The organism is Prevotella sp. FD3004 (assembly GCF_000746155.1).
In the GTDB taxonomy this organism is placed as follows: Bacteria; Bacteroidota; Bacteroidia; order Bacteroidales; family Bacteroidaceae; genus Prevotella.
On sequence record NZ_KN050819.1, the window covers coordinates 1 to 115343 of the forward strand.

96 protein-coding genes, 2 rRNA genes and 1 pseudogene (1 of these 99 running past the window's edge) are annotated in these 115343 nt (G+C 47.9%); 48 read left to right on the forward strand and 51 right to left on the reverse strand.

The annotated features are described in order from the left end of the window. The 7 genes from T325_RS06975 to T325_RS07005 all read left to right on the forward strand — a co-directional run. Positions 1–125, forward strand: a 23S ribosomal RNA gene (locus tag T325_RS06975); the annotation flags it as partial. 80 nt (positions 126–205) lie between these two features. Next, positions 206–318 (forward strand): 5S ribosomal RNA (gene rrf, locus T325_RS06980). A 155-nt stretch (positions 319–473) separates the two neighbouring features. Further along, positions 474–1838, forward strand: coding sequence for an oxygen-independent coproporphyrinogen III oxidase (gene hemN, locus T325_RS06985; protein WP_036911843.1), 1365 nt, complete (start codon positions 474–476; stop codon positions 1836–1838). A gap of 15 nt (positions 1839–1853) precedes the next feature. Continuing rightward, positions 1854–3203, forward strand: a complete 1350-nt coding sequence (gene hemG / locus T325_RS06990) for a protoporphyrinogen oxidase (protein WP_036911845.1) — start codon at positions 1854–1856, stop codon at positions 3201–3203. 56 nt (positions 3204–3259) lie between these two features. Further along, a complete protein-coding gene (locus tag T325_RS06995) occupies positions 3260–4072 on the forward strand; it encodes an alpha/beta hydrolase (protein ID WP_036911847.1) in 813 nt (270 codons plus the stop codon). 556 nt (positions 4073–4628) lie between these two features. Then, a complete protein-coding gene (locus tag T325_RS07000) occupies positions 4629–4853 on the forward strand; it encodes a hypothetical protein (RefSeq protein WP_036911850.1) in 225 nt (74 codons plus the stop codon). Between the two features lie 377 nt (positions 4854–5230). Continuing rightward, positions 5231–5809, forward strand: a complete 579-nt coding sequence (locus T325_RS07005; protein ID WP_051949768.1) for a M48 family metallopeptidase — start codon at positions 5231–5233, stop codon at positions 5807–5809. Here T325_RS07005 and T325_RS07010 read toward each other — a convergent pair. After that, positions 5796–6215 carry a hypothetical protein gene (locus T325_RS07010; protein WP_036911851.1) on the reverse strand — a complete coding sequence of 140 codons (420 nt, stop codon included), beginning with the start codon at positions 6213–6215 and terminating at the stop codon, positions 5796–5798. The genes T325_RS07005 and T325_RS07010 overlap by 14 nt on opposite strands. Positions 6216–6353: 138 nt before the next feature. On the opposite strand from T325_RS07010, the gene T325_RS07015 reads away from it, so the two are divergent. Beyond that, complete coding sequence (locus tag T325_RS07015) at positions 6354–8015, forward strand: glycogen/starch synthase (RefSeq protein WP_036911853.1); 1662 nt, start codon at positions 6354–6356, stop codon at positions 8013–8015. A 50-nt stretch (positions 8016–8065) separates the two neighbouring features. Then, entirely contained in the window at positions 8066–10639 is a 2574-nt protein-coding gene (gene glgP, locus T325_RS07020) for an alpha-glucan family phosphorylase (protein WP_036911854.1), read from the forward strand. A 39-nt stretch (positions 10640–10678) separates the two neighbouring features. Here the strand turns inward: glgP and T325_RS07025 are convergent, their stop codons facing one another. Genes T325_RS07025 through T325_RS07035 form a run of 3 tightly spaced genes read right to left on the reverse strand, consistent with a single transcriptional unit; the run spans position 10679 to position 12841 of the window. Then, a complete protein-coding gene (locus T325_RS07025) occupies positions 10679–11245 on the reverse strand; it encodes a DUF4369 domain-containing protein (RefSeq protein ID WP_036911856.1) in 567 nt (188 codons plus the stop codon). Positions 11246–11252: 7 nt separating this feature from the next. After that, positions 11253–12191 (reverse strand): ribose-phosphate pyrophosphokinase, encoded by a 939-nt coding sequence (locus tag T325_RS07030; RefSeq protein ID WP_036911857.1) that lies wholly within the window; start codon positions 12189–12191, stop codon positions 11253–11255. A gap of 41 nt (positions 12192–12232) precedes the next feature. Beyond that, positions 12233–12841 carry a thiamine phosphate synthase gene (locus tag T325_RS07035; protein WP_036911858.1) on the reverse strand — a complete coding sequence of 203 codons (609 nt, stop codon included), beginning with the start codon at positions 12839–12841 and terminating at the stop codon, positions 12233–12235. 216 nt (positions 12842–13057) lie between these two features. Here T325_RS07035 and fabD point away from each other — a divergent pair, with 216 nt between their 5' ends. From fabD to T325_RS07055, 3 genes and pseudogenes are all read left to right on the forward strand, one after another. Beyond that, complete coding sequence (gene fabD, locus T325_RS07040; RefSeq protein WP_036911859.1) at positions 13058–13948, forward strand: ACP S-malonyltransferase; 891 nt, start codon at positions 13058–13060, stop codon at positions 13946–13948. Next, positions 13935–16063: pseudogene (locus T325_RS07045) on the forward strand (alpha-amylase family glycosyl hydrolase). The gene fabD and the pseudogene T325_RS07045 overlap by 14 nt, the downstream one beginning before the upstream one ends. Positions 16064–16166: 103 nt before the next feature. Then, the gene (locus tag T325_RS07055) at positions 16167–16640 is read left to right on the forward strand and encodes a helix-turn-helix domain-containing protein (RefSeq protein WP_036911866.1); all 474 of its coding nucleotides are present in this window, start codon (positions 16167–16169) and stop codon (positions 16638–16640) included. A gap of 78 nt (positions 16641–16718) precedes the next feature. Here the strand turns inward: T325_RS07055 and T325_RS07060 are convergent, their stop codons facing one another. From T325_RS07060 to T325_RS07080, 5 genes are all read right to left on the reverse strand, one after another. After that, positions 16719–17792: an endonuclease/exonuclease/phosphatase family protein gene (locus T325_RS07060; RefSeq protein WP_036911869.1), complete on the reverse strand. Its 1074-nt coding sequence runs from the start codon at positions 17790–17792 to the stop codon at positions 16719–16721. A gap of 36 nt (positions 17793–17828) precedes the next feature. Next, the gene (locus tag T325_RS07065; RefSeq protein WP_051949769.1) at positions 17829–19085 is read right to left on the reverse strand and encodes an ATP-binding response regulator; all 1257 of its coding nucleotides are present in this window, start codon (positions 19083–19085) and stop codon (positions 17829–17831) included. A gap of 74 nt (positions 19086–19159) precedes the next feature. Beyond that, on the reverse strand, positions 19160–20344 hold the full coding sequence (locus T325_RS07070; RefSeq protein WP_036911872.1) for a glycosyltransferase family 2 protein: 1185 nt from the start codon (positions 20342–20344) through the stop codon (positions 19160–19162). Between the two features lie 21 nt (positions 20345–20365). Further along, entirely contained in the window at positions 20366–21940 is a 1575-nt protein-coding gene (locus T325_RS07075) for an Rne/Rng family ribonuclease (protein WP_036911874.1), read from the reverse strand. 264 nt (positions 21941–22204) lie between these two features. Further along, positions 22205–22498 carry an HU family DNA-binding protein gene (locus T325_RS07080; RefSeq protein ID WP_255327777.1) on the reverse strand — a complete coding sequence of 98 codons (294 nt, stop codon included), beginning with the start codon at positions 22496–22498 and terminating at the stop codon, positions 22205–22207. Positions 22499–22662: 164 nt separating this feature from the next. On the opposite strand from T325_RS07080, the gene pyk reads away from it, so the two are divergent. From pyk to T325_RS07105, 5 genes are all read left to right on the forward strand, one after another. After that, complete coding sequence (gene pyk / locus T325_RS07085; protein WP_036911880.1) at positions 22663–24102, forward strand: pyruvate kinase; 1440 nt, start codon at positions 22663–22665, stop codon at positions 24100–24102. Between the two features lie 24 nt (positions 24103–24126). Beyond that, complete coding sequence (locus tag T325_RS07090) at positions 24127–26265, forward strand: M3 family metallopeptidase (protein ID WP_036911884.1); 2139 nt, start codon at positions 24127–24129, stop codon at positions 26263–26265. Between the two features lie 125 nt (positions 26266–26390). Continuing rightward, positions 26391–27092 (forward strand): iron-sulfur cluster assembly scaffold protein, encoded by a 702-nt coding sequence (locus tag T325_RS07095; RefSeq protein WP_036911886.1) that lies wholly within the window; start codon positions 26391–26393, stop codon positions 27090–27092. A 15-nt stretch (positions 27093–27107) separates the two neighbouring features. Then, a complete protein-coding gene (locus T325_RS07100; protein ID WP_036911888.1) occupies positions 27108–28124 on the forward strand; it encodes a GGGtGRT protein in 1017 nt (338 codons plus the stop codon). Positions 28125–28240: 116 nt separating this feature from the next. Then, positions 28241–29068: a sensor histidine kinase gene (locus tag T325_RS07105; protein ID WP_036911891.1), complete on the forward strand. Its 828-nt coding sequence runs from the start codon at positions 28241–28243 to the stop codon at positions 29066–29068. A gap of 38 nt (positions 29069–29106) precedes the next feature. On the opposite strand, the gene T325_RS07110 is transcribed toward T325_RS07105, so the two are convergent. Beyond that, positions 29107–29412: a Dabb family protein gene (locus tag T325_RS07110; protein WP_036911893.1), complete on the reverse strand. Its 306-nt coding sequence runs from the start codon at positions 29410–29412 to the stop codon at positions 29107–29109. Between the two features lie 139 nt (positions 29413–29551). On the opposite strand from T325_RS07110, the gene deoD reads away from it, so the two are divergent. Genes deoD through axeA1 form a run of 4 tightly spaced genes read left to right on the forward strand, consistent with a single transcriptional unit; the run spans position 29552 to position 34893 of the window. Beyond that, positions 29552–30259, forward strand: coding sequence for a purine-nucleoside phosphorylase (gene deoD / locus T325_RS07115; protein ID WP_036911896.1), 708 nt, complete (start codon positions 29552–29554; stop codon positions 30257–30259). Positions 30260–30278: 19 nt separating this feature from the next. After that, positions 30279–31976, forward strand: a complete 1698-nt coding sequence (ettA, locus tag T325_RS07120; RefSeq protein WP_036911898.1) for an energy-dependent translational throttle protein EttA — start codon at positions 30279–30281, stop codon at positions 31974–31976. 19 nt (positions 31977–31995) lie between these two features. Then, complete coding sequence (locus T325_RS07125) at positions 31996–33426, forward strand: L,D-transpeptidase family protein (RefSeq protein ID WP_051949770.1); 1431 nt, start codon at positions 31996–31998, stop codon at positions 33424–33426. A 27-nt stretch (positions 33427–33453) separates the two neighbouring features. Further along, entirely contained in the window at positions 33454–34893 is a 1440-nt protein-coding gene (gene axeA1, locus T325_RS07130; RefSeq protein WP_036911901.1) for an acetylxylan esterase AxeA1, read from the forward strand. A gap of 66 nt (positions 34894–34959) precedes the next feature. On the opposite strand, the gene T325_RS07135 is transcribed toward axeA1, so the two are convergent. After that, positions 34960–35640, reverse strand: a complete 681-nt coding sequence (locus T325_RS07135; protein WP_036913456.1) for an alpha/beta fold hydrolase — start codon at positions 35638–35640, stop codon at positions 34960–34962. A 161-nt stretch (positions 35641–35801) separates the two neighbouring features. On the opposite strand from T325_RS07135, the gene T325_RS07140 reads away from it, so the two are divergent. Beyond that, entirely contained in the window at positions 35802–37334 is a 1533-nt protein-coding gene (locus T325_RS07140; protein ID WP_036911904.1) for a phosphatase PAP2 family protein, read from the forward strand. An 82-nt stretch (positions 37335–37416) separates the two neighbouring features. Here T325_RS07140 and T325_RS07145 read toward each other — a convergent pair whose 3' ends face one another. From T325_RS07145 to T325_RS07160, 4 genes are all read right to left on the reverse strand, one after another. Beyond that, on the reverse strand, positions 37417–39570 hold the full coding sequence (locus tag T325_RS07145) for a glycoside hydrolase family 97 protein (RefSeq protein ID WP_369794040.1): 2154 nt from the start codon (positions 39568–39570) through the stop codon (positions 37417–37419). A 67-nt stretch (positions 39571–39637) separates the two neighbouring features. After that, the gene (locus T325_RS07150) at positions 39638–40060 is read right to left on the reverse strand and encodes a SusF/SusE family carbohydrate-binding protein (protein ID WP_051949771.1); all 423 of its coding nucleotides are present in this window, start codon (positions 40058–40060) and stop codon (positions 39638–39640) included. A gap of 57 nt (positions 40061–40117) precedes the next feature. Beyond that, positions 40118–41857 (reverse strand): RagB/SusD family nutrient uptake outer membrane protein, encoded by a 1740-nt coding sequence (locus T325_RS07155; protein WP_036911907.1) that lies wholly within the window; start codon positions 41855–41857, stop codon positions 40118–40120. Between the two features lie 59 nt (positions 41858–41916). Continuing rightward, positions 41917–44871: a SusC/RagA family TonB-linked outer membrane protein gene (locus T325_RS07160; RefSeq protein ID WP_051949844.1), complete on the reverse strand. Its 2955-nt coding sequence runs from the start codon at positions 44869–44871 to the stop codon at positions 41917–41919. A gap of 296 nt (positions 44872–45167) precedes the next feature. Here T325_RS07160 and T325_RS07165 point away from each other — a divergent pair, with 296 nt between their 5' ends. Beyond that, positions 45168–46826: a DUF6377 domain-containing protein gene (locus tag T325_RS07165; protein WP_036911910.1), complete on the forward strand. Its 1659-nt coding sequence runs from the start codon at positions 45168–45170 to the stop codon at positions 46824–46826. A 74-nt stretch (positions 46827–46900) separates the two neighbouring features. Here T325_RS07165 and T325_RS07170 read toward each other — a convergent pair whose 3' ends face one another. After that, positions 46901–47560, reverse strand: coding sequence for an SGNH/GDSL hydrolase family protein (locus T325_RS07170; protein WP_036911912.1), 660 nt, complete (start codon positions 47558–47560; stop codon positions 46901–46903). 116 nt (positions 47561–47676) lie between these two features. On the opposite strand from T325_RS07170, the gene T325_RS13020 reads away from it, so the two are divergent. After that, complete coding sequence (locus tag T325_RS13020) at positions 47677–47880, forward strand: Rossmann-fold NAD(P)-binding domain-containing protein (protein ID WP_317039568.1); 204 nt, start codon at positions 47677–47679, stop codon at positions 47878–47880. Positions 47881–47932: 52 nt separating this feature from the next. Here the strand turns inward: T325_RS13020 and T325_RS07175 are convergent, their stop codons facing one another. Continuing rightward, positions 47933–48673: a class I SAM-dependent methyltransferase gene (locus T325_RS07175; protein WP_036913467.1), complete on the reverse strand. Its 741-nt coding sequence runs from the start codon at positions 48671–48673 to the stop codon at positions 47933–47935. Positions 48674–48751: 78 nt separating this feature from the next. Then, positions 48752–48880: a hypothetical protein gene (locus T325_RS12975; RefSeq protein ID WP_255327772.1), complete on the reverse strand. Its 129-nt coding sequence runs from the start codon at positions 48878–48880 to the stop codon at positions 48752–48754. Between the two features lie 10 nt (positions 48881–48890). On the opposite strand from T325_RS12975, the gene T325_RS07180 reads away from it, so the two are divergent. Beyond that, complete coding sequence (locus T325_RS07180) at positions 48891–49073, forward strand: hypothetical protein (protein WP_051949772.1); 183 nt, start codon at positions 48891–48893, stop codon at positions 49071–49073. 96 nt (positions 49074–49169) lie between these two features. Here T325_RS07180 and T325_RS07185 read toward each other — a convergent pair whose 3' ends face one another. The 4 genes from T325_RS07185 to T325_RS07200 form a co-directional block, all read right to left on the reverse strand. Then, on the reverse strand, positions 49170–49916 hold the full coding sequence (locus T325_RS07185) for an MBL fold metallo-hydrolase (protein WP_036913471.1): 747 nt from the start codon (positions 49914–49916) through the stop codon (positions 49170–49172). 202 nt (positions 49917–50118) lie between these two features. Beyond that, positions 50119–50325, reverse strand: coding sequence for an MmcQ/YjbR family DNA-binding protein (locus T325_RS07190; protein WP_036911915.1), 207 nt, complete (start codon positions 50323–50325; stop codon positions 50119–50121). 10 nt (positions 50326–50335) lie between these two features. After that, positions 50336–52660, reverse strand: a complete 2325-nt coding sequence (locus T325_RS07195; RefSeq protein WP_231622208.1) for a glycoside hydrolase family 2 TIM barrel-domain containing protein — start codon at positions 52658–52660, stop codon at positions 50336–50338. Between the two features lie 38 nt (positions 52661–52698). Further along, on the reverse strand, positions 52699–53577 hold the full coding sequence (locus tag T325_RS07200; protein ID WP_036911921.1) for a helix-turn-helix domain-containing protein: 879 nt from the start codon (positions 53575–53577) through the stop codon (positions 52699–52701). A gap of 174 nt (positions 53578–53751) precedes the next feature. Between T325_RS07200 and T325_RS07205 the strand changes: the two genes are divergently transcribed. From T325_RS07205 to T325_RS07215, 3 genes are all read left to right on the forward strand, one after another. After that, positions 53752–54768, forward strand: a complete 1017-nt coding sequence (locus tag T325_RS07205) for an efflux RND transporter periplasmic adaptor subunit (protein ID WP_036911924.1) — start codon at positions 53752–53754, stop codon at positions 54766–54768. A 1-nt stretch (position 54769) separates the two neighbouring features. Next, complete coding sequence (locus T325_RS07210) at positions 54770–57880, forward strand: efflux RND transporter permease subunit (protein WP_036911927.1); 3111 nt, start codon at positions 54770–54772, stop codon at positions 57878–57880. A gap of 103 nt (positions 57881–57983) precedes the next feature. Then, the gene (locus tag T325_RS07215) at positions 57984–59324 is read left to right on the forward strand and encodes a TolC family protein (protein WP_036911930.1); all 1341 of its coding nucleotides are present in this window, start codon (positions 57984–57986) and stop codon (positions 59322–59324) included. 25 nt (positions 59325–59349) lie between these two features. On the opposite strand, the gene T325_RS07220 is transcribed toward T325_RS07215, so the two are convergent. From T325_RS07220 to T325_RS07240, 5 genes are all read right to left on the reverse strand, one after another. Further along, positions 59350–60507 (reverse strand): efflux RND transporter periplasmic adaptor subunit, encoded by a 1158-nt coding sequence (locus T325_RS07220; RefSeq protein ID WP_036911933.1) that lies wholly within the window; start codon positions 60505–60507, stop codon positions 59350–59352. A gap of 1 nt (position 60508) precedes the next feature. Next, positions 60509–64837 carry a CusA/CzcA family heavy metal efflux RND transporter gene (locus T325_RS07225; RefSeq protein WP_036911935.1) on the reverse strand — a complete coding sequence of 1443 codons (4329 nt, stop codon included), beginning with the start codon at positions 64835–64837 and terminating at the stop codon, positions 60509–60511. 90 nt (positions 64838–64927) lie between these two features. After that, positions 64928–65344 carry an HU family DNA-binding protein gene (locus T325_RS07230; RefSeq protein WP_036911938.1) on the reverse strand — a complete coding sequence of 139 codons (417 nt, stop codon included), beginning with the start codon at positions 65342–65344 and terminating at the stop codon, positions 64928–64930. Between the two features lie 205 nt (positions 65345–65549). Next, a complete protein-coding gene (locus tag T325_RS07235; protein ID WP_036911941.1) occupies positions 65550–67568 on the reverse strand; it encodes a VapE domain-containing protein in 2019 nt (672 codons plus the stop codon). 189 nt (positions 67569–67757) lie between these two features. After that, positions 67758–68726 (reverse strand): hypothetical protein, encoded by a 969-nt coding sequence (locus tag T325_RS07240; protein WP_036911943.1) that lies wholly within the window; start codon positions 68724–68726, stop codon positions 67758–67760. Between the two features lie 402 nt (positions 68727–69128). Between T325_RS07240 and T325_RS07245 the strand changes: the two genes are divergently transcribed. The 10 genes from T325_RS07245 to T325_RS07290 all read left to right on the forward strand — a co-directional run bounded on the left by T325_RS07245 (position 69129) and on the right by T325_RS07290 (position 79425). Next, complete coding sequence (locus T325_RS07245; protein ID WP_036911946.1) at positions 69129–69758, forward strand: GIY-YIG nuclease family protein; 630 nt, start codon at positions 69129–69131, stop codon at positions 69756–69758. Between the two features lie 172 nt (positions 69759–69930). Continuing rightward, entirely contained in the window at positions 69931–71376 is a 1446-nt protein-coding gene (locus T325_RS07250) for a P-loop NTPase fold protein (protein WP_051949774.1), read from the forward strand. After that, positions 71373–72830, forward strand: a complete 1458-nt coding sequence (locus tag T325_RS07255; protein ID WP_036911949.1) for a class I SAM-dependent DNA methyltransferase — start codon at positions 71373–71375, stop codon at positions 72828–72830. Before T325_RS07250 ends, T325_RS07255 begins: the two co-directional genes overlap by 4 nt. Next, the gene (locus T325_RS12390; RefSeq protein ID WP_051949775.1) at positions 72827–73915 is read left to right on the forward strand and encodes a restriction endonuclease subunit S; all 1089 of its coding nucleotides are present in this window, start codon (positions 72827–72829) and stop codon (positions 73913–73915) included. Before T325_RS07255 ends, T325_RS12390 begins: the two co-directional genes overlap by 4 nt. A gap of 11 nt (positions 73916–73926) precedes the next feature. After that, positions 73927–74238, forward strand: coding sequence for a hypothetical protein (locus T325_RS07265; RefSeq protein ID WP_036911951.1), 312 nt, complete (start codon positions 73927–73929; stop codon positions 74236–74238). Positions 74239–74335: 97 nt separating this feature from the next. Next, a complete protein-coding gene (locus tag T325_RS07270; protein WP_036911954.1) occupies positions 74336–74794 on the forward strand; it encodes a hypothetical protein in 459 nt (152 codons plus the stop codon). Positions 74795–74885: 91 nt separating this feature from the next. After that, a complete protein-coding gene (locus T325_RS07275) occupies positions 74886–75683 on the forward strand; it encodes a phage exclusion protein Lit family protein (RefSeq protein ID WP_156097655.1) in 798 nt (265 codons plus the stop codon). 51 nt (positions 75684–75734) lie between these two features. Then, positions 75735–78185, forward strand: a complete 2451-nt coding sequence (gene hsdR / locus T325_RS07280) for an EcoAI/FtnUII family type I restriction enzme subunit R (protein ID WP_036911961.1) — start codon at positions 75735–75737, stop codon at positions 78183–78185. 179 nt (positions 78186–78364) lie between these two features. Continuing rightward, positions 78365–78838, forward strand: coding sequence for a GNAT family N-acetyltransferase (locus T325_RS07285; RefSeq protein WP_197051327.1), 474 nt, complete (start codon positions 78365–78367; stop codon positions 78836–78838). Next, positions 78835–79425 carry a YqiA/YcfP family alpha/beta fold hydrolase gene (locus T325_RS07290; protein ID WP_036911964.1) on the forward strand — a complete coding sequence of 197 codons (591 nt, stop codon included), beginning with the start codon at positions 78835–78837 and terminating at the stop codon, positions 79423–79425. Before T325_RS07285 ends, T325_RS07290 begins: the two co-directional genes overlap by 4 nt. A 24-nt stretch (positions 79426–79449) precedes the next feature. Here the strand turns inward: T325_RS07290 and T325_RS12980 are convergent, their stop codons facing one another. The 8 genes from T325_RS12980 to T325_RS07330 all read right to left on the reverse strand — a co-directional run bounded on the left by T325_RS12980 (position 79450) and on the right by T325_RS07330 (position 86376). Continuing rightward, a complete protein-coding gene (locus tag T325_RS12980; RefSeq protein ID WP_255327773.1) occupies positions 79450–79578 on the reverse strand; it encodes a hypothetical protein in 129 nt (42 codons plus the stop codon). Between the two features lie 398 nt (positions 79579–79976). Then, on the reverse strand, positions 79977–81146 hold the full coding sequence (locus T325_RS07295) for an alpha/beta hydrolase (protein ID WP_197051328.1): 1170 nt from the start codon (positions 81144–81146) through the stop codon (positions 79977–79979). A gap of 11 nt (positions 81147–81157) precedes the next feature. Continuing rightward, a complete protein-coding gene (locus T325_RS07300) occupies positions 81158–82201 on the reverse strand; it encodes a carboxymuconolactone decarboxylase family protein (protein ID WP_197051329.1) in 1044 nt (347 codons plus the stop codon). Between the two features lie 38 nt (positions 82202–82239). Next, positions 82240–83313: a cyclophilin-like fold protein gene (locus T325_RS12395; RefSeq protein ID WP_081911102.1), complete on the reverse strand. Its 1074-nt coding sequence runs from the start codon at positions 83311–83313 to the stop codon at positions 82240–82242. 2 nt (positions 83314–83315) lie between these two features. Further along, positions 83316–83684: a putative quinol monooxygenase gene (locus T325_RS07315; RefSeq protein WP_051949778.1), complete on the reverse strand. Its 369-nt coding sequence runs from the start codon at positions 83682–83684 to the stop codon at positions 83316–83318. A gap of 51 nt (positions 83685–83735) precedes the next feature. After that, positions 83736–84908: an iron-containing alcohol dehydrogenase gene (locus tag T325_RS07320; RefSeq protein ID WP_036911967.1), complete on the reverse strand. Its 1173-nt coding sequence runs from the start codon at positions 84906–84908 to the stop codon at positions 83736–83738. Between the two features lie 18 nt (positions 84909–84926). Next, positions 84927–85772 carry an aldo/keto reductase gene (locus tag T325_RS07325; RefSeq protein WP_036911970.1) on the reverse strand — a complete coding sequence of 282 codons (846 nt, stop codon included), beginning with the start codon at positions 85770–85772 and terminating at the stop codon, positions 84927–84929. A 1-nt stretch (position 85773) separates the two neighbouring features. Beyond that, complete coding sequence (locus tag T325_RS07330) at positions 85774–86376, reverse strand: flavodoxin (protein WP_051949779.1); 603 nt, start codon at positions 86374–86376, stop codon at positions 85774–85776. A 237-nt stretch (positions 86377–86613) separates the two neighbouring features. Here T325_RS07330 and T325_RS07335 point away from each other — a divergent pair, with 237 nt between their 5' ends. Next, the gene (locus tag T325_RS07335) at positions 86614–87429 is read left to right on the forward strand and encodes a helix-turn-helix domain-containing protein (protein WP_036911973.1); all 816 of its coding nucleotides are present in this window, start codon (positions 86614–86616) and stop codon (positions 87427–87429) included. 6 nt (positions 87430–87435) lie between these two features. On the opposite strand, the gene T325_RS07340 is transcribed toward T325_RS07335, so the two are convergent. Next, positions 87436–88338 (reverse strand): helix-turn-helix domain-containing protein, encoded by a 903-nt coding sequence (locus T325_RS07340; protein WP_181020832.1) that lies wholly within the window; start codon positions 88336–88338, stop codon positions 87436–87438. 161 nt (positions 88339–88499) lie between these two features. Here T325_RS07340 and T325_RS07345 point away from each other — a divergent pair, with 161 nt between their 5' ends. The 5 genes from T325_RS07345 to T325_RS07365 are packed head-to-tail and all read left to right on the forward strand — an operon-like array spanning position 88500 to position 94284. Further along, positions 88500–89774 carry a TolC family protein gene (locus T325_RS07345; protein ID WP_036913499.1) on the forward strand — a complete coding sequence of 425 codons (1275 nt, stop codon included), beginning with the start codon at positions 88500–88502 and terminating at the stop codon, positions 89772–89774. Positions 89775–89778: 4 nt separating this feature from the next. Continuing rightward, positions 89779–90669, forward strand: coding sequence for an HlyD family secretion protein (locus T325_RS07350; RefSeq protein ID WP_036911979.1), 891 nt, complete (start codon positions 89779–89781; stop codon positions 90667–90669). Positions 90670–90699: 30 nt separating this feature from the next. Further along, positions 90700–92169, forward strand: coding sequence for an ATP-binding cassette domain-containing protein (locus T325_RS07355; protein WP_036911982.1), 1470 nt, complete (start codon positions 90700–90702; stop codon positions 92167–92169). A gap of 4 nt (positions 92170–92173) precedes the next feature. After that, positions 92174–93217 carry an ABC transporter permease gene (locus T325_RS07360; protein ID WP_036911985.1) on the forward strand — a complete coding sequence of 348 codons (1044 nt, stop codon included), beginning with the start codon at positions 92174–92176 and terminating at the stop codon, positions 93215–93217. A gap of 5 nt (positions 93218–93222) precedes the next feature. After that, on the forward strand, positions 93223–94284 hold the full coding sequence (locus tag T325_RS07365; RefSeq protein ID WP_036911988.1) for an ABC transporter permease: 1062 nt from the start codon (positions 93223–93225) through the stop codon (positions 94282–94284). 20 nt (positions 94285–94304) lie between these two features. On the opposite strand, the gene mnmE is transcribed toward T325_RS07365, so the two are convergent. The 8 genes from mnmE to rplU form a co-directional block, all read right to left on the reverse strand. After that, positions 94305–95669, reverse strand: coding sequence for a tRNA uridine-5-carboxymethylaminomethyl(34) synthesis GTPase MnmE (gene mnmE / locus T325_RS07370; protein ID WP_036911990.1), 1365 nt, complete (start codon positions 95667–95669; stop codon positions 94305–94307). Then, positions 95666–96541, reverse strand: coding sequence for a nucleoside phosphorylase (locus T325_RS07375; RefSeq protein WP_036911994.1), 876 nt, complete (start codon positions 96539–96541; stop codon positions 95666–95668). Before T325_RS07375 ends, mnmE begins: the two co-directional genes overlap by 4 nt. Before the next feature lie 13 nt (positions 96542–96554). Continuing rightward, positions 96555–97718 carry a hypothetical protein gene (locus T325_RS07380; protein WP_051949780.1) on the reverse strand — a complete coding sequence of 388 codons (1164 nt, stop codon included), beginning with the start codon at positions 97716–97718 and terminating at the stop codon, positions 96555–96557. 11 nt (positions 97719–97729) lie between these two features. Beyond that, positions 97730–98512 carry a PP-loop family protein gene (locus T325_RS07385; RefSeq protein ID WP_036911997.1) on the reverse strand — a complete coding sequence of 261 codons (783 nt, stop codon included), beginning with the start codon at positions 98510–98512 and terminating at the stop codon, positions 97730–97732. Further along, positions 98499–100859 (reverse strand): bifunctional dihydroorotate dehydrogenase B NAD binding subunit/NADPH-dependent glutamate synthase, encoded by a 2361-nt coding sequence (locus T325_RS07390; RefSeq protein ID WP_036912000.1) that lies wholly within the window; start codon positions 100857–100859, stop codon positions 98499–98501. Before T325_RS07390 ends, T325_RS07385 begins: the two co-directional genes overlap by 14 nt. Before the next feature lie 22 nt (positions 100860–100881). Continuing rightward, positions 100882–102201 carry a serine--tRNA ligase gene (gene serS / locus T325_RS07395; RefSeq protein WP_036912002.1) on the reverse strand — a complete coding sequence of 440 codons (1320 nt, stop codon included), beginning with the start codon at positions 102199–102201 and terminating at the stop codon, positions 100882–100884. 180 nt (positions 102202–102381) lie between these two features. After that, positions 102382–102645, reverse strand: a complete 264-nt coding sequence (rpmA, locus tag T325_RS07400; protein WP_013064241.1) for a 50S ribosomal protein L27 — start codon at positions 102643–102645, stop codon at positions 102382–102384. Between the two features lie 20 nt (positions 102646–102665). Further along, positions 102666–102983, reverse strand: a complete 318-nt coding sequence (gene rplU, locus T325_RS07405; protein ID WP_036912004.1) for a 50S ribosomal protein L21 — start codon at positions 102981–102983, stop codon at positions 102666–102668. A gap of 800 nt (positions 102984–103783) precedes the next feature. Here rplU and T325_RS07410 point away from each other — a divergent pair. The 3 genes from T325_RS07410 to T325_RS07420 all read left to right on the forward strand — a co-directional run bounded on the left by T325_RS07410 (position 103784) and on the right by T325_RS07420 (position 105248). Beyond that, a complete protein-coding gene (locus T325_RS07410; protein WP_036912006.1) occupies positions 103784–104281 on the forward strand; it encodes a hypothetical protein in 498 nt (165 codons plus the stop codon). A 6-nt stretch (positions 104282–104287) separates the two neighbouring features. Further along, positions 104288–104497 carry a helix-turn-helix domain-containing protein gene (locus T325_RS07415; protein ID WP_036912007.1) on the forward strand — a complete coding sequence of 70 codons (210 nt, stop codon included), beginning with the start codon at positions 104288–104290 and terminating at the stop codon, positions 104495–104497. A gap of 229 nt (positions 104498–104726) precedes the next feature. Next, positions 104727–105248, forward strand: a complete 522-nt coding sequence (locus T325_RS07420; protein WP_036912009.1) for an STM3941 family protein — start codon at positions 104727–104729, stop codon at positions 105246–105248. A 41-nt stretch (positions 105249–105289) separates the two neighbouring features. Here T325_RS07420 and T325_RS07425 read toward each other — a convergent pair whose 3' ends face one another. Genes T325_RS07425 through T325_RS07455 form a run of 7 tightly spaced genes read right to left on the reverse strand, consistent with a single transcriptional unit; the run spans position 105290 to position 114952 of the window. Further along, positions 105290–107047 carry an AAA family ATPase gene (locus T325_RS07425; RefSeq protein WP_231622209.1) on the reverse strand — a complete coding sequence of 586 codons (1758 nt, stop codon included), beginning with the start codon at positions 107045–107047 and terminating at the stop codon, positions 105290–105292. A 21-nt stretch (positions 107048–107068) separates the two neighbouring features. Next, positions 107069–109570, reverse strand: a complete 2502-nt coding sequence (locus T325_RS07430) for a transglycosylase domain-containing protein (protein ID WP_036912013.1) — start codon at positions 109568–109570, stop codon at positions 107069–107071. Then, positions 109551–110468, reverse strand: a complete 918-nt coding sequence (miaA, locus tag T325_RS07435; protein ID WP_156097657.1) for a tRNA (adenosine(37)-N6)-dimethylallyltransferase MiaA — start codon at positions 110466–110468, stop codon at positions 109551–109553. The genes T325_RS07430 and miaA overlap by 20 nt, the downstream gene beginning before the upstream one ends. A 3-nt stretch (positions 110469–110471) precedes the next feature. Continuing rightward, entirely contained in the window at positions 110472–111245 is a 774-nt protein-coding gene (lpxA, locus tag T325_RS07440) for an acyl-ACP--UDP-N-acetylglucosamine O-acyltransferase (RefSeq protein WP_036912017.1), read from the reverse strand. 9 nt (positions 111246–111254) lie between these two features. Then, the gene (locus T325_RS07445) at positions 111255–112637 is read right to left on the reverse strand and encodes a bifunctional UDP-3-O-[3-hydroxymyristoyl] N-acetylglucosamine deacetylase/3-hydroxyacyl-ACP dehydratase (RefSeq protein WP_036912021.1); all 1383 of its coding nucleotides are present in this window, start codon (positions 112635–112637) and stop codon (positions 111255–111257) included. Between the two features lie 5 nt (positions 112638–112642). Beyond that, complete coding sequence (gene lpxD, locus T325_RS07450; protein ID WP_036912023.1) at positions 112643–113680, reverse strand: UDP-3-O-(3-hydroxymyristoyl)glucosamine N-acyltransferase; 1038 nt, start codon at positions 113678–113680, stop codon at positions 112643–112645. A gap of 48 nt (positions 113681–113728) precedes the next feature. After that, positions 113729–114952 carry an HD domain-containing protein gene (locus T325_RS07455; RefSeq protein ID WP_036912027.1) on the reverse strand — a complete coding sequence of 408 codons (1224 nt, stop codon included), beginning with the start codon at positions 114950–114952 and terminating at the stop codon, positions 113729–113731. Positions 114953–115054: 102 nt separating this feature from the next. Between T325_RS07455 and T325_RS07460 the strand changes: the two genes are divergently transcribed. After that, positions 115055–115343: the 5' portion of a glycoside hydrolase family 43 protein gene (locus tag T325_RS07460; protein ID WP_369794047.1), read on the forward strand. The gene runs 773 nt beyond the window's last position; 289 of the gene's 1062 nt are visible here — the first part of the coding sequence; it begins with the start codon at positions 115055–115057; its stop codon lies beyond the right edge, outside the window.

The following is a 115343-nucleotide window of genomic DNA, read 5'->3' on the forward strand; positions in this document are numbered from 1 at the left end:
CGAAGCCAGCCGCAAGATGAGGACTCCATTGAGGGTCGTCATAGACGATGACGTTGATAGGGTGCAGGTGTAAAGACGGTGACGTCAAAGCCGAGCACTACTAATTGCCCGAGATCTTTCGCTGTATGCTGATATTATCAGATGTAGTTGTTTCTGAAACGGGCTTCTACTGAGGTTTCTTGTGTCGACAGTGTCAATACCCATATCAGGTGGTTATTGCAGCGGGGTCCCACCTCTTCCCATTCCGAACAGAGAAGTTAAGCCCGCCTGCGCCGATGGTACTGCAATGCAATGCGGGAGAGTAGGAAGCCGCCACTTTTATTAGAGAGCCCTGAATCCGAAAAGGTTCAGGGCTCTTTCATTTGTATTAATGTATCCAAGACTTGTTTTTTGTTTGATAAAATCCATATAAATGTGGATTGCGTAAACAGAATGAAAATGTTACCTTTGCACACGCAAAAACAAAAAGCAGTATGCATTCAGATATTATCCAGAAATATAATCGTCCTGTGCCACGATACACCAGTTATCCGCCAGCCAACTATTTCGGTGCTTTTTCCGAAACAGACTATCTCTCTATGGTAGATTGTTCAAACGAGGCCCGTCAGAATCAGATATCTTTCTATCTCCACATCCCTTTTTGTCGCCATTTGTGCCATTATTGTGGGTGTAATTCTTATCCGATGGGAAAGCCGGAACTGGTGCAGGCTTATGTGGATGCCCTACATCGCGAGATAGACATGGTAGCACCGCATATTCATCGTGACCGCTTGATTTCTCAGATACACTATGGTGGTGGTAGTCCAACGGCATTACCCGTGAGGATGATACGTGAACTGAACGAGCATCTGCTTTCTATTGCGCCAACCATCGAGCGCCCAGAGATTGCCATTGAGTGCCATCCGGGCTATTTGTCAGATGACGATTGGCACCAGCTCACAGAATGTGGTTTTACCCGTTATAGCCTTGGTATTCAGGATTTTAACACTGAAGTGTTGAAGACGGTTAATCGTCGAAACTCTTTGCTGCCCGTAGATGATATCTTGCAGATTCTACGCGATTCAGGTGCTACTGTCAATTTCGATTTCATCTACGGACTGCCGTTGCAGACGGCTGAGAATTTCCGCCAAACCATTATTGAGGCTGCACGTTTACGCCCCGATCGTCTTGTCACCTTCTCATACGCACATCTGCCCCGTTTGTTCCCACGCCAGCAGATTCTCGACAGAGTAGGGTTGCCCTCAGATTCAGAAAAGAACCGGATGTATGAGATTGCTGCGGAGGTCTTGAAATCTGCTGGCTATCAGCCTGTTGGACTCGACCACTTCGTGTTACCTACTGACGAACTGGCTGTAGCTCTCTCTCAGGGACAGTTGCATCGCAATTTTCAAGGCTATTGCACACGCCGCACCACCGCTCAGGTCTATGCTTTTGGCGTAACAGGCATCAGCCAGCTCGACGATGCCTATACACAGAATGGTCGCGACCTCCGTGAGTATATTGATCTGATAGGTCAGGGGCATCTGTATACCCAGCGAGGTTACCGCTTGTCGGCTCAGGAGAAACTGGTGCGTGAGGTGATTGAAGCCCTGATGTGTAATTATGTTCTCTACTGGAATGATGTGGCTGGTCGCCTCGGTGTTAGCGTCGAGTCGCTTCAAGAAGCCTGTCTGTTCGACAAGACACAATTTGCTGAAATGGCCGCTGATGGACTGCTTAGCTTCGATGCCGATCATATTGAAGTGCATACCGACGGACGCCCGTTCGTGCGCTGTGTGGCTGCAGCTCTTGACCCGCTGATGCGTAATACTGATAAACAATTTTCAAAACCAATATAATAGAAAAAGAAATATATGCAAGAACGTGATATAGTTGTTGTTGGCGCAGGTCTGACAGGACTCAGTACAGCCTTTAATCTTAGACAGAAAGGACGAGATGTGCTTGTTCTGGAAAAAGAGAACCGCATTGGCGGACAGATACGGACACATCGTGAAGACGGCTTCACCTTCGAGAGCGGTCCTAATACAGGTGTCGTATCTTTTCCTGAAGTTACAGAACTGTTTCAGAACTTGGAAGGTCGATGCGAGATGGAGACAGCACGCGAGTCGTCCAAGCGCCGACTTATCTGGAAAGGCAACAAGTTTCACGCCCTGCCTTCAGGTCCGCTGAGTGCCATCACGACACCGCTGTTCACGTTGAGTGATAAGTTCCGCATTCTCGGTGAACCTTGGCGCAAGAAAGGTACCGACCCCGACGAGCCTGTGGGCTCACTCGCTCAGCGCCGTCTGGGCCGTTCATTCTACGAATATGCCGTCGATCCCTTTGTCTCAGGTGTCTATGCTGGTGACCCGATGAAGCTCACCACCCGCTATGCTCTGCCTAAGCTCTACAACCTCGAAGCTCGCTATGGTAGTTTTATACGTGGTGCAATGGCAAAGGCAAAAGAGCCTAAGACCGACCGCGATCGCCTGGTAACAAAGAAAGTGTTCTCAGCTAGAGGCGGGCTTGAGAACTTGGTCGAAGCCTTGGCTGAAAATATTGATATCATACTGAATGCCAGAGATATACGAATCAATCCCGAGTCGCAAGGCTGGTGGAAGGTTACGTTTGATAATGGTGCCCATGAAGTTCGCTGTCGCCACGTCATCACGACTGTCGGTGCCTACGAACTGCCCCAGATGCTCCCCTTTGTCCCGGACCACGACCTTCGTCCTATCAGTCAGCTCTACTATGCGCCCGTTATTCAGGTTTGCGTAGGCATCCGCCATGCATTCGGTCTTGTTTATCCCGCTTTTGGCGGTCTTGTTCCCAGCAAGGAGCAACAGCGCGTGTTGGGTATCCTGTTCCCCTCAGAGTGTTTCGTAGAGCGAGCTCCCGAGGGTGGGGCGCTCTATTCCTACTTCATGGGAGGTGCTCGTCATGCCGACTATCTCAGTAAGAGCGATGAAGAAATTCGTGCCATTGTGGTCGACGCTTTCCATTCTATGCTGAAATATCCCATTGGTGTCGAGCCCGACATGATACGTATCTTCCGCCACGAGCATGCCATTCCCCAGTACGGTGTCGACAGTGGCGCCCGCTTCGAGGCCGTCGACCGTCTGCAGCAGCAGTATCCCGGTCTTATTCTGGCAGGTAACTTGCGCGATGGCATAGGCATGGGCAATCGTATCCACCAAGGTGCAGAAATTGCCGCCCTTTTTTAGGTTATGTCGCGGAAAAATCCTATCTTTGCAGTCGAAACTAAAACTAATAAGGTAAAATGAAAAAACTAACTATTTGTATCGTGCAGCTGATGATGGTGCTCACCGTTACTGCACAGACCTATAAGAGTGTGAGCAATGTCAGTTTCACGTCGAAGAGCGATGCCTATGCCAAGGAGCGCCTGAAGCTCGATGTGTATTATCCAGAAGACCTGACCGACTGCCCCGTCATCGTGTGGTTTCATGGAGGCGGACTCGAGGGCGGCCAGAAGGAAATTCCCCAGAGACTGAAGGAGAAAGGCTATGTCGTGGTAGGCGCCAACTATCGCCTGCTTCCTAATGTCACCGTTGACAAGACACTCGACGATGCTGCCGAGGCCGTGGCCTGGGCGTTCCGCCATGCGAAGGACTATGGTGGCGATCCTCGCAAGATTGTGGTCACGGGCCACTCTGCTGGCGGCTATCTGTCTATGATGCTCTGTCTTAATAAAGCCTGGTTGAAGGGCTATGGTATCGATGCCGACAGCGTGTGGCAGTATATCCCTTTCAGTGGTCAAGCAATCACTCATTATAATGTACGTAAGATGCAGGGCGTCAATCCATTACAGCCGACAATCGACGAGTATGCGCCCCTCTATTGGGTGCGCCCCGACTGCCCCCCTCTGGTGCTCATCTGTGGCGATAGAGAGCTGGAACTCTATGGACGTTACGACGAGAACCAGTATCTGGCTCGCATGATGAAACTCGTGGGACATAAGCAGACCTATCTTTATGAGATCGACGGACATGGGCATGGCGGTATGGTAGATCCCTCGTTCCACATCCTCGACACCCACATCAAGCAGATGCTTGGTGAACCCGTTAATCCCTAATCTGATAAATTTAAAAATATCAGAATAGTAGGGTTAGGAGTAGGTTAGGTGTTGGGTTAGGTGTTGGAATACCTTCTCAAAACGTAAGTTCTTGTTTTTTCAGCATATTGCCTCTCTGCCGGGTTAGGTGGTTAGGTGTTTCTTAAAAACCAGGAGTTTCTAGTAAGCAAACTCCTGGTTTGGTTCGTCCAAACTCCCACTTTGGACTATCCTAACTCCTAGTTTATAAGCATTCAAAAGACAGACATGTCATCTATTCCTTGTTCGGATAGTCTCTATGGGTCGTTCAGATTATCTTTACGACTCATGGAGATAACTGATTAAGGCACAAAAAAGCGATTGAGACCGCATCGCTCAACCTGAAGGAAGGCTCACCAGCCGACATCTCAACCGCTTGACGATGCAAAGATACTAAAAAAACTTGACAATCTTACAAAAGATCTCAAAAATCTTTCAAATCGGCTTAAAATTTTTTATAAGAAAAGCCTCGCTGAAAAGCGTTGTGATTTGCTAAACAATAGTATCTTTGCAGAGTCACAGACATCACGGTACTTGATTGGATGAAGGAACACACAAAAACTACTATGAGGTGGTTTCCTGTTATCCAGAAGCCAACAGGAACCGTGAAGCTGTTGCATACTTTACAGAGTACATGATTAAAAAATACGGTGCAGATAAATTCCTGCCTGCAAATTTTGAAGGTAACGAAAAGATTGCTATATTTGCAGCAAAACTACAAAAAGGATTTGTTTATGGAAGACAAGAAGAAACTTACGATTAACTTCGACAAGGCGCCGACAGAAGAAGAAATGAAGATGAAACCGTCAGCCGTGCGCATCTCGGTAATCGAGGGAACGAAGAAGAAAAAATAGACAGACGCACTACTCCTGTAGGATATGCGCAGAACCTCTACAATTGGTTCTGATCCATCGTCCTTTAACGGTGGATTTTTTATTTAGGTCGCTTTTTTCTTCAAATGCTTTCCTATTTGGGAAATAAAGACTACCTTTGTAATTTGAAATAAAGAATAAACCGATAAAAGGATATAATATGGATTTATTACATGTGATAGCTGTCATTGTGTTAGTGGCCATAGGTGGCTATATCTATTGGAACAAACGACACGGATAGATTGGCGTTTGGAACTTGGAATGGGGTATGGCAATAGAGGTGACATACAGGAGGACGAGCAGGCTGTCGATGCGTATCGTGAAGAATGGCGATGTGCACGTGTCGGCGCCTGTAGGATTGCCAAGAAGGATGGTGGAGGCTTTCATTGAACAGCATCGTGACTGGATAGACAAGGCCAGAAAGAGAACCTGTGAGAAACGTCAGAAGCGGGCGGAGTTCTATAGTCAGTTGCCGTTGGCAACGAAGGCTCAGAAGGTCGAGGCTATGACGAGGCTGAAAACCTTGGTGGAGCCGATGGTGGAGAGACATTCTAAGGAGATGGGTGTCAGTCCTTCTATGGTTTGCTACAAACCTACCATCTCCCGTTGGGGACAGTGTAATGTGAGGACACGCGAAATTTGTTTCTCGCTCTATCTGCTGCTGTTGCCGGAATGGTGTGTGGAGCACGTCGTGGTGCACGAGCTTTGCCATCTGCTGGAACCGAGTCATAATGGGCGTTTCCATGCGTTGATGGATAGGTTTTACCCCCGCTGGAAAGAGGCACGCAAGGAAATGCGATTAAGAACCAAAGTGCCAAGAGAAGGGGCTGACACTATTGACGCTTGAACTCTAGTTTCTTGGGATATTTCTGCCACTTGCCGTTGTTAGGCATCTTGAATGTGCTGCCGTCTGTGTATTGAAAAATATAGACGGAATCGTTTTTCTGTGTAAGGGTGGCGGTGAAGTCTTCGCTGCCGTAATCGTTGATGAGCGACAGGTGGGCTGTCTTGTCCTTGACCTCGGCTGAGGTGATGATCCAACAGTAGGAGTTGTTCTTCTTGCCCACATAGCCAGGCACTTGTCCGTAAAGGTCTTGTCCGGGAATGGTAATGCTCTCATCGCAGAAGTCGATGTGCAGAAGCAGCTGATAGTCGCTGTTATAAAGGTTTGCACGGAAATCGTCGCAGTTGGTTTGTGCCCTGAGTGCAAGGCTGGAGAGGCCGAGGAGGGCTATAGCTATTAACTTATTCATATTCAACGCATTTTCTAAATTGATGACAAAGTTAATAATCTATATCAATATTTCTCTTATTTCATTAAAATAAATTGCGATATCTTTGCCGATTTTAGAAATATTTAAGTATCTTTGCTGCGAATTAGTTAGTATTACATGACAAGAAAGCAGTTAGTGCCAGACTACATCTTTGAGTCAAGTTGGGAAGTCTGCAATAAGGTTGGTGGAATATATACGGTCCTTTCGACACGTGCCAAGACTCTACAGGAGGCACTCCAGGATAAGATCATATTCATTGGTCCTGACTTTTGGAAAGAACAGGAAAGTCCTTATTTCAGAGAGGACAAGTCTCTCTTTGCTGATTGGCAATCGGAGGCCGGACTGCAAGGACTCAAGGTAAGGGTAGGCCGTTGGACGGTGCCTGGCGAACCAATCGCGATTTTGGTTGATTTCAATCCGTACTTCGAAAAGAAGAACGAAATATACGGTTGGCTGTGGGAGAACTACGGCGTAGACTCGTTGCATGCCTATGGCGACTACGACGAGGCCTCGATGTTCTCGTATGCAGCCGCTCTGGTTGTGGAGAGTTTCTATAACCAATATCTCGACAGTTCACAGAAGGTGGTCTATCATGCCAACGAGTGGATGTGTGGCCTCGGAGCGCTGTATATCAACAACAAGTTGCCTCAGGTAGGCACTGTATTCACGACCCATGCCACAAGTATAGGCCGCTCGATAGCTGGTAACATGAAGCCTCTCTACGACTATCTGTTTGCCTATAATGGCGACCAGATGGCGGGCGAGCTGAACATGCAGTCGAAACACTCGATAGAGAAGCAGACGGCTCAATACGTGGACTGTTTCACAACGGTGAGCGACATTACCGCCAAGGAGTGTGTAGAACTGCTTGATAAACCCGTCGATGTGGTGCTGCCCAATGGCTTTGATAATAGTTTCGTGCCCAGTGCCCAGAAGTTCACCCGTAAGCGCAACGCGGCCCGCAGAAAGATGCTCGAGGTAGCTAATGCGCTGCTGGGCGAGGATCTTGACGACGACACGCTGCTCATCTCGACATCAGGGCGCTATGAGTTCCGCAATAAGGGTATCGATGTTTTTGTAGAGGCGATGAACCGACTGCTGCGCGATCGCGACCTGAAGAAGAAGGTGGTGGCTTTCATTGAGGTACCCGGATGGGTAGGGGAGCCCCGCAAGGATTTGCAGGAGCGACTGAAGAGCGGCAGGAAATACGACACGCCGCTGGACGTGCCCCAGGTGACGCACTGGCTTCACAACATGAGCCACGACAACGTGCTGGGTATGCTGAAATACTACGATATGCACAACCGTAAGGAGGATAACGTGAAGGTGATTTTCCTGCCTTGCTATCTCGACGGGAATGACGGTATCGTAGACCTTACTTATTATGATGTGGTGCTGGGCAACGACCTCTGCATCTATCCCTCGTACTACGAGCCTTGGGGATATACCCCACTTGAGGCTGTGGCCTTCAAGGTGCCTTGTATCACGACCGACCTGGCAGGTTTCGGCCTCTGGGCTAACAGCGTGTTTGGCAAGGACGGCCAGATAACCGACGGCGTGAAGGTGATTCATCGCACAGACTATAACTATTCTGAGGTGGCTGATATCATCAAGGACACGGTAGCGGAGTTCTCGGCTATGACCAGGAAAGAGGTCGACGCGTGCCGCAAGAATGCCGACGCGCTTTCGAAGAAGGCGCTGTGGAGTGAGTTTATCAAGTACTACTATGAGGCTTACGACATCGCGCTCAGCAAGGCTGAGGAGAGAAAGAGCAAATAACAGTGAAATATTTACAGAAAAGGTTTTGAATATATTAATTTGAGAGAATTATGAAAATAAAAGCAGACTATGCAAATGCCCCTCTTTGGAAGGAGTTGACCGTGAAGTCAAGTCTTCCTGAGGAACTAAAGTGTTTGGACGAGATTGCCCACAACATGTGGTGGGTATGGAATTTTGAGGCGCGCGACTTGTTCCGCGACCTGGATCCCGAGCTTTATCATGAAGTTAAGCACAACCCCGTGATGCTGTTAGAGCGTCTGAGTTTTGTCCGCAAGGAGGAAATCATGAATGATAAGGCGCTGATGAAGCGTATTAAGAACGTTTATAGCTTGTTCCGCAAGTATATGGACGTGGAGCCCGACTCAAAGCGCCCCTCTGTGGCTTATTTCTGTATGGAGTATGGTATCCACTCTGCCCTGAAGATCTACAGCGGCGGTCTTGGTATGCTGGCTGGCGACTACGTGAAGGAGGCTTCTGACTCTAACGTAGATATGTGTGCCGTTGGCTTCCTCTATCGTTTCGGCTACTTTACACAGAGCCTTTCGATGGACGGACAGCAGATTGCCAACTACGAGACTCAGAACTTCGGCAGCCTGCCTATTGAGCGTCAGCTCGACAAGGACGGCAATCCGATGGTTATCGACGTCCCCTATACCAACTATCAGGTTCATGCCTATGTGTGGCGTGTCAATGTGGGTCGTGTGAAACTCTATCTGCTTGATACCGACAACGAGATGAACTCTGACTTCGACAAGCCCATCACTCACGCCCTCTATGGCGGTGACTGGGAGAACCGCCTGAAGCAGGAGATCCTGCTGGGTATCGGCGGTATGCTGCTGCTGAAGAAGCTGGGCATCAAGAAGGATATCTATCATTGCAACGAGGGCCACGCTGCACTCTGCAACCTGCAGCGCCTGTGCGACTATATCGAGGAAGACGGCATGACCTTCAACCAGGCTATGGAGCTGGTTCGCGCCAGCGGTCTTTACACCGTTCATACGCCAGTGCCTGCTGGCCACGACTATTTCGACGAAGGCCTCTTCGGCAAGTATATGGGTGGTTATCCTCAGAAGCTGGGCATCACATGGGACGAGTTTATCGGCATGGGCCGTACCAACCCCGATGATCACAGTGAGCGATTCTGCATGTCGACCTTCGCATGCAATACCTGTCAGGAGGTAAACGGTGTGTCAAAGCTTCACGGATGGGTGTCTCAGAAGATGTTTGCTCCTATCTGGAACGGCTACTATCCTGAGGAGAACCACGTTGGCTATGTGACCAATGGTGTGCACTTCCCCACATGGTGTGCTGCCGAGTGGCGTGCACTCTATGCCAAGTACTTCGACGAGAAGCACATGAGCGACCAGTCGAACGAAGAGATCTGGCATGGTATCTATAACTGTCCTGACGAGGAGATCTGGGCCACTCGTATGGCTTTGAAGAAGAAACTGTTCGACTACATCAAGGAGCAGTTCCGTGAGACTTGGCTGAAGAATCAGGGCGACCCCTCACGTGTGGTTAGCCTGCTGAGCCTCTTCAACTCAAACGCTCTGGTAATCGGCTTCTGCCGTCGTTTTGCTACCTACAAGCGTGCTCACCTGTTGTTTACCGATCTCGACCGTCTGAGCAAGATCGTTAACGATCCTGAGCGTCCAGTCGTATTCCTTTTCGCTGGTAAGGCTCACCCCGCTGACGGCGCAGGTCAGGGACTTATCAAGAAGATTTATGAAATCAGTCAGCGTTCTGAGTTCCTGGGTAAGGTTATCTTCCTTGAGGACTACGACTTCCTGTTGGCTCGTCGTCTGGTATCGGGTGTCGATATCTGGATGAATACTCCAACACGTCCTCTTGAGGCTTCTGGTACATCTGGCGAGAAAGCCGAGATGAACGGTGTTGTAAACCTCAGCGTAAAAGACGGTTGGTGGCTTGAGGGCTATCGTGAGGGTGCCGGATGGGCTCTTACCGAGAAGCGTACTTATCAGAACCAGGGCTACCAGGACCGTCTGGATGCAGCAACTATCTACAGCTTGCTTGAGAATGAGATTATCCCTCTCTACTATGATAAGGACAAGAAGGGTCTCTCTAAGGGCTGGATTAAGGTGATTAAGAACTCTATCGCTCAGATTGCTCCTCACTATACGATGAAGCGTCAGCTCGACGACTATTATGAGAAGTTCTACAACAAGCAGGCTAAGCGTTTCCACGAGATTTCTAAGGACAACTATAAGCTGGCTAAGGATATCGCTCTGTGGAAGGAGGCTGTTGCTGAGCGTTGGGATGCTATCGATGTGGTATCGGCTGAGTGGAACTTCCCCGCAGAAGGCTGCGAGGCTGGTAGAAACTATCACCTGAAGTATGTCATCAACGAGCAGGGACTTGAGGATGCCGTTGCTTTGGAGAAGGTTAACCTCTATACTAATAAAGAGGGTGAGGAGTGTGTATTCAATGTTGAGCCTCTGCCAATGACTGGTCATGATGGCAACAACTACACATTCGAAGCTGATTTGACACCGAAGCAGTTTGGCTCTTACAAGAGTGCTGTTCGTATGTATCCTAAGAACAAGAACCTGCCTCACCGTCAGGACTTCTGCTACGTGAAGTGGCTGGAGCTTCCTAACTTCTAAGATGGCGAAGGTGTTGATATAAAAGAAGAGCCCGGGTTCTTATTTGAACTCGGGCTCTTTATAGTTTTCAAGGATGTATTTCCCTAACGGATTGTCTTTATTCGCTTGTGCCGTATTACGGATGCAGGCAGACATGGCGCGATGCAGACTGTCTATTGTTGCAAGGCGGGAAAGGTGGGTTGCAGAGTCGCCGTCTTGCTTCTCGGCTATGCTGATGAGCCTCATGCCCAGTCGCTGGATGGAGTCGTTGAGCTGTTGCCACTCGTTGTTCAGCTTTGTGCCTGAGACAACAGAAGGAGTAGGGGGCAGATTGAGATCTATCGTCACCGTACCCTGATCTGGAAAGAAAAAGGCAGAACACTCTGGCTGTTGTTTCGCATAGACTCTGCAAGGGGCACAGTTGTCGAGCTGCCGCTCGAACCAGAACTTTCCTTCGCTCACCGTCGTTGAGGCCAGCACATGCTCTGGTTGATCGTCAAGTGCCAGGATGATGGTGTCGCCCTCGTGCAGCTGTCGGGCATAGCCGTTTATCTGATAAGAGTTGGGCTGGCAGGAAGCAAGCACAAAGCCTGCTACTGCCAGCCCAACTATAGACTTCAGTTCCATTATATTATTAAATAATGTAGAGGTCGCTGATGCTCTTGTTGTCGATGACACGACGGATGGCCTCGGCAAACATGTCGGCTACCGACAGCTGCTTAACCTTAGCGCAGCGCTGTGTGTAGGGGATAGAGTCTGTGAAGACAATCTCCTCGAGAGCCGACTCCTGCACACGGTCGCTGGCAGGACCACTCATTACACAGTGTGAAGCACAAGCACGGACGGTCTTGGCACCAGCCTCTTTCATCAGATCGGCGGCCTTGGTGATGGTGCCTGCGGTATCTACCATATCATCGATGATTACCACGTTCTTGCCTTCTACCTCACCGATAATCTGCATGGTGGCTACTACGTTGGCACGTGCTCTGGTCTTGTTGCAGAGTACGAGCGGACAGCCCAGATACTTAGCATAGGTGTTGGCACGTTTCGAACCACCAACGTCGGGTGATGCGATGACCAGGTCTTCGAGTTTCAGGCTCTTCAGGTAGGGCATGATGACACCCGAACCGTAAAGATGGTCTACAGGTACGTCGAAGAATCCCTGAATCTGGTCGGCATGCAAGTCCATTGTAATAACGCGGTTCACTCCTGCCACGCTCAGCAAATCGGCTACGAGCTTGGCACCGATGCTTACACGGGGTTTGTCTTTACGATCCTGACGAGCCCATCCGAAGTAGGGGATAACGGCGTTGATGGTTCGAGCCGAGGCACGCTTGGCTGCGTCGATCATCAGCAACAGCTCCATCAGGTTGTCTGAATTGGGGAATGTGCTCTGCACAAGGAATACGTCGCGACCACGGATGCTCTCCTCGTAACTCACAGCAAACTCTCCATCGGAGAATTTAGTAATTTGTAGTTGTCCCAACGGGCAGCCAAGACTTTGACAGATTCTTTCTGCCAGGTATTTCGTGGCTGTTCCCGAGAATACCATATAAGAGTTTTTTTCTGGCATAATATTTATTTAAGTTGTCTTATATATTCTAGCTACAATACCTATTCAATCGCCTTTCTCAGCTTGCCGAAATGGCTCAGCAGGGCCTTGTAGTCGATCTCGTTGTGTATGTTGAATCTGTTCCATAAGTCGCCACAGATGACGATACCACCGAATCCCAGATCCTTAACAGCCTTGATGGTGTCGAGGTTCATACCTCCCAGCGCATACACCTTTTTATCTATAAGCCCCTCTTTGGTGGCTTGTCTCAGCTCGTCCATCGTAAACGAAGCCTTCTCGTCGGCATTGGTCTGACTGTCGAAAATGGAGTGCAGGAAGACGTAATTGGCGTTTTTCTTTGCTTCTTTCAGCTCGTCAATCTGGTGGCAGGTGCGCGACATGTTTCCTTTGTATCCCGTAGGTGGTTCGGTACGGGCGTCGTCTATATGAATGCCCTTCAGGCGGTATTCCTCTTTTAAGTAGAAGTGGCCATGCACTGTGATTCTGTTGCGATAACTGTCGCCCAGCAGTGTAAGCAGTCGTTCCGAGTATAGCGGCGATGCTCCTGGCTTATAGAGATGCAGGCTTTCTAACCCTTCGTCGAAAAGGTCGGCCAAGATCTTGTCTTCTTCCACGAAGAAGGTGGGTTTTGTCATTACAATAAGCTTCATTTCGGCATTTATTCTCTTTCTGACGTGCAAACTTACACATTTTTTTCGATATTCGACCTACTTTCATCAAAAAAATGGCATACTAGGTGCATTTTTCAGAAAAATATCGTAATTTTGCATCTCGAAACGACCCAATTACACAACAAAAGGATGAAAGTAAGCAGGGTGCTATGTGAATCGATAATGTAAATCATAACTCAAAAATAAAAAGAAAAAATGAAAGCATTTGTATTTCCCGGACAGGGAGCACAGTTCGTAGGAATGGGTAAGGATCTGTATGATAACAATCCCCTTGCCAAGGAACTTTTCGAGAAAGCCAACGACATTCTTGGATATCGCATTACCGATATCATGTTCGCAGGTACTGATGATGAGCTGAAGCAGACTAAGGTTACTCAGCCTGCAGTCTTCCTTCACAGCGTTATCTCAGCCCTTTGCATGGGTGATGCCTTTGATCCCAAGATGACTGCCGGTCACTCTCTTGGCGAGTTCTCTGCTCTGACTGCTGCTGGTGCCCTCTCTTTCGAGGATGGTCTTAAGCTTGTATATGCTCGTGCTATGGCTATGCAGAAGGCGTGTGAGGCTCAGCCCTCAACGATGGCTGCCATTATCGCCCTGCCTGATGAGAAGGTAGAGGAGGTTTGTGCCGAGGTTAGCAAGATGGGTAAGGGTGTTGTCGTTCCCGCTAACTATAACTGCCCTGGACAGCTGGTTATCTCTGGTAATGTTGATGCCATCAACGAGGCTTGTGAGCTGCTTAAGGCCGCTGGTGCTAAGCGTGCCCTCGTGCTTAAGGTCGGTGGTGCTTTCCATTCTCCTCTGATGCAGCCTGCTAAGGATGAGCTTCAGGCTGCCATCGAAGCTACCGAGATTAAGACTCCAAAGTGCCCTGTTTATCAGAATGTAGATGCTAAGCCTCATACTGATCCCGCTGAAATCAAGGCAAATCTTATTGCTCAGCTCACTTCTTCTGTACGCTGGACTCAGAGTGTTCAGAATATGATTGCCGATGGTGCTGACGACTTTACTGAATGTGGTCCTGGTAAGGCTCTTCAAGGTATGATCGTTAAGATTAACAAGGAAGTGGCTGCCCATGGCATCGAATAAGATTATTATCTATCAGGTTTTTACGCGACTTTACGGAAATAGGAACATCACTCGGAAAGAGAATGGTACATTAACCGAGAACGGTTGCGGAAAACTGAACGACTTCACGCCCAGTGCCCTGAAAAAAATCAGGGAAATGGGCGTGAGCCATATTTGGTATACAGGTGTCATTCGACATGCCACCCAAACCGACTATTCCTCTTTTGACATTCCACGCCAGCACCCTGCCGTTGTGAAGGGTAAGGCGGGGTCTCCCTATGCGATTACCGACTATTACGATATCGACCCTGATCTGGCTGTCGACGTTGACAAACGTATGCGGGAGTTCGAACAGTTGGTTGAGCGCACTCATAAGGCTGGCATGAAGGTGATAATCGATTTTGTGCCTAATCACGTCGCACGTCAATATCATTCGATTTGTAAGCCTGAAGGAGTGAGGGATCTTGGCGAGGACGATGACCCTCAGCAGGGCTTTTCGCCTCAGAACAATTTCTATTATTGTCCGGGACAGCGCTTTACACCATATTTTGATCTTTATCATGGTGAAAAGGAACCCTATGATGAAGAGCCCGCCAAGGCTACGGGCAACGACTGTTTCCACAATGCCCCTGGCGTGAATGATTGGTATGAGACCGTGAAGCTGAACTATGGACTTGACTACTACGCAGGTCGTGTCGGTCACTTTAAACCCATTCCTGATACATGGGACAAGATGACTGAGATTCTGCTTTTCTGGGCGTCAAAGGGTATCGACGGCTTCCGTTGTGATATGGCCGAGATGGTGCCTGCCGATTTTTGGCGGTGGGCAACTGATAAGGTGAAATTCCGCTATCCGGATATCGTCTTCATCGGCGAAGTCTATAATCCTGGTGAATATCGCAACTATATAGGCGCAGGCTTCGATTATCTATATGACAAGGTGGGGATGTATGATACAGTCCGAGAGGTTATTTGTGGACAGCGGCCTGTTCAGGCTATAACATCTGCCTGGCAACAGACGGATGATATCCGTCAGCACATGCTTTATTTCCTGGAAAATCATGACGAACAGCGCATTGCCAGTGATTTCTTTGCGGGCAGTGGACAGAAGGGCGTTCCCGGACTTGTGGTCTCAGCTCTGCTTCAGCAGAATCCGCTTATGATTTACGCTGGTCAGGAATATGGCGAACGAGCGATGGATAAAGAAGGCTTTAGCGGGTTAGATGGCCGTACTACGATATTTGATTATTGGAGTATCGATACTCTGGTACGTGCCGCTGGTCGAAAACTTACCAAGGAAGAACGTGCCCTTAAGGACGTATATGATAAGGTGATGAACATTGCCGCTACAGAGAAAGCCGTAGCCGAAGGGGCTTCTTTTGATCTCATGTATGTCAATGGACAGTATCAGCGTCAGTATGCTTTCCTGAGAAAGGCTGCGGGCGAAGTGCTACTTGTGGTGGCTAATTTCGATGCTCTGCCTACAACGATGGATGTCACCATACCAGCCCATGCTTTCGACTTCCTGAAACTGAAAGAAAAAAAGAGTGTCAGTATGACCGATTTGATTAGTGGCAGGGAACTTAAACGACAACTTTATCGAGACTGCTACATTTCTGTCGATCTTGAACCGCATGGTGTCATAGTCTTGAAATTCAAATCTTAAAAACAATGGCCGACTATATCTTAAACGAACATCATAAAGAAGAGTTCCCACCCGCACACACGGCTGAGCACCTGCTGAACCAAACCATGATTCGTCTTTTTGGTTGCGAGCGCTCTTTCAATGCTCATATTGAGCGTAAGAAAAGTAAGATGAGTTTTCATCTTGATCACAAACCGACGCGTCAGGAAGAGAGGGAGATTGAACAGAAAATGAACGAACTGATTGATGAAGATCTGCCTGTAACCTTCGAATTCGTTTCGATTGACGATTTACCCGAGGAAATCGACCCAGCTCGTTTGCCAGAAGATGTGTCTGACACCATTCGTTTGGTACGTATCGGGAATTACGATGTATGTCCCTGTATTGGCAGACATGTACGCTCAACATCTCAGATAGGTCGTTTTGAAATGTTGGGTACAAACTGGGACGAACAGGAACGCTCTTTCCGCGTTCGGTTTAAGATTGTTTAAAAGTCACATAAAAATACTGTTAATTTAGATAACTTTCTTCTGATTTATGGGCGTTTCTCGCAGAATTTGTGTAATTTTGCGCTCTAATTGATATAACTAGATTATGGCAAAGTATAATATTATAGAAAAAAAGGAAAAGGTGGCTGCTTACAGAGGCCTTGTAAGTCCAAGTATGATGGACGAGATGCAGGAGAAAATTATGAACATTATCGTGATGCAGAAGAAGTATCGTGACAAAGATTATTCAGCTAAGGAACTGGCTACGGATATCGGAACCAACACCCGTTATATTTCTGCTGTTGTCAATGTTCGTTTCCACATGAACTACACATCGTTCGTAAACAAGTATCGTATTGACGAAGCTATGTCAATCCTTGTTGACAAACGCTATCAGAATCTTCGTATGGAGGAAGTGAGCGATATGGTGGGTTTTGCTAATCGCCAGTCGTTCTATGCTTCTTTCTTCCGTTTTATGGGTTGTACACCTCGCGAGTATCGCTTACAGCACCTTCGTCAGCATCCGTTAATGGTAAAGCCAAAGACCAAGAAAAAGAAGGTGACAAAGAAAGAATCATAATATTACATGTATATGTAAGAGAATCCCCATCCGGCAAAGAGACGGATGGGGATTCTTGTATTTATAATCCTTTGTTATTTACTCGTTTTTTGAGGGTGTGGCTATCTTCATGAATATTGGGTAGTGGTCGGAATAGGTGAGATCTCTGCGATAGTAGGTCAGTCCTTCGAGGGCTTTATCGTGGAAGATATAGTCGATACGCACCTTCTTATTACCACCGCGGAAAGTGTACATCCAGCCGTTACCACACTCTTTGAAACCGTCGATTTTATCGCCCAGCATCGTGTTGTACACATAAGAGTAGGGAACATCGTTAAAGTCGCCGCATACGATGATGGGGACCTCGGCCTCTCTCATGTCCATGGCTAGTACATTTGCCTGGCCTGCGCGAGCTATCATGCCGATGGTGTAGTTGCCATAGATAGCCTTCAGAACAGCGTTGCTTTCTATCTCAATGCCTTGAGCTGCCATTTTGGCTGCGCCATGCAACGTACGGTTTAAGCCTGTGGTTTCCAGATGGGCATTGTATACACGGTAAACCTCATTATCCACCTTTATTTCAGCCCACATGGCACTGTTGTTGGTCATCTCAAAGTTCAGGTTCTTATGGTTCACGATAGGGTAGCGGCTGTATATTACCATGTCGCTCTCGCCAATAGCCATGTACGGGAAATACTCTTTGTAGGAATCGGAGTTCTTGCGATCACCGCTCTGGTCGTTGTATTCTTGCATACAGGCAATGTCTACCTTCTGTTTTTTCATCTCAGCCAGAATGTCCTGTGCCATGAATCCGGAAGTCTCTCGCCCGAACATGGCTACATTGTACGTCGCAATCTTGATTCCCTTTTTAACTTCCGCATCTTCTGCTGATTTTCCAAACTGGTAGAGTGTGCCTATATAAGGAATACAGCATAGTATGGTAATCAGTGGAATCAGTGCCCAGTGCCAACGGCGCATAATACACCAATAGATTAGCAATATCACATTGGCCACGATCAGTATCGGCAGAGCGTAGACTAACATTGCCCGGGCCGTATTGCCTGCAGGATTAACTTCACCGCCATATAAACCTGTGATCGTAAAGATCATCAGCATTACGGTGATAATGAGAATCGTGAACGAAAAGTACTTTTGTACGGCAAGTTTTCCCATAATCAGAAAAATGTTGTAAAATGTGTGTAATTCCTTTTATTCGTCGAGATACTTCTTTACTAACTCAATTAGGCTTTCAACCTTGAAGGGCTTGGGCATAAATTCGTCGCAGCCGGCATTTTTCGCATCACGGATATTTTCTTCAAATGCATAGGCACTCAGTGCAACAACGGGTACTGATGGGTTCACCTCTTTGATAATCCGTGTGGCGTCAAGGCCATTCATCTCTGGCATTCGTATGTCCATCAGAATCAAATCGGGTTTCTCGTCCTCGTTGATAGTTACTGCCTCAATACCATTATGCGCACGCAACAGCCTGTAACGCTTCTGTAAAACAATGCGAACCAATTCATAGTTGCTGTCTTCGTCTTCTGCCACCAGGATGGTCTTCTTTGTCAGGTCGTCTGGACGCCCGCTCACTCTGATGGTGCGCACATTGGTTGATGTTGTTGTCCTGTTACGATCCACACCTCCGATAGCACCTTCAAACGGGAATTTGAACTTGAACGTAGCGCCTTCGCCCAATTTTGATTCTACGCTGATAGTACCACCCAGTTTCTCTACGATAATCTTACATAATGGCAGTCCCAGTCCGTAACCGTTGTTCGTTGTTTCTGCATCGCGCGAAACATAGGTCTCGAAGATGTGCTCCAAGTCTTTTTGGTCGATACCCGTACCAGTGTCTTTTACATAGAATTCGATATCCTTAGCATCATCGAGTAATTGATAGCCGTAGGTGATGCTACCGCTTGAAGTATGCTTCAGCGAATTACTGATGAGATTGGAGAATACCTGTGTCAGGCGATTAGGGTCGGTATGGAACGATACCGTCATTGAAGGTTTCTTGAATGAGAGCTTTACGGTGTCTGGGCAACGGAACCTGAATATATTCTTTATGCTGTCACCCAAATCGTTCAGGTCTGTTCTTGTCTTTTTCATCACAATTTCGCCAGACTCCACACGCGAGAGGTCAAGAATCTCATTGACGAGGCTCATCAATCTGTTGTTATTGCTCTCGATGATTTCGAAGAATTTCATTCTATCTTCTTGTGAGTCGGTTTCTGCAATCACACGTGAGAAACCTTCTATGGCGTTAAGTGGTGTACGGATCTCATGACTCATATTGGCGAGGAAAAGCGACTTCATCTTGCTGGCTTTCTCAGCCTTCTGCGCTTTTTCCTCGTATTCCTTCAGTTTATGATTGGCTACTGCCAATTGTTCTTGTGCCAGCATTAGGCGTCTGTTAGCATCTGCGAATTTCTGAAGTAATATTTCCTTTTCGTCTTTATCCATTGGCCGTATTAGTATCTAACTTGCTGCAAAGATAATGCATTTTTTTTATATTCCAAAATTCTTTTAAACTTTTTTCAACTTCTTTTCGCTTTTTCCCATGTTCCACTCTTTCCATGTGTTCTCAGATAGGCCATTCCGCGAAAAACGTTGATGTTCATAAAGACAAAATAGTAGATGATACGAGGTAGTTTATTTTCCTTTCCATAATAATCTAATATCCAGCCAATTATAGATGTGGTATAGAATATAAACTGCAAGCAAAGCGCGATAGTGTAGAATGTACACGGTTCCATAGCTACAAGAGCAATGTTTACAAGTAGTAGAATGACGAGTGCCACAGGGGTCACACTCCAGCGCAAAACACGATGACTGACGTACTGAAATGTTACCAATGGCTGACGCAGCGGATTCAGCATTCTGCGCAACCACCAGATACTCTGAAGCCCTCCCGCGGCTATTCTGCGTTTGCGCTTCGACTCCTCAAAAATATTGGCCGAACCATACTCTTGAGCATAGGCATCAGGGGTATATGCTATGCGATATCCTTCGTCGACGACATACATCGACATCATGAAATCATCGAGTAATGCCTCGTCGGGCACTTCGCAAATCAGTGTCGGATCGATGGCGTATAATTCGCCAGCAGCCCCCATCGCTGAGTAGAGTTCACTATCCCAGCGTTTCAGTGTGCTCTCATAACGCCAATACAGGCCTTCTCCTTCTGCAGCAGCTTCGCCCGCTTTTCTTGCGGTAACGCGTTTTTCACCTGCCACACAACCAACAGTAGGATCCTTGAATTGACGGGCAATCTCCCGTAGGGCTCCTGAATTAATCATCGTATTAGCGTCTGTGAAAGTGACATAGCGGGTCTGCAGCTCCCTCAGTCCGTGTTTTAATGCAGCGGTTTTGCCTCGACGCTCAGGACTGAATACTATGTCCACCTCGGGATAGGCCTTTAATAATTCGTTTGTACGGTCGTTGCTGCCGTCTGTCACCCACATGATTCTGAATTTGTCTTTCGGATAGTCTATCTCTAAGGTGTTCTTCATTTTTTCTTCCACCACATCTTCCTCGTTGTAGGCACAAATCATAAGTGTCATTGTGGGAAGTTCTTCATCACTTGGCATTGCGGCCTTCTGGGGAGTTCCCCTGAAGAGCCGTTTCAGCCTAATGATAATATATAATAGTATTCCATATCCTATATAGGTGTAGAATACAATGAGCAGCATGGCCCAGAATAGGATTTTAAGTGTTAGCATAGTGGCTTTTTTAGAGGATTCTTACTTCGTTTCGATTTCTTCCTGCATATCGATATACTGCCGGTTGTTGTCGTAGAACTCGTATTGTAGGAAGGCTAGCTTCTGCGATGGAACTACCCTCACGCCCATTCCGTACTTCAATTGCCATTGTCGTTTTAAGCTGAACAGGCCCTTGTTGATGTAGGCGTCTACGTAGGGGTGTACATGCAGATAGAACTTGCGGATACCGATCTTGTTCACCAGTGTGTCAATCTTACTCTCCAATGTATCCGTAAAGAGGATACTTGACTTGATCGTTCCTTTTCCGAAGCAGGTAGGGCAGGTCTCTTCGACATTCACGCTCATAGCGGGGCGTACTCTCTGTCGGGTAATCTGCATCAGTCCGAATTTTGACAGTGGCAGAATATTGTGCTTGGCGCGATCCTTCTGCATGTTCTTACACATACGCTCGTAGAGTAGCTGACGGTCTTCTGGTAGTTTCATATCGATGAAATCCACGATAATGATACCGCCCATATCCCTCAGTCTCAATTGACGTGCCAACTCATCGGCAGCGCCTAGATTTGTTTCCAGAGCGTTGGTCTCCTGACTGTTTTCTTTCTTGATTCTGGTGCCGCTGTTCACGTCGACCACGTGCATAGCCTCCGTACTCTCTATGATAAGGTAGGCACCATGCTTGTAGTTTACCGTTTTGCCGAAGCCCGACTTAAGCTGCTTGGTTACATCGTAATTATCGAAGATAGGTACCGTACCGTTGTACAGTTTCACAATCTCCTTCTTTTCGGGAGCAATCAGTCCCAAGTAGCTTTTTATTTCTTCATATATGCCGCTGTCGTTTACGTGGATACCGTCATACGTTGGGTTGAATAAATCACGGAGCAATGCTACGGCGCGGCTTTCCTCCTCAAAGCACAATTGTGGGCGCTCTGTAGTTTTCTGTACTTTCGTGATGGCATCTTCCCATCGCTTGAGCAGTATCTTCATTTCTGCGTCAAGTTCTGCGGCTCTTTTGCCTTCGGCTACCGTACGTACGATAACACCGAAGTTCTTGGGTTTAATACTCTGTATCAGCTGTTTCAGTCGGGTTCTCTCTTCGCCACGCTTGATCTTTGTTGATACGGAAACGCTGTCTTCAAAAGGTATCAGCACCAGATAGCGTCCTGCGAAACTCAGTTCGCATGTCAATCGGGGACCCTTGGTGTTGATAGGCTCTTTTACAATCTGTACCAGCAGTTCCTGTCCAACCTTCAACTTGTTGGCAATGCTCCCTTCTTTTTCCAGTTTCGGCTGCAGAGTAGCTTTTTGGATAGGGTAGAGCTTCTTGCGGTCACTAACTACCTGTTTCAGGTATTTCTCATAAGAGTTGAATTGACTTCCCAGATCGAGATAATGCAGAAAGGCCACTCGTTCAGAGCCGACGTCGACGAAGCATGCGTTCAGTCCGGGCATCAGTTTTTTTACTTTTGCCACATAGATGTTGCCTACCGAGTATGATACCGTGCGCTGCTCTTTCTGGTATTCCACCAGTTGCTTGTCTTCGAGCAGTGCTATTGATATGTCTTTCGGTTGAACATCAATGATTACTTCACTTGTCATGGTCTTTGTCTTTCTAAATTAACGTCTAATAGAGGTTGTCGTTAAAACTCAAGAAAGGAGTGCTGCCTTCCGTATTTGAGGGATAGACTGTTACACTCCTTCCATTTCTTTTCTCTGCATCACAGAGGGGCAAGCTTGTGTTTTTACTTGCTCTTGTGACGATTCTTGCGCAGTCTCTTCTTACGCTTGTGAGTAGCCATCTTGTGGCCCTTCTTTTTCTTTCCGTTTGGCATAATCTTAATTGTTTTTTATTGATGTTTGTAATTACTTCATTTTCTCGATAAAACTCTTAGAGGGCTTGAAAGCGGGGAAGTCGTGAGCCTCAATAACGAGCGTTGTGTTTTTCGAGATGTTGCGAGCCGTCTTTCTGGCACGGCGCTTTACAACGAATGTGCCGAAGCCGCGCAGGTAGACATTCTCCTTGTCTTCTGCGAGCGATTGACGGATAACCTCCATGAAGGCCTCCACAGATGTCGCAACATCTCTTTTCGCCACGCCAGTCTCCTCAGCAATTTTGTTGATGATTTCTGCCTTTGTCATATTTCTATACTTATATATATTAATAATGTGAAAATCCGAATCTCTTGGATTTCGGACTGCAAAGTTACTAATTTTCAGTAGATTACCGAAATATTTCCCGTTTTTTTTTCAAAAATTGATGAAAATCGCCTCTCTTTGCCCCTTTTTTTGTATCTTTGCACCATAAAATCGAGCATATATTTATGAAACAGACAAAGATTGTTGCTAGCATCAGTGACCGCCGATGTGATGCGGAGTTTATCCGTAAGTTGTTTATGGCGGGTATGAATGTTGTCAGGATGAACACAGCCCATGCCGACGAGCAGGGTATCAAGCAGATTATTAAGAATGTAAGGAGCGTGAGTAAGCATATTGGCATTCTCATCGACACAAAAGGACCTGAGGTGCGCACCACAGGATGTGACGCTCCCATCACTTACAAGACGGGTGACGTTGTGAAAATCTTCGGTCGTCCAGAGATGGACACTACTCACGACATCATAAACCTTTCTTACTCAAACTTTGCGGCCGACGTGCATGAGGGCTGTCATGTGCTTTTCGACGATGGCGCCCTCGACATGGAGGTTATCGGTGTCAATGGTCCTGCCGTCATCGCTCAAGTTAAGAATGATGGTGTGCTGGGAGCTCACAAAAGTGTCAATGTACCAGGTGTACATATCGATCTGCCCACACTTACAGAGAAAGACCGTAAAAACATTATGCTTGCTATACACGAGGATATTGATTTTATTGCCCATTCATTTGTACGCTCAGCTGCTGATGTCCGTGCCGTACAGGCCATTCTTGATGCCTACAATTCGGACATCAAGATTATCTCGAAAATTGAGAATCAGGAGGGTGTTGACAATATCGATGAGATTATCGAGGCTTCTTATGGCATCATGATTGCTCGTGGCGACTTGGGTATAGAAGTACCCATTGAGCGCATTCCAGGTATTCAGCGTCAGATTATCCGTAAGTGTGTACATGCTAAGAAACCTGTGATTGTGGCTACTCAGATGCTTCACACCATGATTAATAATCCTCGTCCTACGCGTGCAGAAGTTACTGATATAGCCAATGCCATCTACTATCGTACCGACGCTCTGATGCTCTCAGGCGAGACGGCCAGCGGTAAGTATCCTGTTGAGGCTGTACAGACGATGTCGGCTATTGCCGAACAGGCAGAGAAGGATAAAATGCGTGAAAATGATATTGAAGTGCCATTGTCGGCTAATTGTGATATCCGTGAGTTCATGGCTCACTCAGCGATAGAGGCTACAGAGAAACTTGGTGTGAAGGGTATCATTACCGATTCCAATACAGGTGATACAGCTCGTAATCTGGCTGCTTTCCGAGGTCCCAACCCGGTGTTGGCCATTTGTTATCACGACAAACTCCAGCGCTTACTCAACCTTTCTTATGGCGTGATTCCCGTCTACCAGAAAGAACATATCGCTCCCGATGCACTGTTTCAGGCTGCAGTACGCATGCTCCGTCAGAAAGGCTATGTAGAGGAGAATGATAAGATTGCCTACCTGAGTGGTAACGTGGGAGAGGGCGGAGGTACCAAACTTCTTGAAATTAACACAGTGCGCGAGATGTTTACTAACAACTATCGCTTCCATACCCCTAAGAAATAGCTATCTAACAATGTAATATAATTTATGAAACTTTCTACCTTTATTTTAACTTTTGGCTTGGGCGCATTGTCGCTTCAGGCCTCTGCCGTTTTACCATTAGAGATGAGTAATCAGACAATACGTCGTAACCCCTTGCTTGAGCCTAGTAAACTGGCTTTCGGGGCACCAGACTTCAAACAGATAAAAGAGAGCGACTATCTTCCTGCAATTCAAGAGGCTATCAGTCGGCAACGTGAAGAAATACAACAAATAGTAGATAATCCGGACGCTCCTACATTCCAGAATACTATTCTCGCTTTTGAACAGAGCGGTCAACTTTACGAACGTGTTACCCGCATTTTCGATGCCCTCGTTGATGCTCACAAGACACCTGTCATTGCCGAGACAGAAGCTAAGGTGACGCCTCTGCGTACAGAGCTCGCTAATGAGATTAACTTTAATAAGGCTTTGTTCCAGCGTATCAAAACCGTCTACGACCGCGAGTTCTCTAAACTCTCGGGAGAAGACCAACGCCTAACTGAAGTTGTATATAAACGTTTCGTACGTGCAGGAGCTCTTTTGCCTGATGATAAGATGGAACGTATGAAGCAGATTAATATGCGTATAGCAGAATTGCAGCAGCAATGGGGTACTGTGCTCCCGGATGCCACCAACGACGCTGTGGTATGGGTTGACAACAAGGCAGATCTCGCAGGTCTTAGCGAGGCGGATATTGCTCAGTGTGCCAAGGATGCACAAAGTCGTGGCGGTAAGGCTCCTTATGCCATTGTTATCGTTAATACCACACAGCAGGCTATTCTGACTAATCTTGACAATCGAGATCTTAGAAAGCGTGTCTACGAGGCCTCCCGTCATCGTGCTGATGGGTCTGGTAAATATAACACATATCCTATTGTCGTTGAGATTGCTAAATTGCGTGCTGAGATGGGCGAGATTATGGGGTATAATAATTATGCCTCATATTCATTGGAACGTACAATGGCAAAGAATTCAGATAATGTGTATGCTTTTTTGAGGAATCTCATTAGTGAATATAGCCCCAAGGCTGATGCTGAGACTCAGGCCATCGAGGCTTATGCTCGTAAAACCCAAGGAGCAGATTTCGAGCTTCAGCCCTACGACCGCTTTTATTATTCGGCCAAGATGAAACAGGAACAATTCAGTATCTCTGATGATGAGGTGAAGCCATATTTCAACATCGACAGTGTACAGGTGAACGGCGTATTTTATGCCGCCAGTCTGGTCTATGGGCTTTCGTTTATTCCTCGTACCGATCTGCCTACCTATCATCCCGATATGAAGGTGTTTGAGGTGCGCGATAAGAGTGGTAAACCCATCGCCTTGTTCTATAGCGATCTCTATCGTCGCCCCACTAAGCGTGGCGGTGCATGGATGGATGGTTTCGCCAAGCAGAGTATTGAACGTGGACAGTTGCCTATCATCTTCAATGTTACCAATTCAGCCAAGGCTCCTGAAGGACAGCCCACGCTGATTAGCTGGGACGAAGTAACCACACTTTTCCACGAGTTCGGTCATGCGCTTCATGGCATACTATCCAACTGTCAGTATAACACGCTTAGCGGTACATCTGTAGCCCGTGATTTCGTAGAGATGCCTTCACAGTTCAACGAGTCGTTTGCCTCTATCCCAGAGGTGTTCGATCATTATGCCAAACATGCCATTACTGGTGAGCCGATGCCTTCCGATTTGAAAGAGAAGATGCTGGGTAGTATTAATTTCCACGCAGCCTATGCTCTAGGAGAGAATCTTGCAGCAACTTGTCTTGATCTGGCCTGGCATCATCTGTCATCGTGCGAAATTCCTGCAGCCGACGAGGCTGATGCCTTTGAGACTAAGGCGTTGGATCGTATTGGTCTGCTTAATGCTCAGATACCTCCTCGTTACAGCACCTCATATTTTAACCATGTATGGGGTGGAGGGTATGCCGCAGGTTACTATAGTTATCTGTGGACTGAAGTGCTTGCTGTGAATGTAGCTGACACATTCCAGAAACTAGGTGCCCTGAACCCTGCTACAGGTCAGGCGTTCCGTGAAAAAGTGCTTAGTCGTGGCAATACTAAGGATCAGATGGAAATGTTTACCGACTTCACAGGCATGAAGCAGCCAGACGCCTCAGGCTTTCTGAAGTATCGTGGTCTCTGATGTGTGTATCGTTAATTATTCCTAAATGATATGTGCCTAAGTCGGGATAATCAAAAAATTGAAGTAATTTTGTCCGTCAAAATAGGAAATATTAAGTTGTTTAACATTTAAATGTTTTATTATCAATGATTTATTCAAAAGAAGTGGAGAACATGTGTAGCGTTTGTAAGGGCGCTTACCATGGACCTGCACCTATCCCCGAGGAGGGCAAGTGGGTTGCAGTAAAAGAAATCAAGGAAATTTCTGGTTACACCCACGGTATCGGCTGGTGCGCACCTCAGCAGGGCGCTTGTAAGCTGAGCCTGAACGTTAAGGACGGTGTTATTCAGGAGGCTTTGGTAGAGACCATCGGATGTACAGGTATGACACACTCAGCTGCTATGGCTTCTGAGATTCTGCCTGGTAAGACTATCCTCGAGGCTCTGAACACTGACCTGGTTTGCGATGCTATCAACACTGCTATGCGTGAGCTCTTCCTGCAGATTGTCTACGGTCGTACACAGAGTGCTTTCTCTGAGGGCGGTCTGGCTATCGGCGCTGGTCTTGAGGACCTGGGTAAGGGTCTTCGCTCACAGACTGGTACTCTCTACGGTACAGTAGCTAAGGGTACACGTTATCTGGAGCTGACTGAGGGTTACATCACAAAGCAGTACCTCGACGCTAACAACGAGGTTTGCGGTTACGAGTATGTTCACCTCGGCAAGATGATGGAGGCTGTTAAGAACGGCATGGACGCTAACGAGGCTCTGAAGAAGTTCACTGGCTCTTACGGTCGTACAACCGAGGAGCAGGGTGCAGTTAAGGCAATTGATCCACGTAAAGAATAATAGGAGGATACGACAATGATTAGAAAAGTACAGTTTGAGAGTCAGGAGCGCCGTATCAACCAGGTTCTTGCTGCTCTGAAGGAGAATGGCATCAACTCTATCGAGGAAGCCAATGAGATTTGTGAAAAGGCAGGTGTAGATCCATATCAGATGTGTGAGGACACACAGCTGATCTGTTTCGAGAACGCTAAATGGGCATATGTTTGTGGTGCTGCTATCGCCATCAAGAAGGGCGTAAAGACAGCTGCCGAGGCTGCTGAGGCCATCGGTATCGGTCTGCAGAGCTTCTGTATCCCCGGATCAGTAGCCGACGATCGTAAGGTAGGTATCGGTCACGGTAACCTCGCCGCTCGTCTGCTCCGCGAGGAGACTGAGTGCTTCGCATTCCTGGCTGGTCACGAGAGTTTCGCTGCTGCCGAGGGTGCTATCAAGATTGCTGAGATGGCTAACAAGGTTCGCCAGAAGCCTCTCCGCGTTATCCTGAACGGTCTTGGTAAGGACGCTGCCCAGATCATCAGCCGTATCAACGGTTTCACATACGTACAGACCAAGTTCGACTACTTCACTGGTGATCTGAACGTTGTTAAGGAGGTTCCTTATGGCAACAACCCCAGCCGTCTGAAGGTTAAGTGCTACGGTGCCGACGATGTTCGTGAGGGTGTAGCTATCCTGTGGAAGGAGAACGTAGACGTATCAATCACTGGTAACTCTACCAACCCAACACGTTTCCAGCACCCCGTAGCTGGTACTTACAAGAAGGAGCGCGTACTCGCTGGTAAGCCTTACTTCTCAGTAGCTTCTGGTGGTGGTACTGGTCGTACCCTGCACCCAGATAACATGGCCGCAGGTCCTGCTTCTTACGGTATGACTGATACGCTGGGTCGTATGCACTCAGACGCTCAGTTCGCAGGTTCTTCTTCTGTTCCTGCTCACGTAGAGATGATGGGCTTCCTTGGCATGGGTAACAACCCAATGGTAGGTGCTACCGTATCTGTAGCAGTAGCTATCGATCTTGCTATCAACAAGAAGTAAGTATCATGTTAAAATAAAGAATCCCTGCCTGTTGGTGGGGATTTTTTGTTTATTTATCTATATCATTCTTTTATTTTTTATTTTTTTACTATCTTTGCAGCCAATATTAATTAACTATGGACTGCAAACTTATTATCGTGATAGCACTATTTGTGCTTTTGGGAGTATGTTTTTTGATAGTACGTCATTTCTACGTAAAGAAATTACGTCGTGAGATTAAACGAGCTCAGACGAGTGAGCGCATTAAGTCGGTTTTCCTGGCTAATGTGAGTCATGCTTTGCGTACACCTCTGAATGCCATTATAGGCTTTAGCGACGTGATACTGATGGATAAGCAGGGCGATATGAATCGCGAAGAGATAAAAGAGGTAGCTACGCATATTAACGAAAATGGTCAGCAGCTTTTTTATTTTATTTCGCAATTGCTTGAACTGTCGAACTTTGAAAGCAGTGTGCTTTCATTCACTATGATAGAGGTGAATCTGGCAGAGATGATGGCGTCGTATCGCAGAGAGGTGCTGCATGTGGTGAATTCGGGGGTGAGTGTGCTTGTAAGGTCGGATCTGTCGCCTCATTGTAAGGCAAGGCTTGATACAAACTTAATGCATCAGCTGATGATGAACCTGCTGAATAATGCCGCCCATCGTACCAAAAAAGGTTGCATAACCCTTAATTACGGGTATGAGCGTAGAGGACTCAGAGTCGTTATTACAGATACGGGTGAGTGTATGCCTAAGGAAGTCCTTGATGGCTCGTATTCAGTGTTGCAGAATGAGGACTCGCTCACTTTGTCGAATCGTACTAACGAACTTGGACTTTCTATCTGCAAATCAATTGTTGAAGCGTTGGGTGGAGAGATGTCAATCACATCAGAACCAGATAAAGGAACTACAGCCTCTATATGGTTCGGCTGTAGAATGCGCCACAAGTATCAGGATTTATAAAAGAAGAATAATCCCCGCCAAGCTGGCGGGGATTTATTTTAAATTTCAAAATCCAGACAGGCACGCTGAACAGTGTAAGGACGAACTTTGTTGTTGGCCACAGCCACGTGGTCGGGATGAATAGCGTACCCCTTCAAGGCCTCTGGTGATTCGAGGGTGCTGTCAAGCATCACGTCAGCATTTGATGAGGCCAAACGGCCGTCAATATGAACTTTGACGTCGAGCAGACCGGGAACCTTGCCTACGAGCCCTTCGAGGCCAGCTTTGATGCCAGCCTTAACGCTGGCTTTTTCTTCTTCAGAAAGTTCTGGATTGAGCGTCCAGAGAATGATGTGCTTAACCATAATTATTTTATTGTTTGATATATATAATGGTGCAAAAATAGGTAAAATAATTGGGCTAACAAAGATTTTATGGCAAAAACAGCCCCAATTAGCAAAAAAAAACGTAACTTTGCCCCGAATAACCCCAAACCAATAAAAGATGGCAACAACACCAACTCCCCATATAGGGGCTAAGTTCGGCGAGATAGCCGAAACGGTAATTATGGCTGGCGATCCGCTAAGAGCCAAGTTCATGGCAGAAAGATATCTCGACACTCCTGTGGAGTTTAACCACGTCAGAGGCATGTTGGGATATACAGGCACATACAAGGGTAAGCGTGTGAGTGTGATGGGGCATGGTATGGGTATGCCTTCTATTGGCATCTATACCTACGAACTCTACAATTTTTACGGCGTGAAGACTATCATTCGTGTTGGTTCTGCAGGTTCTATCTCATATGATCTGCATATAGGCGACATAGCTATTGCCATGGGCGCTTGTACCAACTCGAACTATGTGAACCAGTACGGACTGCCTGGGTTATATGCCCCGATAGCTACGTTTGAACTGGTGAGAGACGCTGCTGAGGCCTGTGAGCGCTTTGGTTATAACTATAAAGTAGGAAATGTGTTCTCTTCAGATAACTTTTATGGCGAAAATCCGCAGAATGAGAAATGGATGAATATGGGCGTGCTGGCCGTAGAGATGGAGATTGCTGCCCTTTATATGAATGCAGCCCGTTCGGGCAACAGGGCGCTGGGAATCTGCACCATATCAGACCATATACTGACGGGTGAGGCAACTACGGCTGAGGAGCGACAGACCACATTTACCCACATGATGGATGTGGCATTTTCATTGATATAAATAAAACAACTATTATTGAATGGCAACAGTTGATGATAAGAAAGTAATCTTCTCGATGGTCGGTGTAAGCAAGACCATCCAGCAGAATCAGAAACAAGTATTAAAGAACATCTACCTGAGTTTCTTCTATGGCGCGAAAATCGGTATCATCGGATTGAATGGTGCTGGTAAGTCTACGCTTATGAAGATTATAGCCGGACTTGACGATAAGTTTCAGGGACAGGTGGTGTGGAGTCCCGGCTACTCGGTGGGCTATCTGCCACAGGATCCGCCTCTGAACGAGGAGAAGACTGTAAAGGAGAACGTGATGGAAGGTGTTCAGCACGTATACGACGCATTAGCCGAATATGACGAGATTAATGTGAAATTCGGATTGCCAGAGTATTACGAGGATGCCGACAAGATGGATAAGCTGATGCAGCGGCAGGCTGAACTTCAGGACATTATTGATGCTACCGATGCTTGGAATATGGACTCAAAGTTGGATCGTGCGATGGCCGCTCTGAACTGTCCGCCAGGTGATTGGAGCGTGAAGACGCTCTCAGGTGGTGAACGCCGTCGTGTGGCCTTATGCCGTCTGTTGTTGCAGAAACCCGACGTGCTGCTGCTCGACGAGCCTACCAACCATCTTGACGCTGAGAGCATAGACTGGCTGGAGCAGCATTTGCAGCAATATGAAGGAACAGTGATTGCCGTAACTCACGACCGTTATTTCCTCGATGATGTAGCTGAATGGATTTTAGAGCTGGATCGCGGCGAGGGCATTCCCTGGAAAGGCAATTACTCAAGTTGGTTGGAACAAAAGAGTCAGCGATTGGCTCAGGAAGAAAAACAGGCATCTAAGCGCCGTAAGACGCTGGAGCGTGAGTTAGAGTGGGTACGTATGGCTCCGAAAGCCCGCCAGGCTAAGGGTAAGGCTCGTTTGAACTCATACGATAAGATGTTGAATGAGGAGCAGAAACAAAAAGAAGAGAAGCTGGAGATTTTCATACCCAATGGTCCACGTTTGGGTAATAAGGTGATTGTTGCAGAACATGTAGCGAAGTCATTCCCTGAAAAAGAACTGTTCAAGGATCTGAATTTCGTATTACCTCCTAATGGAATTGTGGGTGTGATAGGTCCTAATGGCGCTGGTAAGACAACATTGTTCCGACTGATAATGGGTTTAGACAAAGCTGATGCGGGAACCTTCGATGTGGGCGAGACAGTGAAGTTGTCATACGTAGACCAACAGCACAAGGATATCGATCCGAACAAGTCGGTATATGAGGTGGTAAGCGGTGGAAACGAGAGCATCCGCATGGGTGGCAAAGATGTGAATGTACGTGCCTACCTGTCGCGCTTCAACTTCAGCGGAGCCGACCAAGAGAAAAAGTGCGGTGTACTCTCTGGTGGTGAACGTAACCGCCTGCATCTGGCTATTGCACTAAAACAGGAAGGTAATGTTCTGCTTTTAGATGAGCCGACTAACGACATTGACGTCAACACGTTACGAGCTTTAGAGGAAGGTCTTGAGGCTTTTGCTGGCTGTGCTGTTGTCATTAGTCACGACCGTTGGTTCTTGGATCGTATCTGTACACATATACTGGCCTTTGAGGGTGAAGGAAAAGTATTTTACTTTGAAGGAAACTACAGCGATTATGAGAGTAATAAGGCTCAGCGCCTTGGACTTGAAGAGCCTAAGCGTGCCCGTTATCGCAAGTTGATGGAAGAATAAGAACTAAATTAATGAGAGCATGAAACGGAGATGGGGTGTGGTGCTCTTGAGTGGCTTGCTTGTGGCCTCCTGTGGTGATGGAAACAGGCAGTTGTCTGAGGCAGAGAAATCGGCCTTTGGTACTTATGTGGATAGTTTGGACAGCGATGTGCAGGGAACATGGTTCACCCGTATGGGTATGGCAGATGAGGCCGACTCGATGTTGATATACCTGCGCCGCGAACTGCCTCAGAACGGACTTGATACTACTGCTTTCTTCGTGCCCCAGATAACTGAGGATATGGCTATCGTCAAGACGCTGGCATTCGATTCGATAGGACAGAGCATCAACGAGGTATTAAAACGGCTCGATGATCATCTGACCCAGGCATACGTTAGCTATACAACGGGATTGAGGTATGGATTCATGCAACCAGACAAAGTGTTGAACCGACTGGATAACAAGGTGGGGGGTGAAGGCTTTGCCAGACTGTTTGATTACGAAGTGAAGGCTGCAGATGATACTGAGGCACGGCAGAAACTGGCCACAGGTGAACGTATGGCATACCTGAAGGCTTCGCAGAGCGATAACTACGTCTATCTGGCGTTGAAGAATCAGTTGGCAAAGACAACAGACAAGCTTGAGCGCAGGAAGATAGCCATCAACATGGAACGATGCCGCTGGCAGATGAAACACCCTGAGAGGCAGGAGAAATGTGTGTTAGTAAATATTGCAGCGCAGCATTTGTGGGCTGTTGGTGGCGATTCGGTTCTTGATATGAAGATATGTTGTGGCGCATTTGCTACGAAGACACCATTGCTGCATAGTGCCATTAGTCATATACAGGTGAACCCCGAATGGGTAATACCTTTCAATATCATCAAGACCGACGTGGCTCATCATAGCGGCGACTCGGTGTATTTCGCCCGTAACAAATACACGATTGTTGAACGTGAGTCGAATGATACGCTGAATGCTGCCAACGTCAGTAAGGAGAAACTATTGTCTGGCAATGTGAGAGTGGTGCAGAAGGGGGGCGCAGGCAACTCGCTTGGAAGGATCGTGTTCCGTTTCCCCAATAACTTCTCAGTGTATCTTCACGACACAAATAACCGTGGTGCATTCCAGCGCGACAAACGAACGCTGTCGCATGGCTGTGTAAGAATACAGAAGCCATTTGATATGGCATGTTTCCTGTTGCCTGAGCTCGACGAGTGGACGAAAGACAAGTTGAGGCTGTCAATGGATCTCAGACCAGAGACAGAGCAGGGTAGGACTTATCTGAGTGCTCATGCCGGTGAGCCTGTCAGACTTGTCAAGTATCTGGATGTGAGTCCGAAAGTGCCTGTATATATTGTATATTATACAGCCTATCCCAACCCCGCCACGGGTAAGGTAGAATTGTGGCCGGATATTTATAAATATGATGAGGCGATAGAAAAAGAGATAGGAACATTCTTAATAAAATAAAACTTAAATTATTATTAACTTACCAACATGAAGAAATTTTTTGTTATTGGTATGCTGTTCTCGGCTGTGATGGTTCAAGCCCAGACAGCAAGGAAGTTTACGCTCGACCTGACAGAAGACGGAAAGGCGCAGATGGTGTGTTTCTTGCCTGAGACGTCTTGTGGCAAAGCTATAGTAGGTGTGCCAGGTGGTGGCTATTCGGTACTTTCAAATACCCATGAGGGCACGATGGCATCGGATTGGCTGAACCAACAGGGTATTGCCTATTTCGTGGTGAACTATCGTTTGCCGGAGGGCGATCGCATGAAGCCTATGAGCGATGTGATGAATGGTATCCGCACTGTTCGCGACTCAGCCAAGGTGTGGGGCATTAATCCAAATGATGTGGGTATCATGGGCTTCTCGGCTGGCGGTCATCTGGCCTCGGTTGTCTCTACGCATGCCGACTTCGATGCTCGTCCAAACTTCTCAATTCTGTTCTATCCGGTTATTTCTATGGATCAGAGGGTGAGCCATAAGTGGTCGTGCATCAATTTCTTGGGCGAGGAGGGGCTGAAGGATCCCGCGTTAGTACGTGATTTCTCGACCATGAACGCTGTACGTCGCCACCTGACTCCTCCTGCATTGATTATCTCAGCCAGCGATGACCGTCTGGTACCGTTTGTTACCAATGGCTTGGAGTATTATAAGGCGATGCGTCTGGCTGGTAACGATTGCGCCATGTATGTATATCCTACAGGCGATCATGGTTTCGGCTTTGGACCTTGGTTCAAATATCACGACCAGTTACTGACGGATATCGGTAATTGGCTGAAAGCTCATCAGGCCCCGAAGGAGGATGCTGTCCGTGTGGCTTGTATTGGTAATAGCATTACCGACGGCCATGGTATTGATATGGCCACGGCTTACGGATATCCCGCTTTGTTGCAGAAGAAACTGGGTAGCGACTACTGGGTGAAGAATTTCGGTGTGAGCGCCCGTACTATGCTGAATAAGGGTGACTATCCCTATATGAATGAGTTGGCATGGAAAGATGCGCTTGCCTTTAAGCCTGATATCGTGGTGATAAAGTTGGGAACCAATGATTCGAAAGGCCGTAACTGGCTGTTTGGCGCTGAGTTCCGTCAGGATTTGGAGCAAATGATTACTACCTTACGTCCAGACCTGTTGCAACCTGCCAAGAAGAAAGGTAAGAAAGCAGCTGCCACAGTTCCTGCAAAGCCTCAGATATTCCTCTGTACACCCATCAAGGCAGAGAAGACAACCTGGGATATCAACGACTCCATTATTGTTAATGGCGTGATTCCTGTTCAGCAGGAGGTTGCCAAAAAGTATGGATTGAATGTCATCGACCTGCACACGCTGTTTGAAGGTGGCGAGAAGCTGATGATGACAGATGGTATTCATCCTAATGGTCAGGGTGCTGATAAGATGGCTCAGATTATTGCTGATGCTTTGAAACAGTAAAATCAAAGAAGGTATGAATAAATTAAAGCCGCTGACCTCTCAGCGGCTTTTTGTTTCTATGGGATGCTAATCTTGTAAGAATTTCATAATTGCTTGGTTGAATTCCTGAGGATGTTGGTTTGCAATGAAATGACTGCCTTTAAGGATTACCAGCGTGGCGTCAGGAATGTTTTCTGCTATCAGTCTTGTGTGCTCATCTTTTATCATGTCGTTAGTGCCCGCAATGACCAATGTTCTGGCTTGTATTCCTTTCAGTTCCTGAGGCGATATGTTCGGATCATTCACCATCAGCCCTAATAATTCGGCTTTTAGTTTTGCAGAACGGCGCCAACGGGCGAACACTCGGGCAATTCTATATCCTATCTCAATGGGGATTTGTATGCTTCTTTTTACGCCGTTAGTATTCAGATTGGCACCATTGAGTATCAGTCGGCTGATACGGTCGGGATGTTGTATAGCAAATACCATGGCGATATTGCCACCATCAGAGAATCCGAGCAGATGGGCTTTCTCAATCTGGTGTTTGTCCATAAATCCCAGCAGGTCTTCTGCGAATTGCCGAATGGTAAAAGGTTTGTCTCCTCTTGGCGTTTGACCGTGCCCTCTGGTGTCTATTGCATACACATGATATGATTTGGCAAACTCATCTATCTGCCCTTGGAAATAATCGCAGTTCTCTCCATTCCCGTGAAGAAGAATCAAAGGAACCCCTTCACCTTTCTCTATATAGAAATGTTCAATGTCCATTATCATGGTGGCAAAGTTAAGTATTAATTCGGAATATTCAGCAATATCTGTGTAGAATTGAAGAAAAAAATTGTTATTTGTTGCTGAATTAAAATAAAAACATTAATTTTGCCCACGCAATTTCCTCAATAAGGGGGATTGTGGTGTAAAGAATTGTATATATGAAAAAAATACTTTTGTTTGTATTGCCTTTCTTCTTTGTGTCATGCGACAAGGATAGTAACAATAATAACGGCAATAATAATGATGAAGAACGGGTTGTAAATGCCGACGAGCTCCTTGATGAAGTGCTTCACAACAGTTTCGATGGTATCGTCAATGTACATAAGGACAGCAAGACCTATACATATCTGCTTGAGTTGGCAGAAGAGGCTATAGCCCAGTCGAAGGGGAAAAGTAGTTGCGGTTTGCCCCTGCTTTATAAGGAAGAGAATTTCCCGACAGCATATAACTACTATACAGACAAGCAAGCAGACAAGATAGATGTATATAAGACGATGATTGGCTGGCTCGCTGCCATGCAGTTGTCGGAAATCAATCCGTCCAAGCGCAATCTGCTATATCAGACAGGATATGAGGCTGGCGACTTTACCATGGATAGTAATATTTATGGCTATAGCTTCAATTCAGATCCTAATGTGGCGCGCCTTGTGGCAAGTGCCATCTATGCAGCTATGCACACCACAGAGAAACCTGATATCGAAGCCATGAGGGCTGAGGTAGGTGGCAGCAAGTATCAGAAGACGCTGGCAGAGACGCTCAAGGAAGAGTCGCGCGACCACGTTACCGACGATGCTTTTTACGTAGAGCTCCGCAAGTTTATGGCGAGTGCGCCTGGCCCTTATGCCCCTCAGTTCGCTGATCGTAATAGGATAAATCCGGAAATTGCCGATGAGAAAGCCTCCAATGGCTGTCTGAAGGTTGATATGGAAATCTATAACAACATTGTGAGCAAGTTCAACTTGCCAGACCAGAGAGCTGTACAGGCTATTGCTGACGAAGATAATGATGTTCACCATATCTTCGGAGCAGATAAGAAGAATGTTGGCGGTAAGTATAGCTTCAATGCAGTATTCGGAGCTTCAACCATAGGTGAGACCATCAGTCCCGAAGGAAAGATAGCCGCACTCATTCTGCTATTACAAAAGGCAGGCAACACGGCAAGAGGCATACTTCAACATGCGACAGCCTCACTTGGTCATTATGAATATGGCAGATTAAGGCCTGGCTGTTCTGAGGCGCAGCAGGGACTGCGCAAGTCGTATACTGACGACAGATATAACGTGCTGACGAGTTTTGTCATTGAGGATAATGATGGTCATAAGGCATCGTATGATGTAGGTGACATAGAGGTCTGCTATTATGATGAGAATGGCAAATGGACGAATGCTGATGTGCAGTCGCCAGAGCAATATGAGGATATGTCCAAGGACCTGTTGTATGCAAACTCCTATCCCAGTGGTCATGCTGCAGGAATATGGTCAGCTGCTATGACCATGATAGAACTCTATCCACAGAAAGCCGATCTGATTATGAGGGCAGCCAATGATTTTGCTGTGTCAAGAACCATTGCTCGATATCATTGGAACAGCGATATCATTCAAGGCAGAATCATTGGCAGTGTTATGAATCCTGTATGTCATGCAACGTCCGACTACAGCACTCTGCTCGAAGCTGCCAGAGCAGAACGGTAAACTATCATAGTGCAGCCATTACAATTAAAAAGGGAGCAGTATAGCAAAGTGTATACTGCTCTCTTCTTTTATGTCAGCTGATCTACTGTACTACAGAGGGGAGGCTTTTAAGACCTTTTAAATTGGTCGGAGTGGCCTCTGTGATGCTGATGGCGTAGCCGCCACCGGGAACAGCTGTCAAACGTAGTGCCGACTTAGCTGTTACAACACCTTTCTTGATGATATATGCTTGAGGATTGGTCTTGTAGTTGGCATCCTTCTTATCTGCATAGACTGTGGCGATATACTTCTTACCAGCATCGAGGAAGTTGAATTTCAGGTTCGATGTGTGTGCCTTCTCACCTGCAACGCATCCTACGAACCAGTTACCAGTACCCTTGGCACGGCGGGCTGCAGTGATGTACTCCATGGGCTCTGCCTCGAGGTATATACTTTCGTCCCAATCAGTAGCTACGTCTTTGATGAACTGGAAAGCATCCATGTGCTTCTGGTAGTTCTCGGGGAAGTCGGCAGCCATCTGTAGCGGACTATACATGGTGACGTAGAGGGCGAGCTGTCCGCAAATGGTGGAATTGCAGTGTGAACCGCTGGTTACGTCCATCTCGAAGATACCTGGTGTGTAGTCCATCGGGCCTCCTTGTAGACGGGTGAAGGGCAGAATGGCTGTATGACCGGGCTTCGTTCCTCCGAAGGCCTGATATTCTGTGCCTCGTGCACTCTCATTACCAATCAGGTTTGGCCATGTGCGGCAGAGTCCTGTTGGACGTACGGCCTCATGGGCGTTCACCATCACGTGGAAGTCGGCAGCGCGCTCAATGGCGTGTTGGTAGTGGTTAATTTCCAACTGGCTATAGTGATGCTCACCGCGTGGGATGATGTCGCCTACATAGCCACTTTTCACGGCGTCGTAACCATATTTGTTCATCAGTTTGTAGGCCTCATCCATGTGTTTTTCGTAGTTCATCACTGACGATGATGTCTCGTGGTGCATGATGAGGCGAATGCCTTTCGAATGAGCATAGTCGTTGAGTGCCTTGATGTCGAAGTCGGGGTATGGGGTTACGAAGTCGAACACCATCTCTTTCGAGTTGCCGCTCCAGTCTTCCCATCCGATGTTCCATCCCTCAACCAGCACGGCATCGAAACCATGTTCGGCTGCAAAGTCGATATAGCGGCGCACATTGGCGTTATTTGCAGAGTGACGTCCTGAGGGACGGGCTTTGCTATAGTCGGTCTGACCGAGTTTCACTGAGGGATACTGTTTGGTGTAAGCCCAGTCGCCCTTGCCAGAAATCATCTCCCACCATACGCCCATGTATTTTGTCGTGTGAATCCAGCTGGTATCCTTGATTTTGCAAGGCTCATTGAGGTTCAAAATGAGGTTAGATGCAAGAATTTTACGGGCATCGTCGGTGATCTGGATAGTTCTCCAAGGTGTGTTGAAGGGTGTCTGCAGAAATCCTTTGGCACCTATGGCATCGGGTGTCAGCCACGACTCGAACGTCATTGTTTTGTCATCTAAGTTGAGATGCATGGCGGGATAATTAATGAGCGCAGCCTCATGGAGATTCAGGTAGAGTCCATCGTCGGTCTTCAGTTGAAGCGAGGTCTGCACGCCCGTCTCTGAGAATACAGTTTGTGAGAGGTTTCCGCTAACAGCACCGCGCAGGTGGCTTCGTATTTCGCTCAGTCGTGAGCGGGTGTACTCGTACTCCTGAGTGTCATAGTCGCCGGGAATCCACCATGCAGTGTGATTACCTGTCATGGCAAACTGCGTGTGTTCCTCTTTTACCACGAAATAGTTCAGACGTCCTTCCTGTGGAAACTCATAGCGCAGCCCCACACCATCGTCGTATACGCGGAAACGGATGTTCATACGACGATCGGTCTTTGTCTGGTCTAGTTTCACCAGCAGTTCGTTGTAATGATTGCGTATGTCACGGCTCTCGCCCCATACAGGCTGCCAGGTTTCATCGAAAGAGTCTGTTTCAGTGGAGATGATCGAGAATCCATCCATCAGATTCTCGGCGTCGCGCAGTTCAAAGCCTAAATGGCTCGTCTTCACGACAGGTTGACTTTTGTAACTGATTTTGTACGCTGGTACGCCGTCATTCTCTAACTGGAAGTCCAGTTTGATATTGCCGTCGGGCGAAAAGATGGTCTGCGCCTGAGCCGTTACTGCGCTGAGTAGATATATACAGGCGCTTACCATGTTGTTCTTAAAGATTTGTATCATAATAGAATTATGTTTGTTGATTTAATTATATTTAAGTCTTGTTGCCAATGCCGTTGTCGTCATCTTTTCAATCACCTAAGAATGTGGTCGACATGGTCCAGTTGCGCAAGTCGAAAGTCAGACGGTATTTACCCGCCTCAACAATCTTCCATTTGTCATCAGGATCCCCGGCATGCATGGCAAAGCCTGCTGCGTTGATAGCTGTCCGACTAATCTCCGTTCCATTCACGGTAGGACGGATAAAAGGAGCCCCCCAGTCACCGGTGCTGAGACACAGTTTCATTTCACCAGTGTTAAGTTGTCCTTCCCATTGGAATACGAGGGGATCGTCAGCAGTCGCCTCCAAAGCCGTGGGGTTCCCGATATCCCAACCTGCGGGCGTAGCATCTCCAACCATATATAATGTTGATGTTTTGATGGGCAGATTGCCATCGATAATGATGAGATCCTTCTCACCGTCGCAGCTGGTCATACCGATTGTCAGTACCATTAAGACCAGTGCGGAAAATAAACGATTCAGTTTCATATAACTCTACTTTATTTACTCTTACTTATTATAGCCTGGATTCTGAACCAGATTGAGATTAGCGTTCAGAATAGTACGCATAATGGGGAATATCTCCGTATGTTTGTCTGCATCGGCGCTCTTATCCCACCATGTACTATTAGAGAATTTCCCATAGCGTATGAGATCCACTCGGCGACGGCTCTCTGCGAAGAATTCACGTCCCCATTCGTCGAGCATCTCATTCATGTCGAGTATAGCAGATCCCTCCGGTGCGTAAAGTGCCTGTGCCTGTTTGTCGGCAGGGTAGTTGCGTCTGCGTACGCTGTTGAGCAGTCGTGCGGCTTCTGCCGTCTGACCTTGGCGCAACTTACATTCTGCCAGTGAGTAGATGATTTCTGGCAAACGAATCTCCGTATAGTCGCTCTCCATCTGGTGGGTATCCTCATCGCTGTAGAATGGGTATTTGGCGAAATGCCAGCCCGAGTTATGGTCGCCGTCGCGTAGCGTGCTGCTGCTCTCTGTCAGCCATTGGTTGGGGGCCATGCCTTGGAACTTGCCTACTGCATCGCGGATGTAGAGTTCATAATCCACCTCTGGTGCCTTGACACGCTTGGTTGCTCCCGACTCGTCGGTATATTCCAGAGAGCCGAAGAAGAACATACCCTCACGTCGACTGTCTCCAAGGTTCTTGTATAGCTTCAGACGCAGGTCACCGTCATATTTACGGAACTTCTGGATAGGCATGCCCAGTTCAAAGTTCAGCAGTTTCCCATTGGGCGCATAGCTGGGTGAGGCAGCATACTTCGTATTGTGTAATCCACCCTTGCTTCTTGAGTCGTTCAAATAGTGATGAACCTGCGATGGCGTTGTCCACCAATAGGTGTCTCCCTGATAGTGCCAGTAGCTATAGCCAGGTGCTGCAGGGAAGCCGAAGATGACCTCGTCGCACTCGTCGTTGTTCCAGTCGAAGGCAGCATCCCAACGGTCGGCCACCTGATACTTGCCATATTTCCCGTCAAGAACCTCTTGGGCTATTTGGGCACACTCCGTATAGTGTTCCTCGCCGATATATACCTGTGCGTTCAGATAGAGTCGTACCAGCAGGGCTGCTGCACCGGCCTTGGTCCATTGTCCCTGTATGGTGCCGTTACCACCGCCCAGTGATGTCTTCTCGGCCAGTAGTGGCAGGCATTCTTTCAGTTCACTCTCGATGAAGTCGTAGATGACACGGGGCTCCACTTGTGTCTCGGTGTTCTTGCTAATGTCGTTAAAACTGACGGCCAGAGGAACATGACGGAATGCGTCGAGCAGACGTATGTAGAACCATGCTCTCAGTACACGGCACTGTGCCTTTAGGTTATCGAACTCTGCTGTAGAGAATCCGAATTTTGAGGCATCGAGCTTTTCGAGGTCTTCTATCACATAGTTACACTGCATGATGCCTTGAAAACAGCCGTTCCATTCTGTTTCTGCGTCGCCAGCATCTTCTACGTCCCACTGATGGTAGTGCAGACGGCGCCATCTGCCACCGTCGTCCCACCAACCGTCTCGGGTGGGGGTGATAAGCTGGTCGGCACTCAGTTCATTAAGCACATGCCGGCTCTGTATGCTCCAGAAAGCATGTTCGAAAGGACGGAATGTTGCACGTACCACGTCGTTTTTCGTGTTGTAGTAGTTCTGTGTTCCCACCTGGTCGTAGAGTGTCTCGTCCAGATTGGTGCAGCCTGTCAATGCGGTCATACCGATGGCTGCGGCAAATATATAATGTATGGGTTTCATTGTATTCTTAGTTTACAAGTTATTCATCACTTTTCACTATTTATTGTTCGCTCTTCGTTTTAGAAATCCACCTGTAAGCCAACGATAAGCTGACGTGTTGAGGGGAAGTAAGTACGCGAGCCGTTGGCACCGGGGGTGAGGCCGTTAACCTGATAGGTCGATGGATCTACACCGCTGAACTTGGTAAGTGTGATAAGGTTCTTACCCGTAGCGTAGAGACGGATACGATCTAAGAATCTCCAATTCTTCGGGTAGAATGTGTAGCCTATGGTTGCCATGTCGAGTTTCAGGTAGTCGCCACGCTCCAGGAAGTAGTCACAAACCACGGGGTTGACTGTTGGGGCTATTGCAAAGTTCTTATCGTATGCCTTTTTCAGGTGATTGCCGGTGAAGTTTCGGGTACCATAGTAGAAATCATGAATGTTGAAAATGTCGTAGAAGAATGCACCGCGGAAGAACAGCGTGAGATCGAAGTTGCGATAGCGGAAGCTGTGGGTCATCGACATGGTGAACTTAGGCATACCGTTGCCTACATTCTGGCGGTCACCATCGTTAGCCTGTGAGGCGCGGATAATGTCACCATCCTTGTCGTATACCAGCCACTCGCCATCCGAGTTATGACCGGCATATTTCCACATATAGAAGTTTCCCAGCGACTTTCCCTTTTCAATGCGTTGCAGATTATAATATGGATAGGGGGCTTCTGTGCCACACACGTCATAGTAGTCCTGTCCCACAAACTCGGAATTGCTGAAGTCAACAAACTTGTTGTTCATAGTGCTGCCGATGACGTTGATGTCGTAGTTGAAGTTCTTGGTCTTGACTGCCTGGAAATTCAGGTCGAGCTCGAAACCGGTATTCTTCATCGTACCCACATTTACAAACGTCTCTGCATGCAGATAGGGTGGTACTGATACTCTATAATTACCCAGCAGATCTTGCTGACGTCGGCTGAAATAGTTGAACGAGCCATATACACGGCCGTTCAGCAGCGTAAAGTCGATACCGATGTTCCAGTTCTTACCTTTCTCCCATTTCAGGTCGGGGTTTACATTCTTCGATGGGCCCCATACCTGGAAGTACTTACCGTTGTAATAGTAGTAGCCGAAACCCGCCATCGTGTTCAATGACAGATAACTGCCGAAATCCTGATTACCTGTCACACCAAAGTCTGCGCGCAGTTTCAGATCGTCAATCCATGTCATATTCTCCATGAACTTCTCTGAAGAGATTCGCCAGCCGGCAGATACTGCGGGGAAGTTACCCCATTTGTTGTCGGCACCGAACTTTGAAGACCCCTCATGACGCAGCGATGCAGTGAAGAGGTATTTTCCGTCGTAATCATAGCTCACGCGTCCCAGGAATGCTATCAGTTTCGAGTCGTTTTTGTAACTTCCCATCAGCACTTCACCTTCTTCCTTTGCGTATTCACCCGAGCCAAGGTTGTCGGGACCGAGACCGTCGTTGGGGAAGTCTTTGTTTTCTGCATTGAAGCCAGAATACCGTGAGTACTGATAACTGTAGCCAGCCATTCCTTTTACGTGGTGTTTGCCAAAGCTGCCTGTATAGTTGGTCAGCCACTCTAACACATACTGGCTTTCCTTCTTGTAAGAGCGATTTGCTTCGCCCTCGCGACCATTGTTGATGGCTTGCGTACTGGTTGACGGACGGAACCAGCTGTTATTATTGTCATATTGGTGGTCGGCAAACATCAGCTGCGTGGTCAGTGTTTGGTTGCCCTGATTGTTCTTGAGGAAGAGCGGCAGGATATTCAGTTTCACGGTGGCATCCCAGTCAAGAAGCTTGGTATCGCCGTGATCCGTCTCTAAGCGTTGACGCTCTATGGGGTTACTGCCCACCACCTGTCCTTGGAAATTATAATAGCGTATAGGGTCATTAGGATCCATAATTGGTGTGGTGGGGTTGGCCTCGATGGCATCTTTGAATACACCCCAGTCGGCCTGGTCACGATAGATGATGCGTGGTGCGATGTTTGCCGTGAAGGTCAGCAGTCCGCCCTTTGAGGTGTGCATGATAGCTGCTCGTGCACCATATTCCTCACGACCGGAACGCAGGTCAATACCATGTGCTTTACGGTAGTCGGCGCTCACACGATAGTTACTCTTGTCGTTGCCACCGCTCAGGGTCAGCGTGTGTTGCTGCGTAAAACCGGTACGACTCACCTCATCCAGCCAGTCTACGTTACCGCCTAAGTCAACGCCAGTATCGCCATTTTCGAGGCGTACCTTGCGGTAGTCCTCTGCGTTCATCATATCCAGTTCCTTATTGATAAAGTCCCACGACAACTGGGAAGAGTAGGTGGCATGTGCCTGTCCGTCCTTGCTGCCCTTCTTGGTAGTCACAACGATAACACCGTTAGAACCGCGTGTACCATAAATGGCAGATGCGGCACCGTCTTTCAAGATGTCGAACGACGCGATGTCGTTGGGGTTAATGTTGGTCAGGTTGCCGCCAGGCACACCATCGATAACGATGAGTGGCCCCAGGCCTGCCGAACGCGAGCTGACACCGCGAATCTGGATGCTTGCCTGATTGTTGGGGTCGCCGGCACCAGTGTTTGTAATAGACACACCAGGCACTTTGCCTTGAATCATCATCGAAGGGTCGAGCGAACTCACTGTGAGGAAGTTTTCTTCGCCCACATGCGAGATGGCCGATGTCAGCTCCTTCTTGTCCATTGTTCCATAACCGACAACCACCACTTCGCTAAGCACCTGATGGTCGTCTGCCAACACGATTTCCATGTTGCTTTTACCATTTACCGCTACCTCCTGTGTGACGTAGCCGATATAAGAGAAAACAAGAGTGGCTTTAGAGGAAACGTTTAGTGAGAACTTACCGTCAAAGTCGGTAACGGTTCCGTTGTTCGTTCCCTTTTGCATGACTGTGGCACCAATCACGGACTCACCCGTTTGGTCCTTTACGACACCCTGCACCATGATGTCCTGGGCAAGGATGCTTAATGGCATCAGCAGCGCAAGCAGACTGATCATCAAGCGTCTGTTCAGAGGCTCTTTGCATACAGAGCGGCTTCTGTTGTCGTCGAATGTATTCATTTTGCTCATAATTAAAATTGTTTTAAGTTTAGAATGATTATTAAATTTTGCGGCAAAGGTACATATATAATTCTATGATTGTTCCTTTCAGTAAACCAGTAGTAAACATCTGGAAAAATGTCTTTTGATTATTGTTCTGATAATCTGACACTTATAATAAATATTAAAAATGTCTAGGTAAAATTGGCCTATTTGATTTATATTCGTACTTTTGCCGCCAAAACCAAAAGAGTATGCTCAGATTCTATATAGTCTCACTATTTCTGTCGCTGTCTCTGACATCGATGGCAGGCACAGAACTGTTACTTCATGAGCTTGATGCAACAATAGCTCAGAGAGCCCAGTATATCCGCGAAAAAGAAGGGCGCATCAACAACCTGAAAGATAAGTTAGCGAAGGAGCGTGACAACACAGCCGTCTTGAAGATAATCGACGACCTGTATAATGAGTATCATGTGTTCAAATTCGATTCGGCCATGTACTATGCCGATTGGGGACTGACACTTGCCAACATGCACGGCAATGCTTATTATACCAAGCTGTTCACAATCTATCGGGCAGAGATCCTTGCTATCGGTGGATTGTATTCTGAGGCAACTGAGTGCTTGGCTCCTCTTGACACACGCGACATGGAGCGTCAGATGCTTTTCAAGTTCTATATGGTGATTTCTAAGGTCTACTCCTATTGGTCGTCCTACAGTCAGAACACTCCTTTTGCTGAGGTGTATTGGCAAAAGACTATGGACTATTTTGAAAAAGGTTTGGCGTATCTTGATAAGGATAATCCACTTTACGATTATTATCAGGGAGAGTACTATTCCTATCTTAATCATGATGCCATGAAAGCCCGCCAATACTATCAGACAGTCATAAAGAAGGAAAGTGACAGCTCACGCATCTATGCCATGACCAGCTATGCGCTGGCAAATAATTATTTGAATTACGAGCATGATGAGGATAAATACGAAGAGCACCTTATTCGCGCAGCCCTGGCTGATCTGCGCAGTTGTACCATGGAGGCCGTAGCTCTGCAGATACTGGCCACACGGCTGTTTGAAAAGGGAGAGAGCGAGGTGGAACGGGCTGAGCGCTATATCAGTGTGTCGATGGAGGATGCTAAGTTCTATAACAACCGCCTGCGCATTCTGGAGATTTCGCGCATCCTGCCTCAGATCACTACCACCTATCAGGCAAGGGTAGAGAAACAGAACCACCGCCTGCGTTATAGCATCATCTTCATCTCATTGTTGGTCGTGGCCATCTTGTTTACCACCTATCTTATTCTGCGTCAGAATCGCAAACTGAAAGTTCATCGTCGTCAGTTAGCCGACAGCAATGAACGACAGGCGGAGCTAAACACTCAACTGCATGAACTCAACCAGCGACTCGTCGATACCAACAAGCGGCGCGAGGGACTGGCAAGTATCTATATTGACCTCTGCGCCAAGTACATCGACAAACTGGGTAAATATCAGACGCTTGTGAAACGCAAGATTAAGGCCAATCAGACTCAGGAGCTCTTGCAGATTATCTCATCGACCCGCATCTCAGAGGAGGACGCCGCCACATTCCTCACGCGCTTCGACAAGGCATTTCTGGAACTCTATCCAACATTCGTTGATGAGTTCAATGCCTTGCTACATGTGTCCGGCCGTATTCAGCAAAAGTCGCCCCACACATTGACTACAGAATTGCGTACCTTCGCCCTTATTCGTCTTGGTGTAAAGAACACAGCCGACATTGCCGGTCTGCTTTTCCTCTCAAATCAGACCATTTACAACTGCCGCTCCGTCATAAAGAACAAAGCTATCAATAAGGAATCTTTCGACGATGATGTGATGCACCTTTGCACCGTCATCAAGGAAAATCAGAGAGATTCGAAAGAAAGATAGCCCAGACTCATTCTCAGTGTCTGGAATACAGCCGTACCGCCACCACGACGACACACGGCAACAGCTGCAGCAGGTCATTGGATAGCTTCAAGCAATTGATCGCAGATGCTTTTCATGCCACTGATAGAGGGGTGACCATTCTGCTTGTCAATATCGTGGAGTTCAATGAGCTGAACGTTATAGTGCTTGCAGATTTCGCGCATCGACTCGTTAATTGGCTCCCGCAGTTCAGAATTAAGCAACGAGTAAATAGCGGCCTCTGGATAGCGCTTCTGTAGCTTATCAAGCAGGCAGGCGAGTGCGGGACGGAAGTTCTTGCAGTCCTCCTTAGTCCAATCTGCATATTGATATTCGCCAACGGGCGAGTTTGCCCAAGCGTCGTTTGTGCCGCCAAACACAAAAATGATGTCAGGACTACCCAAGCTGTCAACACGTGCAATAAAGTTGTTACGCGAGAAGTCCATTCCGCCGTAACCTGTACCGCAGATGGTGGTTCCGCCCCATGAATTGTTTTTCTCTAACTGATAGCCTTTGGCTTTGATGTAAAGGCTCCACCAGGTCTGTTCAACTTCCACGACATCGTTTCTGTCGTTGGGGTAGAACGATGAGTAATTGGCAGGGATGATGCCTTGGAAGGTGGAATACGAGTCGCCCAGAATGGACACTTTCTTGTTTTGTGCTGAAGCGGCAATCATCGTGGCTGCCATCATTGAAAGAATGAATAGTTTCTTCATGTTAGTCTTAATATTATAATTGTGAATCACGGGTGCAAAATTACTAAATCTTTTGAAATAATGAGCATGAGTGTCTAGTTAAATAATACAAAAAAGGTTGTGGCTTTATAACCTTTTTGAGAACTTTCTGTATCTTTGCCGTCAAATTGCAGATATCCATAGAGCGACGGACCATTGACACCAATGTCGTAGGATGGACGTTTGTTGTCGATATGTTCTACCGTATTTTTGAACAACAGGGCAGAGGCCATCTTGTCGCTATCACCTCAGTTGGCGGTCTGCGGGGTGAATCGCTGGCACATCCTGGCGATATTATATAAAGCCCTTCCTTATTGCCTCTATAAAAGAATGTGATTTCTTAAGATAAGGGAATTACGGTCTCTTCCTAGCCCTGAAATATAGCATGGCCCCCTCTACGTGGAAGTCGAGAATGTCGTAATAAGGCTCCAGCCGCTTACGTACATCGTTGACTGTGTCGAAGGGTGGGGTAAACCAGCCCATGCGGGTCATGACGGTTTTAGCAAGCCAGTCGGCAGCCTTCTGTTCTCCGGCGACGTAGAAGCAGGCTAACAGTTCGCCGCCTGGCTTCAAGGTTCTCAGGATCTCCGAGTATGCCTTATCCTTGTTGGGAAACACATGCAAACCGTTCATGCAGAGCACATAATCGAACGTCTCGTCTTCGAAAGGCAGTGCGCCGACATCACCCTGCATCGTCTTGATGTTGGTGATACCAGCTCCACGGAATCTGTACTCAGCCTGCTCCAGCATATCGCGGCTATAGTCCAGACAGGTGATGTCGGCCTGTTTCATCCGTCTGTATTTCTCTGTAGTGAACACAGCAGTACCCACGGGTACGTCGAGCAACTTGATCTTCGATCGAGCCTGCTCACGCTCTGCAGAGTCGATGCGAGCACCGCTCTGCTCTCGCTCAATCGCAGCCTTGACCTTGAAATCATCGGGAATCCAATCCAGAACCCTACGGGCAATCTCGTTGTCATCCACGCCGCCCCAAAGCAACTTGAAATAAAGTTTACTCCACCACTTGCCCTGCGTGATTGCATCGTCATAGAAACTCTTACTAAACTTGTATGAGCTCTTAATCTTGTCTGCCATAATCTTTTTCATTTGTTTACAGGGTACAAAGGTACGTCACTGGTCTCGCAACTCGGTTGCAAAAATGATGGCTGACCATCACAGCCAGCCACCTCGTTCTCTCGGGGCAATCTTCACGCCCTCGTTCAGTTTCTCCAGCGTGGGGTTGGTCATCACGCTTGGGTTCTCTACAATGGTCTTACCAGCCTCGCGCAGAATGACCACCACCTGGTCGTAGATACCTTTCTATATCCTTTCCTTCGCCCAGATGCTGCTACCGATAAGTGTGGCTGCAAAGGGAATCTTATGGACTGTCCTGTTCGGATTGGCAAAAACCTGTCAGTATGGAGGTCTTACGATTCTTGGTGTGGAGGGCTACAAACGTTTGAAGAATAAGTTCAAGAAGAATGATGACCGATGAAAGGACTGCCATGGAATTTGCATGCCACTCACATCTACAAAAAAATCCCAAGGCAAATCGATATTGCCTTGGGATTTTATGATTTATTAGTGGTACTTATAGCTTCATCATGCGTTTCATCTCCAGGTTCTCATAGCCCTCTGGGCAGTGGGTAGAGAGGTAAACGGTGGGGTTCTGCTGGATGAACTCGCGAACACGGTCGAGGGTCACGCGGGCTGCCTCGATATCCTCAAATACGATGCTGAGCTTATTGGCCTTCAGGGCGGCATCGCAATAAGTCACGTCACCATGGAACATATAGAAGAGACCGTCGCTTTCAGCAATGATGATACTGTTGCCCTTGGTGTGTCCCTTTGCCTCGATATACCAAATGCCGTCAGTCACCTTCTCTGCACGTGGAAAGTTCTTATACGATTCCTTGTATTCGGCACGGATAATGTTTTCTCCTTCGAGTTTCATTGCGTCGGCATCCTCGGGTGAGATATAGACCTTGGCGTTTGGGAACTCGCTGATGCAGTCAGAGTGGTCGGGGTGCTTGTGAGTGATGAGAATCTTTGTCACCTGCTCGGGTTTGTAGCCCAGCTCGGCAAGCCCGTCCATATAGTCCTTCACCTTTTCGCCCATGTAGAGCGGAGCACCCAGCTTCTTGGCAGGAACTGACATGCCGGTCTTGAAGCCTGTGTCAACCAGTATCACTTCGTTACCTGTGTCGATGAGAAAGTTCTGCAGACTGCTGCGGTAGATGATCTGCTCGTCGAACATGTCCTTGCCTTCTTCACCGCCAAAGGCAAACGGCTGGTTCATGAAACCGCCGTCGAACATCCGGATTGCTTTGATTTCCATAATCATTTTTGTTTTGGTTAATATTTGTTCTGTGCAAATATAAAAAAAAATCCCAAAGCAATGTTATTTCGCCTTGGGATTTTATGATTTATTAGAGTTTAAGCGGGTTGAACTTCTTTCGACCTCAGTCGAGACTCGGCAGAGTTCTTGCTGAGCAAGTGGCAAAGCCGAGCGCAAGCGAATTTGGCTCTGCGCTCACTTCTTATTGCGCCAGACTTCGATGAGCATCACCCAGGTCTCCGAACAACTCCATTTCGCCGAAGTCACCACTTTCGCCCGTTTCTTCACACGTATGAAGGGTATATATCTTCCCTTCCAATCGGAAGGTCAAGATGTCATCGCCAAACGGCTGGTCTTCTGTCACGCCGTAGAGTGACAACGTGTAGTCTCGAACTTGTTCGATGTTCATAACGTCATAGTTATTTGCTCTTCAGCGATAGGCTGGCGGTGGGCAATGGGCTCTTGATACTCACGTTGACGGAGCCTTTCTTCTGCGTGCTGCGGACGACGAGGAGGGCGCGGCCTTTCCACGTCTTAGTGCGTGGTGAGGTGTAAGGCTCTGTATCCTTCAAATCGGCAGAAGCAAAGGCTAACAGGTTGCCTGCTCCCTTGACGACAGCCTCACAGTCTATTGCGGCTTCTGGTACAGGCGTTCCATCCTTGTCAACCACCTCGATGGTGATAAAGGTAAGCGACTGACCATCGGCAGCCATCACGGTGCGGTCGGGGGTAAGACACAGACGGGCTGGTTCGCCAGCAGTCTTCAGCGTCACGCTCTCGCCACCGGCCTCGGCGCGGAGAGTTCCGGCCTTATAGGGTACGGGGAATACAGCCTTGAACTCAGTTTCGCGGCTTACCCGCTTCGTGCCGATGAGTTGGTCGTTAAGATACAATTTTACTTCGGGTTGACGGGTGTAGACTTCTACTTCGACGGTTTTACCTTCCCAACCGGGCCATGTCCACGACTCCCATGTGGGCCAGACGCTCCACATCGTGGTGTGAATCTCGCCGTGGTAGCCATTGGGCTCTTTCACAGCCATGTAGAGTGGCGTGTCCTTCAGCCACAGCATCTCGCGATAGTGGCTAATGGGTTTGCGCCAACCGGTGATATCTACATCACCGCAGGGAGCGCCGTGCCATTCTGGCTGTCCGCCTTCAATCCACGACTCGCCCTCGCGCTCACCTTTATAATAGTTGCGACCGATGCCACTCTCGCCCAGATAGTCGAGGCCAGTCCACACGATATCCCCCACGACGTAGGGGAAATCGTTCACCACGGCCCAGTTACGGAAGGCATCACGCGGATAGCTCTCTGTCTGCCAGATGACACGCTTGGGGTCACGCTTATGATCAGAGGCGTGTTTGAAGATCATGTAGTTGTAGCCTGCCACGTCGAGCACCTCGGCATGCGGGTCGTAGATTTCCCAGTCGCGGTCCCAGGCGCAGAGTGCCTCGGTAACGGGGCGTGTCTTGTCATGTTCGTGAATAGCCTGTTTCATCTGTCGGGCGGTATAGACCACGCGGATGTCCTTACGCTCGATCACCTCGTTGCCTATGCTCCACGAGATGACACTCGGGTGGTTGCGGTCGCGCAGCACCATAGCGTGGATATCTTGGCGGAAGCAGGAGTCTATGACGGTCGAGTAGTCGTATGGATTCTTCTGTGTGCGCCAGCCGTCGAAGGCCTCGTCGATAACGAGCATCCCTATCGAGTCGCAAGCGTCGAGAAAGGCACGCGTCGTGGGATTGTGCGAGGTGCGGATAAGGTTGAAGCCTGCCTTCTTCATCTGACGTACTTTACGGATTTCTGCATCGTCGAAGGCCATAGCACCTAGCACACCGTCGTCGTGGTGTACGCAGGCACCATTGATGAGCATTTTTTTACCATTGAGCATAAAGCCGTTCTTTGCATCAAACGAGAAAGAGCGGATGCCGTAGCTGATATTTTTTTCGTCAATGATTTGTCTGTTCTCCTCAATAGCCACATGGGCCTGATACAGGTATGGTGTGTCGGGAGACCACAATTTAGGATTGTCCACCATGTAAAAGGCATGAAAATCTACTGCTTCTCCAGCTGCCAGTGTGATATGATTTCTTTTGCCGTTAACTATCAGTGATAATTTGCGCTGGTGGTCTGACTCGTTCACTATAGCCACATTCACATTCACCTTGGCCGAGGTTTCCGTTATCTCGTCGGTAGTGACAAAGACACCGTTCTTGGCAATGTGCAGTGTGGGCATGGTCTCCAACCACACGTGGCGGTAGATACCAGAGCCGCTATACCAGCGGCAGTTGGGCTGCTCGGAGTTATCCACCTTCACGACAACCTCGTTAGCCTGTTTTTTGTTCTTATTAATATATGGTGTCACATCCACGGTGAACGGTGTGTAGCCATAATGGTGCTGTCCTGCCTTCTGTCCGTTCACAAAGACCTCTGCCTTCTGATAGACACCTTCGAAGTGTAGCTTTACAAGTTCAGCATCAGGTGTGGCAAACGTTTTGCGGTACTCGCCTTTACCGGCCTCGAACCATCCGCCGCCGGTTCCTGTAGCACCTTTACCCGCATTGGGACCTTCGAAGATGTCCCAGTCATGCGGTAAGTCCACGGTCTGCGTTTTTCCGTTTTTGGACAAGCCAAGCGGTGAAGCCGAGCGGTGAGTAAACTGCCAGCCGAAGTCAAACAACTGTCTTTTTGTTTGTGCCGATGCCGTCATCGTCGCAACGACTAGCATCCATGTAATCATAATTTTTTTCATTTATTTATAATGCATTATTTTATGGTTTAGCTATTTCTGAATTCTATAGGTGTCATGCCGAAGTGATCCTTTACGTATTTGCCGAAGAACGAGGGATTGGGGAAACCAAGACGGTCGCATATCTGCTTCATGCTCAGGTCGGTCTGTTTCAGGTAGTAACGGATGTCCTCTAAAACATGTTCTGTAATCCACTCGTTGGCTGTCTTGCCTGAATTCTTCTTGCAGATGGTGGTCAGGTATTTGGGCGAAATGCAAAGGTCGTTAGCATAGGCCTCAACCGTGCGATGCTTCACATCGGTAGAGTGCAGCAGGTCGAGAAAACGCTGGAAGTGGCTGTCAGTCGTATGCGTTTCTTGATTGTTTGACGCCAGCATCCACTTCATGGCGCCGCAAAGACCGAGGATGGCCGAACGGAGTAGAGCCTGGATGATTTCTGTGTGATACGGATTCTCCTTGCCTCGTTCGATAGCCTGTGTGAGCATGTCGTAGAAGTGGGTGTAGAAGAGAATCTCATCTTCGTCCATCGTTACGATATGCTGGCGATGGATATACATCATGTCGTTCCAAATGCTGATTTTCTCGTTCAGGAAACTGCGCAGGATACTATTGGTAAGGAACAGACCTTTCAGGTCGAAGTCGGGACTTACCATCACATCGGTAATCATCACGTTCTGCGGGATAATGGCCACCTGATTCTTGTGAAACTCCATGTGCAAGCCATTCATCTGGGCCTGCGCCTTGCCACTGGTACAGATAACCACGGCATTCATGGCTACGTGAGCGTTACATGTTTCAGTGAACTGCTGAATACTGTCCACAATCACTATTTCGTTATCCGAATAGCCAATCTGGACGTCTTCATTGTTGGCCAATGACTGAATGGTAATCTCTTCTTGCTGTTTCATGTGGCAAAATTAATCATTATTTTGCATATTTGGTGTTTTGTATCGAGTTTTTTATGTTCTATTTCGGAACATGTGGTTTGTTTGATAATATTTGCGGTGAAATCGAACATAGATGATGACCGATATTGCATTACCTTTGCAAAAAAATGCGAAAACAGAAATTTACATTTAGTTATGAATAAGAGTATTTTAATGTTGCTTTTGGTTATTTTGGTGAGTAGCTGCACAAGTAAGAAGGAGCAGAATGCAAAGGCTCCTACGAGAGTAAAGACAGAAGTCGTATCGACAGCCATGAATGCGAGTGGTCAGACGTATGTAGGTATGGTAGAGGAGTGTGAGGCTACTGCTGTAAGCTTTACAGGCATGGGTGTTGTAAAACGCATGCTGGTAAACGAAGGACAGGCAGTGGGTCGTGGTCAGCTGATAGCCGAGATGGACGATACGCAGGCGCGTAACCTGTTAAGTGGTGCCGAGGCCCAGATGACGCAGACCAACGATGCTTTAGCACGATACAAGATGCTACATGATAACGGATCGCTCCCAGAGGTCCAATGGGTGGAGATTCAGAGCAAGGTGGCTCAGGCCAAGTCGCAGTTAGAGGTGGCTAAGAAAAATCTGGCCGATTGCCGATTGGTAGCCCCCGTAAGTGGTATCGTAGGCAAACGCTTGGTAAGTGCAGGCGAAACAGCCATGCCCTCGCAGGCAGTAGTCAGCATCCTCGATATTTCAACCGTCAAGGTAAAAGTGGCTATTCCCGAGGCCGAAATCAGTGGTATTGGTGCCAACACCTCGTCAACCATAAAGGTAGATGCTGTAAATGGCAGTTTTACGGGAGGTAGGATAGAGAAGGGGGTGCAGGCTGACGCGCTCACCCATACTTACGATATCCGCATCCATGTGGCCAATGGTGAGCGAAAGCTGCTGCCTGGTATGGTGGCCAGCGTGCAGTTTGGTAATTTTGAGAAACCCACCAAGGATATGAGTCTGCCTATAACGGCAGTTCAGCGTAAGGCCGATGGTTCGCTGTTTGTATGGACGATTGCCAACGACAGCACCGCTCACCGTGCCACCGTACGTACGGGTGAGACAATGGGCAACCGAATTGTCATCACAGATGGCATCGCTGAGGGTGGCCGCATAGTTACCGAGGGATATCAGAAACTGAGTGAAAACACCAAAGTGGTTTATTAAAATGAAGAATGTTAATTGGCTCCGATGGCCATTGGAGCATTACTCGATATCATTGCTCATCGTGGGCATATTGTTTGTAATGGGCATCTACGGCATGTATGTGATGCCGAAGGACGAATTCCCCCATGCTACCATCCGTCAGGGTGTGGTAGTGGCAGTATATCCTGGTGCCACCAGCGAGGAGGTTGAACAACAAGTGGCCCGTCCGCTGGAGCGTTATCTCTTTACTTTTGGCGAGGTGAACCGTGTAAAAACCACCACACAGAGTCAGAACGGCATGTGTATCGTGATGGTAAAACTGAATGATGACGTGAACAATAAGGACGAGGTGTGGAGCAAAATCAAACACGGACTGAACGGCTTTAAGGCCCAGTTGCCTAGTGGTGTGCTGGCTATTGTGGTGAACGATGACTTTGGCAACACTTCGGCCCTGCTCATCGCCATCGAGAGTGACCAGCGCAGTTACCGCGAACTGAAACAGTACAGCGACGACCTGAGTGACCGCTTGCGCCGCATCTCCTCTGTGGCCAACGTCAAACTGTTTGGCGAACAGAAAGAGCAGATATCGCTCTATGTCGATCGCCAGCGCCTGCAGGCCTATGGCATTGGTCAGCAGATGCTCTTCTCACGCCTACAGGCACAGGGTATCACCACCATGAGTGGTGCTATCAGTGACGACGACCAGCAGATTCCTATCCACGTTGAGGCTCAGGAGAATAGCGAAGAGGAGATTGCCAACCAGATTATCTTTTCCGACCCAGTGACGGGTAAGGTGGCCCGTGTTCGCGATGTGGCCCGTGTGGTGCGCGAGTACGAGCCTAATTCGAGTCGTATCGAGCAGGATGGACATCCCTGTGTGTTGCTCTCGATGGAGATGACACCGGGCAACAACGTGGTGCAGTATGGTCAGCAGGTTGACAAGGTGTTGAACGACTTCCGCCAGAACGAACTGCCTGAGGATGTAAAGGTTACCCGCATTGCCGACAAGCCTAAAGTGGTGGCTATGAGTGTGAGCGATTTTCTACGCGACCTACTTATCTCGATGGCTATCATCATCCTGGTGATGATGGTGCTGTTTCCCCTGCGTTCGGCCATTGTGTCGGCCATCACCATCCCTTTAAGTACCTTCGTCAGCGTGGCTATCATGTATATGATGGGCATCGAACTGAACATCGTGACGCTGGCGGCACTTATTGTGGTGTTAGGAATGATTGTCGACAACTCGATTGTGGTCATCGATGGCTATCTGGAGTACTTAGGTAAAGGCTTTAAGCCGCACGATGCAGCTATCGAGTCGGCCCGCCAGTACTTTATGCCCATGCTGCTGGCCACCATCTGTATCTGCGCCATCTTCTATCCGTTCCTCATTACGATGAAAGGCATGTTCCACGACTGTCTGGAGGATTTCCCCGTTACCATTACCATCAACCTCATGGTGTCGCTGGTACTGGCCGTTACGGTAATTCCGTTCTTAGAGACGCGTATCATTAAACCTGATAAAGTGAGCGTTAATGGAAATGTGATAACAAATTGGGTTCAAAGAACTTACGATAAGGTGCTGGATTGGACTTTTGCCCATCCATGGTTAACGATTGGTAGTGGTGTTGGCGTTATTCTGCTCTCTACGTTGATAGCTCCAACGCTGAAGATACGTCTGTTCCCATACGCCGATCGCGACCAGTTTGCGGTTGAGATTTTCTTGCCTGAGGGTAAGGGACTGGCCGAGACCGAGGTGATTGCCGACTCTGTACAACACGTGCTTGAGAAGGATGAACGCATTACAGGCATCACTGGTTTTATCGGCTGTTCATCACCCCGATTCATGGATGCCTATGCCCCCCAGATGGCTGGTAATAACTATGCCCAGTTTATCGTAAACACCAAGAGCGATAAGGCTACACTCGACCTCTTGGCCCAGTATCAGCCACAGCTTAGTGAGGCGTTCCCCAATGCCTATGTCAAGTTCAAACGCTTGGATTATCTGGAAGTATCCGAACTGGAGTATCGCTTCTATGGCGACAACCTCGACTCGCTGCATGTTGTGGCCGAACGACTGATGGAACGCATGCGAAAGATGCCCGAACTGGAGTGGGTACATACCGACTATCTGCAGCCGTACCCCATCATCAATGTCGAACTCGATCCTGTAACATCGGCTCAGTTGGGCATCACCCGTACCACCGCCCAGTTGGCCCTCAGTGCCACATCTTCCGACCTGCGTGTAGGTCAGGTGTGGGAAAAGGATTACGAACTGCCTGTGGTGGTAAAGGACGATACCGATATGACCTTCTCGGACGTAGCCAACTTAGGCATTGCATCGCCAGCGTCGATGGTATCTGGAGGTCTGCGAAGCACCAATTCCACAGTGCCTCTTCGTCAGATTGCCAAGGTGCAGCCTCAGTGGAGTGAGAGTCGCATCATGCATCGTGGTGGCGAGCGTTGTATCACCGTTACCGCCCAGTTTGCGCAGGGTGTGTTTACGGCACCTGTTGAGAAGGAAATAGCCCGAATGATGAACGAGGATATTAAGCTACCCGAGGGTGTTCGCACCGAGGTGGGCGGCGAGATAGAGTATGGCGACGAAGCCCTGCCACAGATCTTCGGTGGCATCATCATCGCAGAGGTTATCGTATTCTTCTTCCTGTTGTTCAACTTCAAGAAATACGGTGTCACAACCGTATGTATGGTGGCTTTGGCGCTGATGGTTCCCGGTGCGCTTATTGGTCTCGGACTGATGAATCGCGCCCTCGGCCTGACTTCTATCTTCGGACTCATCACCCTGATGGGAATGATTATGCGTAACGAGATACTTATTTTCGAGCATGCCATCGATTTGATTAAACAGCATGTGGCAGTGAATGGCGACTGGACGGTTGATCGCAAGGCTTATAATCTGGCTGTGCGTCAGGCGGCCTATGATGCCGGTAAGCGCCGTATGGTGCCCATCTTCTTGACTACAGCTACAACAGCTGTTGGTGTGGTACCGATGATTATCGCCCAGAGTTCGTTCTGGATGCCCGTGGGTGTTACCATCTTCGCTGGTGGTATCGGCTCGCTCATCATGGTAGTCACCATGCTCCCCGTCATTTATTGGAAGGTTTCGACTAAGTGAGAGAAGTAAGAGCATGCTCTCACTTCCGAACGTGAGAAAGCTCAATGTAGTTAAGGTTTCGACTAAATAAGAGAAGTATCAACTTAATAAAAAGAAACAGACGATGAAAAGATTCTGCATAAGTTTATCATTTATCATTTGTCATTTATCATTTAGCGTAGCGCAGACCTATACTTTGCAGCAGATTAAGGATTCTGCCTTGCACAATAACTTTGCCATCCGTAGCGCCAGATATGGTGTTGAGGCTGCCCAACAGCAGCGCAAGGAGGCATTTACCAAATATTTCCCTAGTGTGAGTGGTACTGGTTTGTGGTTTAATGCCAACAAGGGAATGGCGCAGACCACCATCAACCCTTCAGCGAGTATTTCGCCTGAGTTGGGTGCTGCCTTGGCTCAGTCGCTGCCCCAAGAGGCATTGGCAGCCTTGGCTAACCCCATCAGCATCTCGATGATGAAGAATGGTGCCATTGGCTCGCTCATGGCTGTGCAGCCCGTGTTTGCTGGCGGACAGATTATCAACGGCAACAAACTCGCTAAGGTTGGCGAGGAGGTGAGTCGCTTGCAGTTACAACTGTCGGAAAACGAGGTAGAGAAGACTGCCGAGCAATACTTCTGGCAGTTAGCCTCGTTGCAGGAGAAGATGAACACCGTCAATGCTGTAGATACCCTGCTGCGCGATATCTATAAAGATGTGGATGTGGCCGTGCGCGCTGGTGTGGCCATGCGTAACGATCTGCTGCAGGTACAACTGCGTCAGAACGATATCCAGAGTCAGCGTCTGAAGTTGCAGAACGGCATATCTATTGTCCGTCTGCTGTTGTCGCAATACTGCGGCCTCCGCGACACGTCGTTTGTCATCACTTATCAGTCGGATGCTCCTTCTGCACTTCTTTCCCGTCAAGATCATCATCAGGCGCTCTTTGGAACAGCTGAGTATCAGTTGTTGGATAAACAGGTTGAGGCTGCCAATCTGCAGAAGAAACTGGCCGTTGGTCAGAACCTGCCAACAGTAGCTGTTGGTGCAGGCTATAACTACCATAACCTGTTGGAAAACAACCACTCGTTTGGGATGATGTTTGCCACCGTGAATGTACCTATCAGCGATTGGTGGGGCGGCTCATACACCATCAAACGTAAAAAGATAGAGCACCAGAAAGCCGTTGAGCAGCTCGAGGATAATGCCCAACTGCTCAAGATTCGCATGCAGAATGCCTGGAATGGGGTAGAGGAGAGCTATCAGCAGTTGCAACTGGCTCAGCGTAGTATCGAACAGGCCAGTGAGAACCTTCGCCTCAACCGCAACTACTATCGTGCCGGCACCTCGAAAATGAGCGACCTGCTCGAGGCACAGCTACTCTACCAGCAAGCACTCGACAAGCATACCGATGCCTTTGCCGACTATCAGAACAAACTTCTGGAGTACAAACAAGCTACAGGCCAGTAAATATACAAGAATCCCCAAGCATTGATTAATCCTCCTCGCCCGTTTCTGCCTTTTTCATCTCGGAGAGGATATAGTAGGCGCCGCTGAGGGCAAACTGAGTGCCGGACTGGGGCGTGTGTGCGGGCTGGATCTCCACGAAGCCCTTTTCCTCGCGAATGCGGGTCACCTCGACAGGATGGAACGTCCATTGACCGGTGGCGTGGGTTGCGGTGAAGGCGTAGGTCTTGCCGGCAAAGTCCACCACGCCCTCGGTGCTGAGTGCAGATGCTTGTTGGGTGTCGGTGGCTATCTTGCCGCAGAGGTAGAGCCCCTCGGCAAACTCGTGGTCGGGCCCCTCGATGGTGGCACGCACATGGGTGGCCTTGGGGTTGTTGTCGAAGATGCGGCCGATGGAGGTAATCTTACCCGTAAACTTGTCGCCGCACGATGACTTCAGTTCGAAGTTCACTGCCTGTCCCACACGGATGCGAGGCAGGTCCTTCTCGAATACCAGCAGGTCGGCATAGATGTCGTTGAAGTTGACGATGTGGAACACCTCCTGCTGACTGTCCACATACTGTCCCGTCTGGGCGCTGATCAGCTCCACGATGCCGCTGATAGGTGCGCGCAGGGCGATGGCGGTCACCGTCTTTCCCTCTGCCACGCTCTCAGGACTGATGCCCATCATGCGCAGCTGGGCGGCGGTGGTGCGCAGCTGTCCCTGTAACTGGCGATACTCCGACGTCACCTGCTGATACTCCCGACCCGAGCCCACATGCTCGTTGTAGAGCTTCTTCTGTCGTTCGTACTCGGCGCCGACATATATCAGTCGGTTGTGGGCATCCAGATAACGGCTCTGCACGTCGAGCATATCGGGGTGCGACAGCGTGGCCAGCACCTGCCCCTTGGCAACTTTCTGTCCTTCGTGCACCAGTATCTGTCGGATATTTCCGCCCACCACGGGCGATACTGATGCCTGACTCTGTGGCGCTACGGCCAGTTTGCCGTTGGCCTCCACCTCGCCCGCAAACTCGTGCATGGGCAGCGGGCCGAACGCAATCTCCAGTTTTTTCACCTGTGCGTCGGTCAGGGTCACATCCGTTACCTCAACCTCTGCCTCTTCCGCTTCGTTCTCTGCTTCGTTCTTGCTGCCGCACGCTGTCATCAGCAACAGCAGCGCTAATATCATCGTGTTCTGTCTCATATCAATAATATATCATGTTCATTCTGTTAGTCATATATTCGCCGTAAACCGTCCAGTAGTCCAGCTGCACCTTGGCCGCCTCCTTCATGTTCTGGATGAAGTCTATATAGCCGATGGCACCCTCCTTGTACGATGCGATTGCCACGCGCTGCTGTTCGTCGGCTAGCGGCAGTTCCGTCTCGCGATAGTAGCGCAGTTGGTCGCTCCATTTCTCGTCGGTGGCAGTCAGGCGGCGCAGGTCGTTGTTCAGTTGCTGTTGGGTATGCTCCTGCCGGGCTATCTCTGCCTCGTGCTGCAACCGGCCCGACTTCGACTTGGCGCTGCGGGCCGCGCTGAACAGCGGCATACTCACGCCCACCTCGTAGGTCCAGTAGCCCGACTTGTCGCCAATCTTCTGTGTACCTCCCTGTACGTAGAGTTTCGGCAGCAATTCCGCTTTCTCGGCCTTCACCTGCGTCTCAGCGAGTCTCACCTTTTCTTGGGCGAGCACGAGCGATGGATGATTATCCATTACCCATTCTTCATTCTCAATCATCAGTTGATTCTCTGGCCGATAGTCGGCACCTTCGCCCAGCCAGCGGTTCAGGTCCTGCAGGGCGATGCGCTCGTCCAGTTGCGCCTCGCTCAGGGCCAGCTGCGTCTGTCGCGCCTGCTGTTGGGCGCTGATATACTCCAGTTTCGCGGTGGTCTCCGTTTCGTAGCGCAACTGGGCCGCGCGCTCAAAATCGCGATAGATGGAGTCCAGATGCTGATATACCCGTGTGCGCTCCCTTGCCACGATGGCCGCAGCATAGTCGATGCCCACCTCGCGCCTCAGTTCGCGCTCAGCCACCCGTGCCTCCGCCTCGGCCACTCGTGCCTGCTGACTCAGATAGCCCCTCCTGGCATCGATGCTCAGGATGTCCAGGTTCTGACGTACGGCAATGAGCGTGTAGGTGGCCTCGTTGCCGTGACCTATCTCCTCGCCACCTGTCGATATCTCAGTCTCGCCCAGGTCCAGCGCCGACTTCTTCAGCGCCTCTGCACTCTGCGTGTTCAGTCTTGCCGCGCGCATCGCCGGATAGCGGTCGACGGCCATCCGCTGCGCCTCCTCCAGACTGATGGTCTGCTGCGCCTTAAGTGTCGAAGGACTCACCAGCAGACAGGCCAGTGCAATGCCTGTCGCGATATGCTTGTTCATTTTCATTCTGATGGTTTTTTCTTCCAATGCATATAAAATAGGTACTACGATAAGTGTCAATACGGTGGCCGAGAACAGGCCGCCGATGACGACGGTAGCTAGCGGACGCTGCACCTCTGCACCTGCTGAACTGCTGATGGCCATGGGCAGGAAGCCGAGCATGGCAGCGGTGGCGGTGAGTAGGATGGGGCGCAGACGCTCGCGGGTGCCCGTCATGATGCGTTTGCGGAGGTCAGATACGCCTTCGGCCTGCAACGTGTTGAAGCGGTTGATAAGTACCAGACCGTTGAGCACGGCGACGCCGAAGAGCACGATGAAGCCCACGCCTGCGGATATGCTGAACGGCATGCCGCGCAGGGCCAATGCCAGAATACCACCGATGGTGGCCAGTGGCACGGCTATATAGATCATGAGAGCCTGTCGCACGGAGCGCAGAGCGAAATAGAGCAGCACGAAGATGAGCAGCAGGGCGATGGGCATCACGACGGTGAGACGCTGTCGTGCATCCTCCAGATTCTGGAACTCGCCGCCATAGGTGATGTGATAGCCTACAGGCAACTGCAGCTGTGCATCAAGGCGCTCCTGTATCTCATCGACCAGTGACTGCACGTCGCGGCCTCGCACGTTTACACCCACATAGATACGGCGCGAGGCACGGTCGCGACTTATCTGCATCGGTCCTGGCTCGTAGCTCACACGGGCCACCTCCTTCAGGGGGATGAGTTCGCCGTTGGGCAGGTCGATATAGAGATTCTGTATGTCGTCGATGCTCTGACGCTCTTTCTGGTCCAGACGTATCACCATGTCGAAGCGCTTCTCGCCCTCGAAGATGACACCCGCCTTGGCACCGGCGAAAGCCGCCGATACATAGCTGTTCAGCTTCTGGATGTCGAGGCCGTAACGGGCGATGCGTTCGCGGTCGTAGCGCACGGTGATCTGCGGCAGTCCGGCGGTACGCTCCAGTGCCACGTCCTCGGCACCGTCTATGCGACTGATAATGGCCGCCATCTTCTCGCCGATGACATTCAGCGTGTCGAGATCTTCGCCATATACCTTCACGGCGATGTCCTCGCGTACACCCGTCAGCAGTTCGTTGAAGCGCAGGGCCACGGGCTGCGAGAACGAGAAATTAAGTCCTGGCAGCGTGTTCAGCACTTCGAGCATACGCTCAATGAGTTCCTCCTTCGTTGAGGCCTTCTTCCACTTCGACTTGTCTTTCTCCAGAATGATGAACGAGTCGGTATAGTCGAAACCCATGGGGTCGGTGGGGATGTCGGCCACACCGATGCGGGCGCATACGGTCTTAATCTCGTCGGGGAAGTTCTGCAGCAGCAGACGCTCCACCTCCTGCTCGCGTTTGACGGTCTCCTGCAGCGACGAACCCGGTCGCAGGAAGGTCTGCATGGCGATGTCGCCCTCGTCGAGTTCCGGGATGAATTCACCGCCCATACGACTGAAGATGAGTCCTGCTATGAGGAAGAGGCCTACGGCGATGCCGAGCACCAGTCGCTTACGACTGAGAGAATAGACTAGCAGTGGGGCGTACCAGCCCTGTATGCGCTGCATGATGCGTTCGCTGAGTCCCTTCAGCCATGCCTCCATACGTGCCAGCAGACTCTGCCCGCTTTTCATGGGGCGCAGCATCAGTTCACTGGCCACAGGCACGTAGGTCAGACAGAGTATCAGTGCGCCTAGTATGGCAAAGGCGAAGGTGTAGGCCATCGGCTGGAACATCTTGCCGCTCACGCCCGTAAGGAATAAGATAGGTGTGAAGACGATGAGGATAATCAGCTGTCCGAAGAAGGCAGACCCCATCATCGTCGAGGCGCTCTCGTAGCTGATATGGGCCATAGAGCCCGCTGTCGTCTGCCCGTCGGGTTTCTCGTCGAGAAGCCGTTCCACCCTCGCCACGATACCCTCTACGATAATCACGGCGCCATCCACGATGATGCCGAAGTCTATGGCACCCAGACTCATCAGGTTGGCCGACACACTGAAGAGGTGCATCATGATGAAGGCGAAGAGCAGGGCCAGGGGTATGACCGATGCCGTGATGATGCCGCCGCGCATGCTGCCCATCAGCAGCACCAGTACGAAGATGACTATCAGCGCCCCCTCTATCAGGTTCTGCGCTATCGTGCCCGTGGTGCGGGCTATGAGGTTGCTGCGGTCCAGAAACGGCACTATGCGCACGTCGGCAGGCAGACTTTTCTGTACCTCCTCCATGCGCTCCTTCACAGCCGTCACCACCTTGTCAGAGTTGGCACCTTTCAGCATCAGTATCATGCCGCCCACGGCCTCATGGCCGTCCTGCGTAAAAGCTCCGTAGCGCACCTGATGGCCGAAGCGCACGTCCTCGGCAACATCGCTGATGAGCACAGGCACACCGCCCTCATGCTTCACCACTATCTGCTTGATGTCGTCGATACTCTTCACCAGTCCCTCTCCACGGATGAAACTGGCCATATGGTCCTTCTCGATATAGGCGCCGCCCGTGTTCACGTTGTTCTTGCTCAGCGCGTCAAACACCTCCTGCATCGTCACGCGGCGGGCGTTCAGCTGCTCGCTGCTCAGCGCTATCTCATACTGCTTGATGCTGCCGCCGAAGGAGTTCACCTCCACCACGCCGGGTATCATCGACAGCTGTCGCTTCACCACCCAGTCCTGCATCGTGCGCAGTTCCTGCGGCGTATATCCCGACGTGTCGCGTGGTTGCAGCGTATATTGGAAAATCTCGCCCAGACCCGTCGTGATAGGACCCATCTCCGGCTTACCGAAACCCTCAGGAATCTGTTCCTCCACCTCGTCCAGCTTCTCCTTCACCAGCTGTCTCGGCAGGTAGGTGCCCATGTCCTCGCGAAACACCACCGTCACCACCGACAGCCCGAATCGCGATACCGAGCGTATATCCTCCACGCCCGGCAGGTTGGCCATTGCCAGTTCTACGGGGTAGGTCACAAACTGCTCGATGTCGAGCGTCGATAGGTTGGGCGCCGACGTAATCACCTGCACCTGATTGTCGGTGATGTCAGGTGTCGAGTCCACGTTGATATTCCTCATGCTGTACAGGCCGCCACCCACAATTGCCGCCAGCAGCAACAGCACCACAAATTTGTGGTGAATAGAATAGTAAATGATTCTGTTGATCATACCTTTGTTTCAATTTTGGGTGCAAAGGTACGTCATAGGTTTCGCAACTCAGTTGCAATGATTGTGTTATCTGTAGGAATTGCAGTTTGATTATGGTTTATAACCAGTCTGCCACACGGCTTTGACGCCCTCGCAGAAGTCGTAGAGGATATGTCGGCCCTGGATGCGGCGTCCTGCTGGGAGGAAACCACAGACGATGCGGGTGATGTGTCGGCGGATGTTGAAATCCTTCGGATCATCCACACCGATGCTTTCTACACGCAGACTGAAACGACCTATGCCAGGAAGAATAACAGTCTGTCCCTCGGTAAGTCTCTGTTTCAAGATGTCCTGTAGCTCGGTTACTACGCCCACAACAGCACCTTCGGAAAAACCGCTGTTACGACAAGCCTCAGCAGCTATCTCATCGAGCGTTACCTCGCCCTGACTTACAGTTTTTGCAAAATATTTCCCATAAGAATTGCTGCTCTTAATATTGTTCTTGATAAGTTTAATGTGTACTGCCATTTTTTTTATCTGTTTTTTTAGTTATCTATCACTTTTGTTTCTAATGTGTTTAATATCAGTCCTTTATATGAGGTGATAGATGTTTGTTATCTATCACTACTATCACTCACAGTAAAACAAGTTGTTTTACTTTCTAAAGTGCCGTCTTTTACCATTATAAAGGCTATCTGCGACATAGTAAAACAAGTTGTTTTGCTTTTTGCGATTATATCTCTTCAACTCTGAAGACCGACCCTTTGTTTAAGCGTTTATGCTGATAACCCATTTTAGTCAACCTTCTTCCGAGTTCGACGTCAGTTCCTTTCGTAATTGTAAAAGTAGGGAATAGCTTTTCAAGTCGCTTCATCATCGCCTGGAGTGAGACATATTTCGCATCATCCGGCGTCTCTTCGGGCGCCAGGTAGGTGAGTGCTATCATCTGCTCGTAGTTGTTTACCTGCTGAAACTGCTCGTTCTGCTGCATGATATGTGCATTCTCCTCGTCCTCAAACCAGTAGTGACGCCCCTGCTGCAGCTCGGCATAAAGCTGGGCGTAGAGTTGGTCGTATGGGATAATGCCCGAGTTGTCAATCTCATCGGCATAGATGCAGATGAAACGGCGCGAACCAGTAGGGTCGGTCAGCGGACGTCGGTTGTTGGTGGTGGCGATGAACGAGGCGAAGCGCTGGCGCTCCTCCATCGTCTTGCCATACGGCGGACGGAACTTCACGTCGTGCTTCGAGATAAGGTACTTCAGGATGGGCTGCTGCGACTTCGACATGGCATCGAACTCGTCGATGTTGATGAGCGCGTAGCCCGACATGGCGAGGAAGATGTCGTTGTCGTTCTTCATCGACAGACGGTCGTTATAGTACATCTGCAAGTATTCTGGCAGCAGGCGTCTGCAGAAAGTGGACTTTCCAGACCCCTGCGGACCGATGAGCATGGGCACGATGGCATTGCCGTGCTGGCGGTCCTTACCCAGCCACTGGGCCACCATCGAGAGCATCCATGTATGGAAGTCGCTCTCCCAATGTTTATTGTCGGTCTTCACCCGTCGGGCCAGCTCACCTACATAGTCGTGCTTGCCGTTCCATTTAGGCAGGTGGCGCAGATAATCCTCCATCGGGTAGTATCTGGGTATGAGGTTTGAGTCGATATAGCGGTTCAGATCCTTGTCCCACGACTCAACACCCGCTTTCAGTGCCTGGATGGCCATGGTGTTGCGGGCAGCCTGGTCGAGCGGCTGGAAACCGTAGCCCACGGCGTTCTTGCGGTATTCGGGTGTGCCCGTCATCACGTTGAGGCGCAGGGTGTAGTGCTCCTTCATATAGGCCTCGGTCTTAAAAGTCAGCAGTGCTGATGGACGTGTAAACCTCATCGGGATGGTCTTCAGGGTTTTACGGAGATAGGCTGTCTTGAATACGCTCTCGATGGCCTCTCGGCTGAGGCTGTCGGTGAGTAGGGGGATGAACGATGCTACGCGGGCGCACCATGCCTGGGGCAGTCCCATGATGCGACAACCGTCGGCCAACTGTTCGAGAACGGCGCTGGCGAAAAGCTCATCACCCTTCAAGTCGTAATATTTCTCGATGGCAGCATCCAGACAGTCGTGGAATCGGCGCATCCGACTGTCGCGCAGACTGAGCCCGGGAATCTCCTCCGGATAGTTGTAGTCGCTGATGTCCTCCTGTATTGGGCGGAACTCAGGTGTCGTTTCAGGTTCTGACGAAACGGTGATGGCGATGGCCGATGGGCTGTAGAATGGCTGCGGGTCGTAGCTGACCTTGCATGCCGTCGCGAAACTGGGCTCATGCTCTGCAAGTAGTGTGCCGAGCTGCGACGAATAGATGTAATGCAGTTTGCGGAAGGCGTTGAGCAATGCTGTCTCCGACGGATTGCCATCCGAAACCGTGTAAGGACATACGATGTGGAGCGAATGACCGTCGTGCCCCATGAAGCAGAGTAGGGTATAGGGCTGCATGGCGGCCATGCGCTTATACTCTTCTACGGTACTCATGTCACGCAGGTTCTCCAGAGATAGCAGCATCAGGCAGTTGTGATTTTTCACCTTCAACTCGCCGTTCTGTTTCACCCATTCCGCTGCAAAACAGACCTCCTTCTTGAAGTCGCGGACATACTGCTGGCGGTAGGTGCCATTCCTCAAATTAGCTACAAACTCATCGAATTCCTCACGCGTAAAACTCTTTTCTTTTTTGTTTGTGTTGATTATAGTTATTTTCATTTTTATGTTGATTAATTTGATGCTACAAAGGTACAAAATTTTTTGGTAAAATACAAGCGTTTTACAATAAATTTTGCATCAAATTCTAAAAAAGTGATAGATAAATATAATCTATCACTCAAGTTATCTTATTGATTATAATGTGGTTATGCTGAAAAGTGATAGATACGTCTTTTTTTTCTTTTATTATTAGAATCTGTCTAACTCTACAACAGGCCAGCCATAGTCCTGATAATAGCGCACTGCTAAGCCCTTGCGCTTCACATATTCGCTCAGCTGTTCGCGTCTGACGGCTTCGCGTACCTTCTGATTAGAGTGCATCTGCTGGTACAAATCAAAGTGCCTGCCGAAGATGCGCTTGGCACTTGGCAGATAGCCAGCCCCATCAACAGTTTGTTCGAAAGCTGTCACGCAGTAGTCTGTACCTTGCTTTTTCAGCAGTATGAGTCCAGAGTGGTTGCCACCCGATACCGTCTTGAGCGTATCGCCGGCTATGTTGTACCAATCCACCCAGAAGTCGCCCCACACGCTGTCGCCCTCCTCGGCCACCATCATCAGCGTGGGTATACATATCTTCCCATGACGATAGTGCTGTCCTATTTCCTTCGCCAGATAGTCGCTAATGGCCTGTCGCCTTGCCTGCTCGTCGCGGTTTTGGGCAATATGACGTATGCAGTCTGCTTTGTGATTGTCAAAGTCGGCTAACAGCCACTTGCCATCCACTTGTTCCATCGTCAGCTGGTGCTCCTCAATATCAGTCGTTTCATCGAACGAGCCATCCTCCCATTTCTGTCTTACTTTGATGGTGGCTGTAGCATGATTGTCATCGATTATCTCTACGCCAACCACTTCATAGTCGGCTATCGTACCGCCATTGCCTGTTACGAAGTAGTACAGCCACTCATGATCCATCGCCTCATGCTCAGGCAGGTGATTGAATATCGTGTCGAGCACGGTGTAGAAATCATTTGTGAGATACTCGTGCGAACCCTCCCGCAGTTCGTGGTCGGGGATATACTTGCACAATTCGGCAGCCCGTTCTTTTAACTGCTCCTCACTTATTTCTGTTGAGGCACCTCCATGTTGCCTTACGTTGCATGACAACGGCATCATCATTGCCATTATCACTGTTACAGCCAAAGATATAATCTTCTTCATCGTATTATTTTATAGTTTTGCGCAAAGTTACTTTTACCACCATAACAACACAAAAGATATGTTTCCGTTTGCAAATATAGAAAATGTTTTCTTCTCATCAAAGCAATCTAAACAAAACTTTCATAAATAACATGTCTTTTTAATTGTTAAAAATGTCTTGTAAAGCGGATGTTTCCCGCATTAACGAGAATGAAAACTTCAAGGTGTGGGGTATGGTGGTCTATACCATCAAACAGTGGAAGAAATAGCGCATGTACGGCATCATTGACTGCGATAACTGCTATGTCTCTTGTGAGTTTGAAATAACTTTTTTAACCAAGAAGTTTGGTGGAGTGGATAAAATCCCCTATCTTTGCAGATTAGAAACTAAAACCCACTAAAGACGATACCAATAGAAGATATATGGAATACGGAATAGTTTACTTACTGACCAATCCTTATATGCCTGGTCTTGTGAAGATAGGCATGACAAAACAAGAGGATTTAGAAAAGCGGATGAAAGAACTCTATACTACTGGTGTTCCTGTCGCTTTTGAATGTCAGTTTGCATGTAGAGTCAATAATAAGGACTGTGCCAAGATTGAGCGTGCGCTTCATACGGCTTTCGAACCTCAACGAGTGAATAAGAACCGTGAGTTCTTCCGAATTAATGTCGAGCAGGCAAAGGCTATTCTTGAATTATTTCATCACACAGATGTGACCGAAGATGTGAGTGAGGAGATTCAGAATGACCTTACCGACGAAGATAAGGCTGCCAGCTCAAAGGCACAAGCCAAGCGCCCAGCACTTAACTTCTACGAGATGGGGTTGCAGAAAGGCGATGTGCTTGTGTGGAAGGATGACCCTCAGATAACTGTAACCGTCATGTCTGATCGTAAGGTGTGCTATGATGGAGAAGAAACATCTATTAGTGCATTATCAGCTAAGCTGAAAGGTTACAAGGTTAAGCATATACAGCCAACTCCGCATTGGTTATATAAAGACCGCTTGCTGAGTGATATTTATGATGAAACATATCCTTTCGAGGAATAAAGAATAATATGCAATACGAGAATACATTTAAAGCAATAGACCAAATCCTGTGGAAGAATATGAGAGTTACAGAGTAGTCTATTTGCTTCTTTAAACCAATTGTAAAAGAAACAAAGTAATAACGAGGTATTGACAATTATGGCTTAGTGCCAGTGAGTTTATAGAATATTATATGGAATATTTCGCAGAAGAATATATAGATTATAAAATTGAAGAGTTTGAACGTCATCTTAAAAATGCAGATAGAATGATTCTTTCTGCAAAATTTGGTGATGGGAAATCATTTTTTCTTCAAAAAATTAGAAATGACGAAAAATTAAAATCAGAATACGAATTTATAACGTTGTATCCAGTAAATTACGTGGTGTCTCAGAATGAGGACATTTTTGAGTATATAAAGAGAGATATTCTAGTTCAGTTAGTTAAACTCGGTATGCTGAACAAAATTGATCTGACGAAACTTATTACGTCAGTTGGCTCTTATGAGAATTTGAAAGAAGTCTTGTTTTTTCTAGTCTCTTGTATTCCAACCTATGGCCCAATAATCAAAAAGATGCTAGAAAAGGGCATGGACATAGCTAAGAAGTATAATGACGAGAAGGCTACTTACCAAAAATATTTTGGAGCGTTTAAAGCTCAAAAGGGAGGCCTTTATGAGGATGATGCTTACACTCAGATGATAAAAGAGGCTCTTAATCTATATAAAGTGGGATATTTGAATGATAAGGGCGAAGTAATAGAGAAGAAAACTGTATTGATTATTGAAGATCTTGATAGATTAGATCCCGCTCATCTTTTTAGAATATTAAACGTGATTAGTGCTCATATAGACGATACGACTCAACCAGATAAAGTAGGGAACAAATTTGGTTTTAGTAATATAGTCTTAGTTATGGATTATGATTCGACTCAACATATTTTTGAGCATTTCTATGGGAAGAATGCTTCATATAATGGTTATATGAGTAAATTCATTGCTGAGGAACCGTTCAGATATAGTATTACAGGAACTGCTTTGATGAAGTTAAAAGATAAAATTGTAAGGGAGGTTGGCATTCGAATGGAGTTCTTAAATGCCTTTACGATTCTGAATAAGATTTTTAACAATTTGTCTATAAGAGATATTGTAAGATTATATGATCTGGATTTATCTACAAGGTTATATAAGGACGTTTTTGCTGTTTCTCATAATCTAAAGCTTTCAATGCAAATGCCAATATTTAAGTTACTTATATATATGACAGAGTTGGGTATGACTTATGCTGATATTGATGAAGATTTAAGGCTTAATCCAAAATATAATAAACAGGATTATTTAAAACTAATATATCCGCTTGCTCTAATAAATAAAACTCCGCCTTCAAAAATTTTTGATATCGGTAGCACAAGAGTAAAAGTTGATTATAAGGTTGAGGAATCTATTGTTAAAGATATATCAATTGAAGAGTATTATGGTGAACCGATAAATGCACAGATTGTAGAATCATTAGATACCAATTATGCCTGGCGTTGTGAAATTTTAGCAGGTTATATTGATATAGCAGGTTTTAATAGAAGTAGAAGTCGTTCTTTGGATTTCTATCTACCAAGTAATATTAGCAAAAGTGTCAAATTATGAAATACGAAAATACATTTAAAGCAATAGACCAAATACTCTGGAAGGAACAGGGTTGTGGTAGTGAGTTAGACTACTTGGAACAGAAATCGTGGATGCTGTTCCTGAAATACCTTGATGACCTTGAAACGGAGCGAGAGGATGAAGCAGAACTGGAAGGCAAGACCTACAAGCGACTGGTATCAGGCTTCTATCGTTGGAGCCAGTGGGCAACACCCAAGAAGAAAGACCCACAGACGGGTAAGATGGTGTTGGATACCGTCAATGCCATGAGTGGCGACGACCTTGTGGAGTTTGTTGACCAGAAGCTCTTTCCATACCTCAAAGAATTCCAGAATACTGCTACCAGTACGGATAGCCTTGAATACAAGATAGGCGAAATCTTTGGCGAGCTGCATAATAAGATACGCTCTGGATTCAACATGCGTGAGATTATCAACATGATTGATGAACTCCATTTCCAGAGTGCCGAGGATAAGCACGAAATGACTGTGCTTTATGAGAGTAATATCCAGCGAATGGGTAATGCTGGTCGTAATGGTGGTGAGTATTACACACCACGTCCATTAATTCGTAGCATCATCAAGGTGGTTGACCCCAAGATAGGTGAAACTGTATATGACCCAGCTTGTGGCTCTGCAGGTTTCCTCTGTGAGGCATTTCTCTATATGAAGGATAAGATTAAGAGTGTGAAAGACCACGAAACTTTGCAGAAAGATACCTTCTTTGGCAAGGAGAAGAAAGGCCTGCCTTATATCATCGCTACCATGAATATGATATTCCACGGTGTATCAGCGCCTAATATCACTCATGGTAACACTCTTGCCATGAATCTCAGTCAGATTCAGGAAAGCGATCGTAAGAACGTTATTCTTGCAAATCCTCCCTTTGGTGGCAATGAGCGTGGCGAGGTGTTGCAGAACTTCGAGATTCGCACTTCTGAGACAGCCTATATGTTTATGCAGCACTTCATTAAGATGCTGAAGGCTGGAGGTCGTGCAGGTATCGTTATCAAGAACACTTTCCTGAGCAATGGCGATGCAAGTGCCATCCGAAAGATGCTCCTGGAGAATTGCAACCTTCATACCATCCTCGATTTGCCTTCTGGTGTGTTCACAGGTGCAGGTGTGAAGACGGTTGTTCTGTTCTTCACTAAGGGTGAACCAACGGAGAAGATTTGGTATTACCAGGTTGACAAGCACTTTACCAAGACGCAACCCCTTACCGAGGCTGATATGGAAGAGTTCCTCACCTTGCAGAAAACACAGGGTGAAAGCGAACATTCGTGGACGCTGGATGTCAGCACTCTTGATGATGCTTGCGACCTTAGTGTGAAGAATCCTAATAAGGTGGAGGAAGTTGACGAGCGTACACCCAGCGAGATTGCAGAAAGCATCTATGCCCTTGGGCAGGAGAATCAGACTCTTATTGACGAAATAATGGAGATGGTGAAATGAAGGAAGGGTGGACATATAAAACAATAAAAGAATGCTGCACAGAACTCTTTGCTGGTGGTGATGTACCAAAACCAGATGTGTCCAAAAATAAAACTCAATATTTCACAGTTCCCATTTACACTAATGGCGCGGAAAATGAGGGTTTATATGGATATACAAATAACGCAAGGGTATATGAACCTGCAGTTACAATTTCAGCAAGAGGCACAATTGGTGCAACTTTTAGGCGATATACACCATTTTATCCTGCAATTCGGTTAATTACTGCTGTCCCCAAAAGGGACTTATTAAGTATAGACTATCTTTATTATGCCCTAAAGACTCTATCAGTTGGAGATAGTGGAACTTCTATTCCTCAATTAACTATTCCGAAGATAAAAAATTTAGTTCTCCCCGTCCCACCCCTCTCGGAGCAGCAATCCATCGTTGATTATCTTGACTCTGCTTTTGCTAAGATAGATACGATGAAGACTAATGCAGAAAAAGCCCTCAATGAAGCCAAATCCCTCTTCCAAGCAACCCTCAAAGAAATGCTTGAACCAAAAGAAGGGTGGGAAGAGAAGACTCTACCTGAAATATCAGAAAATCTTGACAGCATTCGCAAACCCGTTACAAAGAATAAAAGAACAGCTGGCATATATCCATATTATGGTGCTTCTGGCATAGTAGATTATGTGGATGATTATCTTTTCGATGAAGATCTGTTATGTGTTTCTGAAGATGGTGCAAACCTTTTGATGAGAACATATCCTATCGCATTCCCTATCTCAGGAAAGGTATGGGTAAACAATCATGCTCATGTTTTGAGATTCAAAAGTAAGATAACTCAAAAGTTTGTTGAATACTACTTCTCAGAAATGAAACTTGATGAGTATATTACTGGCGCTGCACAACCCAAGTTAACACAGAAAGCTTTAAATAGCATTATTATCAATATGCCTATTTCATTGGAGAAGCAGCAATCCATCGTCGAAACTCTCGACTCTCTCAAATCCAAGGTAGACCGCCTCCAAGAGAACTACGACAAGATTTCTCAGGAGTGCGACGCTTTGAAACAAGCTATATTAAGACAAGTATTTGAATAAAAAATAAATATATGGAAAAAGCTGAAATTATAGGAAAGAGAATAGAATGCATTATTGGAATAATATTACTTGTTCCTGTTTTTATTGGTGTAGTAGCGTTTGTGTTATGTTTATTCAACGGTTCAAATGATTTTTGTACTTTGGATAATTTGTCTTCAACATGGTCATTTTGTTTGAAACCATTTAGAAGTACTCCTTATAGTGGGTTTTCTGCAGCTGCAGGAGCAATGTCATCTGCTCCAATCTACTTGGGTTTGATGGCTATTGCAGGAGTTTTGCTTATAAAGGATAGCTTTAAGTACTTTTTTATGAAATCTAAATAGTCTATGAACGAAGCGCAGACACGGGAAAAAAGATTCCTTTGGAGTGCGACGCATTGAAACAATCTATATTAAGACATGTATTTAAATAATAGAAACAATGGATAAACATAAAATTAAGAATCATAAGTTAGATATTGAGGCAATGCTTAATTGCCTTGATAAAGCCATTGAAAAGAAAGCCAAGGAAGTAGAACATTATTCAGCTTCCAATGGATTGACAAGACAGATGTTTCTTGATAAATATAAGGAACTATTATCAATAGCAACTCAATGCAAGGAAAATATGTCTTTTATATATGACGTCTTGGATAATCAATTGTTAGACTCCGAAATTATTCCAAGTAATTATGCTAACCCCTTTTATTCTCCAAGAAAAATAGTTTTTCTTTCTGAAATAGGTAAATATCGGACAGAAACCATCAGAATCAAAAAAGACTTTGAATCGTTAGTGTGGCTTTCTAAAATAAAGGGCTCTACAGAGAGAAAAACTTTATTTGAGGAATGTGTAAGTAAATTGAATTATGTATATTCAAATATTGCAAAACTTGCAAAATAGATATGAATGAGGTTCGACAAGATATAATAGCTTTCTCTGGAGTGCGACGCATTAAAACAAGCAATATTAAAACAAGTATTTGAATAAAAATTTGGAAGAAATGGAAATACGCTTATTGGAATTGATAGATGAGTTTAATAAAAAGTTGGATTTAATTTCAAGATATTTAAATAAGAATGAATTCCAATTTGATATTAAAGAGATTACTAATGAAGATGAATTTATTCCGATACCTAGACAATTAGAAGAAGACCCAAATAAGAGAAGATTGGGAAGAGTTGCTCATTATAGTAACGGCATAATATCTTTTTCTTATGTATCTAGCCAAATGATATGGTATATTGCTTGGTTGGCGTTTCTAATAAAGAGTGGTCAGGAAGATCGTTTTAATGAAAATGACTTCATTGAAAGACTAATTAGAGTAGACAAAGTTGTAGATGCAGAAGATATGACATGCAAGAATCTCCATGAATGGGATAATGAAGATTTGAATTCAATATTTCTTTATGCTATGAGCTTTCTTTTATGTCATGAACTTGGGCATCATGTATATCAACATCCTGGCTATAGGGATAATAATTTTAAAATGAGAGATCCTGAACTTTTAAAACGTAACGAATTACAAGCAGACTCTTTTGCAGCAGATTGCGTTAAGGATATTTCAAATATTGATGAAAATGAATCTGAATTGGGCACTTATGGTATAATTGTGGCTCAAATTGCGATAATGTTTATTAGAAATAAAGAGGAGCATGATATCACTCATCCAGATCCTGACACAAGATTATTGAATAGTCTAAATGGCATCGATAGGACTCCTATGATGGATAGATTCATAGAAAATGCAAGAGATTTATCGGAAATCTATTTAGAAAGAAGATTTGTATAATGGCTTATTTCTATTCCGAAAATATATTATTTCGTATCAAAATTTACAATTATGAACGAAGCGCAGACACGATTCAACAAGATAGACCCTAAGCTAAGAGAGGCAGGCTGGGGGATAGTTCCAGGAAGTCATATACTGGTGGAACAAAGTGCTTATATTGCACCTGGTCGTATCACAACTACTGGTAACAAGAATCCGAAAAAGGCTGATTATATCCTTGAATACAAGGGTATAAAACTGGCTGTAATTGAAGCTAAGAGCGATGAGAAAGACGTGTCGGAAGGTGTAGGGCAGGCCAAGCTCTATGCTGATGCCCTGAAGATTCGTTATACCTATAGCACCAATGGCGATGAGATTTGGTTCATCGACATGGGTATCAAGGATAGCAAGGGAGAATACATCATCCCCAGCAAGGAATTTGATATCGACAAGTTCCCAACACCACAGGACTTGTGGCAGATGACCTTCCCAGAGGAGAATCCTTGGCGAGATAAGTTTAATTTGTGTGCGCTTAATCGTAGTGGCGGTCGTTCGCCTCGTTACTATCAGGAAATAGCCATTAAGAATGTGCTTGAAGCTGTTGCTAAGCAGAAAAATCGTATCTTGTTGACAATGGCTACAGGTACAGGAAAGACCTACACGGCATTTCAGATTTGTTGGAAGTTGACGCAGACAAAGTGGAATACCAAGGGTGTAGAACGTGCGCCGAGAATCCTGTTTATTTCGGATAGAAACATCCTTGCCAATCAGGCTATCAACGACTTCGATCAGTTCCCAGAGGATGCGATGTGCCGAGTAACACCAAAGGATCTGAAAAAGAACAATTATAAGGTGCCAACGGCTCGCAATCTTTATTTCACCATCTTCCAGACGATGATGACATCGCCTAATGCTCAAAAGGCTGAGGAACAAGGCATTAAGATTCCTGAAGGTTCAGATGACCAGCCCTACTATATGCAGTATGAACGCAACTTCTTCGACTTTATCATCATCGACGAGTGTCACCGTGGTGGTGCTAATGATGAGAGTGAGTGGCGAAAACTGATGGAGTATTTCGACAGCGCTTATCAGCTTGGTATGACAGCCACACCAAGAAGAAAAGATAATGCCAATACCTATGCTTATTTCGGTGAGCCTGTATATACTTATTCGCTGAAACAAGGTATCGAGGATGGATTCCTGGTTCCTTTCCGTGTTGACATCTCTACGAGCAATATTGATGACTATAAGTATCAAGAGGGCGACATTGTGAAGAGTGGAGAGATAGACTATGAAAAGGTTTACTCGGAGTCGGATTTCTATAATGGCAGAATACAGATTAAGGAGCGTGACGAACATCGTGTGCAAGAGTTGCTGAACAAGATTGATCCAGACGAAAAGACCATCATATTCTGTGCCACTCAAAAGCATGCTATGATAGTGCGCGATATGGTAAACAAACACAAGAAGCGCCCTGCCAGCAACTATTGTGAGCGAGTTACTGCTGATGATGGAGAAGTAGGTGAAGCAACGCTTAGAACTTTCCAAGACAACGAAAAGCTGTTGCCTACGATACTTACCACATCGTATAAGTTGAGTACTGGCGTGGATGCCCGTAATGTGCGCAACATCGTATTGATGCGCCCTGTTCAGAATATTGTGGAGTTTAAGCAGATTATAGGCCGTGGTACGCGCCTGTTTGATGGCAAATATTATTTCACTATCTATGATTATGTAGGAGCCTGCAATATGTTTAAAGACCCTGATTGGGATGGTGATCCACACTGTCCTGTTTGTGGCAACTGGCCTTGTACTTGTAATAAAAGGAAATTTGACGAGGAAGAGGAAGGCTCCCATAGTGTCAAGGATGATCTTTTCCCACCACAACCTGACCCTTGTCCTATTTGTGGTCATCTTCCTTGTACCTGTGATAGGCCTCAAACAAATCTGATAGATATCAAGTTGTCTGATGGCAGAAGGCTGTCGCTTGAAACAACATGGGAGCAGAAGATATTCTTTGGTGACGAGTTTATCAGTCTAGAGGAATATGTTAAGAAACTCTTTGGAAGAATACCGGAATTCTTCTCAGACGCAGATGACCTCAGAGAAAAATGGTCGAATCCGGAAACTCGTGAGCAACTGTTGAAAACGCTGGATGAGGCAGGTTTTGCAGAAGATAAGCTGAACCTGTTGAGGAATATGCTAAAGCTGCAGAAATGTGACTTGCTCGATGTGCTGGAGTATATTGCCTATAACTCGACACCTATCGAGAGAGCAATGCGTGTGGAAATAGTGAAGCAGCAGTATGTAGATGCTTTGGAAAAGGAGCAGCGAGAGTTTGACAATCTGATTCTGGAATACTACGCCAGCAATGGTTTTAAGGAACTTGGTTCGGATAAATTGAAGACCTTTATTAACATCAAGTTTAACTCCATGCGGGATGCAAAGGAAAGATTGAATATGTCGGTTGCCGATATCCGTGAGCACTATTTTGAATTACAACGAAGATTGTATAGAGCATAGTGCTTAGTAAGACATAATGATTATCTTCAACAGGTCAGCCATAGTCCTGATGCTTGCTGTTGAAGTTGGGGAGGGCTTATACCTTGAATTGTTAAAAATGTCTTGTGAAGCGGATGTTTTCCGCATTAACCTAACATGAAATAGGGAAAAAGAACTAACTTTGCACTCGTTCACAGAAAATGAACATGAATCTGTATAACGATGTTGCAATGGTGAAACTACATAAGAAAATGTTCCAGGAACTGACCACAGATGAGCTATACGAACTCCTGAGAGTGCGTAGCGAGGTTTTCGTGGTTGAGCAGAACTGCGTCTATCAGGATATGGACGGCGACGACCAGCAATCTATTCATCTCTGGTTGACCGAAGCTGATAGGGTCGTGGCTTTGGCTCGTGTGTGCCCTGCAGGTACTCACATGAAGGAAATCTCGATTGGCAGAGTCATCACCACAGAACGGGGTAAGGGCTATGGCAAACAGATTATGCTTCATGCCATTGACGCTGCCATCGAACATTTCGGAGCTACTGTCATTGATATTGAGGCACAGGAATATGCTAAAGGATTCTATGAAAACGTGGGATTCAGACAGTCATCTGAGACTTTCATGCTCGATGGCATTCCTCACATTAAAATGACTTGGAGAAGGGTATGAAGAAGATATTGTTCCTTCACGGCTTCTATGCCAGTGGCCAGTGTGTACCGGCTTTGGCGTTGCGTGACTCCTTTGAGGGGCGTGCCGAGGTGCTTACGCCAGACCTGCCGATGCACCCGAAAGAGGCCGTAGGCTTTATTCGTGAATTGATTGAACGTGAGAAACCTGACCTTCTGGTGGGTAACAGCTGCGGTTCGTTCTATGCTCAGCTGCTGGCTTCTACCATGGGCATCCCTGCCTTGCTTGGAAATCCTCACTTCCGGATGACGGAGTTCCTGAAGCAGCGTATTGGTGATCATCAGTACAAGTCGCCACGAAAGGACGGGAAGCAAGATTTCACCATCAATGAAGCAATGATTGATGAGTTTGCCGAACTGGAGGCTATACAGTTCAACGACTGCAATCCCTGCTACAAAGACCGCATCTGGGGGGTGTTTGGCGAACAGGACACGTTGGCACATTTTGAACCGCTCTTCTTGGAACATTACAGCCATTCGTTCCACTTCCCCGGAGGGCACACGCCGACGGCTGAAGAGGTTCGCACTTGGTATTTGCCCTTGGCTGAGAAGATGCTGAAGCTTTTATGATGATCTCAACGTCAGTAGGACGAATTAATCGTCTGGCGCTCCTTGGTAATAATATTCATCGCTGTCTACCAGCATCATCGGCTTCATATAAAGCTTGATTACCACAAATGCTGGTTTCTCATAATTCTTACGGTTGATGGGTTCTGTCTTCATACACCTAAATTCCGCAGCACTTTAATTTAGCTTTGTTTATAAGTGTCATAGCAACAAAAAGTTACCCAACGTTTTGCCATGTCAGATTTCTCACTTACCTTAGTGCTGCATTAAAAGCCAAGCAAAATCGCACATGACATTGCAAAGGTACAAATAAAATCTGAAAAATCACTCTTTTTTATGGAATATTTTACGTAAGAGAGCCTTTCTTGTTACGTGGTGGGGCTATTGACAAAGTTCTGGTTTTTTGGTGCAGCCTGTCTTGGCAATAGAACAAAATAATCATTGAGTTGCAAGGCAAACAAATGTTAAATATGGTCCATTCTACGTCTTAAAATATAAATGAAATCGCCCATCTGCATAAGAAACAGATGGGCGATTATTTGTCAACATATCATTTATTTCAGATTCTTTTTGAAAAAAGCTTCCAGTTTGTCCCAAGGAATCATGTTCTTGGGTTGTCCCTTCTTGCTCTGGCAAGCGTCTCCTTGCGTCGCCGAGCGGCCGGCTTTTTCCTCGTAGCCGCCATCGTAGAGGTCGCAATGCGAGGCGCCGGGGATGATGAGCAGCTGCTTGTTCTCGGGATTGGGATTGGGCTCGCCAACAAACTTGTAGCCCTCGGCCTTACCATCTACCATATAGTGATAGGCTGCCTCACCAAAGTAGCGTGAGTGAGCATCGGCGCCATGCATCACGAGAACGGCAGAGCGGATTTCGTTGATGTAGTAGAGGAAACGACTGTTGGCATAGGCCTGTGTGCCGATGACGCGCCAACCATCATTAGAGTTGCCTGAGCGCTTGTGATAACCACGTGTGGTCTTGTAGTAGTCGAAGTAGTCGTGCACGAAGTTGGGGGCCTGTGGAGGCACGGTATCCAATACACCGCCAGCCATTGCGTTGGGGTCGGCCAGACGCTGCTTCGAAAGGTTCTCACGGTTCTTATGGCGAGCTCCTTCTACGTCGAAAGCATCATTATAGTCGTTACCACTGACGCGTGTCATATCATACATCGTTGAGGCTACTGTGGCCTTGATGCGAGTGTCGGCAGCGGCAGCGTTCAGGGCAATGCCTCCCCAACCGCAGATGCCGATGATGCCTATCTTCTCAGCATCTACATTATCCTGCTTCGACAGGAAATCTACGGCTGCCATAAAATCCTCGGTGTTGATGTCGGGCGAAGCTGTGCGACGCGGTTCACCGCTGCTCTCACCCGTGTATGAAGGGTCGAAGGCCAGTGCCACAAAACCACGCTCTGCCATCTTCATGGCATAGAGTCCGCTGCACTGCTCCTTCACGGCTCCGAAAGGACCGCTAACGGCGATAGCTGCCAATTTGCCTTTGGCATCTTTAGGTGTATAGAGGTCGGCAGCCAGTGTCAGGCCATACTGTGTCTCAAACGTCACTTTCTTGTGATTTACCTTCTCGCTCAGGGGGAACACCTTGTCCCACTCCTGCGTCAATGTTGGTGTTGTATTCATACTTTCGTTGTCTTGATTGTTGTTACTCTTCTGTGTGCAGGCTGTGAGCATTCCACTCACCAACGCTGCGGCTAATAATAGCTTTTTCATTGATTTGAGGACTATTTTGTTAATAGATTATAGGTGGCATCATCCACAGGCTCACACCATTGAGTTTCACTCGACTTCTGTCGCGACTCGGCAGAGCTGATGCGAGCATCGCTCTGCTCTCGCTGCTCCTTCAGTTCGTTGCAGGCTCCTTCCTGCACATCTTTATGATAGGTGAGGTGCTGGAACCATGAGTCCTTCTGTGCACCATGCCAGTGCTTCACCTCAGCAGGGATGGCGATGACGGTGCCGGGAGTCAGTTCAACAGGAGCCTTGCCCCATTCCTGATACCAACCACGACCAGCCACGCAGATCAACACCTGCACCTGCTTGTGATGGATGTGCCAGTTATTACGGCAACGGGGTTCGAAAGTAACATTCATAACACCACCGCCGACATCTGCCAGATAACTCTGACCAATGAAGTACTTGCCGTAAGGATTAGGCTCGCCTTTGGGCCACTTGGTACTTAGGGTGTAGCCCTCGTTGCAGAGCCAAGCACAGAGTTCATCCACCAACTGCTTTGAATTGCCCATGTTCACGGCACCCTGCTTGTGGGCGGCGAGTTGTGGAGCAACGCCTTCGAGACCACTCAGAGCTGCTACGGTAACTATCTCGCGGTCGGCAGCAGAGAGCTGGTCGCCAGCAAAGATGTCGCCAAAGAGGTGAGACTTCAGATAGTAGTCATCCTGCGGACAGAACTCATAGTTGAAAGGCTTTCCTGAAAGTTGTGTCTGGTTTTTGGTGCCCAGTTCGTAGGCCTTCTTGGCATCATCCCACTCGGCAGGACGCTTCCAAGGCTTGCCTTCCTGCCAGTTAGGCTGTCTGCTCTCTAAGACCTTACTCAGTACTCCAAGTGCATTCAGGCTTCGTGGGAAACCCGTGTAGGCATAGAGCTGCGAGAAAGCCTCCTTCAGTTCGTTGACGGTTACGCCCTTGTCGAGCGCCACACGCACGACTGGCTCCAAACGTTCCATATCACCCTGTGCCATCAGGCAGGCACATGCTGCCAATCCCTTATGTCGCTCTGTCAGCGTCTGTGCATCTATTGTAGACATAGTCATTATTGCGATTAAAAATAAAATGATTCTTTGCATTATAATATTACTTTTTTACCATTCTGGATATAAATTCCTTTTGAAGGATTGCTTACCTTCATACCATTCAGCGAGTAGTACGCTCCATCTTCCATACGATTACCATTGACGCTCCTGATGGCTGTCGTGCCCGAAGTCAGAGACAGCATAACGGTGATGTTGCTTTCTCCTGCTTTCAAGAATGTGCGCAACTCACTCTCTGACAGTCCGTCGATTTTGCCTAAGCGAGTATAGCTCCAAGAGTTGCTGGCATAGAAGATGCAGATGTTGCTGCCATTATAGAGCACGATGTCTCCTGCTGTGGTATTCATCTGCTCGTTTTCCGTTGTCAGCGATTTGCCCAGAGGTCCCCATATCTCGAACTGGTTGTCGTTGAGAGTGACCGTAATGGGTGCGTTCTGAAGTGCAGCGACCAACTCGCGTGTAGCCGTATTGTCAACGAGTGTCGCACTTTGCGTTTGTCCATCGATGGTGATATACATTTTATCCATAGTAGTATTCTCATTATCGAAATTCAGTGTCTTGATCCAGTTTTCTATAAGTGAGGCACGATTTCCGTGGTTGCTAGCGTTAATCCACAAGGCTTCGCCCATCCATGTGACATTAGGCAATAACCTCTCGGCATCACTTACCACACCACTGATGCCACTCGAATGGCTCGACACAATCATTCCGACGTGTTTCCCTGCCATCATCGAAGCATTCTGGAACAGGTAGGTCTGCGTGATAGCTGCCATCTGACTCCACCAAAGTGGGGTGACAATGATGATGTTCTGGTAATCGGCCGGTGATTTCGTTACAGGGTCTATTGCAGGGTAACTGCTGGCGTCATTTGGATTAGCCTTGATGGCATTCAGCAACTGAGTGCCCAAGGCATAGTTGTTAGCCTCGTACTGGAGTTCTTTTTCAGTAGGCAGAATCTCCAGCACGTCGGTTTCAATCTGACTAGTCAGTGTGTTTACTATCTCTCGGCAATTGCCTGTGTAACTATAGTATACCACAAGTGTCTTTGCAGTTGTATTTGTACTTAGTAATGTGAGCATGGCGCAAATTACTAAAATCAATCTTTTCATTGTTACCTCTGTTTTTTGAATATCAGTTTCATTGTCTCTGGGTCGAGGGGCTTCATGGTGGGCAGTTTGAGGTCTTTCACCATGTGGAGCGTGCCCTGCTTGTACTTTTGGAAGTGGTCGGTCTTCAAGTGCTGCTGATAAGCTTCCTCAGAGGCATAGATCTCGAGGATGCGAATCTGGCATGAGTCCTCAGCACTCTGCATGGGGTAGAGACAGATGACACCAGGCTCGCGCTCTATGCTCAGACGGTCCACCTCGTTGGCAAAGGTCAAGTATTCCTCCAAATACTGTGGAAAAACCTCAATCTCAGCAATGCGGACAATCAAATGTTTATCTATCACGCCCTGAGCGAAACCGTTTGCTGCTATCATAAGAACCAGCAATAATGCTTTAGCTTTCAATTATCAAATGTCAATTATCAATTATAAACTTTCTTTCAGAATCTCTGCCACGTCCTCCTTTGACAGATTCAAATAGCCAGCGGGATAGATGACGGTGGTATCGGTGATACCTGCAATCATATCCTCAGTGGCACCAATTTCGCTGATGGTTAGTGGCAGACCTATCTCTAGCATCCAGGCTCTTAGAGCCTGCAAGCCTGCTTTGGCTATCTGCTCGTCGGTCATGCCGTCACCACTGATGTTCCACACGTTCTTGGCGAAGCGCACAAACTTAGGTAGACCATTCTTCATGGCGCGGCGATAGTAGGCCATCGAGACGGAGGCCAGTGCATAGCCGTGAGGGGCGTGTGTCCAGGCACCCACACTGTGGCCAATCATGTGTACCATCCAATCCTCCTTCTTGCCCAGTCCGATGAGGGTGTTCAGTGCCCATGTGGCCGTCCACATGATGTTGGAGCGTGCCTCGTAGTCCTGCGGATTTCTCACAGCGATGCGGCTGCTGTGGATGACGGAGCGCATCAGTCCCTCTGAGAGGTAGTCGCTGGTGTTGTCATCGAAATCGCTGAAGTACTGCTCCATGATGTGGTTCATGATGTCGTAGATACCCGCCTTCATCTGGTTCTCGGGTACGGTCATCGTGAACTTCGGGTTGAGGATAGAGAACTTAGGCATCAGACGAGAGTCGAACACATGCCCCACCTTGAAAGTGTGCTTGGCATCGGTAATCACCGTGCCAGCATTCATCTCCGAGCCTGTGCCAGCCATCGTCAAGATGCAGCCTACGGGTAATAATCGCTGGCCTTCGGCGGGATTCTGCTGTTTCTGCCAGAACTGATCCCAATAGTCACCTTCGTAATAGACTGATGCCGCCACCGCCTTTGAATAGTCGCACACGCTGCCGCCGCCAAGGGCTAGAATCAGGTCCACCTCGTTCTCGCGGGCAATCTTCACGCCCTCGTTCAGTTTCTCAAGCGTGGGATTGGTCATCACACCAGAATTCTCCACGATCGTTTTGCCGGCCTCCTTCAGGATGGCCACCACCTGGTCGTAGATGCCGTTGCGTTTCACACTGCCGCTACCATAGTTGAGCAGTACCACTGGGCCGTAGTTCTTCAGTTCGTCCTTGAGGAAGTTCAGGGACTCGTCACCAAAATACAGTTTGGTGGGGTTGTAATAAGAAAAGTTTCCAAACATAGTTGTATTCTGTTTTTTTTATCCGTAATTCTGTATCAAGTACTTCACAAACAGTGGGTCGCCGAAGTTGATGGTGCCCGTGTCGTGTTGGTTCATCTGGGCGATCTGTGCCATATCGTAGTCACTAAGTGTGAAGTCGAATACGTCAAAGTTCTGTGCCATACGTTCTTTATGGCTCGACTTGGGAATAGCTACGATGCCACGCTGAGTGAGCCAGCGGAGGGCGACCTGTGCAGCGCTCTTGTCATACTTGGCTCCGATGGCTGTCAGCGTCTCACTTTTCACGATGCCGTCGACTCCCTGTCCGCCAAGCGGTCCCCAGGCCATTACCATTGTTCCAAATTCAGCATGAATCGGCTCGATGCCCGTCTGCTGGATGAGCGTGTTACACTGCAGCTGGTTCACCATTGGCTTCACCTCCACATAGTGGGCAAAGTCGAAGAAGCGACCCGCCTGGAAGTTGCTGACACCGATGGCTCGTACTTTGCCAGAACGGTAGGCCTTCTCCATTGCCCGCCACGTGCCAAACACGTCACCGTAAGCCTGATGGATGAGCAGCAGGTCGATATATTCCGTCTGCAACTTGCGCAGGCTCTCGTCGATGCTCTTCGCTGCCTTTTCCTCGCCATTGTTCGATATCCATACCTTCGTCACGAGGAATAGATCCTCACGCTTCAGTCCACTCTTGCGCCAGGCATTGCCGACGCCTTCCTCATTCTGGTAGGCCTGCGCCGTGTCTATCAATCGATAGCCCACCTCTAAGGCATCCGTCACGCATCTCTCACATTCGTCAGGGCTTACGAGAAACACACCGTAGCCCAAGGTCGGCATTTCTACGCCGTTGTATAGTTTTATGTACTTCATATTATTTCAATCCATTAATCCATTTCTCTACTTTCGCCTTCTCTGTACGCACCTCGTGTCCGTAGATGCTAAAGCCTTTTGTGACGTTTGCACCAGGGAATGCTACCTTCACGTCGTCTACACAGTTGGCCAGACCTGAGCCCTCATGGGTAGTGAATGGAATGACGGTTTTGCCCTTCAAGTCGTTAGCGTGCTTCTTGAAAAAGGTGAACATCACCTGCGGATAGGTTCCCCACCATACAGGACCTCCGATGAAGATGGTGTCGTAACTACTCAAATCAATATCGCCTTCATACTCAGGCAGTTCGCCGTTCTTGGTTTCTTCCTGTGCCAACTTAATGAGCGGATTGTAAGCCATGCCATCGTACTTATGTGTCACGATTTCAAACTGCTCAGCACCAGTCAACTCCGTGATACAGTCGGCCACAATCTTTGTGTTGCCCACCTCGATGTTTCCCACTGCGTAGTTGTCTCCCGCATGCGAGAAGAACACTACTATTGCCTTTGAATCCTTCTTCATAACTTTCTCCTGTTTTGCGCCACCACTGCATGCTGTGGATACGAGCAGACCGATGACGACTGTGATGATACTCCTGATATTCATAATCGTTTTTTTTAAAACTGGATGCAAGTGAAGTGCAAGGCGAACGCAGAGTCGATTTTACTCGAACTATGCTGAGCCGCAGCCTTCACTCGCGGCGTGATTTCCAATCACGCTGCAAAGATACGACGTTTTTTTGATACGATTGTTTCACAAATTACGTCACGATTTTTACTTTTTGCAGAAATCGTTTGTTTGTATCATAATTAATGTGTATCTTCGCACCCAAAAGACAACGATATGGAGGTGGATTTTCAGTATTCTACAGACTTCAATGGGATGAATTCCAATGAGTTGAGCCACACCTGCATGCATTTGCTATGCTTGGCAGGGGAGGGCAGTTTCGTGTTCAACGAGCATTGTTACCACATAGTCAAAAACGACCTGGTAGTGATTCCGATGCCCGATAGAGTAAAGAACCTTGCGGGACATGCCGATTTACAGGTGGAGTGGTTTGCTGCCGACTATAAGTTCCTGCAGAACCTGTTGCCATCGAACAATTACAGCATAGGTGGCAGTATCTCGCTGAACCAAGACCCAGTCATCAAACTGACAGATGAACAAGTAGAGCATCTGTTGGATGACTTCCAGCGTCTGCGCGACCGCATGAACGATAGTCACTTACAGTTCTATCGTGAATTGATGGGCAGTCTCTGCTTGACGATGATGTATGACATTTTTGAAGCCCATGCCCAGCGTGATGCCTCCGATTTACACACCGATCGTACGGCCTATATTGTAAAACAGCTGATGGCACTGCTGGCTACTGGCATCAGCCGAACGGAACGCGAAGTGAGTTATTATGCCGAACGGCTGAATGTATCGCCAAAGTATCTCTCAGCCACCATCAAGCGTGTGACAGGGCATAGTGTCACATCGTACATTGACCGCCATACCATACCTATACTGAAAGAATATCTGAATGATGAACGCCTGTCCCTCACTCAGATAGCAGAACTTATGAATTTTACTACTCTTTCTTATTTTAGTCGTTACTGCACCAAGCATCTTGGTCAGTCGCCTAGCGAATACCGTCTGAGCCTGCAGCCGAGGTAAAACCACTTAGTTCTTCTTATACTCGCCGGGAGTCATGCCGGTGAGGCGACGGAAGTATTTTGAGAAGAATGAGGGATTGGCAAAATGCATCTCATCGGCAATCTGTGCTGCAGGTTTATCCGTGTGGCGCAGTTCTATTTTTATACGCGTGATGAGGGCACGGTCAATCCAGTCTTTGGCTGTGACGCTGCTTGTTTGGCGGATAATGGTGTTCAGGTAGCGCTCAGTTAGACACATGCGGTCGGCATAGTATCCTATCTGATGATGTTCGGCACAGTGTTGGGTAACCAGTTGGAGGAAGCGATCGAAGATGGTCTGCTCGCGCGAACGACTGCTGGCCTGTTGGTCGATCTGCTGCTGGAACAGCTGGTTGTAGTGGTGCATCTGGGCAGCTACGAGGGCTGTGACGGTGGGACGATGATAGTCGTCAGTGGCATGAATCGTTTGCCAGATGGCGTCCATAATATGTGTGGCAGTAGCGATATTCTCTTCGCTGACAAGTAACTGGAAGTCGCGCACCTGCCCGTTGAAGGCCGACGGCATCTGTCCCTGTGCAAAGGGCATGGGGAAGTTTAAAAAAAGTCCCATTCCGAAGATGCGGAGGTCAGGCGACAGACGCTTGGGATGGATGATGGTACCAGGACCGATATAGACGAGTGTGCCGCTCGTAAGGTGGCGGTCTTGCAGGTTGATGGTAATTTCAGCCTCGCCGTTCATGATGATGCCCAAACGGTGATCATTGATGGTAAAAGGTGGCTTTTGGCGCATCAGCAGACTGAACACCGTGCTGTCGCCGCGAACCATTGCCAGTTCGCTATTCATGAATATATGCTCGCGCATTTGCGAGAGGTGTGGTGTGAGAATGTCGCGCATTCGTGTGGCATCCATCAGTTGCGGTTGTCTGTTCATAATACGTCCTTTTTTGTTGGCAAAGATAATCATTTTCCGCGAAACAATGCTCTGTTTATGTATAAATCGAACAAAAAGAACATTTCCCCATTCTTACAGATAACACCACGATGAAAAAAACATCGTACTTTTGCATCCGGAATTCAATGACAAAAGATGATATGAAGAAATTGTTTTTAGCTTTGACGATGTTGCCCATGCTGGTACAGGGGCAGACGCTGGAAGAGTGTCAGCAGGCAGCAGAGAAGAATTATCCGCTGATACAGCAGTATGGACTTGTCGAGAAGACCACCCAGCTGACGGTAGCCAATATCCAGAAGGGATGGCTACCGCAAGTGTCGGCAACCGCACAAGCCACCTACCAGAGTGATGTGACGGCGTGGCCCGATGAAATGAAAACGATGATGAGCGGTATGGGCATCGACATGAAGGGGCTGACGAAGGACCAGTATCGCGTGGGTATCGATGTGCAGCAGACCATCTATGACGGTGGCATCATCGGCAGTCAGAAACGTATAGCTCATGAACAAGGCAAGGTGCAGGCAGCTCAGAACGAAGTCAATATTTATAATGTTCGCAAGCGCGTGAATGAGATGTATTTCAGTTTGTTGCTGATTGACGAACAGATCAAGTTGAACACCGACTTGCAGACACTGCTGGCAGGCAACGAACGCAAACTGGAGGCGATGACCAGGCGGGGAACAGCAGCCGAGAGCGACCTGCAGAATGTGAAAGCGGAGCGACTCAACGCAGTACAGAAAGCCACCGAACTGGCATCGCAGAAGCAGATGTTACAGCGCCTGCTGAGTACATTCTGTGGGATGGAGGTGACGGAGGTACGGAAACCACTGGTGAAGGCTGATGGCGGAGGTATGATGGCTGAAAACCGTCGTCCGGAACTGAAGGCGATGGATGCACAGATCAGTGTGCTGAAAGCTCAGGAGAAGGCACTCAACGCCGCGCTGATGCCGAAAGTGGGTTTGTTTGCTCAGGGATTCTATGGTTATCCAGGTCTGAATATGTTTGAGGACATGATGCACCATAAATGGAGCCTGAACGGCATCGTCGGTGCACGGGTAACGTGGAACATCGGTGCCCTCTATACCCGCAAGAACGACAAGGCAAAACTGCAGTTGCAGCGTGATATGACGGATAACAATCGTGAGGTGTTCCTCTTTAATAACAACTTGGAACAGATTCAGCAGCACGAGAACATCGCACGCTACCAGAAACTGATGGTCCAAGACGGCGAGATTATCGCGCTGCGACAGGCTGTGAGAAAAGCGGCAGAATCGAAGCTGGCACACGGCATCATCGACGTGAATGACCTGGTGCGCGAGATCAATCAGGAGCATGCTGCCTGTGTGCAACAGTCGGTACACGAGATAGAAATGCTGAAAGAGATATACGACAACAAATACACGACAAATCAATAAGTATATGAAAAAAATATATGTATTGGCAGGTGTGGCCCTGATGATGACAGCCTGCGGAAGCAACGAGAAAGAATACGATGCAACGGGCACGTTCGAGGCTACCGAGACGACCGTGTTTGCCGAACAGAGTGGGGCATTGCTGTCGTTTGACGTGAACGAGGGCGACAAGATGGAGGCAGCCCGAGAGGTGGGACTCATTGACACCACGCAGACGTGGTTGAAGATTCAGCAGATGGACGCTACCAAAGCGGTGTATCAGAGTCAGAAACCCGATATGGAACGCCAGATAGCTGCCACACGCCAGCAGTTGGCTAAGGCCCAGCAGGACGAGCAGCGCTACCGCGAACTGGTGGCCGACGGGGCTGCCCCCTCGAAGATGCTCGACGACGCTACGAGCCAGGTAAAAGTGTTGCAGAAACAGTTGGATGCGCAGATATCATCGCTCAACACTCAACTCTCAACTCTCAACTCTCAACTTTCGACTGCTGAGGTTCAGAAAGCACAGTTGCAGGATATGCTGCGCAAGTGTCACATCATGACTCCCACCAAGGGAACCATTCTCGAGAAATATGTGGAGCGTGGCGAGTTTGTAAGTGTGGGCAAGCCGTTGTTCAAGATAGCTGATACCGAGTCGATGCACCTGCGTGCCTACGTCACTTCAGCCCAGCTGCAGCACATCAAGATAGGTCAGCAGGTGAAGGTGTTTGCCGACTATGGCGACAACCAGCGCAAGGAGTATGCTGGCACTATCAGCTGGATATCGTCGCGCTCGGAGTTTACACCCAAGACCATCCTCACAGACGATGAGCGTGCCGATCTGGTGTATGCCGTCAAGGTGGCTATCAAAAATGATGGATTTGTGAAGATTGGTATGTACGGCGAGGTGAAATTCTAATTGACAATTGATAATTGATAATTGACAATTATGAATGCCATTGAAGTAAAGAATATCAGTAAGTCGTACGGACGGGTGCAGGCACTTTGCGATGTGTCGTTTGCTGTCGGCAAGGGTGAGGTCTTTGGACTGATTGGCCCTGATGGTGCCGGAAAGACATCGATGTTTCGCATCCTCTGTTCGCTGTTGCTGCCCGATGCAGGCACGGCGACTGTAGATGGCTACGATGTGGTGAAACAGATGCGCGAGGTGCGCTCCCGAGTGGGCTATATGCCGGGCAAGTTCTCGCTCTACCAAGACCTCACCATCGAGGAGAACCTGAACTTCTTTGCCACGCTTTTCGGAACGACTGTTGATGAAGGTTACGATAGTATCAAAGCCATATACTCGCAGATAGAACGCTTCAAAGACCGCAAGGCAGGAGCACTCTCGGGCGGTATGAAGCAGAAGCTGGCGCTCTCGTGTGCATTGGTACACCACCCCAGTGTACTCTTCCTCGACGAGCCCACCACGGGTGTTGATCCCGTGAGTCGTAAGGAGTTGTGGGAGATGTTGCTTATGTTGAAGGAACAAGGAATAACGATCTTGGCTTCAACGCCTTATCTTGATGAAGTTCGTTGCTGTGAACGCGTCGCTTTTCTGGATCAGGGGCAGGTGCGCGGCATTGGCACTCCCGATGATATTCTCTCTCAGTTTGCCAGTATCTTCAATCCGCCAGGCATAGATAAGAGTGAAGAGTTAAAAGATAAGAGTGAAGAGTCGGAGAATGTCATTGAAGTAGAACATCTGGTAAAAGCCTTTGGCGATTTCCATGCAGTTGACGACATCTCGTTCAGTGTAAAAAGGGGCGAGATATTCGGATTCCTGGGTGCCAACGGTGCAGGTAAGACGACGGCGATGCACATGCTGACAGGACTGAACCAGCCCACCAGTGGAACGGGTAGGGTGGTAGGTTTCGACATCCGTACGGAATATGAACAAATTAAGAAGCATATAGGCTATATGTCGCAGCGGTTCTCGCTCTACGAAGACTTGACCGTTGCCGAGAATATCCGTCTCTTTGCTGGCATCTACGGCATGAAACCCTATGAGGTGAAGTGTAAGATGGACGAGGTGCTGCGGCAGTTGAAGTTTGAAGACCATCGCGATGATTTAGTAGGTTCTTTACCATTGGGCTGGAAGCAGAAACTGGCCTTCTCCGTCTCGATATTCCACGACCCAGGTGTGGTGTTCCTTGACGAACCCACGGGTGGTGTTGATCCCGCTACGCGCCGCCAGTTCTGGGAGCTCATCTACGACGCTGCCCATCGTGGCATCACGGTCTTTGTGACCACTCACTATATGGACGAGGCAGATTATTGTGACCGCATCTCTATCATGGTGGACGGCAAAATAAGCGCACTAGGTACACCCGACGAACTGAAACAGCGTTTCCACCAACCTGATATGGACCATGTGTTTACCTATCTGGCCCGTCAGGCCACCCGTTCAAGCGATTAAGTGTATGAAACAGTTTATAGCATTTGTAATCAAGGAAACCAAACATATTCTGCGTGACAAGCGCACGATGCTGATACTCTTTGGTATGCCCGTAGTGATGATGCTGCTCTTCGGCTTCGCCATCACCACTGATGTGAAGAATGTGCGCACGGTGGTGGTCACGTCAGAGATGTCGCCCCGTACGCAGCAGGCCGTAGAACGACTGGCACAATCGGAATACTTCGTTATCACTCAGATGGTGAATACCCCGCAGGATGCCGAACAGCTCATCCGCAGCCAAAAGGCCGATATGGCACTGGTGTTTGCACAGGGTCGTGGCGTGCAGATGATGGTTGACGGCAGCGACCCTAATATGGCGCAGCAATGGACCACCTACGCCCGACAGACTATTGCCAACTCTTCACTTTCCACGATTCACTCTCAACTGTTATACAACCCCCAGATGAAGTCGGCTTATAATTTCGTGCCTGCCATCATGGGTATGTTGTTGATGCTCATCTGTGCCATGATGACCTCGATATCCATCGTGCGCGAGAAAGAGAAAGGTACTATGGAGGTGCTGTTGGTATCGCCCGTGCGCCCCTTGATGGTGATTATCGCTAAGGCAGTGCCTTATCTGGTACTAGCCTTCGGCATCCTTATTACCATCTTGTTGATGGCACGTTTCGTGTTGGGAGTACCCTTGGCTGGTTCGCTGTTCTGGATTCTGGCTGTGAGCACCCTCTATATCCTGCTGGCGCTCTCGTTGGGACTGCTCATCTCTAACATGGCACAGACGCAACTTGTGGCCCTGCTGCTATCAGCTATGGTGTTACTCATGCCTGTGGTCATGTTGTCGGGCATGCTGTTTCCGGTAGAGTCGATGCCGCAAGTGCTGCAATGGCTGGCTGCTGTGGTTCCGCCACGCTACTATATCGAGGCCATGCGCAAGCTGATGATTATGGGTGTGGGCATTGGCGAAGTGGCTCGCGAGGTAGCTGTGCTGGCTGGTATAACGGTGGTGCTGCTGGCCATAGCGCTGAAGAAGTTTAATGTAAGATTGGAGTAACTGATATGACATTGAAATATCTCATACAAAAAGAGTTCCTGCAGATACGTCGTAATGCGTTTCTGCCCAAACTCATTGTCATGTTCCCGATTGTCATCATGTGCGTGATGCCGTGGGTGATGCAGATGGAAGTGAAGAACATCGTGGTAGATGTGGTTGACATAGACCACACCGTGGAGTCGCAGCGGTTGGTACAGCAGATTGCTGCCTCTAATTATTTCATCTTCGGTGGACAGAAGGCCACCTACGCTGAAGCGATGAAGGACATTGAGAAGGGTAGGGCCGATGTCATCCTCGAGATTCGCGGTGGCAAGTATCTCATTGCAGCCAATGCCGTCAACGGCACCAAGGGCTCAATGGGCAGCGCCTATCTCTCGCAGATAGTCACCTCAAACGTCACAACCCTCACCTCAAACTTCAAACATCACACATCAAACATCACGCCTCTCACCTTATACAACAAAGGTCAGAACTACAAGCTCTACATGATTCCCGCCCTCTTTGCCATTGTGATGATGCTAATGACGGGCTTCCTGCCCACACTCAACATCGTTGGCGAGAAAGAGGCTGGCACCATCGAACAGATCAACGTTACGCCCGTTTCCAAGTGGTCGTTCATCCTCGCCAAACTCATCCCTTACTGGCTCATCGCGCTGTTTGTCATCACCGTATGCCTGCTATTGGCGTGGCTCGTCTATGGCATCACACCAGCCGGTTCCGTGTGGCTCATCTACGTGCTTGCTATGCTGCTGGCGCTGTTCTTCTCTTCTTTCGGACTCATCGTGTCCAACTACTCCGACACCATGCAGCAGGCCATGTTCGTGATGTGGTTCTTTGTGGTGAGCATCATGTTGCTGTCGGGACTTTTCACCCCTACGCGATCCATGCCCCAGTGGGCGTATCTTACCACCTATATCAACCCCATGCACTACTTCATTGATGCCATCCGCACCGTCTTCATCCGTGGTGGTGGGCTGCACGAAACTGCCCATCAGGTCTTAGCCCTTGCTGGCATCGGTACGTTGATGGGTTGTTGGGCCGTACAGAGCTATAAAAAGAATAGTTAATCTATTTACCCACGCAGAATCTACTTGCCCACGCAGAAGTTTTTAAAGATATTTCCGAGTACTTCGTTGGGGACAATGCGGCCTTGGCCTGTGATGTCTGAGAGATCGTCTAAGACGAGGTTCAAGTCTTCAGAGATGAGGTCTCCGCTGAGGCCGGTCTCCAAGCCTGCGATGACACGGGTAAGGTTGTCGTGGGCGTGGATGAGTGACTGATATTGGCGGGCAGAGGTTACGATAATGTCACTCTCTGTGAGCTCGGGGATATGAGCGGCTTCATAGATGGCTTGTTCAAGGGCATCGATGCCCTGTCCTTGCTTGGCGGAAATCTGCAGTTGCTTGACAGAATCTTGACTTGAGTCAGGGGATGCTCCGATTTTAAGAGGTGCATTCTTGTCAATCTTATTCTGTATGATAATCAATGATTTATCATTGCATCGTTCTTGCATGTCTTCAAGTTCTGAAGCGCTTGGCGCTACATCGAGAAGCCAAAGCACAATGCGCGCTTTCTCGATGGTGGAATAGGTGCGAGTGATGCCTATCAGCTCTACCTCGTCTGTGGTCTGGCGGATGCCTGCTGTATCTATGAATCGGAAGGTGATACCCTGGATGTCTATCGTATCCTCAATGGTGTCTCTTGTCGTACCATGTACGTCGGAAACAATAGCACGATCGTCTCTCAGCAGACGATTGAGAAGCGTTGATTTTCCAACGTTTGTCTTGCCGACAATGGCTACGGGAATGCCGTTCTTGAGTGCTTGTCCTGTCTCGAAACTCTTGGCGAGTCTGAGAATGTGACTGTCAATAGTTTTGGTGAGCTCAAGTAATTCGCTTCGGTCGGCAAACTCAAGGTCTTCGTGGTCTGAGAAATCGAGCTCGAGCTCGAGGAGCGATGTTAGTTTGAGCAGTTGTTCACGTAGACGTGAAAGCTCTGATGAGAAATAGCCTCGCAGCTGATTCAACGCAATGTCGTGGCTGGCTTTGTTGGATGAGGCTATCAAGTCGGCTACGGCTTCGGCCTGTGAGAGATCCATCTTACCGTTGAGGTAGGCACGCTGGGTAAACTCGCCTGGTCCTGCCATCCGACAACCATGCTGAATGAGCAGTTCGAGAACCTTATTTAATATATAGCGTGAACCATGGCATGATATTTCTGCAGATTCTTCGCCTGTATAGCTGTGGGGAGAGCGGAATACGCTTACCAGCACCTCATCGACAATGCTATCCCCGTCTTTGATGTGGCCATAGTGAATGGTGTTGGGTTGGGCATTGGTGAGTGACTTGGTGAAGACATGAGATAGAATCTCAAGCGCCTGAGGGCCTGAGATTCTTATGATTCCGAGTGCTCCGCCAGGAGCCGTTGCAAGCGCGCAGATAGTGTCGATCATATTCTGTCGAGAACTTTCTCGATAAGTGTGTCTATACTATTCTTGTATTCGGTATTCATCTCTGTGGTGTAGCGGTTGGCGATGACCATGCAACATGTCATGGCGCGATGTCCGAGCAAAGAAGCCATACCTGCAAGGGCCGATGACTCCATCTCGAAATTACAGATCTTCATACCTTCATACTCAAAGCTCTCGATTTTCTCGTTCTGCTTCGGGTCTTCCAGATTGGCACGAAGCACACGGCCCTGAGGACCATAGAATCCGCCACATGAGATGGTGTAACCACGTACCATATCATCCTGGGCAATCTGATCGATAAGCTCTTTATCTGCTACGGATACGTATGGAGAACCTTTAATGGGATTCCACTTCATGTGTTTCTTGAAAGCCTCTTCAAGCTGCAGGTCGCACACCTCGTTACGGCCAGCATAGTAGTTTAACAGTCCGTCGAAACCGATGCTCTTGACGCTGGCAACGAAGCAACCAGTAGGGGTGTTGGGCTGAAGACCACCACATGTGCCGATACGAACCATCGTCAATGTGCGATGATTGGCCTTCTCTTCGCGAGTATTGTAATCGATATTGGCGAGTGTGTCGAGCTCGTTGGCTACAATGTCGATGTTATCGCATCCGATGCCATGACTCTGTACTGTGATTCGCTTACCTTTATATGTACCGGTGATTGTATGAAACTCGCGGCTGCTAACGTCGCACTCCTTGGTGTCGAAGTGGGCAGCAACTGTATCTACTCGGGCGGGATCGCCCACAAGGATGATCTTGTCGGCCAACTGCTCTGGTTTCAGATGCAGATGGAAGCATGAGCCGTCGGCATTAATAATCAGTTCTGATTCTGGAAAATGTTTCTTACTCATAGACTTGTTTATTTTAGTTTAATACGGAATTTTCTTCGTTACGTGTCTGCTTCTCAAGCGTTTTTATCTGGCGGTTGAGTTGCAGGAGTTCTTTCTCTGCGCTGAGTATCTCTTTGCGCAGGGATGTTCGTTCGCTATCCGATGCCTTGGCAAAGTAATCGCGCGATTTACTAAGTTCGCTTTCGAGCATGTCGAGTTGTTTGCGGGCAGAGATGAGCTGCTTGTAGAGCATGGCGGCTTTTTGTGAACGGAAGTCGCTGGCTTTGGAGTAGGTGAGATGGTCGTTGATAATAATAACCTGTTGGTTATCTGTTGTCTGCTGAACTTCTGCAGTTGGCTTCTGGTCGTTTATTGCCTCTAAACGCATGAGCGCATTCTTGCGCAACTGGCCATCGCCCCAGGTGTCGGCAATACGGGTTATGTCTGCAAAGTCGCGGATTTGCTGCTCGGTATACATAGAAGAGTCGTATGTCTTACGACTATCGGAGGGGATAAAGATATAAACGCATACCTGACCTTCGGGCTGGCGGCGGTCGCTGACGAAGTAGCCTATCTGATTGAGTTCGTCGATGGCAAACATGTAGTCGTTAGCCTCTGAATTGAAAGGCATTCCGATGTTCTCGGGCTTCAGGAAACTGCCGCTGCGAGAGTCGTAGCGAGTGAGGAATATATCATAGCCTCCGATGCTTTCCTCGCCCTTACCGGCAAAGTAGAACGTGATGCCATCGGCAAGCATGAAGGGGTAGGAGGCTTCGCTGATGCCTTCGCTGATGCCCTGAAGGGGCTGGGCTTTGCTCCATTCTTCGCCCAACTTGTCGCTTGTGAAGAGTTGCTGACGAAGGCTGTCGTCAGGCATGGAGAAGTAGATCTTATTGCCCATCTCATTGCGGAAAAGATAGCCTTCTGCGGGTTTGCCGAAAAACTCCTGGCAAGTGGTGACAGTACCTGTCTCGGAAGAGAGGCGGAAAGCGCTCAGAAACTGGTTCTTGTCCATGACGATGCTATCGACGAAAACAATCTGCTGGGTCATCTCACGCATGTTGGTGATGCGTGGATCTTCTTGCGGAACCTCTACAACGGGCTCTTTCTTCACTACACGCTTCTTACGTTTCTGTGCACTCAGAGTGAGTGGCAGAAGTATGGACAATGCAATGATGGTAACCGTCTTGAGATTCATATTCTTTCTGTTTATTCTTCAATGAGTTTGTTGTCTGCTTCGAGCGCTCCCCAAATGTTATAGCGTACCTCTGGGTTCAGTTGTTCGAGTGATTCGTATAGACGTTTAATGTCTGTTCGATGAGAGTTGGTCTCGTAGGGACAGAGCTTCTGCTGTTTCTGATATCCTTGTGTCGCGGCCCATGTCTTGATGTCAGCCTCTTGAATAAGGCACAACGGACGGATGAGCGTGAGGGGCATCTTGCGCATCTTCAGGCTTACGGGCATGGTGGCAAAGTGAGCCTGATAGGTGAGGTTGAGCAATGCCGTATGGATGATGTCGTCCTGATGATGGCCCAGGGCAATCTTGTTGCATCCCAGTTCCTGAGCGAGATTGAACATTTCCTTGCGACGATTCCACGAACAGAGGAAACATGGCTGTTTCTGTTTGCGACGGCGGGCAGCGTCTGTAGGTTGCTGTGACGTCTCTGTCTGTTCCACCTCGAACCTTGTAGTTCTCACGTGGAGCGTTACACCCAGATTCTCGCAGAACTGCTGCAGATAGCTGGTGTCTGTCTCGTAGTGGATGTTCTCCATCCTCACGTGCAATGCTTCTACCTTGAATCGCGGGTGCTGAATCTTGGCTCGCTTAGCTAAGAGCTCGAGCAGCAGGAGTGAGTCCTTGCCGCCAGAAAGCCCCACGAGTATGTGGTCATCATCTTCTATCAGATGATAAGTAGCCATCGCCTTGACAAAACGTTCATTCAAACGATGCCAGAGGCGATGGCTCTCTTTATTCTGATTAAGCTTCTCCACGAAGATGCTTATCCATGTTCAATGCAGCACGACGGCCATCGCCCATGGCGAGAATAACCGTAGCACCACCACGCACGATGTCACCACCAGCGAAGATCTCAGCCCTTGATGACTGCATTTCGTCGTTGACAGCTATCGTGTTCTTACGTCCCAGTTCGAGGCCTTGGATAGACTTCGGTACGAGTGGGTTGGGCGATACACCAACAGCCACAATTACCTGATCGACATCGAGTGTGACGGTCTTGCCCTCAACAGGCACAGGACTGCGACGGCCTGATGCATCGGGCTCGCCAAGTTCCATCACCTGGAGGATGGCCTGCTTCACAGCTCCCTGCTCGTCTGCAATATACTCGATGGGGTTGTGCAGCGTCAGGAAGTTGATACCTTCTTCCTTGGCGTGTTTCACCTCTTCGAGACGGGCGGGCATCTCTACCTCAGAACGACGGTAAACGAGTGTTACCTCGGCACCCAGACGCTTGGCTGTACGACAAGAGTCCATAGCCGTGTTACCACCACCCACAACGAGCACGCTCTTAGCGGGATTCAATGGGGTATCAGTGGTTGGGTTGGCTGCATCCATCAGGTTCACGCGGGTCAGATACTCGTTAGACGACATGATATTGATGCTGTTCTCGCCAGGGATATTCATGAAGTTAGGCAGACCAGCGCCAGAGCCTACGAAGATACCCTTGAAACCTTGTGCCTCAAGTTGCTCAACGCTGATGGTCTTGCCAACAATCACGTCAGTCTGGAAGTGAACGCCCATCTTGGCGAGGTTCTCAATCTCAACGTCAACAATCTTGTTGGGCAGACGGAACTCGGGGATACCGTACTTCAGTACACCACCGATTTCGTGCAGGGCCTCGAACACATAAACGTCGTAACCCTTCTTTACCATGTCGCCAGCGAACGAAAGTCCTGCAGGACCAGAACCAACCACAGCAATCTTGATGCCGTTAGAAGGTGCAATCTCGGGCAGAGAGATGTTGCCACTCTCGCGCTCAAAGTCGGCTGCGAAACGCTCCAGATAGCCGATGGCTACGGCTGGCTCGTTCATCTTCAGGTGGATACACTTGCTCTCGCACTGCTTCTCCTGCGGACATACACGGCCACAGACAGCGGGGAGGGCGGAGGTGTTCTTGAGCACCTTGGCAGCAGCCAGGAACTGACCGCGCTCGATGTTCTTGATGAACGACGGGATATTGATGTTGACGGGACAGCCCTCAACACAGCTGGGCTTAGCACAGTCGAGACAGCGCTTGGCCTCTGTCATAGCCATTTCCTTGGTCAGTCCGATGTTTACTTCCTCTGTGCGAGTGGTAGCACGATATACAGGGTCGAGCTCAGGCATTTTCACACGCTCTATCTGAGTACGCTCCTTGGGCTTCATGCTCTGTTGGAGCTCCTTACGCCATGCAGCATTACGATCAGTAAGAATTTCGATGGTATCGTTGGTAGGATCGTCGTCCATCACGATATCAGTACCCTTCGAAGCCTTTTCAACTTTCTCGTCAGAGATGCTGTCGAGGTGTTCCTGATAGTGCTCTACCTCTTCTTGCTCTGCACGCTTGAAGGTACCCATGCGCTTGAACATCTCGTCCCAGTCTACGAGGGCGCCATCAAACTCAGGACCATCGATGCACACGAACTTGGTCTTACCGCCAATGGTGAGTCGACAGGCACCACACATACCCGTTCCATCTACCATGATGGTGTTCAGGCTTACTTCACAGGGGATGTTATGCTTCTGAGCAGTGAGGTTTGAGAATTTCATCATGATTGGAGGGCCGATGGCAAACACTTTGTCAACGTGCTCCTGCTCGATGAACTTCTCGATACCAACGGTTACCACGCCCTTTTCGCCATACGAGCCGTCATCGGTCATGATGATTACCTCGTCAGAACTCTCGCGCACCTTGTCTTCAAGGATGATGAGATCTTTTGAGCGACCTGCCATCACGGAGAGAATACGGTTGCCTGCAGCCTTGAGTGCCTGGATAATGGGCAGCATAGGAGCCACGCCTAAGCCACCACCAGCACAAACCACGGTGCCGTAGTTCTCAATCTTCGTAGGATTGCCAAGCGGACCGACCACATCTGTCACATAATCGCCAACGCCCAGCTCACAGAGCTTCATCGATGAAAGACCTACCTTCTGTACTACCAGCGTGATAGTGCCTTTAGCGATGTCGGCGCCAGCGATGGTCAGGGGCATTCGCTCGCCTTTCTTTCCTACGCGCACGATGACGAAGTTGCCTGCCTTACGGCTCTTGGCTATCAGCGGCGCTTCAATCTCGAAAAGGAAGACCTTCTCAGAGAATTGTTCTTTTCTTACGATCTTGTTCATAGGTATTTGTTTATTGTTGATTTTAGTCGATGATGTCGCATCCCATGTAGGGCACGAGGGCTGCGGGCACCTTGATGCCGTTCTCTGTCTGGTTGTTCTCCAGCAGGGCGGCTACGATGCGGGGCAGAGCCAGAGCCGAACCGTTGAGCGTGTGGCAGAGCTCGGGCTTCTTTGTGTCCTCACGGCGATAGCGGCATTTCAGACGGTTGGCCTGATAGGTGTCGAAGTTTGATACACTCGAAACCTCGAGCCAGCGTCCCTGAGCCTCTGAGTAAACCTCGAAGTCGTAGCAGATGGCTGAGGTGAAACTCTGATCGCCACCGCAAAGCAGCAGGATGCGATAGGGCAGTTCCAACTTCTTCAGCAGACCTTCTACATGAGCCAGCATCTCCTTGTGGCTCTCTTTTGAGTGCTCGGGCTTGTCGATGCGTACAATCTCAATCTTTGAGAACTCGTGCAGACGGTTCAGACCGCGAACGTCTTTACCATAGCTTCCTGCCTCGCGACGGAAGCACTGGGTGTAGGCGCAGTTCTTGATGGGCAGGTCCTTCTCGTCGAGAATGACGTCACGATAGATATTCGTCACAGGAACCTCTGCTGTGGGGATGAGATAGAAGTCGTCTACCTCGCAGTGATACATCTGTCCCTCTTTGTCGGGCAGCTGACCTGTACCGTAGCCTGAAGCCTGGTTTACTACCGTCGGAGGCATGATCTCTGTATAGCCAGCCTTGCGAGCCTCGTCGAGGAAGAAGTTGATGAGCGCACGCTGCAAACGTGCTCCCTTACCGATATAGACGGGGAAACCGGCACCTGTGATTTTCACACCCAGGTCGAAGTCGATGAGATTGTATTTCTTGGCGAGTTCCCAGTGGGGCAGGGGATTCTCAATACCCAGCTTGGGGTTTACGTCCCAGTTGCCCACGGTGTCGCTGTCGCTACACTCCTTCAGATTGCTCTTCACAACGTGGTTGTCTTCTGCAGCCTTGCCTTCGGGTACCTCGTCGTATGGGATGTTTGGAATCTGACAAAGCAGGGTTGTCATCTCTTCCTGAGCCTTGGCCATGGTTTCGTCGAGCTCCTTTGATTTCTCCTTCAGCAGAGCCACCTGCTGCTTAATCTGATCGGCTTCGTCTTTCTTGCCTTCCTTCATGAACTTGCCAATCTGGCCGGAAAGCTGTTTCTGCTCGTTCAGACACTTGTCGAGCTCCTGTTGTGCCTCGCGGCGCTTCTTGTCTACTGCGAGCACGCCATCGATGGCTTCCTTTGCACCTGCAAAGTGTTTTTTCTCCAAGCCACGAATCACGCGTTCGGTTTCCTCATTGATAAGTTTGAGTGTTAACATGTTAAATACGTATTTATTTGTTGATTTCTGATTTCTAAGGTGCAAAGGTAATCATTTCCGCTGAAAAACCCAAACATTCTTTTGATTTTATACTATAAAGTATAAAAATGCAGAAATCCCGCAACTCCTTACGGAGCGCGGGATTCTGTTGTTTGTTTGGAATAAGTTGTTTCTTTTTAATTAAGCTTCAGCATTTGGAATTACTGAAACAACACTCTTGTTGTACTTTCCCTTGTGGAAGTTTACAGTACCGTCTACGAGAGCGTAGAGAGTGTCGTCCTTACCAATAGCCACGTTGTTACCCGGGTTGTGCTTTGTACCACGCTGGCGAACGATAATGTTACCAGCTACACACTGCTGACCACCGAAGATTTTGATGCCAAGTCGCTGAGCTGCGCTCTCACGACCGTTCTTAGAACTACCTACACCTTTCTTATGTGCCATAATGTTGTTCCTCCTACGTTTTAAGCGATTACAGACTTGATTTCTACTTCAGTGAACTGCTCACGATGACCGTTGCGCTTGCGAGAGTCCTTGCGACGCTTCATCTTGAAAACGATGACCTTGTCACCCTTAACCAGCGGGTTCACTACTTCACACACTACTTTTGCTCCGTCTACGGTGGGAGCACCTACCTTCACTGCACCGTCAGCATCTACGAGCAGCACCTTGTCAAATTCAACAGTCTTACCGGCCTCGGCATCCTTAATGTGGTGCACGAAGAGCTTCTTGCCCTGCTCGGCCTTGAACTGCTGACCCTGAATTTCTACAATTGCGTACATTATTTATTTTATTGTATAAAGGGTTTTTTCCGCGAGGCGGCATACGTTCGTACACACTTCACTCTGCCCCAACGGACTCTAACGGGGTGCAAAGGTACTAATTTTATTAGTAATTGAGACTGGTGTATCGAGATTTAGATGTAGATTTATGAAAGTTTAACAAATCTGTACGTATGGGCAAAAAATAAAGCGACGACTTTCGCAAGCGATCGCTCCATATCTTCAATAGGTATTAGTTTTCTAAGGTAAAAAGATTGTTTTCAGGATAACGGTTGCAAAGGTAATGCCTTTTTTTTACTTCTCCAAATATTTCTTCAACTTTTTTTAGGAAAAATTATTGTGTACCCGCACAAGCGCTAATATTTTCGAAATTTAACATAAAAAACCATGTAATCGATTGCTTTCGTCGATAAAAAACGCCCAAAAATCTATAATTTGCTATTTTCTTTTTATAAAGGTTCACACTTTTTAATGTTGGTGATGGGTATATACATCATCGTAACATCACAAACTTGTTAGCTACTTTCCTTAGTGGAAAGTCTGATTTTACTCGGACTAAACCTTGACTTTACTCGGAGTAAAATGCCCATTAAAGCAGTTCAGACCAAGTGCCCCGTATATCCTGAATCGTTAAATTTATCGAAAAACGATAAAGTTTTTGGGGAAAAGTTTGGTGGAAAAGGGAAAAGTTTCTACTTTTGCATATCGAAAATCGATAAATATATAATCGATAACGATAAACTTATTAAGTAAATCAATAAAATAAACGACTAAGTTATTAACAATAAAAACTTAAAATAATGTATAAGCGTATAAGTAATTTCCTTCGCAATTGCTGCACCAAGAATCCGATATCCGTAATCTGTCTTCTGTTTATGGCTATCCTCATGGGCTGTATGATAAACGGCGATATCTATCGTATGAATAATGCCGAAACGCCGTATGACTATTGGCAGAATCTCTGCTATCTCACCGACAACCTGGCTCGCACGTATTTCTTCTTGCTATACTTGCTTCTCGCGTACCTTATTTATATTAATAAGCAGTATACGCGCTGGTGCGTGTGGCTTTACTACATCATGGCCGCCTCGTGTCTGGTCTATTGTGCGATAGCAGGATATATGCTGGACTATGGCGTAAGTAACAGCCTGGCTGGCGAAAGCCCGAAAAATGTGCTCAAGTTGGCAGGTACTCTGTATCAGGGCCCCTTCTTCTGTATGATTATCTTTTATTTCTTCGTGCCTAAGTTCCTTAAGGACACCATGAAGCTGAAAGAGGAGCAGGACTTAACCATCTGATGGCGTATGGGACAGATTATCGTAAACCTCGATGTGGAGTTGGCTAAGCGCAAGATGTCGCTCAGTGAACTTGCTGATCGGGTGGGGCTTACGCTGGCTAACCTCTCGATTCTGAAGACGGGCAAGGCCAAGGCGGTGCGCTTTACGACGCTTGAAGCAATTTGTCGTGAACTGGGTTGTCAGCCTGGCGATATTCTTGAATACAGGGATGAATAAGCTTCTGAATTAGTTAAATGATACAAATAAACAAATAAAAGAACGAAGTGTGTAAGTGAATTCACGGCAGAATGCCTATCTTTGCACCATCGGAAGTTAGAAAACCAAATTAATCAATCGTAAACTCAGAATAAATCAGTACAATTATGATCATTGCTATTTTCTTTATCACACTCATTACGTTGGCGCTCAATGCAGCAGCCTTCATCTTTTAAGTTGTTTCTGGAATATGAAAGAGGTTAAAATCTATTTTTCGAAAAAAAAGGTCGTGGCTTTTGTTGCCTTGATGCTAACTAGTCTTGTAGTCTATATATTGACGAGACTCTATTTCAGCAGCCGTGAAGAGATGTGGTGGAATCTGCTAGGTACTCCAGTCTGCATTTTTGCGTTCTATTTTATTAAGTATCTTCATGATTTTTACAAACAAAGGCTTTGCATGACCATCACCGACGAGTATCTCGAAGTGAATAACAAGTTCAAGTGGACAGTCTGCTTTCGTGATGTCGATGCGTTCTACCTAACAAAATACAAGACTCTGAAGCTGATAGGTATCCAATATAAGAAGGAGCATGAGAACTGGAAATCACTCGACGAGATTGAGGAGGGACGCAAAGAGCGCCTGCGCAATCCTGATGCGCCTGGGGCTGTCTATGAGATTCCTATCAATCATATGGACATTAAGCCACACGACTTGCTTAATATGCTGAACGAGAGGCTTAAGCTGGCTCACGCTAAAGAAGTGAAATCCTAAGAATCAAATGTATGGGTGACTAAAGTGACAAATGACATTTGTCACTTTTTTCCTTGTAGTTTTTTGAGACGGCGACGGGCATCACCGGCATCGGGATAGAGTTCGAGCGCCTTCTCATAGTTGCGGATGGCGGCATCGATCATGTGTTCGTGCTCGCACTCGCGTCCTAAGATGGTATACTCAGCTGCCAATCGCTTCAAGAGTTCATTTTTCGACTTGATTTCTGCTTTCAGGGCATCCATCTCAGAGGCATGCTCTGCTTTCATACGCTCAATCTCACGTTTCTGGCGACTGATGATTTCAAGTTTCCTGCGTATGAAACGGCGTATGTGTGGCTTCTCGATGTCGTAGCGTAGATGGATAGCCGTGAAAAAGTGGTCGAGGAAACCTGCGAAGTCGAGTGTGTCGAAGGAACGGATGGCATCGCGATACTCGCGGTCGGCCTTGCCCTCCTCAAGTGCCTTTGAAATCAGTGTCTGGTCGTTGTAGTGATTGGCAAACTGCACCACCTCTGCTCGTACGAAGATGTCGCTCTGTCGCAGAGGAGCTTTCAGCGTGAGTCCTTCGAGCGAGGTGCATCGGGAGAGCGCTACATATGTTTGCCCACCAGCAAAAGCGCCTCCGCCAGCGAAGTCAATCGACACTTGTGAGAATGTGAGTCCCTGACTCTTGTGTACGGTGATGGCCCACGCTAGTCGAACGGGAAATTGGGTATAGGTACCCAAAAGTTCTTCTTCTATTTTCTGTTCCTTCTCGTTGAAGGTATAGCGCATGTTCTCCCACACCTCGCGCTCCACATCGTGTTCCACACCTTGCTCGTCGATGATGCCGATTACACCCTCTTCCTCGGCAATATAACTCACAGTGCCCAGCGTACCGTTCACCCAACGCTTCTCCTTGTCGTTCTTTACGAATATAACCTGAGCACCAGGTTTCAGCTGAAGTTCCATGGGCGTAGGGAGCGAGCTCTCGGGAAAGTCGCCCTTGATGGTACCGCGAAAAACCGATGGATTGCCCTTAATCTCTGCCAGACGCTGCTCATTAGTATAATCTACGGTGTCGCGACGGGCAGCGAGCGTGATGGTGAGGCTTCTGTTATTTACGGTTTGATTGGAAGCAGATACCCGGGTGTTGAGGGTTTCCAGATCTGCAGTTGTAGCCGTGTTGTTGCGAATACGGTCGAGGATGGAGATGAAACGATCATCTGTCTGGCGATACACCTTGCGGAGTTCAATCGATACGATGGGCATCGTCTGCCACACCTTGGCATTAAAGAAATAGGCCGAGGGGTAGAAGGGCTGAAGTAATTGACGCTCCTCGTCTTTTAGTACCGGTTCCAGCTGGTAGATGTCACCCACTAGTAGGAGTTGTTTTCCACCAAAGGGTTCTGGATTGCGTGTGTATATGCGCAACACCTTGTCAATAAAGTCGATGATGTCGGCACGGACCATAGAAATCTCATCTATGATAATCAGCTCTACTTCACGAATCAGCTTGCGTTGGGCACCTGTATATTTCAGTGTCTCTTTCAGGTGGCGGTAGTTGTAGCGTGAATCATTGGGCAGCAAGGGGTGGAAAGGCAGACGGAAGAAGCTGTGAAGCGTGCTCCCTCCTGCATTGATAGCCGCAATACCCGTTGGGGCTAAAATGACGTGCTTCTTCTTGGTGTTTTTCGACACGTAGCGCAGGAACGTACTTTTACCCGTCCCCGCCTTTCCTGTGAGGAAAAGCGAACGACGGGTATAGTTCACGATCTGGAGCGCGTCCTGCCACTCCTTGTTTTCAAGATCTAGTTCCAACGATATCAGTAACTTATCGGGTTAGTCTTCGTCTTTCGTTCCCTCACCATTGGTCTGAGGTGCCGTCTGCTGCTTGGTATCGTCGGGCTCTGGATCCTTCTGAGGGCGCTGTAACGGATTGCCGTGCTCATCGAGGAATATAGCATCAGTGTCGTCTGCATCAAGTGAGAGCGAGTCTGTGCTCAGCGAGTCGGAGTCGGCTGGAGCCTGGAAGTAGCCACCGCAATCATACATGGCACTGGCAAGGTCGATATTACGAGGTGCGCTGAACTTTGCGCGATATTTCTTGAAAGCGGGGTCATTAAGCACAGAGCCGAGGAAGTAACCACAGATAGGCAGAGCTGTACGGTTGCCTTGTCCTAGCATGCCTGTTCGGAAGTGGATGCTTCGGTATTCGCCGCCAACCCATGCGCCAACCACCAGCTTAGGTGTAGTACCTATGAACCAAGCGTCGGAGTGATTGTTGGACGTACCCGTTTTTCCGCCAAAGTCTGTATCAGCAGCCTTGTCATAGCCTACAAAACCCATCAGGCGTGAGCTCGTACCACTCATACCACCTTTCAGCAACTGCTGTACCAGGAAGGCAGAACGATAAGGGATAGCTTGCGTAGCCTCAGTAGGCGCTTCGTAAATCACCTTGCCGTCACGGTCTTCAATCTTTGCCACCAGCACAGGTTCCATGTGTCCGCCATCATTCACAGGTGTACAATAGGCATTGACCATCTCAAGCAAGTTTACATCGCTTGAACCCAATGTGAGCGAGGGGGTTGCGTCGAGTTTAGACTTGATACCCATGTCGTGTGCAGTCTTCACGATGTTGTCGATGCCACACTCTTGACCCAAGCGAACAGCTACAGAGTTGATACTCATGGCAAAAGCCTGCTTCAGGGTGATGTCTGCGCCAGAGAAACGGCCGTCGGCATTCGTTGGTGCCCATGTTACTTCTTTGCCATGATCCATCACCTTCATAGAGAAGAACTCATCCTTGCGGGTGTCGCAAGGGGTGATGCCCTGATTCATGGCTTCTGTATATACGAAGAGTTTGAAGGTTGAACCAGGCTGGCGCATTGCTGTTACCTTGTCGTACTTCCATGACTTGAAGTCTATATCGCCCACCCATGCTTTTACATGACCCGTCTGGGGCTCCATAGCCACAAAACCGCAATGCATGAAGCGCACCATGTAGCGGATAGAGTCCATCGTTGAAAGTTCCTTCTCGATCTGTCCCTTCTCATAGTCGAACACCTTCACGGTGTGGGGCTTATTGAGGTAGTAGTTGATGGAATCCTCATTGCCATCGAATTTCTTTGAGAGATATTTGTACACAGGCTGTCGCTTGGCGATATCCTCAATAAAGTTTTTTATTTCCACGTGGTTCTCGTCTTGCCAGGGATTGGTGCTTCCCCAGTGAGCATTGAACGTTTGCTGCACCTGTTTCATTTGCTTAAAGGCTGCCTCCTCGGCATACTTCTGCATACGCGAATCGAGGGTGGTGTATATCTTCAGTCCCTCAGTATACAGGGCATTACGATTGTCAAAATATTCCTCGCACCAACCCTTCAGATAGTCGGCAACCGCCTCACGGAAGTAGTTGGCATCGCCGTCATAGGCACTCTCAACGCTGTAGTCGAGTTTGATTTCTAACTTTTTCAGTGAATCACACTCTTCCTTGGTCAAGTCGCGATGCTGGCACATCAGGTCGAGTACGGTATTACGACGCTTGAGCGAGTTTTCCGGATTGATCAGGGGATTATAATATGTGGTGGCCTTAAGCATACCTACCAAGATGGCTGCATTCTCAGTTGTCAAATCCTGAGGCTTACAGTTGAAGTAGGTTTTACAAGCCGTCTTGATACCAAACGCATTCGAACCAAAATCAACGGTATTGGCATACTGCGTCAGAATCTCATTTTTGGTGAAGAAGAACTCCAGTTTGTAGGCCGTAATCCATTCTTTGCTCTTCAGAATGAGCATTTTGATGCCAGGGATATATCCCAGCAATCCTGTTGAATATTCAGAACGGGTTCGGAACAGGTTCTTTGCCAACTGCTGGGTGATGGTGGAAGCGCCACGTGCGTCGTGGTGTAGGGCATAGTCTTTCAATGCTGCTGCAAAGGCCTGATAGTCGATGCCATGATGATGGAAGAAACGCTCGTCTTCTGTATCGATGAGGGCTTTCCAAAATACGGGGTTCACCTCCTCATAGGTTACAGGTGTACGGTTCTCACTGAAGAACTTACCAATCAGCTTGCCATCAGCACTGTAGATCATGGAGGCCTCTGCAGGTCGTTTGTTCTTGATGGTCGACATAGATGGTGACTTACCGAAAAGCCACAAGAAGTTCATGTCGACTGCACCCAGATAAAGGAAGAAAGCCACAATGAGCGAGGCAATTCCAAGACCAGTCTTGATATACCAAGGACGCCCTTGATAAAGACCTTTATACCATGGCCAGAAGCCTTTCACCTTCTGCATCGCTGTATTCAGCCAAGCCTTGTATTTGTTAATCGTTTCGTTGCTCATAGTCTTGAGATATATAACTGATTATTTTTTCTGTTTCATCAGGATGGAACCACTTGATACGTTCATCCTTCTTATACCAAGTTAACTGTTTGCGGGCGTATCGTCTGGTATTACCCTTGATGCGTTCTACTGCCTCTTCTAATGACCATCGTCCGTCAAGGTAATCGAACAGTTCTTTGTACCCCACAGTATTCAGCGCATTCAGATGACGCTTAGGATAGAGTCTTTTGACTTCCTCGAGCAGTCCGTCGGCCATCATCTGGTCAACACGCTGGTTGATGCGCTCATAGAGTTCCTCACGCGGTCGGTTAAGTGCGATTTTTATAATGTTGAAAGATCGCTCTTTCTTTTCTCGTTTGCGAAACGATGTGTAGGTCTTGCCTGTCATCGTGCAGATTTCGAGTGCATGTACCACCCGTCGTGGGTTCTGCTTGTCAACTATTTCGTAGTATTCCGGATCGAGCTTCTTCAGTTCCTGACAGAGAGTTTCGAGTCCTTCGTTTGCCAGTCTCTGTTTCATCAGCGTACGGGTGTCTTCATCGATGGTGGGAATGTCGTCAATACCATCGCAAACGGCATCGATATACATCATGCTGCCACCAGAGAGTAAGGCGTAGTCCCGATGTCTGAATTGTTGTTCCAGTAACTCGAGTGTCTGTTGTTCAAAGAGCGATGCACTGTAATAGTCTTCCAGCCCCAAAGTGCCCACGAAATAATGCCTGACCTGTTTCATCTGCTCGTCAGTGGGACGTGCTGTACCAATGTTCAGTTCGCTGTATATCTGACGTGAATCGGCATTGATGATAGGTATGTCGAAATACTTGGCAATCTTCAGGCACAAGGCCGTCTTACCAACGGCCGTGGGGCCTGTGATGACTATCAGCGTCTTTTTCAATATTGTTTATCTGATGACTCCTCTCTTAGAGTTCTCGATGAATGAGCAAATGTATTCAACCTCTTTAGAGTCGGGATATTTGGCGCGAGCCTCAGCCACGCCCTCCTTCATGACTCCCTTAGAGTAGATGATACGATAGGCGTCATGGATAGCCTCGATGGTCTCGTTGGAAAAACCTCTACGACGCAGACCAATGAGATTCACACCTGCATAGCGAACAGGTTCCTTGCCTGCGATTACGTAAGGGGGAATGTCCTGACTCGTACGGCTACCACCTTGGAACATAATATAGCCTCCAACGTGCAGGAACTGGTGGAACAAGCAACATGCCGAGATAATGGCATTGTCGTCGACAATCACTTCACCGGCAAATTTCGTAGAGTTGCCAATGATACAGCCATTACCAATCTCGCAGTCATGACCAATATGCATATTCTCCATCAGCAGATTGCCATTGCCTACTACGGTCTTACCCTTTGAAGCGGTACCACGACTGATGGTAACATTCTCGCGGATGGAGTTGTTGTCGCCAATTTCACATGTGGTCTCCTCGCCAACAAACTTCAGATCCTGAGGCTTTGTTGAGATGGATGCACCGGGAAAGAATTCGTTGTTGTTGCCAATGCGAGCTCCGAAATGGAGGGTCACACCATTGTAGAGCTTGTTATTGTTGCCCATGACTACGTTTTTGTCAATCACACAGAATGGGCCAATGATATTGTTGTCGCCCAGTTTTGCCTCTGGGTCAACAACTGCTAAAGGATGTATCTGATTTGCCATATAAATTTCTTATTTGTTCTTTACGATTTGTGCTGTAAATGATGCCTCAGCCACTACATGGTCGCCAACAAAGATGTAACCTTTCATTGAAGAGATACCATGGCGTACGGGAGCCATCAGTTCTACTTTGAAAATCAAGGTATCGCCAGGAACCACCTTCTGACGGAACTTCACATCGTCGATCTTCATGAAATAGGTGCTCCAGCGCTCAGGCTCTTCGAGAGTATTGAGTACCAGCAGACCACCACACTGAGCCATAGCCTCAATCTGAAGTACACCGGGCATCACGGGCTCTTGTGGGAAGTGCCCTTGGAAGAATGGTTCATTGGCCGTGATGTTCTTGATACCAACGATGGTCGTCGCTCCCAGTTCAACCACCTTATCAACCAACTGCATGGGGTAGCGGTGGGGCAGAAGTTCACGGATGCGGTTCACGTCCATGACTGGCTCTTCGTTTGGATCATAGATAGGTGCCTGAATCTCGTGCTTGCGAATTTCCTTTCGCATCTGACGGGCAAATTTATTGTTGATGGTATGTCCTGGACGAGTAGCAACGATGCGACCCTTGATAGGCTTACCAATCAGGGCCATATCGCCAATGATGTCGAGCAACTTGTGGCGTGTGCATTCATTGTCCCACTGCAGAGGCTTGTGCTGGATGTAGCCCAGATCTGTAGCGTCGCGATGCTCTACGTGCAGCATATCTGCCAACATGTCGAGACGTTCCTGAGTGGTCTGACGCTCGTAAATGACAATTGCGTTATCCAGGTCGCCACCCTTAATCAGGTTTGCCTGAAGCAGAGGCTCGATGTCGCGTACGAAAACAAACGTACGGGCACTGGCTATTTCTTTGGTATAGTTTTGCGGATTGTCAAGTGTCGCAAACTGTGAACTGATGAACTTTGATTCAAATGAGCACATCGCTGTGATTGAGAAAGAGTCATCAGGAAGAATCGTGATGCATGAACCTGTCTGTTCGTCCTTCACTTCAATTTTCTTGCGAATGATATAATAGTCTTTTGGCGCATTCTGTTCCTCAATGCCTACCTCATTGATCTTGTCAACATACTGGATGGCAGAGCCATCGAGAATAGGAAACTCAGGACCATTTACCTGAATCATACAGTTGTCAATGCCTAAAGCGTAGAGAGCAGATAGACCATGCTCTACAGTAGAAACACGAGCATCGCCTTTACCAAGTACCGTACCACGCTGGGTGTCAACGACATTCTCTGCAATGGCATCAATCACAGGCTCGCCTTCAAGGTCAATACGCTGAATTTTATAGCCCGTGTTTTCCGGGGCAGGATTGAATGTTACTGTGAGGTTCAAACCCGTATGCAGTCCCTTACCAAACAGGGAGAAACTGCCTTTCAAAGTTTTCTGCTTCATATTTCTTAGAGTTTCTTTTTTAATTCTTCTATTTCACGTTGCAATTGTGCTATCTGACGGTACATGTCAGGAAGCTTGGCATCCAAAGCTCTCGCCTTGAAATACATCTTGGGATTAACGGCAGGTGAACCTATCAGTTGCTCACCGTCTCCCTTCGTGTTGCTGATGACACCAGACTGAGCACCGATGAATGTCTTGTCGGCAATCTGAATATGTCCGGCAAAACCGGCCTGACCACCAACCATACACCAAGCTCCAACTTTAGTTGAACCTGCCAAACCTACCTGAGCCGACATTACGGTGTTTTCTCCAACTTCACAATTATGAGCCACCTGAATCAGGTTGTCGAGTTTCACACCCTTGTGAATAACAGTCTGTCCCATTGTGGAACGGTCTACGCAGGTGTTGGCGCCAATCTCCACATTATCCTCGATGATGACGATGCCAATCTGCGGTATTTTATCATAACCCTCAGTATTGGGAGCAAAACCAAAACCATCGGCACCGATTACGCTGCCAGCATGGATTGTTACATTATTTCCGATTTTACATCCCTGATAAATAGTAACGTTGGGATAGAACACACATTTTGAACCAGTCTGCACGCCATCTCCAATGACAGTATGGGGATAAACCATGGTGCCATCGCCAATCACGGCTCCATCACCGATATAGGCGAATGCACCTATATAGACATCTTGTCCAATGGTGGCCTTAGGAGAAATGTATGCGAGTGAATCAATACCCTTCTTAACAGGTTTCATTGACTCATAGAACTGTAGTAACTTAGCTACACATTCATAAGCGTTCTTTACGCGGATAAGTGTGGTACTGACGGGTTTATCGAGTTTGACGTCTTCGTTGATTAGTACTACACTCGACTTGGTGTCGTAAATGTAATGAGTGTATTTGGGATTCGACAGGAACGAGATAGCGCCTGGCACACCTTCCTCAATCTTTGCGAAGGTGTTTATTGATGCATTTTCATCGCCTTCAACACGTCCTTGAATTAGTTCTGCAATTTGTTTGGCTGTAAATTCCATATTTTTTGCCTTAATTTATTATATAAAACCGTGCAAAGATAGCGAAAATTATTCAAATCGCTGATAACACAGATAATATTTTCTTATTTTTTTAGAAAGTAATTGAACATTTAGCAATTCTGAAGCCTCGGATATGTCCTTGATTTCTCCATTTTTGTAAAGTATTGCGATGCTATCATCGTCAACATTATACATGTCTTTTTGGATTGTGTTGAGACTCATCAGGTAGTGGGCATCGCTCTTCTCGATACCCAGTTCTCTTGCGATATTCTCCTGTAATTCGTCGATTCTCTCCTGTGATACAGGCTCTTCGTGAACCTCGACCTTGAAAATCTTTCTGTCAAGCATGTCGGTTGCCAGTGTAGAAAGAATCTTATCATCGTGATGTTTCCAAGCCTTCATGGCGCTCCAGATGTCTGAATCATCGAGTTCGCCATAATTCGTAAGAGTCTCGGGATGTGTGGCAAACCACTCTGCATCGATGTCATTGCTGAGGAAGTAGTGCAGGGCAGGTGAGGCGAACACATCCTGTCCCATACGTATAAGGTCTTTCGCACGTGTAAGCATGTTGACAAGTACCTTCTCATAGGCTACGCAAGTACGATGCAGGTATACTTGCCAGTACATCAGGCGGCGTGTGGTGAGATAGTTTTCCAGTGAGTAGATGCCTTTCTGCTCTACCACTAACGAGTCGTTGACAACATTTAGCATCTTGATGATTCGTGCAGAGCCGATGTTACCTTCTGTCACACCTGTATAGAAGGAGTCTCTGCGTAAGTAGTCCAAACGGTCCATGTCAAGCTGACTCGAGATGAGCTGATGGAGAAAGTTCTTCGGATAATCTCCTTTGAAAATACTGATGGCAAGATTCAACTGTCCGTTCAGTGAACGATTGATCTCTTCCATCATCAGCAGTGAAATCTCTTCATGAGAAATACCATGAATCAGTGTGTTCTCTAATACGTGAGAGAATGGACCATGTCCGATGTCGTGCATCAGGATGGCAGCCTGAACAGCTTCAGCTTCTGATTCAAAGATGAAGATGCCTTTTTGCTGAAGATTCAATATGGCCTCACTCATCAGATGGAAAGCCCCAAGTGAATGCTGGAATCGGGTATGTCGTGCTCCAGGATAAACCACAGAAGCCAACCCAAGTTGATGGATACGGTTAAGGCGCTGGAACAGAGGATGTTCCACAATGCCATAAAGTATTCCTTTTGGGATTTTGATAAATCCGAAAACGGGGTCGTTTATGATCTTGACATCGTTCATGGGTGCAAAGGTACTAAAAATATAGATAAAAGCCAAATATATTTGTTTTTTCGCTTAAATTGCCTTATCTTTGCACAATAAAATACTAAAACAAAGAATATGATGAAGCGTTTTTCAACTTTGCTGCTTCTTGCAGCCACATTGTGCGTGAGTGTTTATGCCCAGAAAGGAAACCTGCAGAAAGGCGGTTATGGTTATCTATATTGCCACATGAACGACCACGGCCGTGCATGGACAGCTTACGCACTGAGTCGTGACGGCTTTCACTATGAAGACCTTTTGGGGGGAGACTCTATCTTCAGCGATGCCGAGCATGCCCGTATCGAAGGTGCCACACGTGATGCCTATATCTGTCGTAAGCATGACGGAAAGGGCTATCTGATGGTGTGTA

What these genes read in the sequence shown, in the direction of transcription:
- T325_RS07150 (WP_051949771.1), bottom strand. Translation starts at nt 40,060, where the DNA reads ATGGTACTGACAATCGGTATGACCAGCTGCGACGGTGAGAAGGATCTC.
- T325_RS07140 (WP_036911904.1), top strand. Translation starts at nt 35,802, where the DNA reads ATGAAAAAAATACTTTTGTTTGTATTGCCTTTCTTCTTTGTGTCATGC.
- T325_RS07095 (WP_036911886.1), top strand. Translation starts at nt 26,391, where the DNA reads ATGATTTATTCAAAAGAAGTGGAGAACATGTGTAGCGTTTGTAAGGGC.
- ettA (WP_036911898.1), top strand. Translation starts at nt 30,279, where the DNA reads ATGGCAACAGTTGATGATAAGAAAGTAATCTTCTCGATGGTCGGTGTA.
- serS (WP_036912002.1), bottom strand. Translation starts at nt 102,201, where the DNA reads ATGTTAACACTCAAACTTATCAATGAGGAAACCGAACGCGTGATTCGT.
- T325_RS07015 (WP_036911853.1), top strand. Translation starts at nt 6,354, where the DNA reads ATGACAAGAAAGCAGTTAGTGCCAGACTACATCTTTGAGTCAAGTTGG.
- T325_RS07375 (WP_036911994.1), bottom strand. Translation starts at nt 96,541, where the DNA reads ATGAGTAAGAAACATTTTCCAGAATCAGAACTGATTATTAATGCCGAC.
- T325_RS07220 (WP_036911933.1), bottom strand. Translation starts at nt 60,507, where the DNA reads ATGAGACAGAACACGATGATATTAGCGCTGCTGTTGCTGATGACAGCG.
- T325_RS07200 (WP_036911921.1), bottom strand. Translation starts at nt 53,577, where the DNA reads ATGAAACAGCAAGAAGAGATTACCATTCAGTCATTGGCCAACAATGAA.
- hsdR (WP_036911961.1), top strand. Translation starts at nt 75,735, where the DNA reads ATGAACGAAGCGCAGACACGATTCAACAAGATAGACCCTAAGCTAAGA.
- T325_RS07355 (WP_036911982.1), top strand. Translation starts at nt 90,700, where the DNA reads ATGAATGCCATTGAAGTAAAGAATATCAGTAAGTCGTACGGACGGGTG.
- T325_RS07295 (WP_197051328.1), bottom strand. Translation starts at nt 81,146, where the DNA reads ATGAAAAAGCTATTATTAGCCGCAGCGTTGGTGAGTGGAATGCTCACA.
- T325_RS07205 (WP_036911924.1), top strand. Translation starts at nt 53,752, where the DNA reads ATGAATAAGAGTATTTTAATGTTGCTTTTGGTTATTTTGGTGAGTAGC.
- T325_RS07090 (WP_036911884.1), top strand. Translation starts at nt 24,127, where the DNA reads ATGAAACTTTCTACCTTTATTTTAACTTTTGGCTTGGGCGCATTGTCG.
- T325_RS07125 (WP_051949770.1), top strand. Translation starts at nt 31,996, where the DNA reads ATGAAACGGAGATGGGGTGTGGTGCTCTTGAGTGGCTTGCTTGTGGCC.
- T325_RS07345 (WP_036913499.1), top strand. Translation starts at nt 88,500, where the DNA reads ATGAAGAAATTGTTTTTAGCTTTGACGATGTTGCCCATGCTGGTACAG.
- T325_RS07160 (WP_051949844.1), bottom strand. Translation starts at nt 44,871, where the DNA reads ATGATCAGTCTGCTTGCGCTGCTGATGCCATTAAGCATCCTTGCCCAG.
- hemN (WP_036911843.1), top strand. Translation starts at nt 474, where the DNA reads ATGCATTCAGATATTATCCAGAAATATAATCGTCCTGTGCCACGATAC.
- T325_RS07185 (WP_036913471.1), bottom strand. Translation starts at nt 49,916, where the DNA reads ATGGAAATCAAAGCAATCCGGATGTTCGACGGCGGTTTCATGAACCAG.
- T325_RS07240 (WP_036911943.1), bottom strand. Translation starts at nt 68,726, where the DNA reads ATGAAGAAGATTATATCTTTGGCTGTAACAGTGATAATGGCAATGATG.
- T325_RS07455 (WP_036912027.1), bottom strand. Translation starts at nt 114,952, where the DNA reads ATGAACGATGTCAAGATCATAAACGACCCCGTTTTCGGATTTATCAAA.
- T325_RS07420 (WP_036912009.1), top strand. Translation starts at nt 104,727, where the DNA reads ATGAAAGAGGTTAAAATCTATTTTTCGAAAAAAAAGGTCGTGGCTTTT.
- T325_RS07170 (WP_036911912.1), bottom strand. Translation starts at nt 47,560, where the DNA reads ATGAAGAAACTATTCATTCTTTCAATGATGGCAGCCACGATGATTGCC.
- T325_RS07390 (WP_036912000.1), bottom strand. Translation starts at nt 100,859, where the DNA reads ATGAACAAGATCGTAAGAAAAGAACAATTCTCTGAGAAGGTCTTCCTT.
- deoD (WP_036911896.1), top strand. Translation starts at nt 29,552, where the DNA reads ATGGCAACAACACCAACTCCCCATATAGGGGCTAAGTTCGGCGAGATA.
- T325_RS07290 (WP_036911964.1), top strand. Translation starts at nt 78,835, where the DNA reads ATGAAGAAGATATTGTTCCTTCACGGCTTCTATGCCAGTGGCCAGTGT.
- T325_RS07145 (WP_369794040.1), bottom strand. Translation starts at nt 39,570, where the DNA reads ATGATACAAATCTTTAAGAACAACATGGTAAGCGCCTGTATATATCTA.
- T325_RS07010 (WP_036911851.1), bottom strand. Translation starts at nt 6,215, where the DNA reads ATGAATAAGTTAATAGCTATAGCCCTCCTCGGCCTCTCCAGCCTTGCA.
- T325_RS07380 (WP_051949780.1), bottom strand. Translation starts at nt 97,718, where the DNA reads ATGAATCTCAAGACGGTTACCATCATTGCATTGTCCATACTTCTGCCA.
- T325_RS07430 (WP_036912013.1), bottom strand. Translation starts at nt 109,570, where the DNA reads ATGAGCAACGAAACGATTAACAAATACAAGGCTTGGCTGAATACAGCG.
- axeA1 (WP_036911901.1), top strand. Translation starts at nt 33,454, where the DNA reads ATGAAGAAATTTTTTGTTATTGGTATGCTGTTCTCGGCTGTGATGGTT.
- T325_RS07235 (WP_036911941.1), bottom strand. Translation starts at nt 67,568, where the DNA reads ATGAAAATAACTATAATCAACACAAACAAAAAAGAAAAGAGTTTTACG.
- pyk (WP_036911880.1), top strand. Translation starts at nt 22,663, where the DNA reads ATGAAACAGACAAAGATTGTTGCTAGCATCAGTGACCGCCGATGTGAT.
- T325_RS12390 (WP_051949775.1), top strand. Translation starts at nt 72,827, where the DNA reads ATGAAGGAAGGGTGGACATATAAAACAATAAAAGAATGCTGCACAGAA.
- T325_RS07255 (WP_036911949.1), top strand. Translation starts at nt 71,373, where the DNA reads ATGAAATACGAAAATACATTTAAAGCAATAGACCAAATACTCTGGAAG.
- T325_RS07025 (WP_036911856.1), bottom strand. Translation starts at nt 11,245, where the DNA reads ATGGAACTGAAGTCTATAGTTGGGCTGGCAGTAGCAGGCTTTGTGCTT.
- T325_RS07210 (WP_036911927.1), top strand. Translation starts at nt 54,770, where the DNA reads ATGAAGAATGTTAATTGGCTCCGATGGCCATTGGAGCATTACTCGATA.
- T325_RS07105 (WP_036911891.1), top strand. Translation starts at nt 28,241, where the DNA reads ATGGACTGCAAACTTATTATCGTGATAGCACTATTTGTGCTTTTGGGA.
- T325_RS07190 (WP_036911915.1), bottom strand. Translation starts at nt 50,325, where the DNA reads ATGAACATCGAACAAGTTCGAGACTACACGTTGTCACTCTACGGCGTG.
- T325_RS07225 (WP_036911935.1), bottom strand. Translation starts at nt 64,837, where the DNA reads ATGATCAACAGAATCATTTACTATTCTATTCACCACAAATTTGTGGTG.
- T325_RS07330 (WP_051949779.1), bottom strand. Translation starts at nt 86,376, where the DNA reads ATGAATATCAGGAGTATCATCACAGTCGTCATCGGTCTGCTCGTATCC.
- lpxD (WP_036912023.1), bottom strand. Translation starts at nt 113,680, where the DNA reads ATGGAATTTACAGCCAAACAAATTGCAGAACTAATTCAAGGACGTGTT.
- T325_RS07320 (WP_036911967.1), bottom strand. Translation starts at nt 84,908, where the DNA reads ATGTTTGGAAACTTTTCTTATTACAACCCCACCAAACTGTATTTTGGT.
- T325_RS07350 (WP_036911979.1), top strand. Translation starts at nt 89,779, where the DNA reads ATGAAAAAAATATATGTATTGGCAGGTGTGGCCCTGATGATGACAGCC.
- T325_RS06995 (WP_036911847.1), top strand. Translation starts at nt 3,260, where the DNA reads ATGAAAAAACTAACTATTTGTATCGTGCAGCTGATGATGGTGCTCACC.
- T325_RS07035 (WP_036911858.1), bottom strand. Translation starts at nt 12,841, where the DNA reads ATGAAGCTTATTGTAATGACAAAACCCACCTTCTTCGTGGAAGAAGAC.
- T325_RS07230 (WP_036911938.1), bottom strand. Translation starts at nt 65,344, where the DNA reads ATGGCAGTACACATTAAACTTATCAAGAACAATATTAAGAGCAGCAAT.
- T325_RS07325 (WP_036911970.1), bottom strand. Translation starts at nt 85,772, where the DNA reads ATGAAGTACATAAAACTATACAACGGCGTAGAAATGCCGACCTTGGGC.
- T325_RS07155 (WP_036911907.1), bottom strand. Translation starts at nt 41,857, where the DNA reads ATGAAACCCATACATTATATATTTGCCGCAGCCATCGGTATGACCGCA.
- T325_RS07410 (WP_036912006.1), top strand. Translation starts at nt 103,784, where the DNA reads ATGTATAAGCGTATAAGTAATTTCCTTCGCAATTGCTGCACCAAGAAT.
- T325_RS07055 (WP_036911866.1), top strand. Translation starts at nt 16,167, where the DNA reads ATGGCAAAGTATAATATTATAGAAAAAAAGGAAAAGGTGGCTGCTTAC.
- T325_RS07165 (WP_036911910.1), top strand. Translation starts at nt 45,168, where the DNA reads ATGCTCAGATTCTATATAGTCTCACTATTTCTGTCGCTGTCTCTGACA.
- T325_RS12980 (WP_255327773.1), bottom strand. Translation starts at nt 79,578, where the DNA reads ATGAAGACAGAACCCATCAACCGTAAGAATTATGAGAAACCAGCATTT.
- T325_RS07265 (WP_036911951.1), top strand. Translation starts at nt 73,927, where the DNA reads ATGGAAAAAGCTGAAATTATAGGAAAGAGAATAGAATGCATTATTGGA.
- T325_RS07270 (WP_036911954.1), top strand. Translation starts at nt 74,336, where the DNA reads ATGGATAAACATAAAATTAAGAATCATAAGTTAGATATTGAGGCAATG.
- T325_RS12395 (WP_081911102.1), bottom strand. Translation starts at nt 83,313, where the DNA reads ATGAAAAGATTGATTTTAGTAATTTGCGCCATGCTCACATTACTAAGT.
- T325_RS07075 (WP_036911874.1), bottom strand. Translation starts at nt 21,940, where the DNA reads ATGACAAGTGAAGTAATCATTGATGTTCAACCGAAAGACATATCAATA.
- T325_RS07360 (WP_036911985.1), top strand. Translation starts at nt 92,174, where the DNA reads ATGAAACAGTTTATAGCATTTGTAATCAAGGAAACCAAACATATTCTG.
- T325_RS07195 (WP_231622208.1), bottom strand. Translation starts at nt 52,660, where the DNA reads ATGATTACATGGATGCTAGTCGTTGCGACGATGACGGCATCGGCACAA.
- T325_RS07005 (WP_051949768.1), top strand. Translation starts at nt 5,231, where the DNA reads ATGGCAATAGAGGTGACATACAGGAGGACGAGCAGGCTGTCGATGCGT.
- hemG (WP_036911845.1), top strand. Translation starts at nt 1,854, where the DNA reads ATGCAAGAACGTGATATAGTTGTTGTTGGCGCAGGTCTGACAGGACTC.
- T325_RS07070 (WP_036911872.1), bottom strand. Translation starts at nt 20,344, where the DNA reads ATGCTAACACTTAAAATCCTATTCTGGGCCATGCTGCTCATTGTATTC.
- T325_RS07065 (WP_051949769.1), bottom strand. Translation starts at nt 19,085, where the DNA reads ATGGATAAAGACGAAAAGGAAATATTACTTCAGAAATTCGCAGATGCT.
- lpxA (WP_036912017.1), bottom strand. Translation starts at nt 111,245, where the DNA reads ATGGCAAATCAGATACATCCTTTAGCAGTTGTTGACCCAGAGGCAAAA.
- glgP (WP_036911854.1), top strand. Translation starts at nt 8,066, where the DNA reads ATGAAAATAAAAGCAGACTATGCAAATGCCCCTCTTTGGAAGGAGTTG.
- T325_RS07315 (WP_051949778.1), bottom strand. Translation starts at nt 83,684, where the DNA reads ATGATAGCAGCAAACGGTTTCGCTCAGGGCGTGATAGATAAACATTTG.
- mnmE (WP_036911990.1), bottom strand. Translation starts at nt 95,669, where the DNA reads ATGATCGACACTATCTGCGCGCTTGCAACGGCTCCTGGCGGAGCACTC.
- T325_RS07030 (WP_036911857.1), bottom strand. Translation starts at nt 12,191, where the DNA reads ATGCCAGAAAAAAACTCTTATATGGTATTCTCGGGAACAGCCACGAAA.
- T325_RS07340 (WP_181020832.1), bottom strand. Translation starts at nt 88,338, where the DNA reads ATGAACAGACAACCGCAACTGATGGATGCCACACGAATGCGCGACATT.
- rpmA (WP_013064241.1), bottom strand. Translation starts at nt 102,645, where the DNA reads ATGGCACATAAGAAAGGTGTAGGTAGTTCTAAGAACGGTCGTGAGAGC.
- rplU (WP_036912004.1), bottom strand. Translation starts at nt 102,983, where the DNA reads ATGTACGCAATTGTAGAAATTCAGGGTCAGCAGTTCAAGGCCGAGCAG.
- T325_RS07415 (WP_036912007.1), top strand. Translation starts at nt 104,288, where the DNA reads ATGGGACAGATTATCGTAAACCTCGATGTGGAGTTGGCTAAGCGCAAG.
- fabD (WP_036911859.1), top strand. Translation starts at nt 13,058, where the DNA reads ATGAAAGCATTTGTATTTCCCGGACAGGGAGCACAGTTCGTAGGAATG.
- T325_RS07060 (WP_036911869.1), bottom strand. Translation starts at nt 17,792, where the DNA reads ATGGGAAAACTTGCCGTACAAAAGTACTTTTCGTTCACGATTCTCATT.
- T325_RS07335 (WP_036911973.1), top strand. Translation starts at nt 86,614, where the DNA reads ATGGAGGTGGATTTTCAGTATTCTACAGACTTCAATGGGATGAATTCC.
- T325_RS07445 (WP_036912021.1), bottom strand. Translation starts at nt 112,637, where the DNA reads ATGAAGCAGAAAACTTTGAAAGGCAGTTTCTCCCTGTTTGGTAAGGGA.
- T325_RS07245 (WP_036911946.1), top strand. Translation starts at nt 69,129, where the DNA reads ATGGAATACGGAATAGTTTACTTACTGACCAATCCTTATATGCCTGGT.
- T325_RS07365 (WP_036911988.1), top strand. Translation starts at nt 93,223, where the DNA reads ATGACATTGAAATATCTCATACAAAAAGAGTTCCTGCAGATACGTCGT.
- T325_RS07215 (WP_036911930.1), top strand. Translation starts at nt 57,984, where the DNA reads ATGAAAAGATTCTGCATAAGTTTATCATTTATCATTTGTCATTTATCA.
- T325_RS07250 (WP_051949774.1), top strand. Translation starts at nt 69,931, where the DNA reads ATGGAATATTTCGCAGAAGAATATATAGATTATAAAATTGAAGAGTTT.
- T325_RS07110 (WP_036911893.1), bottom strand. Translation starts at nt 29,412, where the DNA reads ATGGTTAAGCACATCATTCTCTGGACGCTCAATCCAGAACTTTCTGAA.
- T325_RS07300 (WP_197051329.1), bottom strand. Translation starts at nt 82,201, where the DNA reads ATGTCTACAATAGATGCACAGACGCTGACAGAGCGACATAAGGGATTG.
- T325_RS07135 (WP_036913456.1), bottom strand. Translation starts at nt 35,640, where the DNA reads ATGGACATTGAACATTTCTATATAGAGAAAGGTGAAGGGGTTCCTTTG.
- T325_RS07175 (WP_036913467.1), bottom strand. Translation starts at nt 48,673, where the DNA reads ATGGCAGACAAGATTAAGAGCTCATACAAGTTTAGTAAGAGTTTCTAT.
- T325_RS07285 (WP_197051327.1), top strand. Translation starts at nt 78,365, where the DNA reads ATGAACATGAATCTGTATAACGATGTTGCAATGGTGAAACTACATAAG.
- T325_RS07100 (WP_036911888.1), top strand. Translation starts at nt 27,108, where the DNA reads ATGATTAGAAAAGTACAGTTTGAGAGTCAGGAGCGCCGTATCAACCAG.